Origin of the sequence: Nocardia sp. NPDC050630 (assembly GCF_044457245.1) — a bacterium.
Taxonomy (GTDB): Bacteria; Actinomycetota; Actinomycetes; order Mycobacteriales; family Mycobacteriaceae; genus Nocardia.
Window position 1 is genome coordinate 56,448 of the sequence record NZ_JBITGN010000013.1, and the last position, 115,343, is coordinate 171,790.

The 115,343-nt window shown below is 65.1% G+C and carries 89 protein-coding genes and 1 pseudogene (2 of these 90 cut by a window edge); 46 read left to right on the top strand and 44 right to left on the bottom strand.

The annotated features are described in order from the left end of the window. From ACIBG0_RS28255 to ACIBG0_RS28285, 7 genes are all read left to right on the top strand, one after another. Window positions 1-89, top strand: partial view of an ABC transporter permease gene (locus ACIBG0_RS28255; RefSeq protein WP_397036619.1) — the 3' end only. It extends 790 nt beyond the left edge of the window; 89 of the gene's 879 nt are visible here — the last part of the coding sequence; its start codon lies off the left edge, out of view; the stop codon is at window positions 87-89. 15 nt (window positions 90-104) lie between these two features. Beyond that, window positions 105-944 carry an ABC transporter ATP-binding protein gene (locus ACIBG0_RS28260; protein WP_040685856.1) on the top strand — a complete coding sequence of 280 codons (840 nt, stop codon included), beginning with the start codon at window positions 105-107 and terminating at the stop codon, window positions 942-944. 151 nt (window positions 945-1,095) lie between these two features. Beyond that, window positions 1,096-2,169, top strand: a complete 1,074-nt coding sequence (locus ACIBG0_RS28265; protein WP_397036360.1) for a glycosyltransferase — start codon at window positions 1,096-1,098, stop codon at window positions 2,167-2,169. 202 nt (window positions 2,170-2,371) lie between these two features. Then, complete coding sequence (rsgA, locus tag ACIBG0_RS28270; RefSeq protein ID WP_397036361.1) at window positions 2,372-3,493, top strand: ribosome small subunit-dependent GTPase A; 1,122 nt, start codon at window positions 2,372-2,374, stop codon at window positions 3,491-3,493. Between the two features lie 106 nt (window positions 3,494-3,599). Then, window positions 3,600-4,307 (top strand): hypothetical protein, encoded by a 708-nt coding sequence (locus ACIBG0_RS28275; RefSeq protein WP_397036363.1) that lies wholly within the window; start codon window positions 3,600-3,602, stop codon window positions 4,305-4,307. 184 nt (window positions 4,308-4,491) lie between these two features. Then, a complete protein-coding gene (locus ACIBG0_RS28280) occupies window positions 4,492-5,343 on the top strand; it encodes an SDR family oxidoreductase (RefSeq protein ID WP_397036365.1) in 852 nt (283 codons plus the stop codon). Between the two features lie 348 nt (window positions 5,344-5,691). After that, on the top strand, window positions 5,692-6,252 hold the full coding sequence (locus ACIBG0_RS28285; RefSeq protein ID WP_397036621.1) for an O-acetyl-ADP-ribose deacetylase: 561 nt from the start codon (window positions 5,692-5,694) through the stop codon (window positions 6,250-6,252). Window positions 6,253-6,342: 90 nt separating this feature from the next. Here ACIBG0_RS28285 and ACIBG0_RS28290 read toward each other — a convergent pair whose 3' ends face one another. Both ACIBG0_RS28290 and ACIBG0_RS28295 read right to left on the bottom strand, forming a co-directional pair. Next, window positions 6,343-8,238 carry a glycosyltransferase gene (locus ACIBG0_RS28290; protein WP_397036366.1) on the bottom strand — a complete coding sequence of 632 codons (1,896 nt, stop codon included), beginning with the start codon at window positions 8,236-8,238 and terminating at the stop codon, window positions 6,343-6,345. Between the two features lie 122 nt (window positions 8,239-8,360). Continuing rightward, entirely contained in the window at window positions 8,361-8,897 is a 537-nt protein-coding gene (locus tag ACIBG0_RS28295; RefSeq protein ID WP_397036368.1) for a GtrA family protein, read from the bottom strand. Window positions 8,898-9,006: 109 nt separating this feature from the next. On the opposite strand from ACIBG0_RS28295, the gene ACIBG0_RS28300 reads away from it, so the two are divergent. Continuing rightward, on the top strand, window positions 9,007-9,987 hold the full coding sequence (locus ACIBG0_RS28300; RefSeq protein WP_397036370.1) for a glycosyltransferase: 981 nt from the start codon (window positions 9,007-9,009) through the stop codon (window positions 9,985-9,987). Further along, window positions 9,984-11,564: a DUF2142 domain-containing protein gene (locus ACIBG0_RS28305; protein WP_397036371.1), complete on the top strand. Its 1,581-nt coding sequence runs from the start codon at window positions 9,984-9,986 to the stop codon at window positions 11,562-11,564. Before ACIBG0_RS28300 ends, ACIBG0_RS28305 begins: the two co-directional genes overlap by 4 nt. A 123-nt stretch (window positions 11,565-11,687) precedes the next feature. Here ACIBG0_RS28305 and rfbB read toward each other — a convergent pair whose 3' ends face one another. Continuing rightward, complete coding sequence (gene rfbB / locus ACIBG0_RS28310; protein ID WP_397036373.1) at window positions 11,688-12,695, bottom strand: dTDP-glucose 4,6-dehydratase; 1,008 nt, start codon at window positions 12,693-12,695, stop codon at window positions 11,688-11,690. A 306-nt stretch (window positions 12,696-13,001) separates the two neighbouring features. Between rfbB and ACIBG0_RS28315 the strand changes: the two genes are divergently transcribed. Continuing rightward, window positions 13,002-13,709: a hypothetical protein gene (locus tag ACIBG0_RS28315; protein WP_397036375.1), complete on the top strand. Its 708-nt coding sequence runs from the start codon at window positions 13,002-13,004 to the stop codon at window positions 13,707-13,709. Window positions 13,710-14,050: 341 nt separating this feature from the next. On the opposite strand, the gene ACIBG0_RS28320 is transcribed toward ACIBG0_RS28315, so the two are convergent. Next, window positions 14,051-15,055 carry an alpha/beta hydrolase gene (locus ACIBG0_RS28320; RefSeq protein WP_397036377.1) on the bottom strand — a complete coding sequence of 335 codons (1,005 nt, stop codon included), beginning with the start codon at window positions 15,053-15,055 and terminating at the stop codon, window positions 14,051-14,053. A 224-nt stretch (window positions 15,056-15,279) separates the two neighbouring features. Between ACIBG0_RS28320 and rfbA the strand changes: the two genes are divergently transcribed. Both rfbA and ACIBG0_RS28330 read left to right on the top strand, forming a co-directional pair. Continuing rightward, a complete protein-coding gene (gene rfbA / locus ACIBG0_RS28325) occupies window positions 15,280-16,152 on the top strand; it encodes a glucose-1-phosphate thymidylyltransferase RfbA (RefSeq protein WP_397036379.1) in 873 nt (290 codons plus the stop codon). A 2-nt stretch (window positions 16,153-16,154) separates the two neighbouring features. Then, window positions 16,155-16,703 carry a dTDP-4-dehydrorhamnose 3,5-epimerase family protein gene (locus ACIBG0_RS28330; RefSeq protein WP_397036622.1) on the top strand — a complete coding sequence of 183 codons (549 nt, stop codon included), beginning with the start codon at window positions 16,155-16,157 and terminating at the stop codon, window positions 16,701-16,703. Between the two features lie 69 nt (window positions 16,704-16,772). Here the strand turns inward: ACIBG0_RS28330 and ACIBG0_RS28335 are convergent, their stop codons facing one another. Continuing rightward, complete coding sequence (locus tag ACIBG0_RS28335) at window positions 16,773-18,230, bottom strand: MFS transporter (protein WP_397036381.1); 1,458 nt, start codon at window positions 18,228-18,230, stop codon at window positions 16,773-16,775. A gap of 85 nt (window positions 18,231-18,315) precedes the next feature. Here ACIBG0_RS28335 and ACIBG0_RS28340 point away from each other — a divergent pair, with 85 nt between their 5' ends. Beyond that, complete coding sequence (locus tag ACIBG0_RS28340; RefSeq protein WP_062980935.1) at window positions 18,316-18,738, top strand: MarR family winged helix-turn-helix transcriptional regulator; 423 nt, start codon at window positions 18,316-18,318, stop codon at window positions 18,736-18,738. 713 nt (window positions 18,739-19,451) lie between these two features. Here the strand turns inward: ACIBG0_RS28340 and ACIBG0_RS28345 are convergent. Both ACIBG0_RS28345 and ACIBG0_RS28350 read right to left on the bottom strand, forming a co-directional pair. Continuing rightward, complete coding sequence (locus tag ACIBG0_RS28345; RefSeq protein ID WP_397036383.1) at window positions 19,452-20,324, bottom strand: helix-turn-helix domain-containing protein; 873 nt, start codon at window positions 20,322-20,324, stop codon at window positions 19,452-19,454. 140 nt (window positions 20,325-20,464) lie between these two features. Beyond that, the gene (locus tag ACIBG0_RS28350; protein ID WP_397036384.1) at window positions 20,465-21,076 is read right to left on the bottom strand and encodes a DUF4282 domain-containing protein; all 612 of its coding nucleotides are present in this window, start codon (window positions 21,074-21,076) and stop codon (window positions 20,465-20,467) included. 252 nt (window positions 21,077-21,328) lie between these two features. On the opposite strand from ACIBG0_RS28350, the gene ACIBG0_RS28355 reads away from it, so the two are divergent. The 3 genes from ACIBG0_RS28355 to ACIBG0_RS28365 all read left to right on the top strand — a co-directional run bounded on the left by ACIBG0_RS28355 (window position 21,329) and on the right by ACIBG0_RS28365 (window position 25,119). Continuing rightward, a complete protein-coding gene (locus ACIBG0_RS28355; protein WP_397036386.1) occupies window positions 21,329-21,811 on the top strand; it encodes a hypothetical protein in 483 nt (160 codons plus the stop codon). A 241-nt stretch (window positions 21,812-22,052) separates the two neighbouring features. Then, the gene (locus tag ACIBG0_RS28360; RefSeq protein WP_397036388.1) at window positions 22,053-24,284 is read left to right on the top strand and encodes a molybdopterin oxidoreductase family protein; all 2,232 of its coding nucleotides are present in this window, start codon (window positions 22,053-22,055) and stop codon (window positions 24,282-24,284) included. Window positions 24,285-24,501: 217 nt separating this feature from the next. Further along, complete coding sequence (locus tag ACIBG0_RS28365; RefSeq protein WP_397036389.1) at window positions 24,502-25,119, top strand: pyridoxamine 5'-phosphate oxidase family protein; 618 nt, start codon at window positions 24,502-24,504, stop codon at window positions 25,117-25,119. Between the two features lie 77 nt (window positions 25,120-25,196). On the opposite strand, the gene ACIBG0_RS28370 is transcribed toward ACIBG0_RS28365, so the two are convergent. Beyond that, complete coding sequence (locus ACIBG0_RS28370) at window positions 25,197-25,655, bottom strand: GtrA family protein (protein WP_327094565.1); 459 nt, start codon at window positions 25,653-25,655, stop codon at window positions 25,197-25,199. 152 nt (window positions 25,656-25,807) lie between these two features. Between ACIBG0_RS28370 and ACIBG0_RS28375 the strand changes: the two genes are divergently transcribed. From ACIBG0_RS28375 to ACIBG0_RS28395, 5 genes are all read left to right on the top strand, one after another. Beyond that, window positions 25,808-27,262: an FAD-binding protein gene (locus ACIBG0_RS28375; protein ID WP_397036391.1), complete on the top strand. Its 1,455-nt coding sequence runs from the start codon at window positions 25,808-25,810 to the stop codon at window positions 27,260-27,262. Continuing rightward, the gene (locus ACIBG0_RS28380) at window positions 27,259-28,020 is read left to right on the top strand and encodes a decaprenylphospho-beta-D-erythro-pentofuranosid-2-ulose 2-reductase (RefSeq protein ID WP_397036393.1); all 762 of its coding nucleotides are present in this window, start codon (window positions 27,259-27,261) and stop codon (window positions 28,018-28,020) included. The genes ACIBG0_RS28375 and ACIBG0_RS28380 overlap by 4 nt, the downstream gene beginning before the upstream one ends. Window positions 28,021-28,362: 342 nt before the next feature. Then, window positions 28,363-30,723, top strand: a complete 2,361-nt coding sequence (locus ACIBG0_RS28385) for an arabinofuranosyltransferase (RefSeq protein ID WP_397036624.1) — start codon at window positions 28,363-28,365, stop codon at window positions 30,721-30,723. Between the two features lie 218 nt (window positions 30,724-30,941). Continuing rightward, window positions 30,942-32,783, top strand: a complete 1,842-nt coding sequence (locus tag ACIBG0_RS28390) for a glycosyl transferase (RefSeq protein WP_397036395.1) — start codon at window positions 30,942-30,944, stop codon at window positions 32,781-32,783. Between the two features lie 59 nt (window positions 32,784-32,842). Then, complete coding sequence (locus tag ACIBG0_RS28395) at window positions 32,843-36,238, top strand: arabinosyltransferase domain-containing protein (RefSeq protein WP_397036397.1); 3,396 nt, start codon at window positions 32,843-32,845, stop codon at window positions 36,236-36,238. Window positions 36,239-36,291: 53 nt separating this feature from the next. Here the strand turns inward: ACIBG0_RS28395 and ACIBG0_RS28400 are convergent, their stop codons facing one another. Next, window positions 36,292-37,221, bottom strand: coding sequence for an NADP-dependent oxidoreductase (locus tag ACIBG0_RS28400; RefSeq protein WP_397036399.1), 930 nt, complete (start codon window positions 37,219-37,221; stop codon window positions 36,292-36,294). 104 nt (window positions 37,222-37,325) lie between these two features. Between ACIBG0_RS28400 and ACIBG0_RS28405 the strand changes: the two genes are divergently transcribed. Together ACIBG0_RS28405 and ACIBG0_RS28410 are read left to right on the top strand one after the other, a co-directional pair. Next, window positions 37,326-37,727, top strand: coding sequence for a winged helix-turn-helix transcriptional regulator (locus ACIBG0_RS28405; RefSeq protein WP_397036401.1), 402 nt, complete (start codon window positions 37,326-37,328; stop codon window positions 37,725-37,727). Between the two features lie 64 nt (window positions 37,728-37,791). Further along, window positions 37,792-37,953, top strand: coding sequence for a hypothetical protein (locus tag ACIBG0_RS28410; protein ID WP_169811244.1), 162 nt, complete (start codon window positions 37,792-37,794; stop codon window positions 37,951-37,953). Window positions 37,954-38,158: 205 nt separating this feature from the next. On the opposite strand, the gene ACIBG0_RS28415 is transcribed toward ACIBG0_RS28410, so the two are convergent. Beyond that, window positions 38,159-41,527: an arabinosyltransferase domain-containing protein gene (locus ACIBG0_RS28415; protein ID WP_397036404.1), complete on the bottom strand. Its 3,369-nt coding sequence runs from the start codon at window positions 41,525-41,527 to the stop codon at window positions 38,159-38,161. A gap of 274 nt (window positions 41,528-41,801) precedes the next feature. On the opposite strand from ACIBG0_RS28415, the gene ACIBG0_RS28420 reads away from it, so the two are divergent. Continuing rightward, the gene (locus ACIBG0_RS28420; protein ID WP_397036406.1) at window positions 41,802-42,299 is read left to right on the top strand and encodes a peptidylprolyl isomerase; all 498 of its coding nucleotides are present in this window, start codon (window positions 41,802-41,804) and stop codon (window positions 42,297-42,299) included. Between the two features lie 59 nt (window positions 42,300-42,358). On the opposite strand, the gene ACIBG0_RS28425 is transcribed toward ACIBG0_RS28420, so the two are convergent. From ACIBG0_RS28425 to ACIBG0_RS28500, 16 genes are all read right to left on the bottom strand, one after another. Next, window positions 42,359-43,903: an acyl-CoA carboxylase subunit beta gene (locus ACIBG0_RS28425; RefSeq protein WP_397036407.1), complete on the bottom strand. Its 1,545-nt coding sequence runs from the start codon at window positions 43,901-43,903 to the stop codon at window positions 42,359-42,361. Window positions 43,904-43,926: 23 nt separating this feature from the next. Next, a complete protein-coding gene (gene pks13, locus ACIBG0_RS28430) occupies window positions 43,927-49,359 on the bottom strand; it encodes a polyketide synthase Pks13 (protein ID WP_397036409.1) in 5,433 nt (1,810 codons plus the stop codon). A gap of 106 nt (window positions 49,360-49,465) precedes the next feature. Next, on the bottom strand, window positions 49,466-51,382 hold the full coding sequence (fadD32, locus tag ACIBG0_RS28435; protein WP_397036411.1) for a long-chain-fatty-acid--AMP ligase FadD32: 1,917 nt from the start codon (window positions 51,380-51,382) through the stop codon (window positions 49,466-49,468). A 192-nt stretch (window positions 51,383-51,574) separates the two neighbouring features. Further along, a complete protein-coding gene (locus ACIBG0_RS28440; protein ID WP_397036413.1) occupies window positions 51,575-52,615 on the bottom strand; it encodes an LLM class F420-dependent oxidoreductase in 1,041 nt (346 codons plus the stop codon). A gap of 314 nt (window positions 52,616-52,929) precedes the next feature. After that, window positions 52,930-53,922, bottom strand: coding sequence for a cutinase family protein (locus ACIBG0_RS28445; protein WP_397036415.1), 993 nt, complete (start codon window positions 53,920-53,922; stop codon window positions 52,930-52,932). Then, window positions 53,919-54,434 (bottom strand): DUF732 domain-containing protein, encoded by a 516-nt coding sequence (locus ACIBG0_RS28450; RefSeq protein WP_397036417.1) that lies wholly within the window; start codon window positions 54,432-54,434, stop codon window positions 53,919-53,921. Before ACIBG0_RS28450 ends, ACIBG0_RS28445 begins: the two co-directional genes overlap by 4 nt. Before the next feature lie 102 nt (window positions 54,435-54,536). After that, window positions 54,537-56,339 (bottom strand): alpha/beta hydrolase-fold protein, encoded by a 1,803-nt coding sequence (locus ACIBG0_RS28455; RefSeq protein WP_397036625.1) that lies wholly within the window; start codon window positions 56,337-56,339, stop codon window positions 54,537-54,539. Window positions 56,340-56,538: 199 nt separating this feature from the next. Then, on the bottom strand, window positions 56,539-57,576 hold the full coding sequence (locus tag ACIBG0_RS28460) for an alpha/beta hydrolase (protein WP_397036418.1): 1,038 nt from the start codon (window positions 57,574-57,576) through the stop codon (window positions 56,539-56,541). A gap of 1,350 nt (window positions 57,577-58,926) precedes the next feature. Beyond that, window positions 58,927-60,030 carry an alpha/beta hydrolase gene (locus ACIBG0_RS28465; RefSeq protein WP_397036420.1) on the bottom strand — a complete coding sequence of 368 codons (1,104 nt, stop codon included), beginning with the start codon at window positions 60,028-60,030 and terminating at the stop codon, window positions 58,927-58,929. Between the two features lie 527 nt (window positions 60,031-60,557). Beyond that, window positions 60,558-61,649, bottom strand: a complete 1,092-nt coding sequence (locus ACIBG0_RS28470; protein WP_397036422.1) for an alpha/beta hydrolase — start codon at window positions 61,647-61,649, stop codon at window positions 60,558-60,560. Between the two features lie 271 nt (window positions 61,650-61,920). Beyond that, window positions 61,921-63,846 carry a flagellar motor control protein ZomB gene (zomB, locus tag ACIBG0_RS28475; RefSeq protein WP_397036626.1) on the bottom strand — a complete coding sequence of 642 codons (1,926 nt, stop codon included), beginning with the start codon at window positions 63,844-63,846 and terminating at the stop codon, window positions 61,921-61,923. Window positions 63,847-63,853: 7 nt separating this feature from the next. Then, entirely contained in the window at window positions 63,854-64,786 is a 933-nt protein-coding gene (locus tag ACIBG0_RS28480; protein WP_397036424.1) for a decaprenyl-phosphate phosphoribosyltransferase, read from the bottom strand. A gap of 1 nt (window position 64,787) precedes the next feature. Then, complete coding sequence (locus ACIBG0_RS28485) at window positions 64,788-65,333, bottom strand: phosphatase PAP2 family protein (RefSeq protein WP_397036628.1); 546 nt, start codon at window positions 65,331-65,333, stop codon at window positions 64,788-64,790. 80 nt (window positions 65,334-65,413) lie between these two features. After that, complete coding sequence (locus tag ACIBG0_RS28490) at window positions 65,414-67,345, bottom strand: glycosyltransferase (RefSeq protein WP_397036426.1); 1,932 nt, start codon at window positions 67,343-67,345, stop codon at window positions 65,414-65,416. After that, the gene (gene glf, locus ACIBG0_RS28495) at window positions 67,342-68,574 is read right to left on the bottom strand and encodes a UDP-galactopyranose mutase (protein WP_397036428.1); all 1,233 of its coding nucleotides are present in this window, start codon (window positions 68,572-68,574) and stop codon (window positions 67,342-67,344) included. Before glf ends, ACIBG0_RS28490 begins: the two co-directional genes overlap by 4 nt. A gap of 375 nt (window positions 68,575-68,949) precedes the next feature. Further along, the gene (locus ACIBG0_RS28500; RefSeq protein WP_397036430.1) at window positions 68,950-69,672 is read right to left on the bottom strand and encodes an SDR family NAD(P)-dependent oxidoreductase; all 723 of its coding nucleotides are present in this window, start codon (window positions 69,670-69,672) and stop codon (window positions 68,950-68,952) included. A 104-nt stretch (window positions 69,673-69,776) separates the two neighbouring features. Here ACIBG0_RS28500 and ACIBG0_RS28505 point away from each other — a divergent pair, with 104 nt between their 5' ends. Then, window positions 69,777-70,403 (top strand): TetR/AcrR family transcriptional regulator, encoded by a 627-nt coding sequence (locus ACIBG0_RS28505; protein WP_397036432.1) that lies wholly within the window; start codon window positions 69,777-69,779, stop codon window positions 70,401-70,403. A gap of 143 nt (window positions 70,404-70,546) precedes the next feature. On the opposite strand, the gene ACIBG0_RS28510 is transcribed toward ACIBG0_RS28505, so the two are convergent. The 3 genes from ACIBG0_RS28510 to ACIBG0_RS28520 form a co-directional block, all read right to left on the bottom strand. Then, window positions 70,547-71,086 carry a hypothetical protein gene (locus ACIBG0_RS28510; protein ID WP_397036433.1) on the bottom strand — a complete coding sequence of 180 codons (540 nt, stop codon included), beginning with the start codon at window positions 71,084-71,086 and terminating at the stop codon, window positions 70,547-70,549. Between the two features lie 213 nt (window positions 71,087-71,299). Next, window positions 71,300-72,061, bottom strand: a complete 762-nt coding sequence (locus ACIBG0_RS28515; protein ID WP_397036434.1) for a MerR family transcriptional regulator — start codon at window positions 72,059-72,061, stop codon at window positions 71,300-71,302. 69 nt (window positions 72,062-72,130) lie between these two features. After that, window positions 72,131-73,057 (bottom strand): EamA family transporter, encoded by a 927-nt coding sequence (locus ACIBG0_RS28520; RefSeq protein ID WP_397036436.1) that lies wholly within the window; start codon window positions 73,055-73,057, stop codon window positions 72,131-72,133. Window positions 73,058-73,158: 101 nt separating this feature from the next. Here ACIBG0_RS28520 and ACIBG0_RS28525 point away from each other — a divergent pair, with 101 nt between their 5' ends. After that, window positions 73,159-73,665 (top strand): MarR family winged helix-turn-helix transcriptional regulator, encoded by a 507-nt coding sequence (locus tag ACIBG0_RS28525; protein WP_397036438.1) that lies wholly within the window; start codon window positions 73,159-73,161, stop codon window positions 73,663-73,665. 566 nt (window positions 73,666-74,231) lie between these two features. Here ACIBG0_RS28525 and ACIBG0_RS28530 read toward each other — a convergent pair. Continuing rightward, a complete protein-coding gene (locus tag ACIBG0_RS28530; protein WP_397036439.1) occupies window positions 74,232-76,235 on the bottom strand; it encodes a SpoIID/LytB domain-containing protein in 2,004 nt (667 codons plus the stop codon). Between the two features lie 274 nt (window positions 76,236-76,509). Between ACIBG0_RS28530 and ACIBG0_RS28535 the strand changes: the two genes are divergently transcribed. Further along, window positions 76,510-79,107, top strand: coding sequence for an N-acetylmuramoyl-L-alanine amidase (locus ACIBG0_RS28535; protein ID WP_397036440.1), 2,598 nt, complete (start codon window positions 76,510-76,512; stop codon window positions 79,105-79,107). On the opposite strand, the gene ACIBG0_RS28540 is transcribed toward ACIBG0_RS28535, so the two are convergent. The 3 genes from ACIBG0_RS28540 to ACIBG0_RS28550 form a co-directional block, all read right to left on the bottom strand. After that, window positions 79,038-79,298: a hypothetical protein gene (locus tag ACIBG0_RS28540; protein ID WP_397036442.1), complete on the bottom strand. Its 261-nt coding sequence runs from the start codon at window positions 79,296-79,298 to the stop codon at window positions 79,038-79,040. The two genes, ACIBG0_RS28535 and ACIBG0_RS28540, sit on opposite strands and share 70 nt — an antisense overlap. A gap of 39 nt (window positions 79,299-79,337) precedes the next feature. Beyond that, the gene (locus ACIBG0_RS28545) at window positions 79,338-80,138 is read right to left on the bottom strand and encodes an HAD family hydrolase (protein WP_397036630.1); all 801 of its coding nucleotides are present in this window, start codon (window positions 80,136-80,138) and stop codon (window positions 79,338-79,340) included. Window positions 80,139-80,212: 74 nt separating this feature from the next. Then, window positions 80,213-81,352, bottom strand: a complete 1,140-nt coding sequence (locus ACIBG0_RS28550) for a hypothetical protein (protein WP_397036443.1) — start codon at window positions 81,350-81,352, stop codon at window positions 80,213-80,215. A 160-nt stretch (window positions 81,353-81,512) separates the two neighbouring features. Between ACIBG0_RS28550 and ACIBG0_RS28555 the strand changes: the two genes are divergently transcribed. The 9 genes from ACIBG0_RS28555 (at window position 81,513) to ACIBG0_RS28595 (ending at window position 93,024) form a co-directional block, all read left to right on the top strand. After that, the gene (locus tag ACIBG0_RS28555) at window positions 81,513-82,490 is read left to right on the top strand and encodes an ABC transporter permease (RefSeq protein ID WP_364349416.1); all 978 of its coding nucleotides are present in this window, start codon (window positions 81,513-81,515) and stop codon (window positions 82,488-82,490) included. Between the two features lie 73 nt (window positions 82,491-82,563). Then, window positions 82,564-83,505 (top strand): ABC transporter permease, encoded by a 942-nt coding sequence (locus tag ACIBG0_RS28560; protein ID WP_397036445.1) that lies wholly within the window; start codon window positions 82,564-82,566, stop codon window positions 83,503-83,505. After that, a complete protein-coding gene (locus tag ACIBG0_RS28565; protein WP_397036446.1) occupies window positions 83,502-85,370 on the top strand; it encodes a dipeptide ABC transporter ATP-binding protein in 1,869 nt (622 codons plus the stop codon). The genes ACIBG0_RS28560 and ACIBG0_RS28565 overlap by 4 nt, the downstream gene beginning before the upstream one ends. A gap of 12 nt (window positions 85,371-85,382) precedes the next feature. Continuing rightward, a complete protein-coding gene (locus ACIBG0_RS28570) occupies window positions 85,383-87,071 on the top strand; it encodes an ABC transporter family substrate-binding protein (RefSeq protein WP_397036448.1) in 1,689 nt (562 codons plus the stop codon). Next, the gene (locus ACIBG0_RS28575) at window positions 87,068-88,753 is read left to right on the top strand and encodes an ABC transporter family substrate-binding protein (RefSeq protein ID WP_397036449.1); all 1,686 of its coding nucleotides are present in this window, start codon (window positions 87,068-87,070) and stop codon (window positions 88,751-88,753) included. The genes ACIBG0_RS28570 and ACIBG0_RS28575 overlap by 4 nt, the downstream gene beginning before the upstream one ends. Continuing rightward, the gene (locus tag ACIBG0_RS28580) at window positions 88,750-90,417 is read left to right on the top strand and encodes an ABC transporter family substrate-binding protein (protein ID WP_397036451.1); all 1,668 of its coding nucleotides are present in this window, start codon (window positions 88,750-88,752) and stop codon (window positions 90,415-90,417) included. Before ACIBG0_RS28575 ends, ACIBG0_RS28580 begins: the two co-directional genes overlap by 4 nt. Further along, complete coding sequence (locus ACIBG0_RS28585; protein ID WP_397036452.1) at window positions 90,414-91,223, top strand: hypothetical protein; 810 nt, start codon at window positions 90,414-90,416, stop codon at window positions 91,221-91,223. The genes ACIBG0_RS28580 and ACIBG0_RS28585 overlap by 4 nt, the downstream gene beginning before the upstream one ends. Before the next feature lie 258 nt (window positions 91,224-91,481). Further along, on the top strand, window positions 91,482-92,219 hold the full coding sequence (locus tag ACIBG0_RS28590; protein ID WP_397036453.1) for a FadR/GntR family transcriptional regulator: 738 nt from the start codon (window positions 91,482-91,484) through the stop codon (window positions 92,217-92,219). Window positions 92,220-92,328: 109 nt separating this feature from the next. Next, window positions 92,329-93,024, top strand: a complete 696-nt coding sequence (locus tag ACIBG0_RS28595; protein ID WP_397036454.1) for a sterol desaturase family protein — start codon at window positions 92,329-92,331, stop codon at window positions 93,022-93,024. Window positions 93,025-93,140: 116 nt separating this feature from the next. On the opposite strand, the gene ACIBG0_RS28600 is transcribed toward ACIBG0_RS28595, so the two are convergent. After that, window positions 93,141-93,698, bottom strand: coding sequence for a TetR/AcrR family transcriptional regulator (locus ACIBG0_RS28600; RefSeq protein WP_397036456.1), 558 nt, complete (start codon window positions 93,696-93,698; stop codon window positions 93,141-93,143). A gap of 118 nt (window positions 93,699-93,816) precedes the next feature. On the opposite strand from ACIBG0_RS28600, the gene ACIBG0_RS28605 reads away from it, so the two are divergent. The 3 genes from ACIBG0_RS28605 (at window position 93,817) to ACIBG0_RS28615 (ending at window position 97,908) form a co-directional block, all read left to right on the top strand. Continuing rightward, a complete protein-coding gene (locus ACIBG0_RS28605; protein WP_397036458.1) occupies window positions 93,817-94,572 on the top strand; it encodes a carboxymuconolactone decarboxylase family protein in 756 nt (251 codons plus the stop codon). Between the two features lie 158 nt (window positions 94,573-94,730). After that, window positions 94,731-95,630: a hypothetical protein gene (locus ACIBG0_RS28610; protein ID WP_397036460.1), complete on the top strand. Its 900-nt coding sequence runs from the start codon at window positions 94,731-94,733 to the stop codon at window positions 95,628-95,630. 34 nt (window positions 95,631-95,664) lie between these two features. Beyond that, window positions 95,665-97,908: a heavy metal translocating P-type ATPase gene (locus ACIBG0_RS28615; RefSeq protein ID WP_397036462.1), complete on the top strand. Its 2,244-nt coding sequence runs from the start codon at window positions 95,665-95,667 to the stop codon at window positions 97,906-97,908. Between the two features lie 451 nt (window positions 97,909-98,359). Here ACIBG0_RS28615 and ACIBG0_RS28620 read toward each other — a convergent pair whose 3' ends face one another. After that, window positions 98,360-99,007: a maleylpyruvate isomerase family mycothiol-dependent enzyme gene (locus tag ACIBG0_RS28620; protein ID WP_397036464.1), complete on the bottom strand. Its 648-nt coding sequence runs from the start codon at window positions 99,005-99,007 to the stop codon at window positions 98,360-98,362. Between the two features lie 71 nt (window positions 99,008-99,078). On the opposite strand from ACIBG0_RS28620, the gene ACIBG0_RS28625 reads away from it, so the two are divergent. The 3 genes and pseudogenes from ACIBG0_RS28625 to ACIBG0_RS28635 all read left to right on the top strand — a co-directional run bounded on the left by ACIBG0_RS28625 (window position 99,079) and on the right by ACIBG0_RS28635 (window position 102,002). Next, entirely contained in the window at window positions 99,079-99,999 is a 921-nt protein-coding gene (locus ACIBG0_RS28625) for a MerR family transcriptional regulator (RefSeq protein ID WP_397036465.1), read from the top strand. 162 nt (window positions 100,000-100,161) lie between these two features. Further along, window positions 100,162-100,805: pseudogene (locus tag ACIBG0_RS28630) on the top strand (dihydrofolate reductase family protein). Window positions 100,806-100,964: 159 nt separating this feature from the next. Beyond that, a complete protein-coding gene (locus ACIBG0_RS28635) occupies window positions 100,965-102,002 on the top strand; it encodes an alpha/beta hydrolase (protein WP_397036467.1) in 1,038 nt (345 codons plus the stop codon). 120 nt (window positions 102,003-102,122) lie between these two features. Here ACIBG0_RS28635 and ACIBG0_RS28640 read toward each other — a convergent pair whose 3' ends face one another. The 5 genes from ACIBG0_RS28640 to ACIBG0_RS28660 all read right to left on the bottom strand — a co-directional run bounded on the left by ACIBG0_RS28640 (window position 102,123) and on the right by ACIBG0_RS28660 (window position 106,439). After that, window positions 102,123-103,667 carry a serine/threonine-protein kinase gene (locus tag ACIBG0_RS28640; protein ID WP_397036469.1) on the bottom strand — a complete coding sequence of 515 codons (1,545 nt, stop codon included), beginning with the start codon at window positions 103,665-103,667 and terminating at the stop codon, window positions 102,123-102,125. A 113-nt stretch (window positions 103,668-103,780) separates the two neighbouring features. Beyond that, window positions 103,781-105,001: a cytochrome P450 gene (locus tag ACIBG0_RS28645; RefSeq protein WP_397036471.1), complete on the bottom strand. Its 1,221-nt coding sequence runs from the start codon at window positions 104,999-105,001 to the stop codon at window positions 103,781-103,783. Between the two features lie 41 nt (window positions 105,002-105,042). Beyond that, entirely contained in the window at window positions 105,043-105,243 is a 201-nt protein-coding gene (locus ACIBG0_RS28650; RefSeq protein WP_397036473.1) for a ferredoxin, read from the bottom strand. Between the two features lie 3 nt (window positions 105,244-105,246). Next, window positions 105,247-105,372 (bottom strand): hypothetical protein, encoded by a 126-nt coding sequence (locus ACIBG0_RS28655; protein ID WP_397036475.1) that lies wholly within the window; start codon window positions 105,370-105,372, stop codon window positions 105,247-105,249. 422 nt (window positions 105,373-105,794) lie between these two features. Further along, window positions 105,795-106,439: a hypothetical protein gene (locus ACIBG0_RS28660; RefSeq protein ID WP_397036477.1), complete on the bottom strand. Its 645-nt coding sequence runs from the start codon at window positions 106,437-106,439 to the stop codon at window positions 105,795-105,797. Between the two features lie 386 nt (window positions 106,440-106,825). On the opposite strand from ACIBG0_RS28660, the gene ACIBG0_RS28665 reads away from it, so the two are divergent. Further along, the gene (locus ACIBG0_RS28665) at window positions 106,826-109,951 is read left to right on the top strand and encodes a BTAD domain-containing putative transcriptional regulator (RefSeq protein ID WP_397036478.1); all 3,126 of its coding nucleotides are present in this window, start codon (window positions 106,826-106,828) and stop codon (window positions 109,949-109,951) included. Here the strand turns inward: ACIBG0_RS28665 and ACIBG0_RS28670 are convergent. Then, the gene (locus ACIBG0_RS28670) at window positions 109,935-110,696 is read right to left on the bottom strand and encodes an ABC transporter permease (protein WP_397036480.1); all 762 of its coding nucleotides are present in this window, start codon (window positions 110,694-110,696) and stop codon (window positions 109,935-109,937) included. The two genes, ACIBG0_RS28665 and ACIBG0_RS28670, sit on opposite strands and share 17 nt — an antisense overlap. Continuing rightward, window positions 110,693-111,637 (bottom strand): ATP-binding cassette domain-containing protein, encoded by a 945-nt coding sequence (locus ACIBG0_RS28675; RefSeq protein ID WP_397036481.1) that lies wholly within the window; start codon window positions 111,635-111,637, stop codon window positions 110,693-110,695. The genes ACIBG0_RS28670 and ACIBG0_RS28675 overlap by 4 nt, the downstream gene beginning before the upstream one ends. 1,123 nt (window positions 111,638-112,760) lie before the next feature. Here ACIBG0_RS28675 and ACIBG0_RS28680 point away from each other — a divergent pair. The 3 genes from ACIBG0_RS28680 to ACIBG0_RS28690 all read left to right on the top strand — a co-directional run bounded on the left by ACIBG0_RS28680 (window position 112,761) and on the right by ACIBG0_RS28690 (window position 114,850). After that, a complete protein-coding gene (locus tag ACIBG0_RS28680) occupies window positions 112,761-113,687 on the top strand; it encodes an alpha/beta fold hydrolase (protein WP_397036483.1) in 927 nt (308 codons plus the stop codon). 109 nt (window positions 113,688-113,796) lie between these two features. Further along, window positions 113,797-114,075 carry a hypothetical protein gene (locus ACIBG0_RS28685; RefSeq protein WP_397036485.1) on the top strand — a complete coding sequence of 93 codons (279 nt, stop codon included), beginning with the start codon at window positions 113,797-113,799 and terminating at the stop codon, window positions 114,073-114,075. 13 nt (window positions 114,076-114,088) lie between these two features. Beyond that, the gene (locus ACIBG0_RS28690; protein ID WP_397036487.1) at window positions 114,089-114,850 is read left to right on the top strand and encodes a MerR family transcriptional regulator; all 762 of its coding nucleotides are present in this window, start codon (window positions 114,089-114,091) and stop codon (window positions 114,848-114,850) included. Between the two features lie 117 nt (window positions 114,851-114,967). On the opposite strand, the gene ACIBG0_RS28695 is transcribed toward ACIBG0_RS28690, so the two are convergent. After that, a complete protein-coding gene (locus tag ACIBG0_RS28695; protein ID WP_397036488.1) occupies window positions 114,968-115,330 on the bottom strand; it encodes a hypothetical protein in 363 nt (120 codons plus the stop codon). A gap of 9 nt (window positions 115,331-115,339) precedes the next feature. After that, window positions 115,340-115,343, bottom strand: the final stretch of a protein-coding gene (locus tag ACIBG0_RS28700) for a transposase (protein WP_397036490.1). Its footprint extends 368 nt past the window's final position; only the last 4 of its 372 coding nucleotides appear in the window; its start codon lies beyond the right edge, outside the window; it ends in the stop codon at window positions 115,340-115,342.

The window sequence follows — 115,343 nt, forward strand, 5'->3', positions numbered from 1 at the left end:
TGATCGTCGGCGCCATCACCGTCGTCGGCTGGATCGTGGCGATCTTCGCCATGAAGCAGTACCGTTCGCGCGTGCCGTACTGGGTATAGGAGACCGGGCCCGACATGACCGACCATGTGAGTATCGAAACCCGCCAGGCGTGGGTCGAGTTTCCGATCTTCGACGCCAAATCGCGGTCGCTGAAAAAGGCATTCCTCGGCAAGGCCGGTGGTGCGATCGGCCGCAATCAGTCCGATGTTGTGGTGGTCGAGGCGCTGCGCGATATCACTCTTTCACTGAAAGAGGGCGACCGGGTCGGCCTGGTCGGACATAACGGCGCGGGCAAATCGACACTGCTGCGGCTGCTTTCGGGAATCTATGAGCCCTCGCGCGGCAGTGCCCGTATCCGCGGCCGGGTGGCGCCGGTATTCGACCTCGGCGTGGGTATGGATCCGGAGATCTCCGGCTTCGAGAACATCATCATCCGCGGGCTTTTCCTCGGCCAGACGCGCAAGCAGATGATGTCGAAGATCGATGAGATCGCCGAATTCACCGAACTCGGCGAATATCTGTCGATGCCGCTGCGCACCTATTCCACGGGTATGCGGGTGCGCCTGGCGATGGGTGTGGTGACCTCCATCGATCCGGAGATCCTGCTGCTCGACGAGGGTATCGGCGCGGTGGATGCCGAATTCATGAAGAAGGCTCGGATCCGATTGCAATCACTGGTGGCCCGCTCGGGCATCCTGGTGTTCGCCAGCCATTCCAATGAATTTCTCGCCCAGCTCTGCGATACCGCTATGTGGGTCGACCATGGGCAGATCCGGTTGCGCGGCGGTATCGAAGAAGTGGTACGTGCCTATGAGGGTCCGGACGCGGGCAATCACGTCGCTACCGTGCTGCGCGAGATGGAAGCGGAACGGAAAATGGGAACAGAGCGAGAATTGGAGCGGAATCAGGCGTGAGCGAGCGCAGCGAGCGGGCAATCAACGCAGCCGGACGCCCGCTCGTGGCGCCGCCGAGCGTTAGCGAGGGGGCGCCATGAGCGGTCAGGGCCCGGAGGAGGCAGCCCGCGTAACCACGCAGGGCCCACCGACCACGCCGAATGGATACAGCATGAATGAGCCGACGGGGCAGAACGCCCCGATCGACGCAGCACCGCAAACCACGCCTGAGCCCGCGAACGACCAGGCAGCGCCTACCTCGGACGACCTGGCCGACGACATTTCCCCCGCACAAATCGAAGCCGCACGCACCCCCGCTGGCACCGGCCCCGACGCCAAGATCGTCGCCGTGGTCGTTACCCACAAGCGCCGCGAACTGCTCGCCGAATCGCTGAAAGTCCTTGTCTCCCAGACTCGCCCGGTGGACCACCTGATCGTGGTCGATAACGCCAATGAAACCGAGGTCGCCGAGCTGGTCGCCCAGCAACCGGTCGAGGCCACCTACCTCGGTTCGGCGCACAATCTCGGCGGCGCGGGCGGTTTCGCGCTCGGCATGCTGCATGCGCTGACCCTCGGCGCGGACTGGGTGTGGCTGGCCGACGACGACGGTCGCCCCGACGGCTCGGAAGTCCTTGCCACCCTGCTCGATTGCGCGGGCCGACACGGTCTGGTCGAGGTGTCGCCGGTGGTCTGCGATATCGATGAACCGGATCGCCTCGCCTTCCCACTGCGCCGCGGCGTGGTCTGGCGGCGGCTACGTTCCGAGCTGGGCGACGAAGACTTCCTGCCCGGCATCGCCTCGCTGTTCAACGGCGCGCTGATCTCCGCGAAGGCGGTCGACCTGATCGGCGTTCCCGACCTACGGCTATTCGTGCGCGGCGACGAGGTAGAGGTGCATCGCAGGCTGGTCCGCTCCGGACTCCCGTTCGGCACGTGTCTACAGACGGCCTACCTGCACCCCAACGGCGCCGCCGAATTCAAGCCGATCCTCGGCGGCCGCATGCACACCCAGTACCCGGACGATCCGGTCAAGCGCTACTTCACCTACCGCAACCGCGGCTATCTCATGTCCCAGCCGGGTATGCGCAAACTGCTGCCCCAGGAATGGATTCGCTTCTCCTGGTTCTTCCTGGTCACGCGCCGCGATCCGGCCGGTCTGCGCGAATGGTTCCACCTGCGCAGTCTGGGCCGCAACGAGCAGTTCGGCAAGCCCACCCCGGACCAGAAGACCACCGACGAAAAATAGATTGCGCGGGTCTACGCGCCATGCCAGAGTGGGCGAGCAACGTCGAGACGAGAGTGAGGAGGTGGAGATCGTGACACGGACCGTTCGGATTGTCGTGCCCGTAGCAGCTGCGCAAACGCACGCTGTCGCACGAATTTCCGCCTCAGATACCTCTCGCTGAGTCCGGTTCGGGCTCGGCGCCCGACGAAGGATTCCTTCCATCATGGTCGATTACGACCTCCTCGTCCCTTACGGCTGGACCGAAGCCGTTGCCAATGAATACAACTCGCTCATCGACGATGGGTGCGTCCCCGCGCGGGTGATCCGCATGGATCGCAGCGAATGCGATGTCGCGACACCGACCGGACCCGCCCGTGCCCGTTGCCCACGTCTGGTATGGCCTGAGCGGGAGCCCTCCGTGGCTACCCGAGCTGCCTCCTTCCCGCCCGACTCGCTCGAGCGGGGTGCCGATTCCGAAATCAGCGGGTTGTGCACCGGCGACTGGGTGAGCATCGATGCCGAACACAATGTGCGCCAGCTGCTGCCGCGCCGCGGCGCGATCACGCGCTCGGCCGCCGACCGCCGCGCACAGGGCCAGGTACTCGCCGCAAATGTCGATACCGTGCTGATCTGCAGCGCGGCCGACGGTGATATCGACCTCGGGCGCATCGAGCGCATGCTCGCGCTGGCCTGGGAGAGCAACGCACAGCCGATCGTGGTGCTGACCAAAGCGGATGCGGCGCTGGATATTCCGCTCGACGAGGTACAGGCCGTCGCGCCCGGCGCGGTCGCCCTCGCGGTGAGTGCGGATACCGGATCGGGACTCGATGTACTCACCGCGATGCTCGACGGCACCGTCGCGCTGATCGGTCCGTCCGGGGTCGGGAAATCGACGCTCGCCAATGCTCTGCTCGGCCAGGAAGTCTTCGCCACCAACGCCGTTCGCTCGGGGGACAAGAAGGGCAGGCACACCACCGTGCATCGGGAACTGCAGCCGCTGCCCGGCGGTGGCACGCTGATCGATACACCCGGACTGCGCGGCATCGGACTCTGGGATGCCGCCGAAGGCATCGGGAAAACCTTCAGCGATATCGAATCCCTCTCGACACACTGCCGATTCGACGACTGCGCGCACAACGGCGAACCCGGCTGTGCCGTTCAGAAGGCCATCGACAGCGGCGCGCTCACCCAGCGGCGCTTGGCCAGCTACCGCAAACTCGAACGGGAAAACGCCTGGATGGCAGCGCGATCGGATAAGCGACTGCAGGCCGAACGCGCGAAGGTGTGGCGCGATATCCGCAAACAGCAGCGGCAGTTCTACCAGGAGCGAGGTTCACGGCGCTGATTCGGCGCGGGGAGCGGCAGTTCGCGTAACCACGTCAGGGAAAGCGAACGTCGCACCAGCACGGTAGGGTCGGCACGCACAAATCGCCAAACGGGAGGGTGTTTCGATGAGTTACCCCGGCGGGTATCCGCCACAGGGCCAGCCCGGGCAATGGCCCGGACAGCCCACATATGGTCAGCCGGCGCCGCAGGGCGCGCCGAATCCCTACGGTGCGCCACCGCAATACGCGCCGCCCGCGGGGCAGCCACCGATCAGCCAACCACAAGTGCCGCAACCGCCGTACGGCAGTCAGCCGCATATTCCGCAGCCGCAGTACGGCCAACCCGCACCGCCGCAGCCGTATGGTCAGCCTGCTCAGCCCTATGGGCAGCAGCCGTACGGCCAGGCGCCCTATGGGCAGCAGCCGGTTCCGCAGCAGGCTCCGGCCCCACCGGGCATCACGGTCAACGCTTCCTATGAATGGTTCGCGTTCCTGTTGGCGATTACCAAGCCGAAGATCCTGGTCAACGGTCAACGGGTGCCGAATACGCGGTGGGGTCAGAACCATATTCCGGTCGGTCCCGGCCAGTACCACGTGCGAGTGGTCACGCCCTGGCTGTTCGATATGGGCCAGGCCAATGCGACCGCATCGATTCAGGAAGGTCAGGGCGCGATGTTCTACTACAAGCCGCCCGCGATCATCTTCCTCAACGGTGCGATCGGCCCGGTTCCGCAGAAGACGCCCGGTGCCATCTTCATCTACATCAGCTGGGCCATCGTGGCATTGATGATCCTGCTCAACATTGTGTTGATCGCTGGCGCGTCAAGCATCTGACAGCGTCGAAAGGGCGTCGGAGTTCCGGCGCCCTTTCTTCGCGACACCTATGCAACTGGTTGCATAGTAGCCTGGGTTACGCTTAACGTGCACAACACCCGTCGGCGACTGCTCGCCGGTCGTTCGAACGGGTCGGCACGGTCGCGGGCCCACCCACCCGCGGCCTGGACGACAGGAGCAGGTCATGACGGAACCGGGATCGAAGCCGCTCGCGGGCGCGACGATGATCATGTCGGGCGGCAGCCGCGGCATCGGTCTGGAGATCGCCAAGCGGGCCGCCGCCGACGGCGCGAATATCACCCTGATCGCGAAGACCGACCAGCCGCATCCCAAGCTGCCCGGCACTATCCATACCGCCGCGGCCGAACTCGAAGAGGCGGGCGGCACCGTACTGCCATTCGTCGGCGATGTGCGCATCGATGAGTCGGTCGCCGAGGCCGTGCGCCAGACCGTAGAGCGGTTCGGCGGCATCGATATCGTCGTCAACAATGCCTCGGCGATCGATCTGTCCCCCACCGACGCCATCTCCATGAAGAAGTACGACCTGATGCAGGACATCAACTGCCGCGGCAGTTTCCTGCTCTCCAAACTCAGCATTCCCGCGCTGCGCGAATCGGCCGCGGCGGGCCGCAATCCACACATTCTCACCCTGTCCCCGCCGCTCAACCTGGACCCGAAATGGGCGGGCATGGCGCTGGGATACACCATCGCCAAGTACGGAATGTCGCTCACCACACTGGGTTTGGCCGAGGAGCTCAAGGGCGACGGTATCGCCGTCAACTCACTGTGGCCGCGGACCACCATCGCCACCGCCGCGGTAAAGAATCTGCTCGGCGGCGAGGAAATGATCGCCACCTCCCGCACTCCCGATATCTACGCCGACGCCGCCTACCTGGTCCTCACCTCGCCGTCGAAGGAGACCAGCGGCAACTTCTTCCTCGATGACGAAGTCCTCGCCGCCCACGGCATCACCGACCTGGACAAATACCGCGTCGTCCCCGGCGACGCCGAACTGACCACCGACCTGTTCCTCTGACGCCGCCCCCGAAGGTGGCCCGCCCGGCCACTTTCGGGCCGTCAGCCCGCTACCGTCGCTATCGTGACCGGTAAAACAACCTTGGCCGCGATCTTCGAACCAGAGCCCGAAGAATGGGGACTGCGCGGCGATCCCTACCTCTGGCAGGAAATGCGGAGTCGGCTCGAAAATCTCGAACCGCCATCGACTTCGACCGAGTTGATCGCACTACTGCACGACACCTTCGAGCAGGTGCTCGGATCGCGTCTCGACGCGAAAAACGCACCCCACAGCGTGCACCGACCGGAGTTCGCGCACGGCGGCATGTCGAGCGGGATGGTCAGCCTCGATGCCTGGCGGCAGGCGTTGATGCCGCTATTGGAGGGGCGCGCCAGGCACCTGATCTCGGGCGCGCCCGGTACCGCCACCATCATCCTTCGCCGAGGCGACATCACTGAGCAGCGGGTCGACGCGATCGTCAATGCGGCCAACTCTTCCCTGCTCGGCGGTGGCGGCGTCGATGGCGCGATCCACCGCGCCGGTGGACCCGCGATTCTCGACGCCTGCCGCGATCTGCGCGCATCGCGCTACGGCAAAGGACTGCCAACCGGTCAGGCGGTCGCCACCACCGGCGGCGACCTGTGGGCCCGATGGGTAATCCACACCGTCGGCCCCGTATGGTCCGCGACCGAAGACCGCAGCCCCCTCCTCGCCTCCTGCTATCGCGAATCTCTCCGGGTAGCAGACGAATTAGGCGCGCGAACAATCGCCTTTCCTGCCATCTCCACCGGCATCTACGGCTGGCCGCTGAACGACGGCGCCCGCATCGCGACCGAAACAGTGCGCCACACAAAAACATCCGTCCAAGAAGCCCACTTCATCCTCTTCGACGAGCGCGCCCACGCCGCATTCCAAACCGCACTGCGCTGAGCGCGGTTGTCACACGCACCTTTTGGCGCGCCGCGCATGGATTTGCCCGGTCATTTCGCGCGTGGCGGGCAAAGCGTGCGCGGCGCCGGCTCAGTTCGGCTTGATGCCGTAGAGGCGCTCCCAGTTTTCTCGGCTGGTGAGTTCGGGCATTGCGGCGCGGTATTGCTGGGTGAGTTTGGGTAGTTCACGGCGCAGCTGACGCAGGACGCGGATGGTGCGGATGAGCAAGGCGCGAGCTCGCGCCTTGTCGCGCTGACGGACCCGGACACCGGACTGCGAGGCATCGGTGACCACGACGTGGTCGAACAGCGATACATGCCACCAGTGCGCGTCCTCGCGGGTGACGCCGATCAGGCCGCGCTGGGTGCGTCCGGTCCACTGGGTGATGGCCCGCTTGATCAGCACCGCCGTGACCCGACTCGGTTCGCCCCCGGCCCGGCGCAAGTGGATATCGGCCGAGCGCACCGGCGGGGTCGCGGCGGGATGCTTGATGGTCTCGGCGTAATCGCCGCGACTGGTGCGAGCGGCGGCCAGTGCGGCGATTCCGCCGTCGCGCAAGATCTTCGGGCCCTGCAGGAAGTCCTCGATGCCCTGCAGCGTGGTGTGCACGAGCCCGTACTGCATGGCGACCAGATGTTCGGCCAGATTCCGGAACAGCTGGCGGGTAATGGCTTTGCCGTCGAGATCGGTGTGCAGCGAACCGACGATCAACGAGTTGCGCGTGCTGAAGTAGCGCGCCCAGTCGTCGTAGTCCTTCCAGTAGAAGTCCGCGTGCCACACCGCGGCGTTCGGCAGCGTCACCGTGACAAACCCGTGCTCACGGGCTCGGATGCCGTATTCGACATCGTCCCACTGGAAGAAGATCGGCACCGGCAGCCCGATCTCGGCGACCACCTCGGCCGGGATCAGGCAGGTCCACCAGGCGTTGTAGCCGGCGTCGACGCGGCGCTCCTGGTTCTTCTTCAGCATGCTGGTGTTGCGCAATGCCTTCGACACCTTCTGGCCGTGCTTCAGCTCGTGCAGATGCACTTCCTCGGCGCCGACATTCAGGTAATCCGGGTTGAGCAGGAACAACATCTGCGCGCCGACCAGCGTCGGTTCCACGGTCATATTGGCGAAGGCATTGAGCCGCAATACCGTTTCCGGTTCGCAGAGAATGTCGTCATCCATCAGGATGACGTCGGCGTGCTCGTTGACCGCCGAGACCTCATACAGGCCACGGGTAAAACCGCCCGCACCACCGAGATTCGGCTGTCGGATGTAGCGCAGCTTGTCACCGAAGATCGGCAGCGTCTCCTGGAAGCGCGCCTGATTCTGCACCAGATCGGTGCCCTGATCCACCACATAGACCGCGTCGATGGCCTCGAGAATCGGGGCGTCGGAGGCCAGCGCGGCTACGGTCTCGGCGCAGTCGGCGGCCCGGTTGAAGGTGCAGATCGCGATGGCGACAGGGCGCACACGTTCGGGTGCGATGGCGGTCCAGGTCTGCGCGGAGATGCCGAGTTCGCCGCCGATGGCATCGAATTCGAGCCACAGCGCGCCACCATCGACGTACTGGTCCAGCGGTGCGGTCAGGGTCAGCGGGCCGCTGGTGGTGATCTCGGCGGTCTCGATGATCCGGCGGTGCCCGGCGATATCGGAGGCGACCACCCGGACCCGGGCCTTCTTGGTCACATCGAGCACCATGCTCGCCCACACCTCGGTGACCGTGGTCCAGCGCTGCCAGTAGCTGGCCGCGAAGCGCCCGAAATAGGTGTTGGTATGCGCGGACGCGCCCTTGTCCAGTCTGAGCTCCAGGCGTTCCCGATGTGCGCGACCCTTGACGACGGCGTACAGCTCATCGCTCACCTTCGCCGACGGCCCGGTGAAGATGCCGCGCTGCAGCACTAGGCGATCGGGCGCCTGATGATCGACGCGCAGTGAGGCCGGCGCGGTCGAAGGTTGGTCATTTGTCTCGGTAACGGCCTGGGTAGCCGACTGATCCATGAAGTCCTCGAAATCCTTTGGTGCCGACGGGACAGACACGCCCCTGGATGCCTTCGCGGCGGGCCGAGGATATCAATCGGGCTCGGCGAATGCCTGTCCAGGAACCGGGACGGTCCCGCTATTTATGGTTGCTTATCATTAACCGAAGTGTCCACAGAGCCGACGAATACGAATTTGTCGTAGGCCCAATAGCGAAATACCACCGCGACGATCTGGCCGATGAGCGTGCCGGATATGTTGTCCGAAAGCGGCGACGACAGCTCGAGCACATAGCGAGAGAACCCTAGACAACCCAGTTGCAGGCTGATAGCGACCACATTGAATATGGCATACAGCAGGTACTCGCGCGCCGGATTATCCGATTTCTTGTGCCCGAAGGTCCACCACTTGTTGCCGAAGTAGGTCACCACCGTGGCCACCGCGATCGCGATGATCTTGGCGGGCAGCGGCGCGTGGTAGAGCACCCCTTCGCCGCCCCAGAACACCAGCAGGTTGTAGGTGCCCGCGTCGACCAGGAAGCCAATCGCACCGACCACCAGGAAGGCGCCGCCGCGCCGCAGTGCGGCGAGCACCTTCGCGCTCAGCGGCTCCTGGACCGGCGTGGATTGCGGTGAGCCGGACCGTTCGGAGAATGACACGGGCTGCTCTGGGAAAGACACCCGGCGACGGTACCCCAGTAGGCTCGGTGAACCGAGTGAGCACCAATAGGTACTCCCCCTGTACCCTCCCGGTGTTCCCCATTCACCGCCGACATCGAGGATTGACCGGGTGGACTCCACCGAGCTCCGAATTGCCGCAGTGGTGCCATGCCACAACGAGGAGGCTTCGGTCGCCAAGGTCGTCGCCGACCTGCAGGCCGCCGTGCCGGGAATCGTCGTCTACGTCTACGACAACCGCAGCACCGATGCGACCGCCGAGCGGGCCCGCGCCGCCGGTGCGATCGTGCGCCACGAACACACCAAGGGCAAGGGCAATGTGGTGCGCCGTGCCTTCGCTGATATCGAGGCCGATATCTATTTGATGATCGACGGCGACGACACCTATGAGGCGTCGGCCGCGCCGCTGATGATCAAGACCTTGCTCGACGGTCCGTACGACCATGTGCTCGGCGTCCGCAAACAGGACGAGGGCGGCTCGGCGTACCGCTCCGGCCACGAGACCGGCAACAAGGTGCTCAACGGCGTGGTCGGAAAGGTATTCGGCGAGAACGTCGAAGATATGCTCAGCGGCTTCCGGGTGTTCTCACGCCGGTTCGTGAAGAGCTTCCCGGCCGTCTCGCGTGAATTCGAGATCGAAACCGAGCTGACCGTGCATTCCCTGCACCTGCGTGTGCCGCAGACCGCGGTTCCGGTCGGCTTCCGCGACCGGCCCGCGGGCAGTGAGAGCAAGCTGCGCACCTACCACGACGGATTCAAGATCCTGGCGCTGATCATCGGCCTGGCCAGACATGAGCGACCGGTCGCGTTCTATGGGTTGTTCGGCACGCTGAGCTGGCTGATCTCGATCATCCTGACCATTCCGATAGTCGTCGAGTTCTACAACACCCATGAGGTGCCCAGGTTCCCGACGCTGTTCCTCGGATTCACCTTGCTGCTGCTCGGCAGCCTGGCCTGGACCGCGGGTCTGATCCTGGACGGTATCCGGCGCTCCCGGCACGAGGCCGCCCGGCTGGTCTACCTGCGCTACTCGGCCGTCAGCGCGGATGACGCGCATGGTGGTGACGCACACGCCGCCGGGGCCGAGCGTTGACCACCTCGGCGGATCGAACCGCGACCACCGCGCAGCCGGAGACCACGGACAACGATGTAGCGGCACCCGAATCTGCTGCCGCCGAAGCCGATTCGAGCAGACCGAATTCGGCACGCGATTTCGGACGCCGCATCGTAGATCGCTTCGGGGCGGCCACGGTCGCCTTCACCATTGTCGTCACGGTCTTCGGCGCGCTGTTCGCCTGGATCACTCCGCCGTTCTGGGGACACGACGAAATCACCCAGTTCGGTCGTGCCTACCAGGTCGCGCACGGCGGCTTCGGGCCGCAGCGGATCCACGACGAGCGCGGCATCTCCTACGGCGGTGATGTGCCGGTCAGCATCACCGAGCTGATGGGCTACGCGCTGCACGACTACACCACCAATCCGGAAGAGCCTGATCCGATGGTGGCCGATCCCGGCAGCTACGCCCGGATGGAGGGCGCCGCGGTTTCCAAGGCCGAGGAGCCGGTCTGGTTCACCAATACCGCCGCCTACTCGCCGGTGCCGTATATTCCCGCGGCCATCGGTATTCGGGTCGCGGAGCTGTTCGGACTGAATGTCGGCGCGATGATGCTGCTGACCCGTCTGGCGGGCCTGGCCGCCTATCTCGCGCTGGTGGGATTCGGTCTGTGGGCGCTGCGTGCGCATCGGGTGCAGTGGCTGGCGTTCACCGTCGCCGTGCTGCCGATCGCGGTCTTCCAAGCGGGCACCGTCACCGCCGACACATTGACCAACGCACTGGCCATTATGGTCTCGGCGCTGTTGGTCAAGGCGCTGTTCCTCGGTGATGGTCTCGGTCGAACCGGGACGGCCGCGCTACTGGCCGCGACCCTGCTGCTACCGGTCAGCAAGCCGACCTACGTGCTGCTCGCCATGCTCCTGGTACTGGTGCCGACGAACCGGTTCGCGTTCGGTAACGCGGCTACCTGGAAGCGTTTCATTCCATGGGGTTTCGCGGGACTGGGCGCGCTGGGGTTCGCCGTCTGGATGAAGATCGCCGGACCGACCACCGAGGGTATGGGCCTGATGCGCCCGCAGCACCAATGGAATTCGGTGCGTCCGGGCGATCAGCTGCACGGAATCCTGACCGACCCGGTGAATTTCGTGAACACCTTCGGCGAGAGCATCGCATTGCGAGACCAGCGGTGGTTCACCCAGTTCTTCGGTGAACTCGGCTTCGCCTACATCGATGTCCCCGCGCTGACGGTGCTGGCCTGCCTGCTCGCCTTCGCGGTCAGCATCGGTATCGCGGATCGGATGAATACCGCGACCGCCACTTTCCGGCGCACGCTGATCGTCGCGCTGACGGTGCTCGCGAGCGTCGCGATGATCTACGTGACGCTGTACATGTCGTTCTCACCGGTCGGCTACTACATCATCGATGGCGTCCAGGGCCGGTATTTCGTGCCACTGGCGATCATCGCGCTGGCTGTGGTGCTGCGCTGGATGCCATTGCGACTCACCGATATTCGCGGCCAGACCCCGTCCAGAGGTCCGGCCATCGCGGTCATCGTGGCCACACTGGTAGCGCTGATCGCGGCGCTGTGGAAGTACTACTCGATCGTCTGGGGCTGAGCGGTGCGCCCGTCCTCCAGCAGGCCGATCGGCCCGTCGGTCCGGTGAACGCCGGAATTCGCTGTCACACCATGACTCGAGACATGACCATGGGCTTCGGCGGGTACCGCGACGGCCGTCGCATCAGGCGTTGATGGTCGTTTCGCCCGCCGCCGCGTAAGCGCGCTCGGTGCCGGCTTTGGCTGGACGCCACCAGGATTCGTTGTCGCGGTACCACTGGATGGTGGCGGCGAGTCCGGTGGCGAAGTCGGAATAGCGTGGCGTCCAACCGAGTTCGGTGCGCAGCAGCGTCGCATCGATGGCGTAGCGCTGATCGTGGCCCGCGCGGTCGGTGACGTGATCGAAATCCTCCGGATCGCGGTCGAAGGCCGCCAGGATCATGCGCACCACCGACTTGTTGTCGAGTTCGCCGTCCGCGCCGATCAGATAGGTCTGCCCGATTCGGCCCCGCTCCAGGATGTCCCACACCGCGCGGTTGTGATCCTCGACGTGGATCCAATCGCGCACCTGATGCCCGGCGCCGTAGAGGCGCGGGCGCACTCCGTCGATCAGGTTGGTGATCTGGCGCGGGATGAACTTCTCCACATGCTGATACGGCCCGTAGTTATTGCTGCAGTTGGAGATTGTCGCGCGGACGCCGAACGAGCGGGTCCAGGCGCGCACCAGCAGATCGCTCGAGGCCTTGGTGGCCGAGTAGGGGCTGGACGGGTTGTAGGGGGTGTTCTCGTCGAATGCGGGGCCGTCCGGGGTGAGATCGCCGTACACCTCGTCGGTGGAGACATGGTGGTAGCGCACATCGTGGCGGCGCACCGCCTGCAGCAGGGAGTAGGTGCCGACGATATTGGTCTGTACGAACGGCCAGGGTTCGGCGAGGGAGTTGTCGTTATGCGATTCGGCGGCGAAGTGGACCACGACATCGACGCCGGAGACGAGCTCGTCGACCAGATCCAGATCGGCGATATCACCGTGCACGAAGTCGATGCGGTCGGCCACCGGCGCGAGCGAGGCGCGATTTCCCGCGTAGGTCAAAGCGTCGAGGACGGTTACGGTGGCGTCGGGCCGCTCGGCCACGGTCTGTTGGACGAAATTCGCACCGATGAATCCGGCTCCGCCGGTTACGAGCAGTCGCACCCCATGACCTTACGTCGCCCGCGCGGCCCGCTGGCGCCGGATCCGTCCAGCTGTATTCACCTACGCGACCAGGTTTCGAATCTGTGATGTTCGTCACTCTGGACATGCGAAAAGAAATAAGCGTGGTTCAGTCGATACTGAAAGACCATGGTCAGCGCGCTCATTTCCGAGAACCCACCAAACCTCGAGTCGCGATGGTGAACAAAATTTGAATTAAAGGTCACAAGCGGTTCACCACGCGTTAGCTGGTCTAGATTTCGATCGTCTAGTCCCCTCCGAACGCTTCACATCGAGGTCCAAAACAAAATGCTGATGAGGAAATTCGCCGCGACTTCGGCCCTGCTGATCGCCGCCATGGGCGTCACCGCGGGCACCGTCAACGCGGCACCGGCGGAATCCGCCGATGCCCCGGTCAACTTCACCGCGAACGCCACCGACACCCAGTCGATCATCTCGATCGACTCCGGCTCGCTGGTTGTCGAGGACAACGCGCTCAAGATCAAGGCCGCCAACGGCACCACCGTGGCGGGCACCCCGCTCACCTTCCGCGTCGATGAGTTCGAGTTCCCGATCGCCGCGGACATCTCCGATCACACCGCCACCCTCACCCCGCAGCTCGACATGGCGAAGGCCACCTACAAGCCGGTCGCGCTGCCCTTCGAGGACCAGGCTCCCTTCAAGACCCCGTACGACCGTGAGGTTGCCGCCTTCAACCGCTTGAAGGACACCATCGCCATGGGCGCCACCATCGGCACCCTGGTCGGCGGTCTCGGCGGCGGCGCGCTCGGCTGCGTCCTCGGCGGTATCGCCGGTGCCACGATCGCCTCGGCGACCATCGTCGGCCTGTTCGGTCCCTTCATCCCCGCCGCTGCCGTCGGCTGCGTGGCCGGCATCATCGCCATCGGTGCGCTGGGCACCCTGGCCGGTCAGATCTTCATCACGGCTCCGGTCGCGATCGGTGCGGCGATCCAGTACTTCGCCACCACCAGCGCCCCGTTCAACGCGCCGAAGTAAGTCGAGCGACGCTCTGCACACCTGAATAGAGCCAGGAAACCCCGCCCGGTCATCGACCAGGCGGGGTTTCCGCTGTTGACCGCGGCTCGGTCCGAATGGCCGCGCATTTGCGGATTTGATAGGACCGTGATAGGCGCGACGCCGGGGCAATTCCAACCGTCGCCGAGGTGAACAAAAAGTAAATTAAGTTGAACTAAATGCCGCATGTATGCCCCTCGCGAGAATTCTCCGGATAACCGAGGGGAATGCACGGCAAGGTTCCCAACAAAGAACCCCGCCCCGGACCGCCGCTGAAGGGCAGGTCCGGATGCGGGGTTCGCGACTCGTCCGGCCGATCCAGGTCAAGCCGTCCGAGCCTGTTGGGACTGCTCGAGGCGGGCGCGCACGAACCGGGAGACCCGGGCCAGTGCCATCCTGCTCTCGGGCAGGTTCGGAGCTATCGCCATGAAGGCATGCACCTGACCGCGCCAGATCTCCAGCGCGTTCGGGACACCGGCCGCGGTCAGCCTGCGGGCCATGAGCTCGCAGTCATAGCGCAGCATCTCGTCTTCGGCGGTGATCAGCAGTACCGGCGGCAAACTCGCCAGGGCGCCGTTGACCGGCGACACCAGCGGATCCAGCACCCCATCCACCTCGGCGCCGAGCCGCACCACCGCCTCCAGGGCGGCCAGCGAAAGATAGGGATCACGCGCGACATTCATATAGTCGCGCTTGGCGGCGTAGTCCAGATCGAGCAGTGGGCTCAGCCCGATCAACCCACCCGGCGACGGCAGCCCGGCCTCGATCGCGCGCAGTGCGGTGGCGAAAGCAAGGAAGCCACCCGCGGAATCGCCCGCGAACATGACCCTGGCCGGGTCCGCGCCGTGCCGCAACAGCCAGCGGTAGGCGGTCAGGCAGTCCTCGATCGCGGCGGTGACATTATTTGCGGGCAGCTGGCGGTAGTCGACATTGACCACCGGCAATCCGGTGCGCCGGGCAAGGCTGGCCGCGATCGGGCGATGGGTGCCGAGACCGCAGATGGCGAAGCCGCCACCGTGCATATACAGCACCGCGCCGTGCCGCAGGGCACGCGAACCGCCCGACGGACGCAGGATCTCCATCCGAAACCCATTCAGCGTCACCTGTTCCCGATCGACACCGCGCGGCTGGGGACGCAGTCGCGCCAGTCCGTCGATCGCGAGAGCACCGATCGGGATGGTCGTGCGGCTGACCGGAAATACGCGCAGCACCGGCCGCACCGCACCGAGACAGGTCGCCAGCAGCAATCGGGCCGATGCGCTCGGACCGTCCGGGTTCATCAGCAGACCCGGATCACCCGCGTCGAATTCACTCCCGTTGATCGCCACCATCGCGCACCTACCTCACACTGGCGCGCCGAACCCGACCGAACGGTTCTCCAGGCGAGAGTCGACGCTGACATCTCACACGCTGATGTTTCAGAACACCATAGCGTGATCTACGTAACATATATCGCCCGCCGCGCCGAAGCGCTAAACGTTCGTGATCAATTCGTAGGCCAGTCGGAACCTCGCCGAAGCCGAGCGAGATAGGCCTGGCAGACTCGTGGACCATGCGCGGAATCATCTTGGCCGGCGGCACCGGATCCCGCTTGCACCCGATCACGCGCGGGGTGAGCAAACAGCTGGTCCCGGTCTACGACAAACCGATGGTCTACTACCCGCTGTGCACGCTGATGCTGGCGGGTATCAGGGATATCCTGGTGATCACCACACCCGAGGACGCCGATGCGTTCTGCCGCCTGCTGGGCGACGGCTCGCAGTTCGGCATCTCGATCAGCTATGTGGTGCAACCGGAACCGGACGGACTCGCCAAGGCGTTCGTCCTCGGCGCCGACCACATCGGCGGCGAGAGCGCCGCATTGGTGCTCGGCGACAATATCTTCCACGGACCCGGCCTCGGCACCCGCCTCGAACGCTTCGCCACGGTCGATGGCGGCGCGGTCTTCGCGTACTGGGTCTCGGATCCGACCGCATACGGCGTCGTCGAATTCACCGCGGGACGAGCGGTTTCGATCGAAGAGAAGCCGAAGGTGCCGCGGTCCAACTACGCCATCCCCGGGCTGTATTTCTACGACAACGATGTCGTGGAGATCGCGCGCGGGCTGCGACCGTCGGCGCGCGGCGAATACGAGATCACCGATATCAATCGCGCCTATCTGGAACAGGATCGGCTGAGCGTCGATGTGCTCGCCCGCGGTACCGCCTGGCTGGATACCGGCACCTTCGATTCGCTGCTCGACGCCGCGAATTATGTGCGTACCATCGAACAGCGGCAGGGCCTGAAAATCGGTGTGCCGGAAGAGGTCGCGTGGCGACGCGGCTACATCGACGACGAACAGCTGCGCGCGCTCGCCGAACCGCTGGTTCGCTCCGGCTACGGAACCTACCTGCTCGACCTGCTCGAGCGGGGACGGGATTGGTGAGCATGGAATTCCGTGAACTCGCCGTGCCGGGGGCATGGGTGATCACCCCGCGCCAATTCGGCGACGAGCGCGGCATGTTCTGCGAGGCGTTCAAGGCCTCGGAATTCGAGAAGGTGACCGGTCGGGCGTTCGATCTGCGGCAGGTCAATTGCTCGGTCTCGGCGGCCGGGGTGCTGCGCGGCATCCACTACACCGAGGATCCGCCGGGTCAGGCCAAGTACGTGACCTGTGTGCGCGGCGCATTCCTCGATGTCGTCGTCGATCTGCGGCCGGGGTCGCCCACCTATGGGCGTTGGGACAGCGTGGTGCTCGACGATGTCGATCGGCGCTCGATGTTCCTGTCAGAGGGGCTCGGCCATGCGATTCTGTCGCTGGCGGACCACTCCACCGTCACCTATTTGTGTTCGATCGAGTACACGCCCGAATTCGACCGAGATATAGATGCCTTCGATCCGCGGCTGGGTATCGAATGGCCGAAGGTCGGTCTGGACGGTCAGCCACTGACGTACGTCCGATCTCCGAAAGACGCTGCTGCTCCGCCCTTCTCGTGAAACGCCGAACGTCACCGCCCCCGATGAGGAGGGAGCGGTGACGTTCGACTTTTCGTCGACGGAGGGGAATCAGCCGACGAGTTCCAATTCCGGCTCCTGCGCCCGTGCTTTGGCACGCTTGGGCAGGTAGGCCGTCAGTGCGATCAGCGCGCCGACAATGGCGACTCCCGCGGCGAATTGCAGTCCGGGGCGGAAGTTGTCGAGCATCGCGGACGCAGTGCTCGCGCCGTGGTCGCCCGAGGAGATGATCGCGGTATTCACCGCGAGCACGATGGCCGCGCCGACCTGCATGGAGGTCTGCAGCACACCGGCCGCCAGGCCCTGCTCATCATCATCTATGCCAGTGGTGGCCTGAATATTGATGGCGGGGAAGCCGACCCAGCCGATGCCGATCAGCAGCACCGCGGGCAGGATCATCGTCAGGTACGACGGGGTAGTGTCCAGCCGCAGGAACAGCAGGTAGCCGATGGCCATCACGACCATCGTGATCGCGATGATCGGCCCGGTGCCGAAACGGTCGACGAGCTTATCGGAGAAGAACGCCGAGGCGACCACCAGCAGACCGACCGGTAGCAGCGCCATGGCCAGCTTCAGCGGCGACCAGCCCAGTGAATCCTGCATGTACAGCGTCACGATGAACTGCCAGCTGAAATACGAACCCGCCACCGCGATGATCGCGAGGCTGGCCCGGACCAGCGTCACCTTGCGCAGGATGCCGAGGCGCACCAGCGGGTACTCGACCTTCTTCTCCACCGCGACGAATCCGGCGAACAGCACCGCGGCGCCGACGAACGAACCGATGGTGCGCGCCGAACCCCAGCCCGCCTCGGGCGCGGAGACCACGGTGTAGACCAGCAGAAGCATGCCCGCGGTGGACAGCAGCGCACCCAGGATGTCGTGTCCGCCCTCCTCGGCGGCCTCGTCCTTGGGGACCAGCACCCAGGCCGCGGCCAGTGCGGCGAGCGCGATCGGAACCGGAAGCAGGAAGGTCCAGCGCCAGCCGATGCCGGTCATCAGACCGCCGAACAGCAGACCCATCGAGTAACCGCCCGCACCGAACACGGTGTAGATGGACAGTGCTTTATTGCGGGCCGGGCCCTCGGCGAAGTTGGTGGTGATGATGGACAGACCGGTCGGGGCGGTGAATGCCGCGGCCAGGCCCTTGATGAAGCGGGTCAGGATCAGCAGCGGGCCGGAGGTGACCAGACCGCCCGCCAGTGAAGCCAGCGCGAAGACGGCCAATGCGATCAGGAAGACCTTGCGCCGCCCGAGCAGGTCGGCGGTGCGACCGCCGAGCAGCAACAGGCCGCCGTAACCGAGCACGTAGCCGCTGACCAGCCACTGCAGGGTGGACGTTGACAGATCCAGTTCGGCGCCGATGGACGGCAGCGCCACACCGATCATCGAGACGTCGAGACCATCGAGGAACAACACAATGCAAAGGGTGATCAGCATGCCCCAGAGACGGGTGGACCATCTGATCGGATCGGTCGCCGTCGCGGCCGAAAGGGTTGCTGCAGAAGACATGGGCGGAACATTACATGCGGCGACATTAAATGCCAACACATTTAATGCGCTTGCATCGTCTAGCGCGGAGCACTAGGATAGGGCCATGTCGAAGCCGTCGACAACACAATTTCTCGGGCGCGATGTGGCGCCCACCGGGTTGGTCGCCGAGTGGCGTGAGCTGCTCGACCGGCACGCCGCCGTGAGCTGTGCACTCGAGAAGGAGTTGCAGGGCAAGCACGATATCGGCCTCAGCGAATTCGAGACGCTGGACCGCCTGGTCGACGCCGCCTGTGGCGACTATCGAATGAGCGATCTCGCCAACGACATCTACCTGAGCCAGAGCGCCCTCTCACGCGCGGTGGCGCGACTGGAGCGCGACGGACTGGTTTCGCGCAGCATGTGCGCCGAGGATCGACGCGCGATCTTCGTCTGCCTGACCGAAAAGGGACGCGAGGTCTACGAGGCCGCGCTCCCAACGCATCGCGAGGTACTGGAACGGACCTGGGGCAGTCGGCAGAAGTGCTGAGGCACTAGCTCATCCACGCCTTCCCAGCCACTACGGAGCAAGTGTTACGAGCGAGAAGCTCGCGGCCCGTAACGCGTCCACGCGAAGGCGCGGCCACCAGCAGAGCCGTCGAAGCGCATGCAACACAATCGCCGAACTCGACCATCAAGCACCCGTGCACCAAGTGCCGAACACCTCCGCCATCAACCACAACGGAGCGAGTCGTACGAGCGACCCGTTCGCGGCCCGACTCGGCGCGCGTCACCTACGCCGACGGTACTGACCGCTGAAATCCGTACGCGGATGGGCTTCCGAGCCGTCGAAGCGCACGCGCCGAAGGCACGAGTCGCGCCCTTCCAGCACGCGTACACCAAGTGCCGAACACCCCCGCCATCAACCACAACGGAGCGAGTCGTACGAGCGACCCGTTCGCGGCCCGACTCGGCGCGCGTCACCTACGCCGACGGTACTGACCGCCGAAATCCGTACGCCGATCGGCGTTCGAGTCGTCGAAGCGCATGCGCCCGCAGGCACGGGACTCCCCGCTAGCACGCGTGCACCAAATGCCGAACGCCCCGCCGCCACCAGCCCCAACGGAGCGAGTCTTACGAGCGACCGTTCGCGGCCGGCGGCGGGGCGGGGCGGTGTAGGCGCCGGCGCCGCCGGGGGGAGTCTCGACGGCTCGGACGCGAGACACAAGGGGCCGCGAACACGCCGCGCCGAAGGCGCGGCCATTAAACAGAGCGCGCTTCCTCTATGCCTGCGCGGGCATCCACCGCGACCGACTTGATGTTCGCGAAAGCCGTACGGTAGCGATTGATGTCGTGTTCCTTGTCCAGATACACCGGTCCGGTGAACGCCTCGACGTAGACCACCGGCGGCTCGCGCAGCTCCACTTGGGCCGCATCGGCGAATTCGAGCAGCACGAACGGACCCGAATCCATGCCGTCGTGATAGCCGGAATCCGAGGGCACCAACTGGATTCGCACATTCGGCAGATCGCACATGCGCCGCAAGTGCGCGAGCTGTTCGACGCTCACCTCGATGCCGCCGACCCGCCGCCACAGCACCGACTCGCTGATCACCACATCCAAATGCAGCGGCGAATCCTTGCGCGTGAGCAATGCCTGCCTGGCCGTGCGCAACTGCACTCGCCGGTCGATTTCGGTCTCGGACGCATCCGGGCGCGCGGACTTCAGCAGCGCGCGGGTGTATGCCTCGGTCTGTAGCAGTCCGGGGATCAGCTCGTTCTCGTAGGTGGCCAGGGCGCGTGCGGCTTCCTCGAGGCCGATGTACACCTCGAAACCCTCGGCGATCACATCGCTATAGCCGGTCCACCAACCTCTGGCCTTGGTTTCCTTGGCCAGTGCGGTCAGCGGTTCGACGAGATCGGTTGGCGCACCGTAGATCTTGCACATGGCCTCGACGTCCAGGCTGCGCAGTGAGGTCTGCCCGGTTTCGATCCGCCAGATCTTGGCCTCGGACCATTCGAGCTGTTGAGCCGCCGTCCGAGTGGTCATCCTGGCCCGATTGCGCAGATCACGTAGATGTCGGCCGAGCTGCCTGCGCGGCATGGTCGAGCCGGTCGTGCCCTGCGGTAAAGCCATGTTTCCCCCTTGCGATATCCGAACAGCATTGTTTCACAGTAAATCGGACGCAGGTCACGCCGAGTGGCCCAGGCACGCCAAGGGCGCAACAGCGACGAACATGTTCGCGCAGGCGGCGATTCGGCAACTCAGCGCGGGTCTTACTTGCGTTCGCTGCGCTTGCGGAAACGCCAGAACTGCACGGCGCGAACGTCTTCGGAAAGCTGGTTGACCGGCTCGGCGACATCGGCGAGCGCTTGGAACAGATCGTCGGCGAGATCGGCGATGTGCTCGACCTTGGTCGCCAGCTTGGACGCGTTCTCCAGGAATTCGAGCAGCAGGCGTACGACGGCCGCGATGGTCAGGCCAAGGGGTATCGCGATCAAGGCGGCCAGCACGCCGAACACCGCGGAGACCTGCCACATCAGCACCGTCAGTGCGATCGGAATGCCGATCGCGAAGGCCAGGCCGAGCATGTAGGCAAGTGGCAGCAGCGTCCTGGTCGCCGGCCGGTGGAACTGCACGTCGAGCAGGCCGCGGGCGGCATCGGCGGTCCAGGCACGGGGACTTTCGAAGGGCTCGGCCGGTTCTGGCTCCGCGGTGCGCGAGAACCGTTTGGACGCGGTCTCTTTCCAGCCGATCCAGCGTGATTCGGTTTCGAACTCCGCCGAATCCGGCGCGCTGTCGACCCCGTCTGCCGAATTGCTTCGTGATGCCGCGCGCCCACCCGCCCGACCGCTCGCCGTCGAATCGCTACCGCGATGCTCACTCATATCGCGATCCTTCCCCCAATTCGACGCCCGGCCAATAGGAGTGGATTCACATAAAAGGCGTGCCTGCCATGACCCGAGGGCCGATCGGCACGGCTCATTGCGGGGGTGCCTCGGTGATAGCCGATCACTACCGGGTGAGACGAACCCGACAGTCACCAAGATCTTTTGTACAACCCGTAACGCCCACCCCACCCCGCCCCGATACCACCCACGTATGCAGGACCCAGATCTATCGGGGAATGGAGAAAGACAGTGCGCACCACGTTTCCGACTTCCGCATCGGCGGCAGAGATGACTGCCGCGGCGCAGGACTACATCCAGCGCGGGTGGACGATCGCTGAAACGACCAACGGAATCTGCCTGATCACGGACGAGGATCTGTCGGGTATCGAGATCAGCGGTGAACTGGCCGGCGAGGTTCGCCGGTTCCTGCGCGCGAACAACCTGACCGGCCCGGTCATCGAGATTCCCGGTGCCGAGCGTCGCGAGATCCACTTGGTCACCGGTGTGCGCAAGGCCGCGATGGCGCTGGAGGCACTGCGCGAGGCGGGCGCCACCGTCTACACCGACGGTGACGGCATCCCGCTGCCGCCCACCCAGCTCACCACCGGCGAGGCTTGCTGGGGCGTGGCTCCCGCCGAGGCCCGCTGGATTCCGCCCGTAGTCGCGATCGGCGCGGCGGTCCGCTCGGCGCTCTCGCGTCGCACGACCGTCAACGCAACCGTCGCCTGCTGAGCTCGTCCGCCTCTTCGCATACTCACGCCATACAAGTTGGGTGCCGCTCGGCCTGCGCATAGATCCTGCGTCGAGTGGCATGACCTGTCTTGGGCGTACCCGACGAGTTAGCCATGTTCTCGCGAAACCAGTCGTTGCGATGGTGCCGCTCGACTGGTTCGCCGAACATGTCGGAACGGTTCACGCGGGCATATAGACCGTTCTTGTTTCACATAGATCCATCGCGCGCGATGATGGGGCTATGGCCCAGCTCACTGATGACTCCCGCACGCTGTTGCGGACCTGCCCGCTGTGCGAGGCGGTCTGCGGACTCGAGATCACCCTCGACTCGAATGACCACGTGACCTCGGTTCGCGGCGACCGACAGGATCCGTTCAGCAAGGGATTCATCTGCCCCAAAGGGGCCAGCTTCGGACATCTCGACGAGGATCCGGACCGGTTGACCGAACCGATGATCCGCGACCGGGCCACCGATACCTGGCGCACCGCATCCTGGGCCGAGGCGTTCGATCTCATCGCCGCACGTTTTCCGGCGATCGTGGCCGAGCATGGAAATCAGTCGGCGGCACTGTATCTCGGCAATCCGAACGCGCATACCGTGGCCGGGGCGCTTTATGTGCCCGTGTTGATCCGGGCGCTAGGCACCAAGAATCTGTTTTCGGCGAGTACCGCAGACCAAATGCCCAAGCAGGTGGCGAGCGGGTTGATGTTCGGCGATCCGCTGACCGTGCCGGTGCCGGACCTGGATCGCACCGATTATCTGCTGATGCTTGGCGCGAATCCGCTGGAGTCGAACGGATCACTGTGCACCGCACCGGATTTCCCGGGCCGGTTGAAGGCGCTGCGCAAGCGCGGCGGCAAATTCGTTGTGGTCGATCCGCGGGAAACACGGACCGCTAAGCTCGCCGATGAACATCTGTTCATCCGGCCGGGCAGCGATGCTTATCTGTTGTTCGGGATCGTGCATACGTTGTTCGAACAAGGTCTGACCGATATCCGCATGGATGTCGCGGGTCTGGACGAAGTTCGCACAGCCGCCGCGGACTTCCCACCCGAGGTGGTTTCGGCTCGGACCGGAATTCCCGCCGAGACGGTTATCCGGATCGCGCAGGAATTGGCGGCCGCGCCGACCGCAGCGGTATATGCGCGGATCGGCACCTGCACAGCCGAATTCGGCACGCTGACTCAGTGGTTGGTCGAGGTCATCAATGTTCTGACCGGCAATCTCGACTCACCCGGCGGTGCCATGTTCGCCAACGCTGCGGCGGGTGGGATCCCGCGCACCAAGCCATTCCGCACCGGACGCTGGGCAAGCCGGGTGCGCGAACTCCCCGAGGCGATGGGCGAACTGCCGGTGGCCACGCTGGCCGACGAGATCACCACACCGGGCGCGGGACAGGTGCGCGCGCTGGTGACCGTCGCGGGTAACCCGGTGCTGTCGGCGCCGAGCGGGGCCAGGTTGGCTACGGCCTTCGAGCAGTTGGACTTCATGGTCAGCGTGGATCGGTACCTGAATGAGACCACCCGGCATGCGGATGTGATCCTGCCACCGCCGCGGCCGACGCAATCACCGCATTACGACTTCGCGTTGCTGCAGTTCGCCGTTCGCAACTACGCGCGGTACTCGCGGCCGCTGGTCCCGCTCGGCGACCGGCCTTCGGAGTCGGAGATCCTGGCCAGACTCGGTGCGGCGCTCACCGGTAAGCCTGCCGGACCGGAAGCGCTGAACGACGTCGACGAACTGATCATCGCCGGCATGCTGCACAAAGCGGGTATACCGGAGCGGCGGCCCGAACTCATCGGGTCCAACAGCACCGAACAGCGCATCGATCTCATGCTGCGGCTCGGACCGTACGGCGAATGGAATGCCGCTGCGATCGACGGGCTCGGCGGCGGTGGCCCGCGTGACCACGGAGACCAATACGGCACGCTGAATCTGCGGGTGCTGTTGGACAATCCGCATGGTGTCGATCTCGGACCGCTGCGGCCGCGCCTGCCCGGCGTGCTGCGGACCGCGTCCAAGCGGGTGGAGTTGGCGCCGCAGCCGCTGCTCGACGATGTCGCGCGGCTGCGGGCTCGGCTCGCCGATGCCGCGCCGGATGTGGTGTTGATCGGGCGGCGTCAACTGCGATCCAATAATAGTTGGATGCACAATATCCCGACGCTGGTCAGCGGGTCGAATACCTGCACGCTGCATATCAATCCGGCGGATGTGGCGCGGTTGGGGCTCGGCGATACCGCGGTGGTGAAGTCTGCCGCGGGGACGCTGACGGTACCGCTGGAGCCGACAGAGGCGATCATGCCCGGGGTGGTCAGCTTGCCGCACGGCTGGGGACATACCGACAGCACGCAGACGGTGGCCCGGGCGCATGCCGGCGTGAATGCCAATGTGCTGACCGACGATTCGATAGTGGATGTGCCGTCCGGAAATGCGGTCTTCAATGGCGTTCCGGTGACCTTGACGCCTGCCTGAGTTCCGCTCGATCCGACCGGTCGCGAATCACAAATATTCCGGGCGGTCGGATTGTAGCTAATTCATGGAAACCCTTGCGCTAACTATAGATTCAGTGCATTCTCAACATGGATTTTGCTGTGTTGCCAGACTAAAATGGACGGGATTTCGGTTTAGTCGCGGGCTCAGCGTCGAACCCGTTGCCGTATGCCGGATTCCAGCTACCAGAGGGGGCGCGATGCCCGGTACACGTTGTGGCAGTGACGGTGAGCACGAACTACAGGACAGGTACGGCACGCGCGACCGCGCCGAACGCTTCTACCAAGATCAAGTACTCGATCACCTGAACCCGGCGATGATCGAATTCATCGCCAGGACGGATATGGCGTTCATCGCCACCGCGGACAAACACGGCGAATGCGACGCAAGCTTCCGCGCAGGGCTGCCCGGCTTTCTGCATGTGATCGACGAACGCACACTTGCGTATCCGGAATACCGCGGCAACGGCGTGCACGCTAGTCTCGGCAACATCCTGGAGAACCCGCACGTAGGCATCCTGCTAATCGATTTCGTCCAGGATCTGATCGGATTGCACATCAACGGTTCGGCACGGATCGTGGACGACACCGCACTGCGCGGCAACGTCCCCGCCCTACCCGCGAGCATCAAAGGACGAGCCGCCGAACATTGGGTGGTCGTAGATGTAGAAGAGGCCTACATCCACTGCCGCAAACACATCCCGCATCTGGTCCCCGCAGCGCGCGAACAGCGGGAGTGGGGGACGGACAACGTCCGCGCCAAAGGCGGTGACTACTTCGGAGCGAAAGCACAAGCCAACGCCTTGATTCCGCGCTGATTCGTTAGCCGAACTGCTTACTCGCCCAGGCGGAGCGAGTCTTACGAGCGACGTTCGCGGCGCCGAAGACGCCGCAATCAGACGCCGAGTTTGAAGATGACCAGGCGCTGGACGACGAAGTTGATGACCGTCGCGGTGCCCTGGGCGATGACGAAGGCCAGGGGCTGGCGCCACCAGTCGCCGGGAAGTGTGGCGTAGAGCACGGCGTTGATGCCGACCTGGACGGCGAAGGTGACGGCGTAGAGGACCACGACAGCGATGAAGCGGGCGCGGCTCGGCGGCGCCTGGAATGTCCAGCGGCGATTGATCAGGTAGGCGGTAGTGGTGCCCGCGATGAAGCTGATCGATTTCGCGACGCTGACCGGTAGGCCGATGAGATTCAGCAGGAAGCTGTAGATCCCGTAGTCGACGATGGCCGACAGGCCGCCGGTGAGGGTGAAGCGGACTATCTGGGTTTTGAGGTCGACATCTGTTCCGCCCGGCTCGTCGACCAGCGGCAGTTCGGCCGGGAGCGGCAGGTGGGGTTCGGCTTGCACGCCGACGAGCCTAACGCCGGTGACGCGCGGCAAGCGGACCGAGCACCGATTGGACGTTCGTCCGGCGCGACGCAACCGACGGAGGACCTCACATACCGGTGAGTACGGCGACGCCGACCGGATATCGGCTCATGCATGTAGCCTCTATGCCGATGTCCACGAAAGCTCCGACCGCCACCACAACCGGGAACTCCGGCAATGTCACCGACGGCACCTACGCGTTGCCGACGCAGACCAAGGCATTGACCGGGTGGGGTCGCACCGCACCAACATCTTCCGAAGTGCTCTCGACGAGCGATCCCGAACTGATCGCCAAGGCCGTCGCCATGGTCGCCGAGGACAACGACTCCAAGCCGGCCCACCTGCGTCGCGGCATCATCGCGCGCGGGCTCGGCCGCTCCTATGGCGATCACGCGCAGAACGCGGGCGGCCTCGTCGTCGATATGACGGCGCTGAACAATATCCACCGGATCGACCGGGACACCCGGATCGTCGATGTGGACGGCGGCGTCAGCCTGGACCAGCTCATGAAGGCCGCGCTGCCGTTCGGGCTCTGGGTTCCGGTGCTACCCGGTACCCGTCAGGTGACGATCGGCGGCGCCATCGCCTCCGATATCCACGGTAAGAACCATCACAGCGAGGGCAGCTTCGGCAACCACGTGCGCTCGATCGATCTGCTCACCGCCGATGGGCAGGTGCAGCACATCACGCCGAAGCGCAATGCCAAGCTGTTCTGGGCGACCGTCGGCGGCAACGGACTCACCGGCATCATCCTGCGCGCGACCATCGAGATGGCGCCCACCGAGACGGCGTACTTCCTCAACGACGGCGTGAAGACCACCACGCTCGACGAGACCATCGCCGCGCACAGCGATGGCAGCGAGGCCAATTACACCTACTCGAGCGCGTGGTTCGATGTGATCAGCCCGCTGCCGAAGCTCGGCCGGGCCACCATCACCCGGGGCCGCCTCGCCAAACTCGACGAACTACCCAAGCGCCTGCGCAAGAAGCCGCTGAAATTCGATGCGCCGCAGCTGATGACGGTGCCCGATATCTTCCCGAACTGGACCATGAACAAGTTCACGCTCCAGGCCATCGGCGAGGCGTACTACGCTATGGGCGGCAACTACACCGGCAAGGTGCAGAATCTCACGCAGTTCTACCACCCGCTCGACATGATCGCGGAGTGGAACCGCGGCTACGGTTCCAACGGCTTCCTGCAGTACCAGTTCGTGGTGCCGACCGAGGCGGTCGAGGAGTTCAAGCGGATCATCATCGATATCCAGGCCTCGGGGCACTACTCGGCGCTGAACGTTTTCAAGCTGTTCGGACCGGGTAATCCGGCTCCGCTGAGCTTCCCGATGCCGGGCTGGAACATCTGCGTCGACTTCCCGATCAAACCGGGTCTGAACGAGTTGGTGAGCGAGCTGGACCGCCGCGTGATGGAGTTCGGCGGGCGGCTGTACACCGCGAAGGATTCGCGCACCACCGCGGAGACCTTCCATCAGATGTACCCGCGGATCGACGAGTGGATCAAGATCCGCCGAAGTGTGGATCCCACAGGCGTTTTCATGTCCGATATGGCGAGAAGGCTGGAGCTCCAGTGATTAATGCCGTAGGCAACCCGCAGACCATCCTGCTGCTGGGCGGTACCTCGGAGATCGGCTTGGCGATCTGCGCCGAGTATCTGCGCAAGAGTCCGGCGCGCATCATCCTGGCCGCACTGCCCGGTGATCCGCTGCGCGAGGACGCCGTCTCCGAACTGAAGGCCGCCGGTGCGACCCAGGTCGACGTCATCGACTTCGACGCACTCGACACCGAGAGTCATCCCAAGGTGATCGACGCGGCCTGGGAAGGCGGCGATGTGGATGTCGCCATCGTCGCATTCGCTCTGGACGCCGATCCGGAAGAGCTGTGGCAGAACCAGCGCAAGGCCGTGCAGGTCGCCGGAATCAACTACACCGCGGCGGTTTCGGTCGGTGTGCTGGTCGGCGAGAAGATGAAGAAGCAGGGCTTCGGGCGGATCATCGCCATGTCCTCGGTGGCCGGTGAGCGGGTGCGTCGCTCGAACTTCGTCTACGGCTCCACCAAGGCCGGCCTGGACGGCTTCTATCTGGGACTCGGCGAGGCGCTGCGGCCGTACGGACCGCGCGTGCTGGTGATCCGGCCGGGCATGGTGCGGACCAGGTTCTCCGCGCACGTCAAAGAGGCACCGCTCACCGTCAATAAGGAAGATATTGCGGCGCTGGCGGTTTCGGCGTCGCAGCGGGGCAAGGAGCTCGTCTGGGCGCCCGGTACCTTCCGCTTCGTGATGATGATCCTGCGCCACATTCCGCGCCCGATCTTCCGCAAGCTGCCCATCTGATTTCCCGAGCCGCACCCTGTCGGTCGCGCACATGTTTGCGCGGGACGGGTGCGGCTCGTCTGTATCACGCGGTTCCCCGGCTGCCCGGCGGGTTCGGTGCCCACGAGACAGCAAGTCCGACATCAGCGCACGCCACTGCGCCATTTCGGTGGATACCATCGTCGCGGTTCGCCGGTACCGGTCGATGCGGCATTCGGCACCCTGCCCATGCGAACGGCCGGGCGACGTGGCAAGTTCGGAGCCGACCTCGAGCCGTCGCATTGTCGAAGGAGCACTCCGTTGAGCACAGTCACGGCAGAACGCGCCGAGCACTCCGCACCGGAGCGCGGCCGGGCGGCGCTGTTGATCCGACATATCGGCTCCGGGGTAGGTGAGGCGCTGCTGGCCGCCGTGGTGGCCGCGCTCGTCGCCGCCATCGGGCTGGTGGCGTTTTCGATGGTGCAGTGGCCCGCGTTCAACTCGTCCAATGTGACCAGGTCGTTGACCACGGTCGGACAGGTCGGGGCCGCCGTGCTGCTCGGCGTGGCGATCCGGCTGGTGCGGGCGCGGCGGTGGCCGTGGGTGGCGAAACTGCTGTCCTGGGTCGGGATTTCGACGTTCGTCACGGTGACTTTGGGGATGCCGCTGGCGGCGACCAAGCTGTACCTCTTCGGTGTCTCGGTGGATCAGGAGTTTCGCACCGAATATCTGACACGGCTCACCGACAGTGCTGCGCTGCACGATATGACCTATGTCGACCTGCCACCGTTCTATCCGGCCGGCTGGTTCTGGATCGGCGGGCGCGTGGCGAATGTGCTCGGGATGGACGGCTGGGAGGCTTTCAAGCCGTACGCCATCGGATCACTCGCGGTGGTCGCGGTGATCGCACTCGTCCTGTGGTCCAAGCTGATTCGCGCCGACTGGGCGATCGGAGTGAGTGCGGCGACCACCGCGGTGACGGTGGCTTATGCGTCGCCGGAGGCATACAGCGCGGTCATTGTGCTGCTGCTGCCGCCCGCGTTGATTCTTGCGTGGGGTGCGTTGTATCGGCCGCTCGAGCGGTCGGGCGGCACCGTAGGTGAGGTGGCATCGAGTGGCGCTCGCGCGTCAGGGGGTGCCGCAGCCTCAGCTGTCGCCGCAACCGCAAGCCACAGCACAACCTCACATGACGCCGCAACCGCAGGGAATGCCGCAACCCCAGGGAGTGCCGCAGCCTCAGCTGTCGACAGCGCTGCGGACAGTGCGGCGGTAGTTGGTACCGCCACCTCGGGCGGTGCCGCCTCAGGCAGCGCCGCATCAGGTAGTGCCGCATCAGGTAGTGCCGCATCAGGTAGTGCCGCCACCTCTGGTGACAAAGGCGCGGCGGGCGGCGAACACGCGGCGGCAAGCAGTGGTACGGCGGCCAGGAGCGCCCCGACGAACAGTAGCGCCACGACGGCCAGCGGCATCGGAACGACCGGCGATGTCGGAACGACCAGCGGCGACGGAACGGCCGGGGGCGTCGGAACGGCCGGGGGATGGGGGGCGGTTATCGGTGCCGGGCTGTTCCTTGGGATGGCGGCGTCGTTCTACACGTTGTATTTCGCGGTGGCGGCCTTCGCGGTCGGACTGATGGGGCTGGTTTCGGCGGGGCTCGCGGTGCGGGCACAGCGGGTGGCGAGCCGAGCGCAACGCGGCGGGGCGGATTCGATTCGGTGGGCAGTCATGCTGCCGCTGGTTCGGCTCATTGTCATCGCGGCGATCGCGGGCCTGGTCGCGCTGGTCGTCTGGCTGCCGTTCGTAGTGAAGATGCTCGGTGGGTCGATGCCGAGTTCGGGGACAGCATTCCATTATCTGCCCGAGGGCGGGGCGCAGTTGCCGTTGCCGATGGCGGAGTTCTCGCTTTCCGGGGCGTTCTTCCTGCTCGGGACGGTGTGGCTGGTGCTGCGGGCCGCGTCGTCGCGGCGCGCGCAGGCGCTCGGCATCGGCGTTGTGGCGATCTATCTGTGGTGTCTGCTGTCGATGACGGCGACCGCGGCGGGTACGACCCTGCTCTCGTTCCGGTTGACGCCCGTGCTCGAGGTACTGCTGGCGGCGGCGGGAGCGTTCGGCTTCGTCGAGGGCGCGCGGGAGGCCTATCGCGCCCTCAATGAGGCGGGACGGTTCAAGTTCGCCGTGGTCGTGGTCGCCATCGTCGGTGCGCTCGCGTTCACGCAGGACATTCCGCAGGTGCTGAAGCCGGAGATCACCACCGCCTACACCGACACCGATGGCAACGGCGAACGCGCCGATAAGCGTGCACCGGGTGCGGCGTCGTACTACCGCGAAATCGATGCGGCACTTATCGCGCAGACCGGCCGTCCACGCTCGGATTCGGTGGTTCTTACCGCCGATACCAGCTTCCTGTCCTTCTACCCGTATTACGGCTTCCAGGCGCTCACTTCGCACTACGCGAACCCGTTGGCCGATTTCGCGGGCCGTGCCGCCACCATCGAGTCGTGGAGCAAGCTGAACTCCTCCGCCGCCCTGGTGGAGGCGCTCGACAAGAGTCCATGGCGCGCACCGGACGCCTTCCTCTTCCGTAGCAGCGGCGATACGTACACGCTGCGCCTGGCCAAGGACGTCTACCCCAACGATCCCAATGTGAAGCGCTACACAGTGAGCTTCCCCAAGGAGCTCTTCGCGGACCCGCACTTCACCACCACCAACATCGGTCCCTTCACCTTGGTGGTCGTCAATCGCTGACGCGGTCGGCGACACCGGGCCGTGTCGGTGTTCGACGCATGAATTCGCGAGAACATGGGTAACTTGCGAGGTACCGGCTGACCTGGCTGACCGGTGCCCGCCGACGGCGGTGTCGCGGCCCCGAATCCGGCGCGGCAAGGGCCGGGAGCCGGGCGATTCACAGGGTAATTGGGTACCGTGGACCGCTGATCTGACCATTTACGTGGGAGAAGTTCGTTTTGCAGGTCGAAGCACCACCAGCAGTAGGCGTCGTCACCAAGGAATCGACACCGGCTGGCGGGGCCAGACCCGAGCCGCGCATCACGAAGCGGAGACCGATCCGGGTCGATCGCAGTGATCTGGTCGCCTCGGCGAGCTATCTGGCATTGGCCGTCACGGTGCTTTCCGGACAGTGGCGCAATACACACACCGGGTACCTGATCAAGAGCGGTCAGGACCAGACCATGTGGGAATGGTTCTTCGCGGTCACCGCACATTCGGTGGCGCACCTGGAGAATCCGCTCGGCACCAATCTGCAGAACTTCCCGGCCGGGGTGAACATGATGGCCAATACGGCCATGTTCGGGGTCGGAGTGCCGTTGACGCCGGTCACGCTGCTGTTCGGACCGACCGTCACCTTCGTGCTCGTCCTCACGCTCGGCCTCGCCTCCACGGCGTTCACCTGGTACTGGCTGTTCTCCCGGGAATTGGTGCAGTCCCGACTGGCCGCCGCGATCGGCGGACTGTTCTGCGGTTTCGCACCCGCGATGATCTCCCATGCCAACGCCCACCCGAATTTCGTGCTGCTTGCGCTGCTTCCGGTCATCGCGCTGCTGTTGATCCGCCTCGCACGACGTACGGCAGCCGCGGATACCACCCAGCCACGCAGGCGAGTTCGTGATGCCGTCGTGCTCGGCTTCCTGGTAGCGATGCAGATCGCGCTCGGTGAGGAACCGCTGCTGATCTTCGCGCTCGCCTTCGGACTCTTCGGCCTCGTGTACTACCTGCACACACCGGGCACAGGCTGGCGGGTGCTGCGCTCGCTCGCCCCGACCATCGCATTGGCGGCGGTGATCACCTTGATGCTCACCGAAATTCCGCTGTGGTGGCAGTTCTTCGGCCCGCAGAGTTATCGCTCGATCGACCATGGACCGATGGGCAACGATCTGAAGGCCATCGTGCAGTTCCCCGCCGAATCGCTGGGCGGAATGTTCGCGCCCGGCCAGTACGTGTCCATGAACGACACCGAGCAAAACGCCTATTTCGGCTGGCCACTGCTGCTTTTGCTGCTCGTGACGGTGGCGCTGCTGTGGCGTGACCGGGTGGTCCGGGCGGCGACCGCGGTGATGGTGGTCTTCGGGGTGCTTTCGCTGGGCGCGACGGCCATGATCGGCAAGCAGTCGACCGGGGTCGAATTGCCCTGGCGTTGGGCCGAATTGGTCCCACTGCTCAATACGGTGCTGGAGACTCGGCTGACCATGGCCGCGATTCCGGCCATCGGTGCGGTGCTGGCATTGGCGACCCAGCGGGCGGTCACCTGGTGGCGGCAGTCACCGGTCGACTGGCGGCCGCTGGCCTGGTTCCCGGCGCTCGGGCTGGCCTTGGCTCCGCTCACCCCGACCGTACTTCCGGTGATCGAGCGCGCACCGACTCCGGAGTTCTTCGCCGACGGGACAGTAAAGAAGTACGTGAGTGGCGGCTCGGTCGTCATGGTGCCGCCGCCGCGTCCCCCCGACGCGAAGGCATTGCGCTGGCAGGCCGACGCCGACTTCGACTTCCCGCTCGCCGGAGGCTATTTCGTCGGCCCGACCGGCGCGAATAAGAAAGGCATCTACGGACCCGATTTCCGTCCGACGACCGCGCTGCTCGTCGGTGCGCTGGACACCGGGGTCGTCCCGCCCATCGACGCCGATACCCGCGCACAGGCACTCGACGATCTGCGCTTCTGGGAGGCGGATGTGGTGGTCCTGCCCGCGACCAAGAACTCCGAAGTGCTGCGCACCACCATGACCGAACTGCTCGACATCGCGCCGCGACAGGTCGATGACGTGTGGCTCTGGGACGTCCGGTCGCTGCGGTAGGCGGCGGCGATGATCTCGGTGGCGAGCGTCACCAACGCGGGTGGCTAGCATGGTCCCTCGTGCGACCGGACCGAACTTCTGCAGCGTTCACCCGCAACCGCCTGATCGCCCTCGTCTCCGGGTTGCTCGGATTCGTATTGGCACTGTTGACGCCGTTGCTGCCGGTGAAACAGGATCAGGCCGCGCTCGACTGGCCTCGGGCGGGCAATGCGAGTGTCGAAGCGCCGCTTGTTTCGTATGTGCCGCTGCGGTTGGATGCGACGCTGCCGTGTTCGGTGGTGACCGCCGCCGGATCCGGCACGGTGCTGTCGACCATTCCGTACGCATCGGGACAGGCCAGTGCCAAGGGACTGATCGTCTCGGTCACCGACGGCACACTCGCGGTGCTGCAGCGTGATGTGCCGCTGCTGTCGGCGCCGGTCGCCGAGATAGCCGGGTGCGAGTCCGTCACCATTACCGCGACCGCGGCCGCGACCTCGGTCGAATTCGTCGGTGCGAAGCGCCAGGACGGTACGCCCTTCCGCAACAGCATCACCCGCGATATCCGCCCGCAGGTAGTCGGCGTCTTCACCGATCTGGATGCCGCGAAGCTCGATGGCGCGAAACTGCACGCCGATATCGATTCCCGCTTCTCCTCGACTCCGTCCGCGCTGAAGCTCGGCGCGATGATCGCCGCGGCGATCTGCACGATCATCGCGTTGGTCGCGCTACACCTGCTCGACAATGCCGACGGTCGGCGGGCGCGCCGGTTCCTGCCCGCACACTGGTGGCGATTCACCCTCGCCGACGCGGCGATCCTCGGCATCTTGGTGCTGTGGCATTTCATCGGCGCGAATACCTCCGACGACGGCTACATCCTGAACATGGCTCGTGTTTCGGAGCATTCCGGATACATGGCCAACTACTACCGTTGGTTCGCGGTGCCCGAAGCGCCGTTCGGCTGGTCCTACGAGGTGCTGGCCTGGATGACCAAGGTCTCCGATGCCAGCCCGTGGATGCGGCTGCCCACACTGGCCGCCGGAATCGTGTGCTGGATGGTGATCAGCCGAGAGGTGCTGCCGCGCTTGGGCGCTCGAGTGCGCAGGCACAAGGTGGCCCTGTGGACCGCCGGTCTGGTCTTCCTCGCGTTCTGGCTGCCCTATGACAACGGACTGCGACCGGAACCGCTGATCGCCGCAGGCGCGCTGCTGACCTGGTGCTCGATCGAGCGGGCCATTGCGACCGGACGGCTGCTGCCCGCCGCGGTCGGTGTGCTGATCGCCGCGTTCTCGCTGGCGGCCGGTCCCACCGGGTTGATCTGCGTGGCGGCGCTGATTGCGGGTTCGCGGCCGGTGCTACAGATCATTATTCGGCGAGCGCGTGATGCGGCGGGCACGCTGGCGGCACCGGATGCCGAGCGCGCCGGGAACCGATCCGAGCCGGTTTCCGCAGGCACCGCGAATGCGGTTGGGCACGAAGGCGGATCGGATGCCGAGCAACGGACCGCCGTCGCTCCCCAAAAAGATCACAGTACGTCGCGCCTGGCCACTGTCTTCCGTTATGCGGCGCTGCTGGCCCCTGGGGTCGCCGCGGGAACTCTCGTGCTGATTGTGGTTTTCGCCGATCAGACGCTGGCGACGGTGATGGAAGCGACCCGGGTGCGCACCCTCGTCGGGCCGAATGTGGCCTGGTTCGACGAGCGGACGCGGTGGGATTCGCTGCTGATGCTCTCGCCGGACGGATCGCTGGCGCGGCGGTTCGGTGTGCTGGTCATGCTGCTGTGTCTGCTGGTCTGTGTGCTGCAGGTGCTGCGCAAGGGGCGGATTCCGGGGACTTCGCGCGGGCCGTCGGTGCGGATTCTGGGCATCGTCTTCGCCTCGCTGCTGCTGATGATGTTCACACCGACCAAATGGACTCACCACTTCGGCGTATACGCCGGGCTGGCCGGATCGCTGGCGGCGCTGGCGGCGGTTGCGGTGGGGACCAACGGAATTCGCTCGCCACGCAACCGCGCGCTGTTCGCGGCGGCGGTGCTGTTCCTGCTGGCGATCACCTTTACCGGCTCCAATGGCTGGTGGTACGTATCCAGTTACGGTGTGCCGTGGTGGGATAAGGCCCCGCTGGTCGCCGGTAAGGGCCTGTCGACGCTGTTCCTCGGGCTCAGTGGAGTCGCACTGGTGGTTGCGGTGTGGCTGCACTATCGCGAACCGTATCGCGAGAAGACGGATGCGCCAGGTCGTTTCGAGCGGTATGCCTCCGCACCGTTGACGATCGCGGCCGCGCTGCTCGTGCTGTTCGAGGTCGCATCGCTGGCCAAAGCGGCGGCCACGCAGTACCCGGCGTACTCGATCGCGAAGTCGAATCTCGAATCGCTGAACGGTAATACCTGTGCGCTGGCCAACGAGGTGCTGGTGGAGACCGATACGGCGGACTCACTGCTGCTCTCCTACACCGGCTCCCCCGCCGACGGGTTGTCCGCGGAATCGAAGGGATTCACGCCCAATGGCGTGGCCGCCGACCTCACCGCCGATGCCGAGGAGACGGTTAGCGGCGGTGCGAATTCGGTGAACAAGGATTCGAAGAACAAGACCACCAACACCACCGGTGCGGGCACCGGCGGCGGCACCAGTCAGCAGGCCGGAATCAATGGCAGCACAGTGGCATTGCCGTTCGGCCTGGATCCGGCGCGTACCCCGATCATGGGCAGCTACCAGGACGGAGCCGACCAACAGCAGGCCAAGCTCACCACACAGTGGTACCGGCTCGATCTCACCGACAGCATGCGTAACGACCCGACCTACCAGGTACTCAGCATTACCGCGGCGGGCCGGATCCGCTCGATCGACGCCGACGGTGTGCTCACCTACGGACAGGAGCTGCACCTGGAGTACGGCGTGCGCGGAGCCGACGGCGAGGTGCAAACGCTCGGCTCGGTGGATCCGCTCGACATCGGCCCCGCTCCGTCATGGCGCAATCTCCGCGTGCCACTGGACAAGTTGCCCGCCGGCGTGAACGCGGTGCGATTGGTCGCGGTCGACAACGACATCACCCAGAAGCAGTGGTTGGCCGTCACCCCGCCCCGGCTGCCGCATCTGGCCACGTTGAATTCCGTTGTCGGCGAAACCGCTCCGGTCCTGCTGGACTGGCACGTCGGCCTGGCCTTCCCCTGCCAGCGCCCGTTCGACCACCACGACGGCGTCGCCGAGGTCCCCCAGTGGCGGATCCTGCCCGACCGCGTCGGCTCCGACGCCTCCAACGCCTGGCAGGACGATATCGGCGGCGGCCCCCTCGGCTGGACCGGTCTACTCCTGAAATCCCGAACCATCCCCACTTACCTCGACCACAACTGGACCCGAGACTGGGGCTCCCTGGAACAGTTCACCCCCTACGCCCCCACCGCCGCACCCGCGACCATCACCACCACAGTGCGATCGGTCAACGGCTGGAAGAAAGCCGACCCGATCCGAGCGCGCTAGCGTGCGCGGTGGGCTGGACGCGTCCCGCTTCGGCCTGAACACAATTCGCTGGGTCAGGAGATCAGAACGAGGCGGCCGCGCAGGCCACCTGCCGCGAGCCGCTGTTGGGCGTCGGCAACCGCATCCAACGGGTAGGTTTGCGCTACGCGGAGGGTGAGTTGGCCTTTGTCGACCAATGCGACGAGTTCGTCGAGTTGGGTGCGGTCGGCGTGGACCAGGACGGTGGTTACCTTGGTGCCGCGCAAGGGGATCGGCGTGGCTGGAACACTGATGGAGACGAAGCGGCCGCGGGCGCGGACGGCGGCGAGGGTTTCGGGGCCGAGGGCGGCGGCGTCGAGGGCCGCGTCTACGCCGCCGGGTATGAGGGCTCGGACGGCATCCGGAAGGTTCACTTCGCGGGGGATGAAGTCGGTGGCGCCGAAGGATCGAACGGTGGACTCGTCAGCAGCCGACGCAACGGCGATTACTCGAATACCTCGCGCTGCGGCGAGTTCGACGGCATAGCCGCCTACCGCGCCTGCCGCGCCGGTGATGAGGAGGGAATCGGCAGGCGTCAGGTCGAGGGCGGCTAGGGCCTGAAGGGCGGTGAGGCCGTTGAGCGGGATGGTGGCGGCGGCGGTCGCTGGTACGGAAGTCGGTGCGGGGGCGATGTTTTGGGCTTCGAGGACGACATAATCGGCTTGGGCCGCCAACGAGATGTCGAGACGGTCGCTGATGCCGATCACCTGCTGCCCCACCGTGAAATCGACACCGGAACCGACGGCGTCGACGACACCGGCGACATCCCATCCGATTCCCCACTGATCGCGCGGGGCGGCGAACGCAGTCCCGCCGACACCATTTCGAACCATGAGATCCACCGGATTGACCGTCGCCGCGGCCACTTTCACCCGAACCGAACCCGGTCCCGGCTCGGGCGTCGGCACCTCGATGATCTCCGCGACTGCCTTCGGGCCGGGTCGCCGGACTACTACCGCACGCATGGCACTCCTTCTCGCTTATTGGATTACCTCGACAAACTAGGTCGAGTTACTATCTGTCGGGTAGTAGTTACCTAGAAGTGCGTAACGGGCGGCAGGGAAAGCAGATGGCGACAACGACCGCGGCACAACGCCGCGACCTGGCAAAACAGCAATACGACGCCTACGTGGCCGAATGCCCGACGCGCCATCTTCTCGACCGGATCAGCGATAAATGGGTCAGCCTGATACTCAACGCCCTCGCCGACGGCCCGCTGCGCTACGCCGAGATCAACCGCATCATCTCCGGCGTCAGCCCCAAAATGCTCACCCAAACCCTGCGCACCCTCGAGCGCGACGGCCTACTCGAGCGTCGGATCACGGCCGAGGTGCCGGTCCGGGTCGACTACGAACTCACCGCGCTCGGTCATAGCCTGCAGCCTGTGATGCGCGCCATAAAAAGATGGGCCGAGGAGCGCATGGACGAAGTCCTCGCGGCCCGCGCACGTTACGACGGTGAACCAGCGTGACCATGTCGTAAATGTTGGTCGGGAAAGCCTTCCCACCGGTGAAGCTGGCCGTAACCTTTTATTCATGACCGCGGCCTTCGATGATATGGATCTGCGTGACCTCGTCGGACTGCTCACCGAGGATGAACTACGGGAGCTTCGACCGGCGGTGCTACGCGTGTTATCCCGCCAAACCCCGCAAGAGTTGCTCCGTCGTGAATTGGGCCTACGCATGGCGAAGGTCTAGTCCGCAAACCGTCATCCACCAGGCCGTTGCGTCGGCCAGCACAGCCGACGCCGCGGCCTTTCGTCGCTGCGGGGCACTGTTGACCTGAGCGCACCTGGCGTCCGGATTTCCCGGAATCCGGACACGAGTGGACGCTGAGTACAACTCGGTCCCCGAACGAGAGCAGGCCCGCCGAATTTTCGACGGGCCTGCCTTCATTCACGACCTAGAACACGCGCAGCTGGCCGGGCGACCACAGCCCCGACCGGCTGACCGTACCCGTATCCAACTTGGCCGGAACCGCATTCGGGTAGTACTGGTCGTACCGCTCGAGTGAACCCCAGTCCCGCGCCCAGTCGTTCTTCAGATACGTCGGAACGGTGCTCGACTTCGCCAGCATCTGACCGAAGCCGAGGAGACCACCGAATTCCTCGGCCTGCCAGGTATTCGTCGAGCTGATGGCCAGCGGACGGTCCGGCAGAATCCGGTAACCGGGCACCTCGGCCACACCGTTCTTGTGGTCCAGCGGCCGCTGGCACGGGAACTGCAATCCGACCGCCCAGTCCAGCAGCACCGGCTGATCGGAGCCGATGAAGCTGTTCAGCGTGGCCAACTTCGGCATCCGCGGCGGGGTGAACGCCAGCCACTGATCGCCGATCAGAATCGGGTCATTGGCGACAATGCGGACCGCATCGGCATCGGGTGCGATCTCATCGAGCGGGATACGCAGATTGCGCCACGACGGGAACGGACCGATATCGCGCGGCAGGTAGGTGCCGAGCATCTGCACACTGCCGTCGGGCAGGTGCTTGCCGTAATCGACGGTCAGCGACTGGCCGTACTTGGTGTCGCCGGTGTCGTCGACGGACAGGATGCGGCCCGCGGCCGAGATGACCACCAGCGGATGATCCTCCGAGCGCGGCGCCAGCTGGTACCAGCTGGAGACCAGATGCGCGGGCTGCTGCACGCCCTGCTGGTAGCTGCCCATCACCGGCGTGGTGGCCGGATCGAGGCCGAAGGGCAGGGTGGCCCGGCTGCCGTTGACACCGGTCGCGCCGTAACCGCCGTCGGTGCCCGCGTTCTGACCGTCCGCGCCGACCGGACCGACCGACTGCGTGGAGGTATTGCCGGTCCCCGGCTTCACCTCGATGGTGTCGGCGCTGAGCTTCTCGGGCACACCGTTCGGATCAAAGCCGACCGGATCGGCGCCGGCCAGCGGATCGCCGTTCTTGGGCGGATTCACCGGATCGATGATCGGGGTGAGCATGCCGTTGCCCTTGTTCACATCCGGTTCCACCAGCACGTCATTGGCGAGACCGCACGAATTACCCTGCACCGAATCGAAATTCGAGCGCGCGAGCGAATAGGCCGGGTACTGCGACACCGCGCCCTTGAGCAGCGAGCACACCTCGAGCAGCACCATCAGCGCGGCGACGACGGTCAGCGGGATCGCGGCGAACTTGCGAATCCGCTTGCCGCGCACCGACTTCGCCGACGGCTGCGGCTTGGTGTAGTCCTCGCGCAGCGTCGCCCATGCGACCAGTGCCAGCGCCAGCCCGAACAGCACCAGCATGAACGTGTTCGACTGGTAGCCGTGCAGCGAGATCCGCTTGTCGAACCACGGCACGCCGAAGCTGGACACATACCAGTAGCCGTTGATGCCCGAGAAGGCGATCGCGAGCACGAAAAGCAATCCGGCGAGGAAGATCGCCCGATTCTTCCTGGCCCGCAACGCACTTGCCGAAACCGCCACCGCGGTGACCGCGGCCAGTGATCCGGCGATGCCCGCGTACGCGCCGAAGTGGTGGGTCCACTTCGTCGGGTTGAACATCATGAAGAAGATGGTTCCGAACACCACGCCCATCAGCCGCCAGGTCGGACCGCTGGCGATGCCGGGAACCTGCCTGCGCCGCAGCAGCACCAGCATGGTGGTGAACAGGCACAGCAGCATGATCAGGAAGGCGAACCGACGCGACAGCGATCCGTCGACCGTCTCCACGAACAGGTAGTAGTAGCGCAGGTAGTCCTCATACCAGGCCAGATTCGGGCCGGTCACCTGCCGCACCCGGTTGGCCTCCTGGATACCGGCGAAGGTCTGGTCGCTGTAGACCACGATCAGCACCAGCAGACCCGCGGCCGCGATCGGCGCGAGCAGCGGCAGCGTCGAACCCCACTTGCCCACCCCCTGCGCCGCGAACTGCCGATGCCGCCGCACCACGATCCGCACCAGCGGCCGGATACCGGCGAGCAACGCTGCCACACACATAAGACCTGTCGGGGCCGCTGCCAAGGTGAATGCGGCCACCAGAATCGCCACCGCGGTGGGCAACAGCCGACCCGTCGCAATGGCCCGCTCGATCGACACCCAGGTCAGCAGCGCGCCGAGCGCGACGATCGGCTCCGAGCGCAGACCGTTGTCGAACGGCAGCCAGAACGCCAGGAAGACCAGCCCACCGGTCCACAGCGCCACCTTGCTGTTGCGCACCCCGCGCCCGAGCCGGGGCACCACTTCGCGGCTGATCACCATCCAACACAGAATCGCGCAGAACAGCGCGGGCAACCGGACCCACGGGCTCGCGGTGGAGATCTCCGAGAAGGCCTGGATGACGTAGTAATACCAGCCGAACGGCGCCTCCGGCACGCCGTACCACCGGAAGTAGTTGGCCATATAGCCCGCGTGCGGCGCCACCCGCACCATGCTCAGGATGTAGCCGTCATCGGAAGTATTCGCACCCACGAAATGCCACAGCAGCAGTGTGCCGATTACCGCGCCGTCCGCCCAGTTCGGCTTCAGCCAGTTGGCGGGCAGGAACCGGCGGTGCCCGCGCCCGTCGCTGCCGTCGAGGCGAGCCAGTGCGCCGAGCGCGATCAGCGTGCACAGCACCGCCGCGATCATCGCGATCAACTTGACCGGCGTCGGGCTGGAGGAGAACCGAGTGTCCACCGTCATGTGGTACGACAGGCCGGTGGGCACCGCGCCCTTCAAATCGGTGAAGACGCCGACCACCTGCGGCCGCAGATCACCGTTGAGCTGCCCCTCGACCGGTACCTCGACCTTCTGCGTTGTCCCGGGCGCCGCGCCCTCGACCGGCCGCTCGATCGTGGTGGTCACCCCCTCGAACGCAGCCCTGGTCCGATTGATATCGGAGCTGATGGTGATCGACGTGCACGCGCCCAACTGCGCACGCTCGGCCGAGGCCACCACGGCATTGCGGTCGACCACATCCACGGTGGTGTCCGAGACCCGCACGAACATCGCCTCTAGCGAGGCCCGGTCGCCCTGCGGCGGTGCGGTGGCCAACAGCATCCCGCCGTAACTCGGCAGCTGGTCGACCGCCGAACACGGAATGCTGGCGGTGAGATCGATCGGCACCTGCGACATCAGCGGCGCCTGCACGCTGTTGAGGGCCCCGTCCTGCGGCCAATTCAGCGTCGCGGTGGTCTGGCTGACCGGTAAGAACGGAGCTGTCAGCGCGAACAATGCGCCGAGCGCGCCGGCGACCAGCGCGACGAGGCGCGCGGTTCGGAAATCGCTCGGTGCGACTTCGGGCGCGGCGGGCGGTTTTGTCAAGACAGCGGTAGCGGCGTCGGGCACGGTTCGCAATGGTAGCTGTGTTTAATTGTCGTGGCTTCGCCGCGACGCGTTCGCGGCCCCTGGATGGGCAGCGAACGGCGCATGCTCGATCTCGCTTCGTTCGAAACCTGAGCTGAGGCGCGTCGTCGACAACACCGGTATGTGCAGCAACCAGGGAACTGGTGCGGCTTCGCAGTGCCCACACGGGCGCGGCTACCACGCTGGCGGCCATCATGGTGAGCAAAGTCGACCCGAACTGCTGACCAGTTGCCATGGGGATGGAAAGGTGGGCTTTATGACAAAGGTGAATCTCGAAACCAACTACGGACAGATCGTGCTGGAGCTCGACGACGCGAAGGCCCCGAATACCGTCGCGAACTTCGTGAATTACGTGAACGCCGGCCACTACAACGGCACCATCTTCCACCGCGTCATTCCGGGTTTCATGATCCAGGGCGGTGGCTTCACCCCTGAGATGCAGCAGAAGGGCACGCAGGCCCCGATTCAGAATGAAGCGAACAACGGCCTGAAGAACGACAAGTACACCGTCGCGATGGCCCGCACCAACGACCCGCATTCGGCCACTGCGCAATTCTTCATCAACGTCTCCGACAACGCCTTCCTGAACCACTCCGCGCCGACCGCGCAGGGCTGGGGCTATACGGTCTTCGGCAAGGTGGCCGAGGGCTCGGAGGTGGTCGACAAGATCGCCGCGGTCTCCACCGGTTCGGCGGGCATGCACCAGGATGTGCCGCAGGACGACGTCATCATCGAGTCGGCGACCATCGCCTGACTTGCGCTGACACGCAACGGCATCGGGCCGCAGTCCATCCGGGATGCGGCCCGATCACGTCAGAGCGGCAGCAGGTGATGTTTGCGTGGGTTGCGGATGAGCGCCTTATCGCGCAGCAGATGCAGGGCACGACGAAGTTCCAGACGGGTGGTCGAGGGCTCGATAACCGCGTCGATATAGCCGCGCTCCGCGGCGACCCACGGCGTCGCTACGGTCGCGTTGTAGAAGTCGATCATCTGCTGACGCACCGCGGCGCGCTGATCCTCCGGCGCCGCTTCGATCTGTCGGCGACCGATCAAGCTGACCGCACTTTCGGCGCCCATGACCGCGATCCGCGCGGTCGGCCAGGCCAGATTCACATCCGCACCGAGCTGTTTCGAACCCATTACCGCGTATCCGCCGCCATAGGACTTGCGGATAACCACGGTCACCTTCGGCACGGTCGCTTCGACGTAGGAGAACAAGAAGCGGCCGCCGCGCTTGATGACGCCGATCTTCTCCTGTTCCACACCGGGTAGGAATCCCGGTGTGTCGACAACGAATACGAGCGGAATATCGAACGCGTCGCACATCCGCACGAAGTGCGCGGCTTTATCCGAGGCCCTGGCGTCGAGCGCACCGGCGGACACCATCGGCTGATTCGCGACCACACCGACGCTGCGGCCGTCCACCCGCGCGAATCCGGTGATGACATTGCGTCCCGCCGTTGCGCCGATCTCGTGGAAATCACCGTCGTCGAATATGCGCAACAGGATGTCGTGCATGTCGTACCCGGCGTTGTCCGAGTCCGGGACGATCGAATTCAGTTCCAGATCCGATTCAGTGATCTCCGGCTCCAGACCAGGATTCACGATCGGCGGCTGTTCCTGGCAGCTCGTCGGCAGGAAGCCCAGATACGCACGCACCCATTCGAACGCTGACTGCTCATCATCGGCGACGTGATGGATATTGCCGTACTGCGCTTGGCTATTGGCGCCACCGAGTTCCTCCAGGCTGACGTCCTCGCCGGTGACCTCCCGGATCACACCGGGCCCGGTGACGAACATGTAGGCCTCGTGGGTGGCCACCACAACATCGGTATTGATCGGGGCGTACACCGCCCCGCCCGCGCATTTGCCGAGGATCATCGAAACCTGCGGCACCATCCCGGAAAGCGGCTCGACGCGCAATCCCAGTTCGGCGTACCAGGCCAATGAGGTCACGGCCTCCTGTACCCGGGCGCCGCCGGAGTCGTTGATACCGACCACCGGGCAGCCGACCTTGGCCGCGAACTCCAGGATGGCGGCGACCTTGCGGCCGAACATTTCTCCGACCGAACCGCCGTAGACGGTCTGATCGTGCGAGAAAACCGCCACCGGCCTGCCCTCGACGAGGCCGTGCCCGGTCACCACGCCGTCGCCGTACAGCGCCGAAGGGTCACCCGGCTTGCGCACCAGCGCACCGATTTCCACGAAGGTACCCGGATCGAGCAACATATTGATCCGGTCGCGAGCGCTCGGGATTCCCTTCTTCGCCCGCTTCGCCACCCCCGCTTCGCCCGCCGGTTCCTGCGCTAATTCAAGTCTTTTGCGCAGATCGGCGAGTTTCTCGGCAGTAGTGCTCACTTACACCCTCTCATCAGGCACCCCTATGGGGCAATCACAGCAAGTTTCGCGGTGAGGTCGGCTCCGATCTTGCCGATCCGCGGCTCGTCAACGATCTGGAGGTGGTCACCCGGAATATGTATAACCTCGAGGTTCGGAATGTATTCATCCCAACCGCCATTGGGCAAGCGGTCCGCGAAGCGAGGCTCGAGCTCGATCGCGCCGTCGTGGTAACGATCGGCCAGATAGAGCACTACCTCACCCTCGTAGCGCGCGGGCCGCATCTTCTGCAACGCCCGGTTTTCGATCCAGGACGTGCGCTGATGTTCGAGCACGCCGCCCGGAATCTTGGTGCCGCTGATCTTGACCAAATCGCTGATCATCTTGAACTGATCTTCGTCATCGGCCAACGCGAGCTCTTCCAACTGCTCCTGTGGCAGTTCACCTTCGACGCCATAGGTCTTCTTCGCGAAGGCCTGATAGCGCTCGATGCGACGGATCCGCTCCTCGGGACTGTTGTCCTCGGGCTCGGCCGGAATGGCCAGATCGATCAGGCCGACCACTCGCACATCAGCGCCCTCGTCGCGCAGCTCCTGCGCGACCGCCAGCGCGAGCACCGCGCCGAGCGACCAGCCGTACAGTACGTACGGTCCGTCACCCTGGATCTTGCGCAGCTGCGGCACGTACTGCTTGGCACGTTCCTCGATCTCGCCGTCGGCCCGTTCTATGCCGTACATCGGGGTGTCGGCGGGCAGACGCTTCAACAGCGGTTCGTAGACCAGGGTGTTGCCGCCGGCGGGGTGGAAGACAAAGACCGGCACCGCATTCGAACCATCGGCACGCGGACGCAGCGTACGTACGTAACCCTCCACATCGGCACCGCTGTCCTGCAGGTTGCGCACGATATCCGCGAGCTGTTCGATGGTCTCGCAGTCGAGCACATCATCGACGGTGACCTCGGCCTTGACCCGCTCGGTGAGTCGGGCCGCCAACTTCTCGGCGACCTCCTCCTCCAGAATCGGCAGGGTATTGAAGATGCCACCCGCCGACTTACCGGTGACGATCGCCCAGGTCGCGAAGGTCAACCGCTCGGCGGCATCACGCGGCGGCACATCGTCCTCATCGGCGGTGGCGGACTGACCGCCGAAAATCGCAGCGGCGTCGGTGGGAGCCGCGGCAGCAGCCACCGCCTCGGCCGCGCCGACCGCGGTAGTGTTCTCGGCGTCCAGAGCGCGTTCGATCGCAGCGTCGTCGGCCTCGGCCGCAGCACCCGGCTCGGGAGTGGCCGGGGCAGGCGCGGCAGTACCGGTGATACCGGCGGCCGTCTCCGCTTGGGCGACGATCTTCTCGGCTTCCGCCTCCACCGAGGTGTTCTCGGCATCTAGCGAAACCCCTTCACCGGCAGCGGCATTCGACACCACAGCCGTCGGATCCGCACCGGCGGCGACCGCAGCACGTGCCGCCGCGATGAATCCGCCGTCGACCGCGATCTCCTCACCGGCCGCCTGCTTATCGGCGATGGCCTGCACCTCGTCGCGGTGCTCGATGGCATAGCGCAACACCTTGCCGACCTCGGTCAGGTTGGCGTCGCGCACGGCCTGGATCTGCAGCTGGGGAATATCGAATTCGTATTCGACGCGGTTCTTGATGCGCATGGCCATCAGCGAATCGAGACCCAGCTCCATCAGCGGGATCTCCATCGGCAGATCCTCGACCGCATACCCCATCGACTCCGCGACGATCAACGCCAGCCGCTCCTCCAGGGTCTGCGTGCCCGCCGGATCCCAACGCTCACCGAAGGTTTCGACGACCTCGAGATCGGCGTTCCCGGTGGTCGCGACCTCGGTACCCGCAACCGGAGCTGCGGCAACGGGTTCGGGCAGCGGCGCACTCGAGGCGACGACCGCTTCGAACAGCAGCTGGAAGCTCGCACCCTCGCGCGCATGCACCTGCACCGACGCGCCACCCAGGTGTGGAATCAACGTCGTGGTCAGCGTTCCGGTGCTCGGCAGCACCGCGTGCGGAACCGACGCGCCCAATGACACGTCGCTGAGCACCTGTGCCGCAGCGGATTTCACCAGCACCGCGAGATCGGTGACGGCCGAGGCCTGCACCTCCCACGCGTGCCGACCATCCGGCAGCGCGACATGCGCGCCGGGCACACGAGCATTACCGCTGCCGGTGGCCATCTTCGCCTTGGGCCAGTACGGCTTGCGCAGGAATGCGGTCCGCGGAATATCGGCGTAGTCGCCCGCGGGGAGCAGCGACGGCAGATCGACGCGATGTCCGTGCACGTAAAGCTGTGCCAGCGCGGAGATCACGCCCGCCGACTCGTCTTCCTTGCGCTTGAGGGTCGGGATGAGCTGCGCATCGTGCACGCCCGCCGCGAAAGTCGTGCCAAGAACCTGCATCAGCGCAACGGAATTCGGCGCCAACTCCAGGAAGGTAGTGTGGCCCGTGTCCACCGCGAGCTTCACCGCGTTGGTGAAGTACACCGAGTGGCGCATGTTCTTGACCCAGTAGTCCTCATCGTGCACCGGGTCGCTGCCGGGCCGGTAGAACTGTTCCTTGTTGACGGTCGAATACAGGCCCGCCGTCAACTTGGTCGGCTCGATACCGGCCAGCTCCGCCGCCAACTCACCGAGCAGCGGATCCATCTGCGAAGTGTGTCCCGCGCCGCGGGTCTGCAGCACGCGAGCGAATTTGCCCGCCTGCTCGACCTTGGCCACGATCGCCGCGACCTGATCCTGCGGACCACCGATCACGGTATTCGTCGGCGCCGCGTATACCGCGCATTCGACATCCGGATAGTCGACCAGCAGCGCCTCGACATCGGCGGCGCTCAGCTCGACCAGCGCCATATTGCGCACGTCGTCATCGCTGATCATCGCCTCGCCCTCGCCCATCAGGCGCGAGCGGGCACAGATCACACGGACCGCGTCCTCGAGTACGAGACCACCGGAGATATAGGCCCCGGCCACCTCACCCATCGAATGGCCGACCACCGCGTCGGGTTGCGCACCATGCGCGCGCAGGAGTGCGGCCAGACCGATCTGAATGGTGAAAATGCCTACTTGTGAGGTGCCGACGTTGTAATCCTGGGCATCGTCCAGGATCATCTCGCGCACCGAATACCCGGCCTCGTCCTGCACCAGTTCGTCGACCTCGTCGACGGTCTTGCGGAAGATCGAATTCTCCAGGTAGAGCTGCTTACCCATCTTGCGATGCTGAGCACCGAATCCGGAGAGCACCCAGACCGGGCCCTGCACGGCGGGCGCGTCCGCGGTGAACACACCGGGACCCGGCTTACCTGCGGCGATCGCACGCAGGCCAGCAACGGCCTCTTCGTGGGTCTTGGCGACGACGACGCCACGCGAACGCCAGTGGCTGCGCTTGGCCAGCGAACGCGCAACATCCTCTAGCGGAGCGTTACGGCCTTCCTCGGTTTCCAGCCAGTCGGCCAGCTCCGCGGCAGCGCGGCGGCGGCGCGATGGCAGGTAGGCCGATACCGCGAGGATCACCGGCAGCGGTTCGACCCGCTCGGTCGACCATTCCGCAACAACCCCTACGTCTCCTGCACCCTGCTCGGCACTCTCCGCGACTATCTGATCGGCCTCCGCGACCACATCTGTGGCCTCGATATCCGCGTCGATCGTTTCGCTCTGGTCTACCGCCTCGTCGGCCTCGGCACCGAGTTCCGCGACCTCGTCTGCCGAGCCAACGATCTCGTTCTGGTCAGCCCCGGCCCGAGTCGGCTTGTATTCCTGGATGACCACGTGGGCATTGGTGCCACCGAAACCGAAGCCGGAAACACCGATGGTGGCGGTACCGCTGTAGCGCGGGAATTCCGTCGGCTCGTCGACGACCTTCAGGTGGGCCTGCTCGAACGGGATATACGGGTTCGGCCCGGCATAGTTGACGTTCGGCGGCAGCACGTTGTTCTGCAGCGCCATGACCACCTTGGCCAGGCTGGCAGCGCCTGCACCGGACTCCAGGTGACCGAAGTTCGTCTTCGCCGAGCCGAGCAGCGCGGGCTTGTCGTCGTCGCGACCGCGACCGACCACTCGGCCGAGCGCATCGGCCTCGATCGGGTCGCCGAGCAGCGTGCCGGTGCCGTGCGCCTCGATGTAGTCGACCGTGGACGGCGCGATGCCCGCATCCCGATAGGCCCGGCGCAGCACATCGGCCTGCGCATCCGGGTTCGGTGCGACGATGCCGTTGGACCGGCCATCGGAATTGACAGCCGAGCCCTTGACCACCGCGAGAATGCGATCACCATCGCGTTCGGCGTCGGCCAGCCGCTTGAGCACCACCAGACCGGCGCCCTCGGAACGGACCATGCCGTCGGCATCGGAGGAGAACGCCTTGATACGGCCGTTCTTTGCGACCGCGCCGATCGAATCGAAGCCGAGGGTGATCGCGGGGGCCAGCAACATATTCACGCCGCCAGCCAAGGCCAAGTCGGCGTCACCATCACGCAGCGCGCGCACAGCCTGGTGCACCGCGACCAGCGTGGACGAGCAAGCAGTGTCGACAGCGACCGAGGGGCCACGGAAGTCGTAGAAGTAGGAGATCCGGTTGGCGACGATGGCCGAGGATCCACCGGTCAGCGCGTACGCATCAGCCGAGGCGGGTGCATTCGGATCGGACTGCCCCAAGCCGAGTGCGGACACCATCGCGAAGTCGTTGGTAGAAGTGCCGACGAAAACGCCGACCGCCTCGCCCTTGAGTTCGCTTGCGGGAATCCTGGCGTGCTCCAGTGCTTCCCAGGTCAGCTCCATCATCAAGCGCTGCTGCGGATCGACCCGCTCGACCTCGATCGGGGACATCGCGAAGAACTCCGCATCGAAGCCCTTGACTACGTCTTGGTCGAGGTAGCCGCCCAGGGTGTTGCCCTCGGCGACCTTCGCGGCCACCGCCGGGTCTTCGGTGAACTCGTCCCACCGCCCCTCGGGACGCTCCCGGATCGCGTCACCACCATTGATCAGGAATTCCCAGGTCGACTCGGGGGTGTCACCCGCGCCCGGCAGCCGGGTGGACAGGCCGACGATCGCGATGTCGTGCGCATCGCCCGGCTGATACCCGGCCGTGTAGAACGAGTCGTTACCCGACTCCTCCGGCAACTCCGGCACACCGTTGATGACGACCTCGGCCAGCGACGCGATGGTCGGATGCTGGTAGACGATCGTCGCCGTCAGCACCACACCGGTCAGCTCTTCGATATCACCGCCGAGTGCGATGGCATCGCGTGAGGCCAGCCCGAACTCCTCCATCGGCCGGTCCACCGTGATCTGCTCGATCGGTTGACCGGTCGCATCGGCGACCCAGCGCCGCAGCCACTCCCGCAGCTCCGCGACCGACATATCGGTCGTCGCGGCGGGTGGCGCAGCCTGCCCGGCGTCAGTGGTATCGACCGCGTCCGCATCGGCGGGCACGATCTCGGTCGTCTGGTCGGGCGTGCCCTCGTTGTCAGCCATCAGTTCCTCAAGCTACCTGTCTGCGTACCGGGCACGCCGCGAATCGACGCCTGACGTGGGAAGTCACCTCAGGTGTCGATAGCCGGGTCGAGCCACGCTCGGGCAATTACTCTTCCGGTGCATCGGGGAAAGCCTGCTGGGTGTAACCACCCCGCAGCGTTCCCTCCAGATAAGCAGTCTTGCAGGCGCGTCGAGCGATCTTGCCGCTGGAGGTCCGTGGAATCGAACCGGCGGGGACCAAGAGCACGTCGCGCACGGTCACACCGTGGCGCTGGGAGATGGCCGCGCGGACCGCGTCGGCGATCGGCAGCGGGTCGGCCTTACCGGCGCCCGGTCCGCGCTCGGCCACGATGACCAGCTGCTCGGAGGCGTCGTCGGCATCGAAGCTCAGGCCGGAATGGCTGCCCTGTTCGAATACCTCGGCGGGCAGCTGGTTCGCGGGCACCGAGAACGCGGCGACGAAACCGGGTCGCAGCGCCTTCGAGGCCTCCTGCGCGGAGAACTCGAGGTCCTGCGGGTAGTGGTTGCGGCCGTCGACGATCACGAGGTCCTTCACCCGCCCCGTGATGTACAACTCGCCCTCGAAGTACACACCGTAGTCACCGGTGCGCATCCAGTTGGCGTCGAGTTCGGTGCCCTCGGTGTGGCTGCCCTCGACGAGACGATGCGTGACCTTGTTGTGGAAGGTCGCCGCGGTCTCGTCCGGACGACCCCAGTAGCCGATGCCCATATTGTTGCCGTGCAGCCAGATCTCACCGACCTGACCGTCGGCCAGCTCGTGCCCGCCGCCGTCGGAATCGACGGTCTCCGGGTCCACGATGGCGGCCCACTGCGACAGCGCGACATAACCGCAGGAGACCTGCGCGATGGCGTTTTCGGCGCCCTGCTCGACTCGGATCATGCGGCCCGCATTCAGTTCGTTGCGGTCGACGTAGACGACCTTTGCCTCGTCCTCGGCCTTGGTCGCGGAGACGAACAGCGTCGCCTCGGCCATGCCGTAGCAGGGCTTGATCGCGGTCTTGGGTAAGCCATAGGGGGCGAACGCGTCGTTGAACTTCTTCATCGACGAAGTGGTCACCGGCTCGCTGCCGTTGATCAGGCCGATCACATTGGACAGATCCAGCGACTCGCCGTTCTTCGGCAGACCGCGCGCGGCGGCGTGCTCGAAGGCGAAGTTCGGTGCGGCGGCGAAGGTTCCGGCGCCGTCTTTATGGGCGGCCAGTTCCTTGATCCAGCGGTACGGGCGACGCACGAACGCACTCGGCGACATGATGGTGATGTACTTGCCGCCGACCGCGGGCAGGATCACCGTCAGCAGACCCATATCGTGGAACAGCGGCAGCCAGGTGACGCCGCGCGAGTTCCAGTCCAGGTTGATCGCGTCGACCATCTGCAGCAGGTTGGTGCCGACCGCCCGATGGGTGATCTCGACACCGGCCGGAACGCGGGTGGAGCCCGAGGTGTACTGCAGGTAGGCGATGTCATCGACCGCGACATCGGGACGCACCCAGCTCTCGCCGACGGCGTCGGGGATCGCGTCGACCGCGATGATGCGCGGACGTTGGGCGGCGGGCAGCGAGCGGAAGAACTGGCGCACACCGGCCGCGGAGGAGCTCGCGGTCAGAATGGCCGAGGGTTCACAGTCGCCGAGCACCGCGTGCAGGCGGTCGGTGTGGCCCGGCTCGTCCGGGTCGAACAGCGGCACCGAGATGGTGCCCGCGTAGATCGCGGCGAAGAAGGAGATCACGTAATCCAGGCCCTGCGGGGCCAGGATCGCGACCCGGTCACCCGGGTTGGTCACCTGCTGCAGTCGAGCGGCCACCGCGCGCAGCCGAATACCGAACTCACGCCACGTCAGCTCCTGCGCCTCACCGTCACGCTCGCGCGAATAGTCGATGTAGCGGTACGCGAGGGTGTTCGCATCGTTGCGGGTGTGCTTCTCGACGTGGTCTACCAGGGTGTGATCATCGGGAATACGGATGTTCCCGGTCTCATCCAGGTAATCGTCGAAAGTCTCGTCCATTCCTTCATCTCCTCCGAGGCACACGCAGCAAGACGGCGACAACGCCGCTGTTACCTGTGAGGCCCCGACTCGCTATCGCCCGCGGGTGCTCTACATGCGAGAGCCAGCCTGCAGATTTTATTGCGGTCTGCGCGGTAGACCGCTATCGGCTAGATGTTCTCAAACCAGAGTCATGTTACAGAGAAGACCGGGTCACTCCCCCCGCAGCAGCGGAATAATCGGCGCGAACGCGTCCATCTGGGTTGGGAATACACCGACATAGGACATCGATGTGAGTTGCCGCACCTGACGGATCTGTTCGGCGATCTCCTCGAAGGTGCCGATTGCCACATAGGGCGAGGCGAGGATTTCCTCGACCGACAGTTTTACGTCGACCTCGAGGTCCGGGTGCAGTCCGCGATCGATGGCCGACAACGCCATCTCGGCGGTCTTCTCCCGGTCGTCGGTGATGACGATCGCGGTAATGGCCCAGTTCAGCTCGATATCGGCGAAACGCTCACCCGCGGCTTCCTTGATCAGGTTCACCTTCTCGATGGTCTTTTCCAAGGTGATCCCGGACAGCAGTCCCTTGCCGTTCTGGGTAGTGACCGGAACGACCGAAATGATGTCGGCGTGCTTGGCGGCCAGCCGCAGCATCTTCGGACCGCCGCCGCCGGTGCAGATCGGCGGGCGCGGACCCTGCCGCGGCCGTGGCGTGCCCTTGACACCGTGCACCTGGTAGTACTTGCCCTCGAAGGTGCATTCCTGGCCGCGCAGCAACACATCGAGGATGGTCAGGGTCTCGTCCAACTTCGCCAGACGCACGCCCGGCGATTCGTACGGCAGACCAGCGGCGACGAATTCATCCTGCTTCCAGCCCGCACCGATGCCGACCTCGAGGCGGCCCTTGGACAGCACATCGATGGTGGCCAGGTCCTTTGCCAGCACCACCGGATGCCGGAAACCGTTGGCCAGCACCGAGGTTCCCAGCCGGATCCGCTCGGTGGCCTGGGTCAGCGCACCGAGTGCGGCGATCGGGCCGATCTGGTCACCGAGGTGATCGGGCACAACGAAGGTGTCGAAGCCGTATTCCTCGGCCGTCTGCGCGGTCTGGACGAACTTCCTGGCCCCGCCCTCTTGCTTATTTCCCTCGCCCGCGGCCGCGAAGCGGAAGGGCCGCAGCGGAGTACCCAGCGCGGTCGACTCAGCATCCGCGTCACGGCTCGCCGTGGTGGCCGGTGCGGCTTCTGTCATGAACTCATGCTCCTGGCTGTAAGGAAATGTGGGCGCGACACCCGGCCACATCGTGCCCACGCTTCTGGGGGCTCGAGGGCCGGCGTCGCGATCATCAGGCGCACTTTACAGCGTTGTGGTGTGTAGTCGCCCAGGCTTGCGTCACTAGCACCGCGATCAGGCTTGTTTCATGTGATCAGTCACCAAGGAAACAACTGGTTTCGTGCACACATGGGTAACTCGCCGGGGACGCCGACAGGCTCACCCGCACTCGACCATCGGCCCGCGACGACACTGTCGAGGCTCCCACGACCGACATAGGTCCGGGGAGGCGGTCAAGCATGGGCGGGATGAGGCGCTGCCTCGATCAAACCGGTGGCCCAGTTCACTGTCCACTGCGTCGCGGTGGTGCCATCGCCGTCCACCACGTAACTGTTGTAGAGGCTGTGCACCGGGTTACCGACCGCTCGGACCAGGGTCAGCACGCTGCCGACGATGTTCAGGGGACTCAACGCATCGCGCGGCGAATCGCAGATCATGTCACCCGGCGCGCAGATGGTGTAGGTGCGATCGGCGAGCGCGCCGAAACCACCCTCCCTGGCTCCGGTCATCGTGATCCCGGGCACCTTCAACCCGTTGAGCGAGACCTCGGCGCCCACTCCGGCGGGCGGGGTGCCGATCTGGATGGCCTGGCCCGGTCCGTTGTCACCGGTGCGGCGACCGTCGGCGATCAGCATGACGCCCAGTACCTTGTCCGCGGGTACCGGCCCCTTGCCCGCGCCGATTTGACCGGCGATATCGCCCGCGATCACCGCGCCCTGAGAGAACCCGGCGAGCACATAGGTGGTCAGTGGGCAGTCGCGATACCGATTCGACATCGCATCGAGCGCGCGCTGCCAGCCCTCTGAGCGGCTGTTGTTATAGGACTGCTGACCGTCCGGCGGGATCGCGATCGGATTGGAGAATTGCGCGACGTAGGGAACGGTGTAGACATCCAGCCGTCCCTCCGGGAACTGCTGGGATACCGGCCCGGAGACGTTGAGCATCAACGAGATCGGATTGGCCGTCGGATTGTGCGGATCGTCGTTGCTATTCGATTCCCAGGTACCGGGTATCGAAATCATCTGCACATCGGGACACCAGGCCGGCTGAGAGGTCGGCGGTGTCGGTGGCGGCTTCGGACCGGGCTTCGGCTTGCGCAGCGGACCCGCGAGCACGAACCACAGCAGCAGCGCGATGACGAGGACGAGAACTACCAGACCGATGAAGAGCAGACATCCCGCCGGTTTCCGGGACCGGCGGGAGGCCGAACCGGGACGCGCACTCACTGGCAGTACGTCGACTTAGCCGTATCGATGTAGATCCTGCCGGCCTTTTCCACCGGCATCTTCGCCGGATCGAAGGACGGATCCGATCCGGCCATCGCCGAGACGAAGGTCATCAGATCCTGGTCGGAGGCATTCGCCGCGACGCCCTGGCAGACGTAGGAGCCGATGCTCAGTGCGATATCCGGGGTGGACGGGGTGATGCCGGCAGCTTTGAGCGCGTCGAGGAACTTCTTGTCCTTATCGGTGAGCTTCGAGGTGTCCTCGGGGACGGCGTTGGTCGGGACGGGCTGCGGACGCTCCGGCGTCGCCGTATCGGTGGGCGTCTCGGGGGCCTGCGACGGCTGACCGGTCGCAGCGGCGCTGGTCGAGGCGGAGGTCGCCGCCGCCGTAGTGGTGTGGGACAGCGTCGGCGTACTCGTCGCCGTCGAATCGTTATTGCCACAAGCGGCAAGCAAGCCGGTAGCGGCGATCCCCACGACTACGCCGATAACCTTTCCGCGGGTCCGATGCATGAATTCGTGTCCTCGATCTGTTCGCTAAGGGGTCGGGTCGCCACCCAGGCTAGAGGAAAGCCAACCATAGGTGCAGCCGGTCAGCAAACAGACCGGTTGGAATTAAATTCCGTGGACCTCCGGTTTGCCGTCGTGCACGGTAATGAATCCGGTCTGGAAATTCTGCTGAGTGCCGCCCGGGATGGCGAACTCGTCACTGATCGGATACCCGAGCCTGCCGTTCTCGTAGCCGACCACCGACCACATATCCATGATCGGACCCGAACGCACCAGCCACGCACCCGAGAGCGGGCTCCAGTAGATATTTCCGCCCTCGAACTTGCTGTAGCGGCCGAAATCCTTGCTCGGCGCCTCGTCGGCGGTGGGAAATCCGAGTTGACTGTTCTCATAACCCAATTCGGCGTACTTGCCGAGGATCATCCCCTGCACATGATGTACGCCGGTCTTCGCGCTGTAGTAGAACGGGCCGTTTTCGAAGGACTGAACCACACCGTCCTTACCAGGGGTCTTGGTCTCCGGTCCGGTGGGATATCCGGCCGGGCCGTGCTCGAAGCCCTGCCGGCCCCATTCCTCCAGAATCGCGCCGCGCACCACCTGGGCGCCGGTGCGCGGGGTCCAGTAGAGCAGGCCGTTCTGGAAGGCCTGCATGCGCCCGCGGCCATCCGGCAGCCCGCGCTCGTCTTCGGTGGGCAGACCGAGCGAACCGCTCGGGCCGAGCGCGGCCTGGTAGCCGCCACCGATCATGCCGCCGACCGCGTGCGCACCGTCGGCCTGCGAATAGAAGACCCGACCGCCCTTGAAGTCCTGTGCGATACCGCCCGCCACCGGGTACTCAGCGGTAAGGCATTCGCCGAGCCAGCCGTTTCCGCCGACCAGGGCGGCGATCGCGCCACCGGTCTGACACGCCGGTTTATTCGGATCGACCCCGAGCGCGGCGGCGGCCTGCGGCCAGGACTGGCGCATTTCGAAATCCCAGTACGGCCACGAATGTGTGCCGGAGGGACGGTAATTCACCTGGGCGGGGATGGATAGCTTGGCGAGTTTGGTCACGAAGTTCTGCGAGGTCAGCCGGGACAGGATCTCCAAGCCCATGCCCGCGTAATTGGTGCTGATCCCAGGAATGCCGCTGGCCTGGTCGAACGGTCCGGTCGAGCCGTTACCGCTGGAGATGTACAGACTGACGCCCTTGAGCTTGTCCGCCAATGCATATGGGTCGTGGCTGTCCCATTCCGGACCGCCCGGCGGACCCCACATGGCCGCCGAATCGAATCCGCCGGCATCATGCATGGCGAACTGGATCGCCTGCGGCATACCGAGGGTGGTCGTAGTCAGCACGCCAGAGTACGACGCAGCGTATTTCGCGAAGTTCGGATTGCGTGCGGCCAGGAACATCGCGGCCGTGCCGCCCATCGAAATGCCTTCCATGCCACGCACATCCGTGGTCCGCCACTGACTCTCCAGCAGCGGCGGAAGTTCCTTGGTCAGGAAGGTCTCCCATTTGTAGTTGCGACCGTTGTCCGGCTGCAGCCAGTCGGAGTAGAAGCTGGACTGACCGCCGACCGGCAGCACCACCGTGACGTTCTTATCGGCATAGAAATCCACCGCACCGGCGTCGTGGGTCCAGCCGCTCTCCTCATCGGTGGCCCGCAGACCGTCGAGCATGAGCAGAGCTGGGAACCTGGCCTCCGGGCGGGCGTTCCAATCCCGGGCCAGCAGCAACTGCACCTGGATCGGGGTGGCCATCGATGGCGAATTGATCCACAGCGCGACCCGCCGATCGGTCAGCCATACCACCCGCTGCACCGCCGTACCGACGGCCGAAGCGGCGGCGGGCTGGGCGTTTGCCGGCGCGGTCGCCGGGGAAATGCTGGATACGAGTGGGAGCACGGTGGCGATCGCAAGCATCGCGACCCGGCCGCGGGTCACACGTCCGTCACGCCGCGCCCATTTGCCGAATCCGAGTCCTGCCACACGTGTTTCCTACCCCGGTTGCGACGTGGTTGCCGGTAAGACACGCGGATAGTCTTTCCGCCCGAAAATGCGAAACGGCGCCGCCGCTTCCATTCGGAAGCAGACGGCGCCGTTAGGCGTCTAGACCCTCAGCTCACCAACCGCCGGTGGCGTCGAGGATGCCGTTGTGGGAATTCCACAGCTCACCCTCCCAGTACTTCCACGAGTGGGTACCCGCGGCCGGGAAGTCGAACTGGGCCGGAATGCCGAGCGAGGCCAGGCGAGACTGGAACGCACGGGTGTTCACCAACGAGAGCGCCTCCAGCGCCATACCGTTGGCGGTGTTGAAGTAGCCGACGGCCGAGTTCGGGTTGTCGTACTGACCCGGCAGACCGCTGGCCGCCGAGATGTACATCGGCAGACCACGCAACTGCGGCGCGAAGACGAACGGGTCCATCCGCAGCCACTGCGAGCTCCACGGCGCGGCCATCGAGTCGACGTTGTAGCGGCCCGCGTCCAGCATCGCGATGCGGATCGCCTCGCGCATGCCCGGCGCGGAGATGTTCAGGTAGCCGGAGTAGGACGCGGCGTACTTGAACTGGTCGCGGTGATAGGCCGCCAGTGCCAGCGCGGCCGAACCACCCATCGAGAGACCGACAACCGCGTTGTTCGTGCGCGACACACCGTAGCCCTCGAGGAAGGCGGGGAGTTCCTTGGTCAGGAAGGTCTCCCACTTGTAGGTGGTCTTCTGGCCGTTGGTGTTGCTCGGGCTGTACCAGTCGGCATAGAAGCTCGACTGGCCGCCGACCGGCATGATCAGCGAGATGTTGTCGTTGCCGAACTGCTGGAGGGCATTCGTCTCGAACGACCACGCATTGCGGTCGTCACGTGCCCGCAAGCCGTCGAGCAGATACAGCGCCGCGTTACCGCCGCGCGCCGCCCACTGCACCTGGACCTTGATCGGACCCATCTGGGACGGGACCATCAGATCCTCGAGGCCGCCCGACGGCGTCCGCAGCGCGGGGCCGTGCACCGGCGCGGCCAAGGCAACGGTCGGGCCCGTCACGCCTGCGGCGATCGGTAGCGCCAACGCCGCGGCACCGACAGCCAGAATTCGATTCCGCCAACCACGAGGCGTGCCTCGCCGTCCCGACTTGGTTCTCTTCGGCGCGGCCGCCCTGCCGAAACCCATGAATCCTGCTCTCTTTCTGCTGTTGTGGTGTCACCCGTAGCCCATGCGGGCCGGGCAACACCCGTGCTGCCAACGAGACGCGCGTCACATGTACACCGGTACCCGACATTCCGGCACAAGCGACGGCGCTACAACGATCTGGTCACACTTGCGCTCGCTGGAGGTTATTCGACGTGCGAAGCCTTAGCAAGACCGGGGTATTCGAGTGACCGAATTCCGCCCGTTCACAAGCTGTGATCGTGCGGAGACCTTATCGCGTTCGACCGGAGATGTCGTGTCGGAACGGGAATTTCGGACAAAGATTAGGGGGTCAGTAGGGAGTCTCAATCCTGACCCGAGGTGCCCACTCGGATCCGGCACCATCTCGAGCCCTCGGTCGGCCCAGTAGCGTCAGGTGTGCGGACCGACCGCCGAAGACCGTGTTCGTCGAGCCGAGCGAATCGAGCCGAGCGAATCGAGCCGGGGCGAATCCAGCGGGAGCGAATCCAGCCGGGGCGAATCCAGCCAGGCCGAAAGACGCGAGTTTTCCGCCAGCGCACGCTCCCCAACGTCGTGTGCCGGGATCGAGTCGACCCGACACGTTGATCACATCGAGCGCACCATATCGTGCCCGAAATACTCAGCCCGAATGCGAACCGGCAGAGCGGAATTGGTCGGGTGATTTGCCGCCAACGTCAGCGCCGCGCTGCCGTCCACGGGGATGGAAGCCGAGACGGTGGCGCAGGCCCAGAGGACAGATTCTGGATCAGAAAGGTTCCCAGACGCGGACGCCCTGCTGCCCCTGGTATCGGCCGGTGCGAGCCAGGGCCGAATAGAAGCTGGATTGCACGCGACGTGACAATGTTGATATTCACCGACGCCGCGAGTGCGCCAAGACCGGCGACCGCAATTCCGACCTGCAACGCCAGTGCGAGCGACACCCGACCATGGATCGCCGCAGCAATCTATTGGCAACTGTTCTGCGAGGCCGCAACGTCGACGTCTCACCCGTAGGAGCATTGTTGGTCGCTTGCGTGCACGAGAATCAGCACTCGGCGCCAACGCTTTCCCACCCACTGTGGTTCTCGGCGTTACCCCTCTCATGGGGTAAATCTTCATACGCACCCGGACAAAAAGCCGCCGCTATGTCGGATCGTGATGAAGTCCGGGAAATAACCGCGCGAAGTCACACCACGGACCTTCGCGGGCATGCGGCACCGAAACTTCCGAGTTAGCGACCATACAGTTAACCAGTAGGCAAATGCGTCGATACGGACCAGAACAAAGCCGCCTGGTCCGTGCGCCAGGCGGCTTGTGCTCCGCAACACCTGCTCGCGCGGAGCGATCGAGCGTTCGCGGTGATCGAATAACTCAGCCGATATTGGCGGACATGTCCGGAATCATCCGATAGGCCTCGTCCTGCCAGTTGGTCCACGCATGCAGACCGGCGGACGGGAACGAATACACCACGTTCTGCGCCCCCAACGACATCATGCGGACCTGAAATGCCCTGGTATTCGCCAAGGCGATCGCTTCGAGCGGCGCGCCTCGCATGATGCGGTCCGCGGCAACCGGAAACGGGATGTTGACATCGTCGGGCATCGGTAATCCACTCCCGGCGGCGACCCACACCCGGGTGCCGTTCCCGATCAAGCGGGGCGCGAAGACGAACGGATCCATCCGCAGCCACTGCGGGCCCCACGGCGGCGCCATCGAGTCCACGTTGTAGCCGCCCGCGTCGATCATCGCCGTCCGAATCGCCTCCCGCATTCCCGGCGCCGAAATATTGAGGTAGCCCGAGAACGAACCGGCGAAGCTGAACTGGTCCGGGTGATAGGCCGCCAGCGTCAGCGCGGCACTGCCACCCATCGAGAGCCCGAACACGCCATTGCGATTCGGGTTGAAGCCCAAGCGATCCCGCAGTGCCGGTCGCAATTGCTGGGTCAGGAAGGTTTCCCAGTCGTATCGATAGCTCTTGCCGGGCCCTGCCATAAAGGCTTCTGTCGCACCGGATCCGGTGGACGAACCCGCCGAGCCCGGCGTGACGCCGAGAAAGTTGCTCGGCGCGTTCCAGTCCGCATAGAAGCTCGACATGCCGCCGACCGGCATGACCACATTGATATTCCAGCTCGCGAGGACCTCGGGGACGTTGGTCTCGATCTCCCAGCCATTGAGCGTTTCCGGCGCCCGCTGGCCGTCGAGCACGTAGACGACGCGGTTGGTATTGCCGTCCGCCGCGCGCAGCACCCGACTCTTGATCGGGCCCATTACCGGGGAATCGACCCAGAAGTCGAAGGCCGCGGGGTTCAAGCCCGCCGATGCGGTGGCCCCGCTGCCCGCGATGGCGATCCCGAATGGCAGCAGCATTGCTGTCGCCACACCGAGCACCCATTTCTTCGCCCAGGAACCGCTGCCCACCCCGGCCGAGGAACTGGCCGAGCTTTCGGGCCTACCTTCCCAGCGCACACATCGCATTCGACTCGACCTTTCATCCAGGCAGCCAGTCAGCTAATTTCACGCAATCTCAACCGGCTCCTCACCGGGTGCAAAGATGGTTCATCCTGTCCGAAACAGACATTTCACCTGCATACATGCAGCACATACATCAATCGCCGGCGAATGGTTACATGTTGCTGGAAAGTGATTCACCCCACAACTACCGAAGGCGTCCAGCCGCTGATTCGTTGTCAACGGGGGTTTCGGACCGATGCGAGCAAACAAAAAAACCGCCCGGCGTGCGAACACGCCAGGCGGTCAGCTCACCGCATTACCAGCCCCATTCGGAGCGAGTCTTACGAGCGACGTTCGCGGCCCGTCTCGCGTCCGAGCCGTCGAAGCGCATGCGACCGCGGCGCGCGGGTGCGCGGCGCCTGCGCGCCCCGTCCCGGGCCCGCGCGGTCTCCGCGCTTGCGACGAAGTCGCGAGTCTCGACGGCTCGGACGCGAGACACCAGGGGGCCGCGAACACGCCGCGCCGCGGGCGCGGCAAATTAAACAGAGCTATTACCCGATGTTGGCGGAGAGGTCCGGGATCATGCGGTAGACCTCGGACTCCCAGTTGTGCCAGTTGTGGATGCCGACTGACGGGAAGCTGTAGGTGACATTCTGCGCACCCAGCGTCGCCATCCGAACCTGGAAGGCCCGGGTATTGACCAGTGCGAGCGCCTCCAGCGGCGTGCCCTGGATGACGTCGAGCGGCGAGCTCGCGTCGGCCGGACCGGGCAGTGCGCTACCGGCAGCCACCCAGAGCCTGGTGCCGTTCTGGATCAGTCGCGGCGCGAAGACGAACGGGTCCATACGCAGCCACTGCGGGCCCCACGGCGGCGCCATCGCGTCGATGTTGTAACCGCCAGCGCTGATCATCGCGACGCGCAGCGCCTCGCGCATACCCGGTGCCGAGATGTTCAGGTAACCGGAGTACGAACCGGCATAGACGAACTGGTCCGGGTGGTAGGCCGAGAGGGTCAGTGCGGCGCTGCCGCCCATAGACAGGCCGAAGACGCCGTTGCGGGTCGGGCTGAAGCCGAGACGATCACGCAGGGCATTGCGCAGATCGGTGGTCAGGAAGGTCTCCCACTTGTAGGTGTTCGACTTGCCGAGGGTCTCGTTCCAACCCGAGGAGCCGGTCATCGCGGACCCGGAGGACGAGCCGTTGGCCGAACCCGACGACCCGGTACTCAGGCCGAGGAAGTTACCCGGCGCGTTCCAGTCCGCGTAGAAGCTCGAAGGGCCGCCGACCGGCATGACCACGTTGATATTCCACTTGGTCAGCTCACGGGCGACCTCGGTCTCGATCTCCCAGCCGCTCAGGTCACCGCGGGCCCGCATACCGTCGAGCGCGTAGACCACGCGGCCGGTATTGCCGTCCGCGGCGCGGAAGATCCGCGATTTGATCGGGCCCATGCTGGAATCGACCCAGAAATCGAAGCCGTCCGGGTTGAACGCAGCCGACGCGGAACCCGCCGGACCTGCTACTGACACCCCGAGCGGCAGCAAGATAGCCAGCGACATCAGCACCGACCGCTTGAGCCACGAACCGGCTCTACGGGTTTTCAGACGTCCATTTTGCGTCCTTCGCCCGATCACGCCTCGCATCTGTTTTTCGGCCTTTCGTTATGCGGTCGTACTTCGACCGCGTCTCTACGTTGACCACTGGATGGGCCATGTCGAAATCGGACGCCCCAACGGGCGTTCCCACGTACCATATCGCTTCATCGATACGGTGGCGTTATCAAAAAGAGATAAAGCGATATGCGCCACGTTTAGCCGACCCTTTCGGGCGACCTACAAGCAATCGCTAGCGACACTGCTCAGGGAAAAAACTGAGGCCTAGAGAGATCCATGGGCCGAGTGTGACAGAAGTTCCTTATCTTTGCGGTTGCGGGTACGGATCCACCAGCCCGCACCGCTCGATCTCATACTTCGGCACGCGATCGATTCGGTATTTCGCGAAATGCAGCGCGTGGATCAGGTTGTGCTTGAAGCGACCCCAGGTGAGCGGATCACGGTAGGAGATATTCAGCGCAACGGTGTCCGGGCAGCTCATGGCGGTACGCGCCTGGGCGACCCACTTCTCGTCCATGTACCAGGGCATCCACGGGTGCCGGTCCACCATGCCGGTATCCACCACGACCCAGTCCGGATACAGGCTCTTGTCGTGGCCGATCCGGCCGTCGGTGAGCCGGTCGGTGTGCGCCGCCAGCGGATAGGCCAGGCCCATCTGGTCGATGACGCGCACGTCCAGCGGGACGTTCATGCTGGTCATGCCGAGGTTGAGGAAGTAAACCGTGTGGCCGGCGCCACCGTCGGGAATCGGCTGCGGCGGTGGTGCGACGTACCAGAACATGAACGACGGCGAGTTCAGTAGCAGACCGCCGTTGGGGGTTTCGGCGATGTTGTTCACCATGGCCCGCACGCGTGGGTAGTCCAGGTAGTCCTCGGCCAGGATCGGATGGTCGTGACCAGTATTGAGGACGTAGTAGACACGCTCATCGACGATGCCTGAGGAACTGATCTTGGTGCCGGACTTGATGGCAGTGGTGTTGGCCGCGAACAGCGCCCAGCCCGCGGTGCCGAGCAGCGCGAGCGCGATCACCGCGAAGGACCAATCCTTACCTGTCACCGCGCGCAGGCCGCCCTCGGGCAATCGGATCGGAACCACGGCGACCGGCAGCAGCAGGCAGAACAGCTGCGGTAGCAGCATCCGGCCGTGCATGAAGTCACCGCCCACGCGCAGGGCGTAGATCGTGAGGACGAACCCGCTGCCGAGCACGAGAGCAACCACCGCGCTCGGCGAATGCAGCCATTCGCGGACCCGGCGCACGGTCCAGCCGCGCTCGTCGGTTTGCTCGACCGCCCGCATCGAGCGGCCAGCGACCACGCCGAGGACGAGCAGCACCAGCAGCGGCACCCACAGGTAGTACGGACCGACCAGATCCCACAGGTATTTGAAGCCCTGGCCCCACTTGGCACCGCCCGCGTCCTTGGCGACCGCGGTATTCGGATAGGGCAGGCCGTAGTAGCCCATCCGCCAGACCTGATAGCACATCGGCACCAGTCCGGCGGCGGCAACGATCAAGCCGCGCAACAGGATCGGATGCAGCCGGGATTGCGGCATCGGGGCCAGGAAGATCATCAGCAGCGACAACGCGCCGACCAGCGTCATCTCCGGACGGATCAGCGGTGCGAGTCCGGCGAGGAACACCAGCCCGAACAGTGCGGGCAGCTTCACCCGCTCGGTCTGGCTCCAGCGCACCAACTGCCACCACAGCAGGCCAAGCCAGCAGATGACCAGACCGCTCTCCAGACCGGAGGTGGCGTAGTCACGGGCGGGCGGCAGGGCGATGTAGACGAATACGCCCGCGGGCAGCAACAGCGCCGTTTTCGTGCCGCCCCACAGCCGCGCGGCGCCGAGCATGGCGAACACGATCGCCGACATCGACACCGTCAGCGCGACGCCGAGGACGACGTACTCCAGCCTGGCCTTGGTGAGCCAGCTGAAGAACCACACCAGATAGGTCCATGCGGTACTGGTGTTGGTCTCGACGCGCTCGCCCTCGTTGAAGACCGGCCCGTTGCCCGCCAATAGATTCCGCACCGTGCGCAGCACGATGAGGCCGTCGTCGGCGATCCAGCGTCGCTGCCAGGCACCGATCGAGAATAGGACGACAGTGAGTGCGATCCCACCGACGAAGGTGGCTCGGGATAGCCTGGCGAACCGCAAGGCCGAACGAGCCGGCCCTTCGGCCGGCTCCTTCGTTACTTGTTCTGTTCGCTCCACTCCCTCTACCAACAGTTCGTCAGGTGAGATAGACAGCGACACCTACCGCTCCGATCCAGGCGATTGCGAGGAACTGGAGGATGCGATCCCCCAGCGCGATCTCTTCGGGTTCACCGGCCTCGCCGCCATCGACGTCGACCGCGTAACGCAGGATTGCGATGGTAAACGGAATCATCGAGATTGCGAACCAGTTGGTGTGCTTCAGATTGTCCTGTTGGAACGCCCACAGGCCGTAGAACACCACTACCGCGGTCGCGGCGAGAGTCCAGATGAAGCGCAGATACGTCGGTGTGTAGTACTCGAGCGACTTGCGGATCTTGGCGCCGGTACTCAGCGCGATCTGCAGTTCCGCGTAGCGCTTGCCCGCGGCCATGAACAGCGAGCCGAATGCCATGATCAGCAGGAACCATTGCGACAGCTCGATATTCGCGGCCGCACCACCGGCAACCGCGCGCAGCAGGAAGCCCGAGGACACGATGCAGATGTCCAGCACTGCCTGGTGCTTGAGACCGAAGCAGTAGGCCAGCTGGATGCCGATGTAGACGGTCATCACCACGGCCAGATGCCAGGAGGCCAGGAACGATCCGGCGATCGAGCCGAGCAGCAGCACCATCGAGAGCAGGTAGGCCAGGTTGACCGGGACGATGCCCGCGGCGATCGGGCGATACCGCTTGGTCGGGTGCGCGCGGTCGGCCTCGACGTCGAGTGCGTCGTTGACCAGGTAGATGCCCGAGGCCGCCATGCAGAAGACCACGAAAGCGAGCCCAACGTGTCCGAGCACGGTCACGTCGGTGGCCGTATCGGGACCAGCGGCCAGCGGCGCGGCGAGCACCAGCACGTTCTTGACCCACTGACGCGGGCGGACCGCCTTGAACAGCCCGCCGGCCAGCGTCTTGGGTGGGCCCTTGACTACTGCTTCGGCTAGGTCCGTGCTGGTCGGCTCTTCACTCATGTCAACCAAGGTCTTTTCTTGTGCGGTCACTATCGAGTCTCTTTTCGGCGGCAAGCACAACAGCGGCGGACGCGGCGCCGAGCGCGGAACCGGCGAGCACGTCGGAGGGATAGTGCACCCCGAGCACAACCCGGGAGAGCAACATCGGTGGGACGAGCACCGCAGGCAAGGGTAGCCCGGTCAGTCTGCCGAGCAACACCGCAGCCGCCGTGGTCGAGGTCGCGTGCGAGGACGGGAAGCTCAGCTTGCTCGGCGTCGAGACGTTGACCTGCACCGATGGATCATTCGGGCGCGGGCGCCGGACGATGCGCTTGATGACGATCGACGCCGCGTGCGCACCGACCGCGCCGACCGCGACCCCGGCCCACTGCCGACGCCGTGGTTTGTCGACGAGCCAGCCCACCGCCGCGATGCCGATCCAGCCGAGTGCGTGCTCACCGAAATGCGACATGCCACGCGCTGCCTTGATCACTTCCGGCTTTGTGCCGATGGCAGCCTGCACCGCATTGATGATCTTGACCTCGGGCGGCTGTGGCGCCGACTGCACCGCGGATACCGGGCCGCCGTGACCGTTCGCACTCGGGCGTACCGCGGTGTTGTCATCCGCGGCGGTGGCTTCCAGACTCACTACTGCTCATCCTTCGTATCGATGCCGAAGACGTTCTCCCAGGCCGCCGTGCTGGTCAGCGTCGGGTGGGCGGCGCGATAGCGCTGCTGCATCTCCGGGAAGCGGGCCGCCAACTCCTTGCGCAGCCGCATGGCCTCCTTGAACAGGCCCAGGGCCTGGCGCGGATCGCGCTTACGGTAGACCACGCCGCGGCCGTCCGCAGTGGTCACGGTGACGCCGTCGACCTGAGAGAGCAGGAACCAACGGGCATCCAGCGTCGGCACATTCAGCTGCGGACGCTCATGGTGTTCGGCATGTGCCGGGCGGAAGTTATGCACGACCCCCTTGGCAAGGCGGACCACTTTGGCGATCGGATTCGCCGGTTCACCGACCGCGCCGACGCCGATGTGGCTGGCCAGCGGCAGTTCGGTGGACGAAGGCAGGATGACCGCATCCGGATACTGCTTGCGCATTTCGTGCACCGCTCCGAGCGCGCTCGGCAGCAACTGGAACAGGCGCTCCGGCCCGGCGAGGAAGTCCTTGATCGCCAGGTTCTGGATGGCGACCGTCGAATATTCCAGGCAGAGCAGGTGTTTGAGGGTCGCCTTGACGGTGTTGACGACCATGCCGCGACCGTTGCCCGGCATGTGCAGCGACGCGACAACAAGTCGGTTGCGCAGGTGGAAATACGCCTGCCAGTCGATCGCGTCGTCCTTATCGCTCCAGGCCATATGCCAGACGGCGGCGCCGGGCAGGGTAACGGTGGAGTAGCCGTGATCGCGGGCACGCAGACCGTATTCGACATCGTCCCACTTCAGGAACAGCGGCAGCGGCTGACCGATCTCCTCGGCGACCTGACGCGGGATCACGCAGGTCCACCAGCCGTTGAAGTCGACGTCGATGCGCCGGTGCAGCAGCTTGGAGTTGTCGCGGTCCTTGAGCGGATACTTCGAGAAGTCGTGGTCGTATTCGACATTCGGCGCGGAAGTCCACATGAAGATGCCGCGGTCGACGACCTCACCCATGCTGTGCAGGTGTGAGCGCTCCTGCAGGTTGAGCATCTGGCCGCCGACGAGCATGGGCGATTCGGCGAAGCGGGCGAAGGCCAGCGCGCGCAGGATCGAATCGGGTTCGATCTCGATATCGTCGTCCATGTAGACGATGTACTGGGCGTCGGTGGTCTTCAGCGCCTCGTACATGACCCGGCTGTAGCCGCCCGAACCGCCCAGATTGGGCTGATCGCGAATGGCGAGCCGATCGCCGAGCACCGCGGCGGCCTCGGCGAAACCGGGCTCGTCGACCACCTTGCGGTTGCCCTGATCGGCGACGATGACCGCGGCGATCTTCTCCAGCACCAGCGGGTCCGAACCCAGCGCGCCAAGGGTTTTCACCAGATCGATCGGCCGGTTGAAGGTCGGCATGCCGACCGCGATGGTGCCATCGCCGGGCGCCTCGATCGGCGCATACCAACCACCCGCGAGCAGCGTGACGGCGGTGTCGGTGGTGATGTCGAACCAGATCCAGCCGCCGTCCTCGAACGGGCCGAGATCGGTTTCGAATTCGACATGCACCGATTCCGTACCGGGCGCGACCGCGAATTCCTTGCCCTTAACGTGGATTCGCGAGCCGTCCGCCTTCGAACGGTAGACGTCCACGCGACCGTGCCCGGCGAGTTCGAGCCGCAGCACCACCGACTTCAGAATGCTCCAGCGACGCCAGTAGCTGGCGGGCAGCGCATTGAAGTAGGTGCAGAACGACACCTCGGACTCCGCGCCCACCGACAGCGAGGTGCGGGTGGTGGCGTGCGCACGCCGGGCGTTGGTCGGCGACTCCTCCAGGTAGAGGGTGCGCACATCCAGCGGTTCACCCGGCCGAGGCAGGATGATGCGCTGCAGCAGCGACTTCGCGCGGGTTTCGGTGGTCATGTCTTCCAACATCGATTGGGAGGTCATTCGTTGCTTTCATCCGAAAGAGGCTCGCCCGACTCCAGATGCGGCCGGAGGACATTGTCGAACATGCTGAGCGCGCTGCCGATCGCCATATGCATATCCAGGTACTGGTAGGTGCCGAGGCGACCACCGAAAAGCACCTTCGCCGTCGCGGTTTCCCGCTTCGCCAGCGCGCGGTACGCGGTGAGCTTGGCGCGGTCCTCTGGTGTATTGATCGGATAGTACGGCTCGTCACCGGTCTGGGCGAAGCGGGAGTATTCGCGCATGATCACGGTCTTGTCGTTCGGGTAGCTCTCGCGCTCCGGGTGGAAGTGCCGCGGTTCGATGATGCGGGTGTATGGCACATCCGAATCGTTGTAGTTCATTACCGAGGTGCCCTGGAAGTCACCGGTTTCGAGCACTTCGGTCTCGAAATCGATGGTGCGCCAGCCGAGTTCGCCCTCGCTGTAGTCGAAGTAGCGGTCCACCGGCCCGGTGTAGACGACCGGGGCGTCCGGGTTCTCGGCGCGGATCTGCTCGCGCACGTCGAACCAGTCGGTGTTCAGCCGGACCTCGATGAGTTCCGAGGCGGCCATATTCTCCAGCCACTTCGTGTAGCCCTCTTTGGGCAGACCCTCATAGGTGTCGTTGAAGTAGCGGTTGTCGAAGGTGTAGCGCACCGGCAGACGGGTGATATTGCCCGCGGGCAGTTCCTTCGGATCGGTCTGCCACTGTTTGGCGGTGTAATCGCGGACGAACGCCTCGTAGAGCGGACGGCCGATCAGCGAGATCGCCTTCTCCTCGAGGTTCTGCGCGTCCTTGGTCTCGACCTCCGAGGCTTGTTCGGCAATCAGCTTGCGCGCCTCTTCGGGGGTGAAGTAGCGGCCGAAGAACTGGGAGATCAGACCCAGGCCCATCGGGAACTGATAGGCCTGGCCCTTGTGCATCGCGAAGACCCGGTGCTGGTAGCCGGTGAACTCGGTGAACTGGGTCACGTAGTCCCACACCCGCTTGTTCGAGGTGTGGAACAGGTGCGCCCCGTACTTGTGCACCTCGATCCCGGTCTGCGGCTCCGGCTCCGAATAGGCGTTGCCGCCGAGGTGGTAGCGACGATCGATCACCAACACCTGTTTGCCGAGTAGATTGGCGGCGCGCTCGGCGACGGTCAGCCCGAAGAATCCGGAGCCGACGACGATCAAATCGAACTGTGAGGCGGAGTTTGCGGAGTTACCCGGGGACGATGCGACGGTCACGGGTGCCCAGCGTATCGGAAGTCCGCGCGCGAGCCGGGTGGAGTCGCGCCCTGCGCGCACTCCGCATCGAATGCCACCGAAATTTCTCCTGGAGTTCGCCGAACCGTACTCACCTCAGCAACACACTGGCTATCAGTCGCCCCTTGACCTGATCGGTTGTCCAACATCCTCCACCGGCATCGCCCCCCGATGCACTACGGGTACCGGGCACTCGGCGCTGCGGCCCGGCACCCGAGGCAAGGATGCCCGGCTGCGGAACCCGTGCCCGGTTCACACGATCAGGTTCGGGGTGATCCCTACACGTGATCAGCGCCCCTATTTCAGCCTCGAATAGTGAGTCGTACCGCAGGGCGATCCGGCGGCCACCCCGAAGAACTACTCGGGAAAGCCGATATCCGACTCGACGGCGTCGCGGTCGGTGTACATGCGCCAATAGTGATCGCCCAGTTCGTCATTGGTCATGCGAACGATCTCGAGTCCGGCCGGGAACAGTTCCGGCTGCTCGTCGACCAAGCGCTCGGCCTCGCTGTTACCGATCAGCGCGCCGATATTGAGCAGACCGACATAGACGCCGGTGTCTTGCAGTTCGACCGCGAGTTGACGAATGTAGCCGCGCTGCGCGCCGAGTGCGACGCCGAAATTGGACAGGTATGGGGCCGGATACCTGTCGGAGTATCCGGACGAGAACAGCAGTGCCCCTTCGCCGCGCTCGATCATCGCGGGCGCGAGCGCGCGGGTCATCCAGATCGGCGAGTAAACCTTCAATTCCAGCGGGATTCGCAGATTGGCGGCATCGACGTCGAGGGTCGTCGGAATGCGATCGACCGCATCGCCTGCTGCGCCGTGCATCGCGACGTCGATCTGCCCGAATTTGTCGGTGATGTCATCGACCACGCTGTACAGCTGCTTTTCCTCGGTGAGATCTGCCGGGAAGGCCGCGGCCTCGATGCCTTCGGCAGCCAGTTCCGCGACATGTCCGCGGGCCTTATCCGGATTCCGTCCGATGACTGCTACACGGAACCCTTCTCGACCGAATCGCCGTCCGGTCCCCATGCCGAGCCCTGGTCCGAAGCCGAATATCGCGATCGTCTTGGTCATACTTCCTCGCTAAGTTGAGCAGTAGTTCAAGTTAATGTCGACGCTAGCATTAAGTTGAACTCATGCTCAAGATAAACTCGGCACCGGATTTGTAGGATCGGCGAGTGCCCGTGGACAAGCCGTTACGCAGCGACGCCCAACGCAATCGCGACGCGCTCGTCAACGCCGCCCGCGAAGTCTTCGAGGAACGCGGTCTGGACGCACCGCTCAAGGAGATCGCCGCGCGCGCCGGCGTGGCGATCGGCACGCTCTACAACCGCTTCCCGACCCGCGACGACCTCATCGCCGCCGCCGTCGAGGACCGCATCGAGGCGGGCGGGCGCATTGCCCGGGAGGCGATCGAAATCCAGGACCCATGGGACGCTTTCGTCTACCTGGTCGAGAAGGTGTGCGAACTCCAGGCCGCCGACCGCCTGCTCAGCGACCTCGCCCTACGCGGCGCCCCCAGTCCCGCGATCGCGCGCGCCCAGGAATACGGCCACGGCCTGATGCGTCAAATCATCACCCGCGCACAGGAATCCGGCGCCCTTCGCCCCGACTGGGTGTTGGAAGACATCGCCTTCATCACTTGGTCGCACACCCGGATAATCGAGGCAACTGCCAAAATCGCGCCCGACGCGTGGCGCCGCCACCTTGCCTTGGTCCTGGACGGCCTCCGAGCCACGGCCGCCCACCCCCTCCCCGTGCCCCCGATCACCGAAGATCAACTCATGCAGGCGCTGAAGGGTTAGCACCGGCGCGCATCCGAGGGCGCTCATGGCGCTTGGACACCTGCTCAAACCGCGCGCTGATTCGCGCAATCCGCTCGGTGCATGTAGCAACCTGCGATGTCGCCAACCGGTATCCGCGGACGTCCTTATGAAGGCCGTGGCGGTCAGTACGTCGAGGCCCGCCGGACCGGGCGGACGGCAGTCCAGCGGGCGGTGGACCGGTTGGCTGCCAAAAGGAGGATCAGGAGCGGTTGGGCGAGATCTATGGCGGTGCGGAGCAGATTTTCCTGGATCAGGGCGGTCAGCTGGCCGACCAGGCCGAAGAAGGGCACCACCCAGAGCGGGTGGTCGGCGGTGGACCACCAGAAGATGCCGAGGCCGAATTCGTAATCGGTGAGCGAAACGCCAAGTCCGACAATGCCGATCGCGAGCGACACACCGGATGCGACGATCAGGGTGTAGCGCCCGGTCTCGTCCTGACGCCAGAGCTGGACACCGCCGAAGATCATGACAGCGACCATCAGCGTTGCCCCGAGCGAGGTGAAGATGACGAGCGAATTGTCGAACCGGCTTCGATCGTGGATGAAGTCGACGACGAGCGATATGCCCCCGATCAGGGTCCCCAACCCATACAGCACCGCGAGCGTCGCGCCGATCTGTGCGACCACCCCGCTCGGCGGCCGATTCCCACTCCGGTAAAGCATCGTCGACGCTCCTCTAGTTTGTGGACGATCCGATCCTACGGCCGTCGCGCCGGACGCGGTGTTGTCGATTCGGCCGCGATCCGCCGATCGGTCGGCGGCGAGGTGCGCGCCAGAAGCGCCCGCGCGAAGGCGGACAAGATCACCGCGTGCCCGCACGAACTATCGCGTGCGGGCACTCCGCTATCCGGTGCGCGGGCTACGAGAACCCTCGAACTATCGCAGGTTGGCCTCGGCGTACGCCTTCATCGCGTCACGCACGAATTCGGTTGTGCCGTCACCGTGTACGTCGTAGTTGGCCGCGAAACGCGGGTCGGCGACGTACATTTCGCCGAGTCCGGTGAAGTACTCGTAGGACGGGCGACGCTGGGAACCGATCCCGATCCAGTCGTAGTGCCGCGCGACGATGGCCTGGACCTCGTCGCTGTCGGGTGCGAGTCCAGTGGCGTGCGCTCGGCCGTAGTCGGCGGCGATATCCAGGTGGGTCTGCAAGTACGCCTGCTTATCCGCCGCGCTGAGCGAGCGCCACCAACGGTCGCCGTTTTCGTAGGCGTCCTTACCCCAGCGTTCGATCACCTCATCCTTGTACCGAGTGTGGTCGAAACCGTCGAAAACCTCTGCTGCCATGAGTTGTTCACCTCGTTCCGTCTTGTGCAGCGTGGTGGTCACCGACTCGATCCGGCGCCGGATCCGATCCTGTTCCTGCCGAAGCAGTTCCAGGTGCGCGCGCAGGGCGGCTGCGGTGTCCTGTTCGCCCGCGAGAACTTCGGCGATGACCGGAAGGCCGAGGCCGAGTTCGCGCAGCAGCAGGATGCGTTGCAGCCGCACCAGGGAGTCCTGGTCGTAGTAGCGGTAACCGTTGGCTCCGATCCGACTCGGCGGCAGCAGCCCGAGCTGCCCGTAGTGGCGCAGCGTTCGGCTGGTGGTACCGGCCGCCTTGGCCAGATCCTGGATGGACCACTCGGTGCCCGTTCGCATGACCTGTTCTCCCTTCTTTCTCGTCGGTACAACCAGCTTGCAAGTTGACGTAGCGTCAATGTCAACCCTTTAACGTGCTCCTACAGGCACGCGAGGCATGACCACGGCGGGGGCGATCCGCGGCTTGGCAACCATCTGGCCCAGCAACGTGCCGCCGAGCGCGATGCCGAGTCCGAGGACCTGCAGCGCGCTCAGCGCCTGCCCGAGCGCGATCCACCCGATCACGGCCGCCGATACCGGGCTGAGTAGTCCGAGGAAGGCGACCGAGGTCGCCGGCACCTTGGCGATGCCGCGGAACCAGAGGAAGTACGCCAGCGCGGTGCCGATGATGCCGAGGTACAGGTAGCCACCGACGGCCCGGCCGTCGAGTGCGGGCGGCGCACCCTCGATCAGGAAGGCGAGCGGTGCGATGAACAGGCCGCCCGCGGTGAGCTGCCAGCCGGTGATCGCGAGCGGTCCGACGCCATTGGGTCGACCCCAGCGCTGGGTGAGCACCGTGCCCATCGCCATGGACGCCGCACCGGCGAGTCCGGCGATGACACCGACCGTATCGAGTTGCGCATTGGCGCGGAGCACAACGAGCGCGACCCCGAAGACACCGATCAGACCCGCGATCACTTTGCGCCCGTTGGGCTTTTCGGCGAGTACGACGGTGGCGAAGGCCAATGCGAACATCGGCGCAACCGCACCGAGCACGCCGGCGACGCCGCCGGGCAGTCGGTAGGCGGCCAGGAACAACAGCGGGAAGAACGCGCCGATATTGAGGACGCCGAGCGCGGCGGCGCGCCCGACCCAGACCCCGCGCGGCAGTACGCGGGTGATGGCGAGCAGCGCGAGTCCGGCGGGCAGTGCGCGCATCAGCGCGGTGAACAGCGGACGGTCCGGCGGGAGGAATTCGGTGGTCACGGCGTATGTGGAGCCCCAAGCAATGGGGGCGAGTGCGGCGAGCGCCAGGGTGCCGGCGGATGAGTCACGCGCGGCGGTGGTTGTTGTCATGTTGGTCGCTCCTCATTGATAATCTCAACGTTGAAATATCTACGCGCTGGCATACTTCGCTGTCAAGTAGATGAATATTGAGATAATCACTATCGAGAGGAATGGCCGTGGCCGATGCGATCGATCTGTTCACCGAGCACTGGCACCGGGAACGACCCGACGTCGACGTGTCACCGATGGCGGTGATCGGACGCATCCAGCGCCTGTCCCGCCTGCTAGAGCAGGAGCTGAAGAAGTTCTTCGCTGGACACGGCCTGGAGTTCTGGGAATTCGACATGCTCGCCACCCTGCGCCGCTCCGGCGGCACCAACGGCCTCACCGCAGGTGCCCTGAACCAGGTCGCGATGCTCACCTCCGGCGCCATCACCAACCGCATCGACCGCCTCACAGCCAAGGGCCTCGTCGAGCGCGCACCTTGCCCGGAAGACCGCAGAGCAATCCGCGTCCAACTCACCGATGCGGGCCGCACCCTGATCGATGAATTGCTGCCCTTGCACATGGAGAACGAGCAGCACCTCCTCGCCGCACTCGATAAGCGGGACCGCGGCCACCTGGCGGACCTACTACGCACGCTCGCCGAATCACTGGGCGATACCGCGTCATCCTGATTCGACATATTCGACCGCGCTTATGACTCTGTCGCGCAACCGGATTCGCCTCGATAGCGACATCGGCGACCGTGCCTGAACCGCAGCCGCCCACGACTTGGGGCAACGGCGCGAGCGTGGAGCCTCAGAGCTCGCATTCAGGCCGAACCCCATCGTGAACACGACACCGACTGCGACGCTCAGGCGGAACCCGCAGCCACTCACCACCGGGGGCAACGGCGCGAGCGTGCGCGAAAGGCTCCGCATTCAGGTCCGCCCAACCAAATCGTCAACACGACACCGACTGCGACGCAGAGGCGGAAACAGCAACCACCGATGATCTAGGGCAACGGCGCGAGCGCGGAGCCCTCAGGGCTCCGCATTCAGCCCCGACAGCCCCAACACTAACAGCGACGCTCGAGCCAAAGCAGCCAACCAAGCTGGGGCAACGGCGCGAGCGGGCGCGAAAGGTTCCGCATTCAGGTCCGCCCAACCAAATCGTCAACACGACACCGACTGCGACACAGAGGCGGAAGGCAGAGCCGCCCATGGATCGGGGCAGCGGTCCGCGAGGGTGCGGAATGCGATTAGAGCTCTTCGCTCAGCTCCGATTCCTCGCTTGTCGGCGCCGCCGGGGCGATTGCGGGAGCGCGTGGGCGTGGTGGCGTCGGCGTTGAGGCGGTGGTCGGGGCGACGGTGGTCACGGACAGGACCGAGACCTCCGGTGCTATGGCGCTGCCAGCCGCTGCGGGAATTCCCGGCGAGACGGCGGTTCTGGGTCCGAGCGCATCTCCGGCCGAAGTTGCGCTCCGGGGCAGGGGATTGCCATCGGATACCGCACTGTCGGACAAGGCGTTGCCGCCAGGCCCGACACTTTCGGGCGCGTCATTCGCACCGCCCGACAACGCGCTGTCGTGAGATATTCGACCATCGGGCAGCATGCTTGCCGGTGCGCCACCGGGCGTTATCGTCCCTCCTGGCTGCATACGCTCCGTCGCGCCATGTGCAACGCCGGGCATGGCGCTCTCGGACGCGTCATTCGGCCCACCAGGCACCACACTCTCGGGGGCACCATTCGCACCGCCCGACAACGCACTGTCGGGGGATATTCCGCTATCGGGCAGCACGCTAGCGGCGCCACCGGGTGGCACCGTCCTTCCGGGCTGCACACTTTCAGTCGAGCCATTTGCACCACCGGGCACGGCACTCTCGGTTGCGCCACTCGCGCCAGGCGGTACCGCACTGCCAGGCAGCACACCTTCGGCCGCGCCATTCGCACCACCGGGCACTGCACTGTCGGGCGCGCCATTTGCGCCGGGCGGTAAGGCGCGCTCGTTGTCGCCCGGCGGCACTGTGCTGGGGGGCTTGCCCGCATGGGTATCCGGCACCAGCTGCATCAGTGTCGTGAAGTCGACGACTCGGGCGCCGAGCGTTGGTGTCGCGATGATGACGCCATTGGTGAAAAGCCGGTAGATTCCGCTGTTTTCGGGTAGCGCCATTTCCGGACCGAGTGGCTGGCCGACCGGACTGCTCGCGCCGCCGATCCGGCGGTATTCGGCATCGATCGGGGATTCGGCGACGAGGGTTTGCTTGCGCGGATCCACGGGTGTGCCTGCGCCGACCACCGGGGTGCCGAGTTCGGCGGGGGTCGGTCCGACATCGAAGGCGTAGATATCAGCGGGTTCGCCACCGTTCGGTGCGGAAGAGTACTCCGAACGCAGAATTCGGCCGTCCCGCAACAGCACTGTGCCCGCGGTCGACGCGATGACGGCGCTCGCGCGCGGATCCTCCTTGGCGGTGCCGGGATACTCCTGGCAGTCGGTGCTGTCGCAGGTCTGCGCGTATGGGTAACGGTGCTCGGCCAGCGCGTACGAACGCGCCGCGATCGCCTGTGCGCGAAGGGCTTCCGTTGCTCCCTTGTCGACCCAGTTGGCTTGAACCTCGGCCGGGACGACGCCGAGTAGATAGTCCTCGACATCGACGCGATTCACCGTGCGCGCCTTACCGTTTTCCATCGCGACACCGAGTGAGCCGCGATATGTCGAACCGTCGCACAGCGTTAGATGTTCGGCGGCGGGACGGTTCGGGCGCGGATTGAGCGGATAGATCCACGGGTCGGCGGTCGCCCGCTGCCACAGCACCGCACCGTCGCAACCCGCCGTGACAACCACATTCGCGCCACCGTCGGGCAGCGCGGTGAGATGGGCGACCTGACCCCGCGGCAGCATTTGGCCCGCGACTCGCAATCCGGCATCGGCATAGGCGTCCAGTGTCGAGTCGTCCTGGGCGAACAGCCGCACCCCGACAGTGGTCGCCGAGATTTTGCCGAGCGTCGCGCCCGGATAGTAGTGATCGAGAATTCGCTCGGCGGCCCAGCCCGCCAGGGCGCTGTCGAACGCGCCGACCTGACTCATCCCGCGCCCGTGGCCCGGGCCCGCCACGGGCCGGAAAAGGGCGTCGCTCGGCCAGACCCAGAACGCGAATACGGTGCCCGCCAGGACGGCCGCACCACCGGTGAGCAGCGCCGATCGGATGGATATCGGAGTTCCCGATATCCGCCGTCGGCCAATTCGGCCGCGCGGCGCACTCATTTTCAGGCGCAATTTTCACTCCCCCGCGTCGTGTCATTCCGGTGCCGCTTGCTTCGCATCCGTTCACTCCCACGGTTTTCCAGGGCCTGGTCGGTTCCGCCTGTCGGCATGTCGTTCCATACGGCGGCAAATCGAGAGCTACATTCGAGCAATCACAATAATTCTCAACCAGAGGTTTAGGTGTGTGACATTTGTAAACTAGTGTGATCGTTGATGCATCAGGAAGCAACCCTGACATTCATGCAGATGATCGCTCGGTTCGACCTGATTGGAGATGCTCGTGCCGTACCGCAAACCGAAACGTTCCTACGTACTCCCGGTTGTCACCACACTTGCGGTAGCGGCCCCGCTCGCGAGCTTCACGCTGAGCGACTCGACCGATTACCGCCCGACAACCGGTAGCGAGCTCACCGCAATCCCCGCGCAATTGGCCGAGGTGGTCCTCACCACGGTCCCCGACATCACCCTCCCGCTGCGCGAACTCACCGGTCTCGACCTGCCCGATCTGCATCTTTCGGATCTACGCATGCTGCCGATTCCAGAATCAATTCCGGTTCCCCAAGGTTTGCCGCTGCCGCCCGGCGTCGAGCTACCGAAGGAAATTCCCCTACCCCAGCTCGATTCCGAACAGAACACACCGAGCCCATCGGTTCCCGGACAATACGTTCCCGGGCACTCCCTACCTGGCCGAACAGTTCCGATCCAACCACTACCGGGCCAAGCACTGCCCGGCCAGACGGTTCCGGGCCAGAACAGCCCCACCCAATCACTTCCGGGCCAAACCGTCCCAGGACAGGGCGCCCCCGCCCAGTCGATTCCCGGCCAAGCACTCCCACAGGGCGCGCCCACCCAATCACTTCCCGACCAAACACTCCCACAGGGCGCCCCCGCCCAATCACTTCCCGACCAAACACTCCCACAGGGCGCACACACCCAATCACTTCCCGACCCAAGCACCCACAGCCAGTCACTCCCTGGCCAGTCACTCGGCCAAGCAATCCCAGGCCAATCGCTTCCCAGCCAAACCACGCCAGGTGAATCGACACCCGCCCAGACCATCCCGGGTCAATTGACACCCAGCCAGACCATCCCGGGCCAATCGTCACCCGCCCGGGCCATCCCAGCTCAGGCCTCCTCCCCCACTGAGGGCACCACTGGTCAAGCGCCCCAAGGCCTTTCCACAGCTGCCGCTTTCATCGCCGATCCCGCCCAGCTCGAGCCCGACGTCACACCCGACACACCGGCACTGGCGCCCGGCGCCGTCCCACCGGAACTCCTCACCCAGGTCGGCGCGCAGGTCAAGGAGCTCAGCCGCGAGACCCCGTTCAGTGTGGTCGCCTTGACCGCGCATGATCTGGTGAACACCAAGGCGTTGGTTCGGGCCCGCCAGTCCGACGGCAGCTGGGGTCCCTGGTACGACACCGAAGCCGTCGACACCCGTCGCAACGATCGGGCGACGGGCGGCACGACCGGCACCGAACCGATCTATGTCGGCAATACCAACTCCGTGCAGATCCTGGTGACCCGCAAGCCTGCCGTGACGACTGTGCCTCATCCCCCGGTCGCGGGTGACGCCGAGGGCGCCGTGCCGATGCTGCCCACCCCGGCGGCCGGGCGTTCGGATGATCCGGCCCAGACCTCCGCCACACTGACGGCCGTGCTGATCGATCCGGGTCGCGGTGCGATCGACGGCGCGCTAAACAGCGTCGCCGCGGCGCTGCCCGGCGGTGGACCCAATGTCATCACCCGATCCCAGTGGGGCGCGGACGAATCCATCCGCTGCGAGGAACCCACCTACGACGACCAGCTCGGCGGGCTCACCGTGCACCACACCGCGGGCCGCAACGACTACACCCCCGCCGAATCGGCGGGCATTGTCCGCGCGATCTACACCTATCACGCAAAAACGTTGGGCTGGTGCGATATCGGCTACAACGCACTGGTCGACAAGTACGGCCAGATCTTCGAGGGCCGCTTCGGCGGACTGGATCGTCCGGTGCAGGGCGCGCACGCGGGTGGATTCAATGAGAACACCGCTGGCGTCGCGCTGATGGGCAACTATGAGTCCGAGGAACCGTCGGACGAGGCGATCAATGCGATCGGCCGGTTCATCGGGTGGCGGTCCAAGATCGCGGGCCTGGATCCCAAGGGCTACACCACGATGTATTCCGAGGGCACCGAATTCACCTCCTATGCAGAGGGTGAGGCGGTTCGGTTGCCGGTGGTGTTCGCACACCGCGACGTCGGCAATACCAGCTGCCCAGGTGACTCCGCCTACGCCGATATGGACCGCATTCGGGATATCGCGGCGGGCATATCGACGCCGTCCGGCACCGCCACCAAGCCGCAGCAGCAGACACAGACGCCGACAACCCAGCAGCCCCAAATGCGGACCGCCCCGCAAACCCAGTCCGATATCGCCACGCTGGCCGCACTCACGGCCAAGTTGCTCGGCATGGTGAATCAGAACCCGATCGCCAAGCACTGGGCCGATAAGGGCGGTCCGGACGGTCCGCTCGGCGCGGCAGCCTCGGAGCCGATGCCCGCCGCGCAGGGGCAGCAGTACGCGAAGTTCGTCAACGGGTACGTCTATACCGGACCGAATGGTCAGACATTCGAGGTGTTGGGCGCGATCCTGGATCGCTTCCTCGCCCTCGGCGGGGATGCCGGAGTCCTGGGGCTGCCGACTAGCAACAGCTACGCGGTACCGAATGGACTGCGCACCGACTTCCAGTACGGGTCACTGGTTCTCAACCAACTGACCGGCATCGTCACCAGCGTCTGGAAGACCTACAACGACACCTACGAGCAGCAGGTCAACCGCAACTCGGTCGGCCAAGTCGCGGCACCGGCTCCCGCACCGGCGAGCTGACACAGACGATCGCCGGTCATGTAGTGGGAGACCAGCAGACCGTATTCGTCGCGCTCGATGCCGTGTTCGGCGAGGTAGCGGGCCTGCTCCTCGCTGCGGTGCTCGATCGGTGACAGGGCGCGCTGATGGTGGTGCGCCTTGGGCTGCACTGGTAGAGCATTCAGTGCCCCCTCGGCGGGAGGTACGCGCACCGCACGTTGCGGAAATCCTTGGGATACAGCGGCTTCGGTTCAGACCCACCAGCGCTCGAGTACCTGCGCAACGCCGTCTTCGTTGTTCGCCGCCGTGACCTCATCCGCGGCAGCGAGCGCCTCTGGATGCGCGTTGGCCATCGCGACGCCGTGGCCGACCATGGTGAGCATCGGAACATCGTTGGGCATATCGCCGAAGGCGATGATCGCGGAATGTTCGACACCGAGGCGTTGGGCGACGATGGCCAGGCCGGAAGCCTTGGTGACGCCGGGTGCGGAGACTTCGATCAGCCCGTGGTCGGTCGAGTAGGTGATATCGGCGCGGTCGCCGATCAGAGGAGCGAGGACCGCGCGCATATCGGCGCTGAGGGTGCCGCGTAGTCGAACCAGCATTTTGATCGCGGGCGCATCGATGACCTCTTCGCGGGAGACCTCGGTGTCATCCGGATTAAGCCAGGCGTGTTCGTATTCCGGCGAACTCACGAATTGCGGCGTCACCGCGTCATGCGCGCTGGCGCCGACACGTTCGGCCGCGAGGCCGCAGCCGGGCAGTGCGCGTTCGGCCAGGTCGGCGATCCAGGCGAGAGTGTCCACGTCCAGGGTCCGGCTGGTGAGCACCCGATCGGCGGCGCTGTCGTAGATCACCGCACCGTTGCCGCAGACGCACAGCGGCGCATAACCCAGCCCTTCGACAACCGGATCGATCCAGCGTGGCGGCCGTCCGGTGGCGAGCACGAACGGCACCCCATCGGTGATCAGGGCGGCAACGGCCGCCTTGGTTCGCGCGGTGACCCGCTCGTCGTGATCGATGAGGGTGCCGTCCACGTCGGTGGCAACCATCTTCGGCTTGGGCAGGTGCAGGCGCGTCACCTATTCCATCCTGCCGGAAGACCATATCGGCGAGGTCGCGGCTATCACTGCGACGGCGGTCGCCGCCACGGGGAGTCCTCGGCCTGCGACGTCGGGTCGGACTGCCGTTTCAACAGATCTGGGGCTGGAGAATCCGGCGCTGCCTGCGGATTCGCTCCTCGTTGCGGCTGCGGGCCGGCCTGATCGGTACCTGGATGCCCCGGTTGGGGATTCAGCTGCGCAGCGGGATCTTCAGCTGAAGGACCGTCTTGCGGATTGGTCGACGGTGGATAGAGCGTCGGGCCGGACGGATACTCGGCCGGTGGCATGGCAGGTGTGGACGGATACGCGGACGGTGGCACCCCCGGTCCAGGTTGATACCCAACCGAAGGCACCCCTGGTCCGGACGGATACGCGGACGGTGGCACCCCCGGTCCAGATTGATACCCAACCGAAGGCACCCCTGGTCCGGACGGATACGCGGACGGTGGCACCTCCGGTTCAGGTTGATAGCCAGCCGACGACACCCCCGGTCCAGACGGATATCCAGCCGACGACACCCCCGGCCCAGACGGATACGCGGACGGTGGCACCCCCGGTCCGGACGGATATCCAGCCGACGGCACCCCACGTCCAGACGAATACCTCGCGGGCGGCGAGCCAGGTACGTACGGGTACGTGGCAACAGGTGCGGCCACCGGGCTGTAATTGAGCCAGCGCGTTGTCGCGGGCACGAGCGCTAGCACCGCGGTCGCGATCGGGAAGATCAGCCCGAACAGCCCACCGATACCCCCGCCGATCTCGGCCGCGCTACCGCCCGAGGTGGTGTAGTGCAGGGTGACCGTGTACCCAGCGATACCGGCGACGATCACCACCGCACATCCGGCCACCACGAGCACCCGACCGAGCGGCCGCCTGGTGAACATCATGACCGCGCCGACGCCGAGTAGGAATGCCGAGATCACGGCGATCGAACCGGTCACCAGCAGGTAGGTCCTGAACCAGCTCTGCGCGAACAAGCCGGTCGAGTCGTACTCCGCGAGATCGCCGCCCAGGTCGGTCAAGCCGAGCACGATATTGAAACCGCCGCCTAGCAATTGGCCAGCACTACCGACACTGGCCAGCACCCCGGCCGTGATCGCGGTGCCACCACCGGGCGTGGGTGCCGGAACCGATGGATAAGGCTCATATTGCGGATAACTCATGAAGTCCCTCGGAGAGCGCCGAAAAAGCCTGGACGCACCGGTCTCGTCAGAATAGAGGACATGCCGATCTCACGCGTGTCACACACGGTCGCACGCACGTCCTTATGATCAGGGACTAATACTCGATGCTGGCCCGACCAGCCGTATGACCAGAGGACTGATGACCGGCTTCCTGCTACGACGCGCGTTCAATTATGTCGTGCTGTTGCTGCTGGCTTCGTTCCTGACGTTCAGTCTGGCGTCGCTGACGTTCACGCCGCTGGACAGTCTCGAACAGCGCAATCCACGTCCGCCCCAGGCGGTGATCGATGCCAAGGCCGAACAGCTGCATCTCAACGAGCCGATCCCACAGCGCTATATCAGCTGGCTGAAGGGTATTCCGCAGGGCGACTTCGGCCAGACGCTGGCCGGGCAGCCGGTCAGTGAGGAGCTGCCGCGCCGGGTCCTGGTGAGTCTGCGGCTGCTGATCATCGGTTCGATCGTCGGTACGGTGCTCGGGGTTCTGATCGGTGCGGCCGGGGCGATCCGGCAATACAAATTCAGTGATTACTTCACCACGGTCGTGTCCCTGCTGGTACTGAGCACGCCGGTGTTCCTGCTCGCCACCTTATTGAAATACGGTGCGCTGGAAGTTAATACGCTCACCGGCTCGCAGATCTTCCTCTATACCGGCGAAACATCGGCGAACAAGATCAACGGCTTCTTCCCGCAGTTGCTCGACCGGCTCCAGCATCTGGTGCTGCCGACGGCCGGTCTGGCACTGGGCGCGATGGCCGGTTACAGCCGCTATCAGCGCAATGCCATGCTCGACGTGCTGCAGAGCGATTTCATCCGCACCGCCCGCGCCAAGGGTTTGACCCGCAACAAGGCGCTGTACAAACACGGCCTGCGGACCGCACTGATCCCGATGGCGACGCTGTTCGCCTACAGCCTCGGCGGATTGATCACCGGCGCGACGTTCACCGAGAAGATCTTCGGCTGGCACGGCGTCGGCGAATGGCTGGTCAATTCGATCAATGCCCAGGACCTCTACGTTGTCGTCACGGTGACGGCATTCGCCGGTCTTGTCGTGCTGGTGTCGGGTCTGCTCTCCGATATCGTGTACGCGATTCTCGACCCCAGGGTGCGTGTGTCGTGAGTGAGCGCAGCGAACGAACCATCAACACAGCACCGTCCGGCGTGACGGAACCGAGCGCTAGCGAGGCGCGGTCATGACGGAAGCCGAGATCATTGTCCAAGGTGCGCCGGAGGCCGCGGCCGCCTCCGGTCGGCGCAGGCTGGTACTGCGGCGCTTCCTGCGCAATAAGTCCGCCGTCGCGGGCGTGCTCATGCTACTGATCCTGGTGCTGGTCGCCTATGTGCTGCCGTACTTCTGGACCTGGGACTATCAGCAACTCGACGGCACGGCGCTGCGTAAACCGCCGTCGGCCGAGCACCCCTTCGGTACCGATGCCATCGGGCACGATGTGCTCGCCCAGACCCTTCGTGGCATGCAGAAATCGCTGATCATCGGCTTCTGCGTCGCCATCATCAGCACCACCATCGCGGCACTGACCGGTTCGATCGCCGGACTCATCGGCGGTTTCACCGATCGGGCCATCATGTGGCTGGTCGATCTGCTGCTGGTGGTACCGAGCTTCATCATCGTTGCCCTCTTCGCACCGAAGACCAAGGGCAGCGGATCCATCCTGCTGCTGATCCTGCTGCTGAGCGTCTTCGGCTGGATGATCAGCGCTCGCATTGTGCGCGGGTTGACCATGAGCCTGCGCGAACGCGAATTCGTCAAGGCGGCACGGTATATGGGCGCGCCGACCAAGACGGTGATCCTGAGCCATATCCTGCCGAATATCGCATCGATCCTGATCATCGACACAACGCTGTCGGTGGGCGCATCGATCATGGCCGAAACCGGTTTGAGCTTCCTCGGATTCGGTGTGCAGTCGCCGGATGTGTCACTCGGCACGCTCATCGCCTCGGGCACCGCATCGGCGCTCACTTTCCCCTGGCTGTTCATGTTCGCCGGTGGACTGCTGATCGTCATCGTGCTCTCGGCGAATCTGGTCGGTGACGGTTTGCGCGACGCATTCGACCCCAGTGCCAAACGGGCTCGCTCACGCAAGAAGGCCGGGTCGGAAAAGAAGGTAGCGGCATGACGGGCGATATCGTCGCCATCGAGAAGAACTCCACCGCACCGCTGTTGGAGGTCTCCGATCTTCGGGTTTCCTTCCCCAGCGAAGAGGGCCGCATCGATGCGGTGCGAGGGGTGAACTACACCGTCTCCGATGGTGAAGTGCTCGCGATCGTCGGTGAATCCGGATCGGGTAAGTCGGTCTCCTCGCTCGCGGTGATCGGATTGCTGCCGGAGCAGGCGCGGATCAACGGTTCCATCCGGTTGCGCGGGCGCGAACTGCTCGGGCTGGGCGATCGCCAATTGTCCAAGCTGCGTGGACGTTCCATCAGCATGGTGTTCCAGGACCCACTTTCGGCGCTGACGCCGGTGTACCGGGTCGGCGATCAGGTCGCCGAAGCACTACTGGCGCATACGGATATGACCAGCCGAGCCGCCTCCGCACGGGCCGTGGAACTGCTGGATCTGGTCGGCATTCCGGAGCCGGCGTTGCGCGCCAAGGCATTTCCGCACGAATTCTCCGGCGGGATGCGTCAGCGGGTGGTCATCGCCATGGCCATTGCCAATGATCCCGCGCTGATCATCTGCGATGAGCCGACCACCGCACTCGATGTGACGGTGCAGAAGCAGATCCTGAATCTGCTGCGCAAGGCGCGCGATATCACCGGCGCCGGTGTCATCATGATCACCCACGATATGGGTATCGCGGCCACGCTCGCCGATCGAGTCGCGGTGATGTACGCCGGGAAGATCGTTGAAACCGCCCCGGCGGCAGAACTTTTCGCCGCGCCACGGATGCCGTATACGGTCGGCCTGCTCGGTTCGATTCCGCGCATGGACGGCCCGCCCCGCGGTCCGCTGATCCCGATCGTCGGCGCACCCCCGGCCATGCACGCGCTGCCGCCGGGTTGCTCGTTCGCGCCGCGCTGCCCGATAGCGATCGATGACTGCCGTGCGGCCGAGCCGCCATTGGAGAAGACCGGCCCCGGCCATTCGGCCGCCTGCATCCGGACCGCCGAAGTCACCTCCGCCGATCTGTTCGAGGCCTACCGTCAGGAGATCTCGGAACCGAGCGCCGAAGCTGATACCGATGAGCGTGTGGTGCTGCGGGTTTCGGATCTGGTGAAGACCTATCCGATCACCTCCGGTGTGGTGTTCAAGCGCCGCAAGGGTGAGGTCCGCGCCGTCGACGGCATCAGCTTCGAGGTGCGTGCCGGGCGCACATTGGCGCTGGTCGGCGAGTCCGGATCCGGAAAATCCACCACACTCACCCAGATTCTCGAACTGGTGAAGCCGCAAGCGGGCACCATCGAGATCATGGGCAGCGATATCGCGACCGTGACCAAGGCGCGCAAGCGGGAGATCCGCCGGAAGATGCAGATCGTCTTCCAAGATCCGACGGCCGCACTCGACCCGCGGCTGCCGATCTTCGACGTGCTCGCCGAACCGATGCGCATCGATGGCCGTCCCCGGACCGAAATCGCCAAGCGGATACCGCAATTGCTCGAACAGGTGGGACTGCGGCCCGAACACGCCGACCGCTACCCCGCCGACTTCTCCGGCGGCCAGAAGCAACGCATCAGCATTGCCCGCGCGCTGGCCCTGGATCCGGAGATTCTCGTACTCGACGAACCGGTGTCGTCACTGGATGTGTCGATCCAGGCGGGCGTGCTGAATCTGCTGCGCAACCTGCAGACCGAGCACGGTCTGTCTTATCTGTTCGTCTCGCATGATCTTTCGGTGGTGCGCAATCTGGCCCACGACATCGCGGTCATGTATCGCGGGAAGATCGTCGAGGCCGGGCCCGCCGAACAGATCTTCGACCGTCCGAGCAACGACTACACCCGCGCGTTGATCGATGCGGTCCCGGTGCCTGTCGTCAGCCGATAGAGGGAGAGCGCGATGCGATCGAGAACCCGAACCAAGGGGACGGCACCGGTTGCCGCGCTGGCTTTGATCGTATTGGGTCTGATCACGGCGGGCTGTGGCTCGGGCGGCGATTCGACGGCGGGGCTGTCGGATACGCTCGGCACCACCAACGACATCAACCCCATGCACGTCGACGATATCCGCGACGGCGGAAATCTGCGCCTGGCGGCCACGACGTATCCGGCCAACTGGAACACCCTGTCCAATGACGGCAACGACAGCGAGATAGCCGATATCGAACGGCCGCTGATGCCGCGCGCGTTCGATACCAACGCGGCGGGCGAATTGTCCATCAACAAGGACTTTTTCACCGACGTCGCGCTGACCGGCACCAATCCGCAGCAGGTCACGTACACGATCAATCCGAAGGCCGTCTGGTCCGACGGCAATCCGATCACGTGGGAAGACATCAAATCCGAGGCCAATGCGCTCAGCGGTAGGGACAAGCGGTTCCTGATCGCCATCACCAACGGTTTCGAATTCGTGGACAAAGTGGAGCGCGGCGTCGACGATCGCCAGGCCGTGCTGACCTTCAGCCGCCCCTACGCCGAATGGCGCGGCCAGTTCGCGGGCAATGCCGCGCTGTTCCCGAAATCCGTTACCGCCGATCCGGATTCATTCAACAAGAGCCTGGCCGATGCGATGGGACCGAGCGCCGGACCGTTCCAGGTTGTCGCCACCGACCGGTCGCAGGGCCGAATCGTGCTGGGCCGCAATCCGAAATGGTGGGGAGACAAGCCCAAACTCGACACCATTACCTACAGCGTGCTCGACCACTCGGCCTGGACGACCGCGCTGCAGAACAACGAACTCGACATGGTGCAGTTGACCACGGTCGACGACGTCCAGACGGTACGCAATACCGGCGGTCTGGTGGTGCGCCGCGCACCGGGTAATCGTTGGCGCCACATCACCTTCAATGGCGCGCCGGGGTCCATCCTGTCCGATGCCAAGGTGCGCGTTGCCATTTCGAAGGCCATCGATCGGCAGGCGATCGTCACCGCGATTCAGAACGGGCTGGTGGAGAATCCGAAGCCGCTGAACAATCACATCTTCCTGCAGGGTCAGGCGGGCTATCAGGACAATAGCCCCGGTTTCGATCCGACCGCCGCGGCGCGCGAACTCGACGAGGCGGGGTGGAAGCTCAATGGCGATGTGCGGGAGAAGGACGGGCGCAAGCTCGTCATCCGCGATGTCATGTACAACGATCCGACCTGGGTGCAGATCGCTCAGATCATCCAACAGAATCTCGCCCGAATCGGAGTTGGCCTGACCATCGACACCAGGCCCGGCGCCGGGTATTTCACCGATGTCATACACCCCGGTGATTTCGATGCCGCCCAGTTCATCTGGGTGGGTGATGCGTTCGCGTTCAGCAGTATTCGACAGACGTACTACTACGACCCGAACGACCTGCAGGGCAATTACGCCCGCATCGGCTCACCGGAACTCAATGCCCTGATCGATCGCACCCTGTCGGAGCTGGATCCGGCGAAGGCGCTCGAGCTGGCCAATGAAGTGGATCGCAAGGTGTTCGAGGAGGGTCATTCGCTGCCATTGATGCAGAGCGACGGCAGCTTCGGCGTCCGCGCGAATCTCGCCAATATCGGTTCCCCCGGCCTCGCCTCCTACGACTACACCAAGATCGGATTCGTGAAATGACAACAGCACGCATCTCCCGGCAGCGCCGGGTGGGAATTCGGATCGCGGCACCCGCCGTCGCCATCGCGCTGATTCTGTCCGGGTGCGGGTCGGGCGATGACGTGACGGCGGGTTCCAGCTCGATCGGCACGGCCAATGACATCAATCCGAAGGACACCAGCGAATTGCGCGACGGCGGGAATCTGCGGCTGGCGCTGACGAACTTCCCGGCGACCTTCAATGCATCCCACGTCGACTCCGACGGTGAGGTTTCCGATCTGGTGGGGTGGGCGTTGCCGGGTTCGGTCAAATCCGATGCGGCGGGCAGTATCACCACCGACACCAACTATTTCACCGAGATCAAACTCACCAATACGAATCCGCAGACCATTGTCTACACGATCAATCCCAAGGCGGTCTGGACCGATGGGACTCCGATCACCTGGGAAGATCTGAAATCCCAGGCCGAAGCGCTCAGTGGGCGCAACCCAGCCTTCCAGGTAGCGGCAACGCAGGGCTACGCCCAGATCGGCACGATCGAACGCGGTGTCGACGACCGGCAGGCGATCGTCACCATGGCCCAGCACTATGCGGAATGGCAGGGCATCTTCAGCACGGTCTACCCCAAGGCCTCGACCGCGACCCCGCAGGCCTTCGACGACGTCGACCGCAACGGTCTGCCGGTTTCGGCGGGGCCGTTCATGATCACCTCGATCGATAAGGCGCAGCAGCGAATCGTATTGAGCCGCAATCCGAAATGGTGGGGCGATACGCCGAAGCTGGATACGGTCACCTATAGCGTGCTCGACTACTCGGCCCGGCTGAACGCGCTGCAGAACAACGAACTGGATTCGGCGTCGGTCTCGGGTATCGATGAGGTCAAGACCGCTTCGAACGCGCCCGGCATCAAGGTGCGCCGCGCGCCCGCGCCGCGGTTCTCGCACTTCACCTTCAATGGCGCGCCCGGCTCGATCCTCGCGGATCCGAAGCTGCGCGTTGCCATTTCGAAGGGTATCGATCGGCAGGCCATCGCGACCTCATCCCAACAGGGCGTCGTGGTCGATCCCAAGCCGCTCGACAACCACATCTTCATGGTCGGTCAGAAGGGGTACCAGGACAATGCGGCAGCGGTAGCCTACAACCCCGACCAAGCCGCCAAAGAACTCGATGACCTGGGGTGGAAGCTCAACGGTGATGTCCGCGAAAAGGACGGCCGCAAGCTGGAAATCCGCGATGTGATGTACCAGCAGGAGAGCTGGGTGCAGATGGCCCAGATCGCTCAGCAGAATCTGGCCAAGATCGGCGTCAAGCTGATCATCCAGACCTACCCGGGCAATGGACTTTTCACCGATGTGGTCGATCCGGGCAACTTCGACATCGTCCAGTTCACCTGGAGCGGTGGCATCCTTCCGCTCGGTGCGCTGCCGCAGATCTACGCCTTCGACCCGGCGAATACGTTGAGCAATAAAGGCAAGATCGGCTCGCCCGAACTGAATGCGCTGATCGAGCGGACAATCGCTGAACTCGATCCCGATAAGGCCATCGAGCTGGCGAACGAGTGCGACAAGATGATCTTCGAGGAGGGCTTCTCGCTGCCCATCGTGCAGTCCGCGGGCACCGTCGCGGTGCGCGAGGGGCTGGCCAATTACGGCGCCTTCGGCCTCGCATCGGCGGATTACACGAAGGTCGGGTTCGAGAAATGAGATTCGCAACCGCGGTGGCAGTGCCGGTTGTCGCGCTCGGTCTGATCGCGACCGGTTGTTCCGACAACAGCATCACTCCGGGCACGGTGGATATCGGTAGCACCAATGACATCAATCCGAAGGATCGCGGCGAACTGCGCGACGGCGGGAATCTGCGGCTGGCCATTACCAACTTCCCGGAGAACTTCAACTACCTGCATATCGACGGCACCACCGACACCACGGCCTCGGTGATCAATCCGACGATGCCGTCGCCTTGGGTGAGCAATGCCGCGGGGGAACTCACCGTCGATCACAATTACTTCACCGACATCAAGCTGACGAATACCAGTCCGCAGCAGGTCACCTACACGATCAACCCGAAGGCCGTATGGTCCGACGGCAGCCCGATCACCTGGGAGGACCTGCGATCGGAGGCGGCCGCGCTCAGCGGTAAGGATCCCGGTTTCCTCATCTCCTCACCCAGCGGCTTCGACCGGGTCGAGAAGGTCGAACGAGGTGAGGACGACCGGCAGGCGATCGTCACCTTCAATAAGCCGTATGCCGAATGGCAGGGTCAATTCAGCCCGCTGTATCCGAAGTCTGTCACCGCTACTCCGGATGCTTTCAGCAACGCCGATCACGACGCTCTCCCGGTCAGCTCGGGTCCGTTCATACTCACCGGCATCGATCGCGCGCAGAACCGGATCACGTTGGGCCGCAATCCGAAATGGTGGGGCGAGACCCCGAAGCTGGACACCATCACGCTCAGCGTGCTCGACGATTCCGCGGTGCTGCCCGGCATCCAGAACAACGAGATCGACTATGCCTATATGTCCGGCATCGAGAATGTGACCGGCGCGCGGAACTCGAAGAACGTGGTGGTGCGGCGCACGCCCGAGCCCAGTTGGTCGCACCTGACCTTCAACGGCGGCAAAGGCGCCCTACTCGAAGATCCGCAACTGCGCATTGCCATTTCGAAGGCGATCGATCGGCAGGCACTGGTGACCGCCGCCCAAAACGGTGTCGTCGAAAATCCGACGCCGCTGAACAACCACATCTATCTGAAAGGCCAGAAAGGTTACCAGGACAATTCGGCGCCCATCGCGTACGACCCGGCTGAGGCGGCGCGGATGCTCGACTCGCTTGGATGGAAGCTCAATGGCGATGTCCGCGAAAAGGACGGCCGAAAGCTGGAACTGCGCGATGTGATGTACCAGCAGGAGGCCTGGGTGCAGACGGCGCAGATCGTGCAGCAGAACCTGGCGAAGGTCGGGGTGAAGCTGACCATCCAAACCGTACCCGGCCAAGGGTTGTTCAAAGATGTGATCGATCCGGGGAACTTCGACATCGCCCAATTCAGCTGGGGCGGTAGCGTGCTACCGCTGGGTGTGCTGCCGCAGGTCTACGCATATGACCCGAACAACCCCAACAGTCAGGGCAGCAATAAGGCCCGCATCGGCTCCCCCGAACTGAACGCGCTGATCGAACAGACCATTGCCGAACTCGACCCGGCGAAGGCCATCGAATTGGCGAACAAATGCGACCAGATGATCTTCGCCGAGGGCTATTCGGTGCCACTGCAGCAGGCCTCGGGCACCTATGCGGTACGCGATAACCTCGCCAACTACGGTGCCTTCGGGCTCGCCTCGCCCGACTACACCAAAGTCGGCTTTCTGAAGTGAAATTCGGACCGGGCCATCCGCTGGCCTATCCGGTCTCCGTGACGATCGGCGCCCTGGTTGTCTGTTTGGCCTGGGCGCCGTTCGGCGACTTGGATCAAGTTGCGGCATTGGCGACGGTTGCGCTGGGCATTGTGGGCTATACGAGTTTTCAGCTCGCTACGGCGTTGGGCATGCTGCCGAATGGCTTGGCGGACATCGGTCCACGCCGAACGGATTCATCTCGCGGCGATGGCGATGGCGGCTCGCACCTCGATGCCAGTAGCGGCACAGGCGGCAGCACCGGAAGCTCAGGTAGCAGCGCGGATCGCGAGGGGGCAAGCCGCAGCAGCGACCGTAGCGATGCCGCGCGCACCGTGGAGATCAAGCGAGTGCGACAGCAGCATCGGCTCGTCAGCCGTAGCTGGCTCGAGATCACCGAAAACTATCGAACTCGCTGGTTGCCAGTATTTTTCGACTCGACGCTGCTCGGCATGACCGAGTCCGAGGCAGCGGTGACCGACCGATCCGTCGACACCACCAAACTGCACTTCTACCCATCCGGAAAGGCTCGCAGTTCCGAACCGCCCGGCCGCTTGATCGACAACCCATCCCGTCCCGATCCCGATGCTCCGATCCTCGCCACCGACTCGGCTCGGATTCGTCGCCGCCTACTGCTCGACGCCCAATCCACCGTCGCCGCTCCCTTCGTAGGCCTCATGTGGGTCTACGTATCCGCAGGTGGCTTCATTGCCTTCCTCGCTGCCACCTCGGTAGCCGCCGCCACCGCCATCTGGCTCGCCGCCATTCGCGGGTCGGACCCCAGTTGATCTCCCCCGGGCCGCCGAGAGTCGAGGCCACGTCAGGGAATACACACCGATTGCACGCCCGATCAGGCTCGGCATTGTTCGCGGGTCCGGCCCCAACTGAGGCCGGGACCGCGACAGTCTGGCCGCATCGGGATCCACGCGGACGGTGTCGAGCGCGTTGCTGTGCAGCGGAATTGCGAACTCAACATCGCCAGATCAGCGGATCCGAACTGGTCTGACCACTTGACCTCCTGACCTATTTGGCGGAGAGTGGAGGATATGGCGTTGCAACCTGTAATCAAGCGGTCGGTGTCGGGCGATGTATTCGAGCAGATCGCGGCGGATGTACTCAGTGGCGAGCTGGCACCCGGCGCGACGCTCCCCAGTGAGCGGCAGTTGGCGGAGGCATTGGGCGTTTCGCGGCCCGCGGTACGCGAGGCACTGCAACGGCTGGCGGCGGCCGGACTGGTGGCCGTGCGGCAAGGGGATGCGACCACCGTGCTCGATTACCGGCGCGGGGCCGGGCTCGAGGTGCTACCGCGGCTGCTGATTCAGGCCGGTGAGCTGGAACCGAAAGTGGCGCGCAGCATTCTGGAGGCCCGGCTGCACAATGGGCCCAAGGTGGCCGAACTCGCGGCGATCCGGCTCGGCGAAACCGAGTCCGCCACCGTGCGCGCCGCCCTGGATCGCACCGTCGAAGCGCTTGCCGCCGAACAGGATCCGATCGCAGCGCAACGGCATGCGATGGAGTTCTGGGATCACGTCGTCGACGCCGCCGACTCCATCGTCTTCCGGCTGATGTTCAACATGTTGCGCGCCGCCTATGAACCCGCGCTCGCGGCGCTGGCTCCGATCATGTCCGCCGAGGTGGGCAATGTCGAGGCCTATCGGAACCTGGCCACCGCCATCGAGGCCGGTGCGCCGGAACAAGCCATGAGCACCGCTCGGGCGCTGCTCGAACCGGCGACTACGGCGCTGATCGAAGTATTGGAGGGCACCGAAAACAGCGATCGCTGACGGCGTACGCGATTCGGTCAGGCAATCCCGGATCACCCGCAGCGGATCGGAATATCGCTCGGTGCGCCACCGAATGGACAGCACCGACTGGCTCCATCGAGGAAAGACCATGACGAAACCTCAGTCACCCAGCAATGAAACCCGCGAACGTCAGGATGGTCGGCCTCTGCGCCGCGGCCTCACGCTGGCCGCCGCCTTCCGCGAATTCATCCGGCACCCCTCGCCCTGGTTGATCGGCACCACCCTGGTGGCGGCGCTGGTCGCCCGAATCATCATGGGCGACTGGCAACTGAGCGATGCGCTGGTACCCGCTGTCATGCTCGCGGTCTTTCCGATCTTCGAATGGATCGTGCACGTCACGGTATTGCATTGGCGGCCCCGGCAACTCGGTCCGATTCCGATCGATAGCGAACTGGCGCGCAAGCACCGTGAGCACCACGTGGATCCGCGCGATATCCCACTGATCTTCATCCCGACCAAGACGCTGTCGGTACTGGTCGTTGTCCTGATCGCGATCGCGACCCTGGCCTTCCCCCGGATCGGCCTTGGCTTGACGTTCCTGTTGATGATCACCGCCCTCGGCCTCGCCTACGAATGGACGCACTATCTGATCCACACCGACTACAAGCCGAAAGGCTCACTCTACCGGGCGGTTTGGCGCAATCACCGCCACCACCACTACAAGAATGAGCACTACTGGTTCACCGTGACCACCTCCGGCACCGCCGACCGTCTACTCGGCACCTACCCGGATCCGGCAACCACCGAAACCTCCCCTACCGCCCGCCATCTCCACTCCGCCTGACCAGCTGAGGGCTACGCAGATCGCGTGCGTTCGCAGGAGTACCTACAGACTTCCGGACGGAGCCGAGGTGTCTGCGGCACACTACCCAAAGCTCGCCCAAGCGACAGGTAGCGAGGTCAGGTCGCCGCGAGCAGACGGTGCGCGATGGTGCGAGCACGGTCGGCCGCGGCTGGGGAGTTCTCGCGTACAGCCGTGACTATCGCGCCATCCACGAGCAGCGCGAATTCGGCGGCCAACTCCTCGGCATCGGATCGGCCTGCGGCGGTGAGCAGTTCGGCGAGATATTCGACCACGCGCCGCTTGTGTCGATCAGCCGCTCGATGGGCCGCCGAGCCCGGATCAGCCACTTCGACCATGGTGTTGATGAAGGCGCAGCCGCGGAAGTCGTTGCGGGCGAAGCGTTCCGAGAGCGCGTCGAAGACCGCGAGCGGACGGTCCGCCGGATCGCTCGCCTTCCCTTCGACGGACTCGCGTAGCCACGCCAACCAGCGCCGATCTCGGTCCTCGAGTACGGCGACGACCAGGTCGTCCTTGCTCGCGAAGTGGCGATAGAAGGATGCGCGGCCGACTCCGGACTCCTGGAGCAGGCGGTCTACGCCGACCGCCCTGATGCCCTCGGCGTAGAAGAGCTCCTCGGCGGTGGTGAGTAACCGCTGCCTGGCCTGTGTTGCCATGACTTCACCGTACCGGACGGAACTGATCGGTACCATCCTTCTTGACATGTTCGGAACTGATCAGTACCGTCTCAATTCGGTACCGATCAGTACCATCACGTTCGAACTTGGAGTCACGATGTCTCGGCTACCGCTTGTATCGACCGAAACCGCCGACACCGAGCAGGCCGACCTGCTCACCGAGGTGCAGCGCCAACTGGGCCGGGTTCCGAACCTCTACGCCGCGATGGCGAATAGCCCCGCGACACTGCGCGGATACCTGAACATGCGCGACGCACTGACCCGCGGCAAGCTCTCCGCGCGCATCCGCGAACAACTGGCCCTGCTGGTAGCGAGTGAAAACGGTTGCGATTACTGCGTTGCCGCGCACAGCATGCGAGCGGGCCGAATGGGCTTCACCGAGGAAGCCATCGCGGCAACCCGCGAGGCGCACGCCGATGATCCGCACGCGGATGCGGTGCTGCAGGTCGCGCGCGAGGTGTTGCGGTCGCGCGGCCGCATCGGCGATCACGTCATCAGCTCGGCCCGTGAGCGCGGCGTCAGCGATGCCGAGTTGAGCGAGGCGGTCGGCCACATCGCGCTGAATATCTTGTCGAACTACTTCAACCACGTCGCCGAGCCGGAACTGGACTTCCCGCCAGCCACACCAACGAAAGGCGCCATGATGAGCACGAAATGGCGTAAGGCCACCAAAGTCGCCTTGGTCGAGGGATATGCACTGCTCGACCGGGATGGACAGCCGGTGCGTGCGATCGATGATGTCGAGGTTTCGATCGAGGGTGGATTCCTGCACGTCAAGGTTGGGGAGTCGGCCGAGGTGCAGGTGGTTTCGGCGCCTGCGGTGGCTCTGGTCACTTACCGCCCAGAAGCCTGAGCATCGTCAGCCCCGAGCCCGGCCCGGTTTACCGGACCGGGCTCTCGTCATATCGGCATACCCTCACCCCGTACTCGCTTGACAATGTACCCTAGGGGGGTATGGTAGAGCCCAGTTCGACGGGACGGCCCGCCGAATGATCCGAACGGAGCCTCCTGATGAACGCAGCAAGCAAGTTCACCGGCTTCACCCTCGGTCTCGCGGCGGTCTTCGGGATCGCACTGGCCGTCGGTGCGACGCTCGGCCCGCAACCCTCCGAGTCCGCGCACGACTCGAAGGGACATGAGGCCATGGGCGAAGAGTTGCCCGCGGGACTCATGGCCAGCGAAAACGGCTACACCCTGCGCTTGGACACCCCGCAGACCACCGCTACGCCGAATGCCGCGCTACGGTTTCGCATCCTGAATCGCAACGGCGCACCCGTCACCAGCTACGTCCGCAGCCACGACAAGGATCTGCACCTCATCGTGGTCCGCCGCGATATGGCCGCCTTCCAGCACGTGCATCCGGTGCTCGACCAGGCCGGAACCTGGAGCGTTCCGCTGGACCTCACCCGGGCCGGTGATTATCGCGTTTTCGCCGACTTCACACCCGATGGCGGTAAGAACCTGACGCTGGGTGCCGATCTGCGGGTCGCGGGCAACTACGACGCGCAGGCACTGCCCGCACCATCGACAACCGCGCAGGTCGGTGCGTACACCATAGCGCTGAACGGCACGGTCACGCCGGGCCAGGCCTCGAAGGTCGTGCTCTCGGTCAGTCGCGATGGCAAACCGGTTACCGATCTGCAGCCCTACCTCGGTGCCTACGGTCACCTCGTGGCACTGCGCGCCGCCGACCTCGCCTACCTGCACGTCCATCCGGAGGGCAGCCCCGGCGATGGTGTGACCCCAGCCGGACCAGGCATTACCTTCTACGTCGACGCCCCGAGCGCGGGCGAATACCGACTCTTCCTCGATTTCCAGCACGAAGGCGTGGTTCGCACCGCCGAATTCACCCTGTCGGCCGCCGGTTCCGCACCCGTCCCAGCGGCGGAACCTGCCGGACACGGCCACTGATCACTACCCCGAGTCGCATAGAACGGAGCACACGATGACCACCGCGACACAACCATCAGCCGGACAGGTCGAATTGGTGATCGGTGGCATGACCTGCGCATCCTGCGCCAATCGCATCGAGAAGAAGCTGAACAAGCTCGACGGCGTCACCGCGACGGTCAACTATGCGACGGAGAAGGCGCGGGTCGATTTCAGCGGTGATATCTCACCGGAGCAGCTGATCGCCACCGTCGAACAGGCCGGTTACACCGCCACGCTGCCGAAGATCGAGGAACCCGCGGAAACCGCCGCCGATGACGATCCGACGGCGGCATTGCGAACCCGATTGCTGGTCTCACTGGTGCTGACGGTTCCGGTCATCGCGCTGGCCATGGCGCCCGCACTGCAGTTCGACAGCTGGCAGTGGCTTTCGCTGACGCTGGCCGCGCCGGTCGTGGTGTGGGGTGCACTGCCCTTCCACCGGGCCGCGTTGGCCAACCTGCGCCACGGCACCGCGACCATGGACACCCTGGTGTCGATGGGCACGCTCGCGGCATTCGGCTGGTCGCTGTACGCGCTGTTCTGGGGCACGGCCGGTATGCCAGGTATGAAGCATCCGTTCGAGTTGACCATCGCGCGAATGGACGGCACCGGCAGCATCTACCTGGAGGCCGCGGCGGGCGTCACGACCTTCATCCTGGCCGGACGCTATTTCGAGGCGCGCTCCAAGCGGCGGGCCGGGGCGGCGCTGCGGGCGCTGCTCGAGCTCGGCGCGAAGGAAGTCTCGGTACTGCGCGCTGGCGTTGAGCAGCGGATTCCGGTCGAGCAGTTGCGGGTTGGCGATACCTTCGTGGTGCGGCCCGGTGAGAAGATCGCAACCGACGGTGTGGTCGTCGAGGGTTCCTCGGCCGTCGACGCCTCGATGCTCACCGGTGAATCGGTGCCGGTAGAGGTCGGTCCCGAGGATGCGGTGGTCGGCGCGACGGTCAACGTCGGCGGTCGGATCGTAGTGCGCGCCAATCGCATCGGTGCTGATACCCAGCTGGCGCAGATGGCGAAAATGGTCGAGGACGCGCAGACCGGTAAGGCGCAGGCACAACGATTGGCCGACCGAATCTCCGGGATCTTCGTGCCGATCGTGATCGCATTGTCGGTCGCGACTCTCGGATTCTGGTTGGGCACCGGCGGCTCGGTCGCGGCGGCCTTCACCGCCGCGGTCGCGGTGCTCATCATCGCCTGCCCATGTGCCCTCGGGCTGGCCACGCCGACCGCGCTGCTCGTCGGCACCGGTCGCGGTGCGCAACTCGGCATTCTGATCAAGGGACCGGAGGTGCTGGAGTCGACCCGGCGGGTGGATACCGTGGTGCTCGATAAGACCGGCACCGTCACCACCGGCAAGATGACACTGCTCGATGTCATTGCGGCCGAGGGCGAGGACACCGCCGAGGTGCTGGCACTGGCGGGGACGCTGGAAGATTCATCGGAACACCCGATCGCCCAGGCAATCGCCAAGGGTGCACGGGATAAGGTCGCCACGCTGCGGCAGGTCGAGGATTTCGCGAATATCGAGGGCCTGGGTGTGCAGGGTGTGGTGGACGGCCACGCGGTAATCGTCGGGCGGGCAAGGCTGCTCGCGGACTGGTCACAGCAGCTGGACGCCGAACTCGAGCGGGCCATGCGGACAGCGGAAAACGATGGCAAGACCGCCGTCGCGGTAGGTTGGGACGGTAAAGCCCGCGGCGTGCTCGTCGTCGCGGATGCGGTGAAACCCACTTCCGCCGAAGCGATCTCGCAGCTGCAGGCGCTCGGACTCACTCCGATCATGCTGACCGGAGATAACACCGCCGCCGCGAAAGCCATTGCGGCACAGGTCGGTATCGATGAGGTTATCGCGGAAGTGCTGCCCGCCGACAAGGTCGACACCGTCAAGCGGCTGCAGGCCGAAGGCAAGGTGGTGGCGATGGTCGGCGACGGCGTCAACGATGCCGCGGCGCTGGCCCAAGCCGACCTCGGTCTGGCGATGGGCACCGGCACCGATGTCGCCATCGAGGCCAGCGACCTGACCCTGGTCCGCGGTGACCTGCGTGCGGCCGCCGATGCGATCCGGCTGTCCCGCAGGACCCTCGGCACCATCAAGGGCAACCTGTTCTGGGCCTTCGCCTATAACGTCGCGGCGATTCCATTGGCTATGGCCGGACTGCTGAACCCGATGCTCGCGGGCGCCGCCATGGCGTTCTCCTCGGTCTTCGTGGTCAGCAACAGCCTGCGCCTGCGCGGCTTCCGCTCCACCGCGCAATAGGAATCGGGCGGGACGGCGCCTGTGCCGTCCCGCCCGATCCCTCGGCTCACTGCAGAATGCCGCTATTACCCACGCCCATCGCGGCACTTCCGGTAGCCCATGCGGCGGCAGCACTTCCGGTCGCGGCCAAGAGGGAGAGCAGAATCATCGGTTCGACCTTTCGTAGAGCAACGTTCAGCAAACGAAAGCTACTGCCGCCCAAAGGCGTCCACAATCAGCTGCGCGATACTCTCGGCAACCTCTCGCGACATTGCCAGTCAATTCCCAGCAAGAAATTTCGCGTTTACCTGAGCGCGGTCGATGCCCTCCCGCCCCAACCCGGTTCGCCGAGCCTGTCAGCGGGAGGCGCACGGCAATTGATTGTGCGATCGGAAGCGATTCCCGATGCGGGTGATTCCCCGGGACCGATACGCGACGAAGGCCGTCCACTGAATCACCGACTCGGACACCACTACGACTGCGCGAACCGCGCTGCGTCGGCACCGGTGAGTTTGTCCCATGCGTGCTGGCGACCGGTTGTGATCAGGAGCAGGGCGGCGACCGGGCCGGTGATGGGAGATCCGACGCCGGCGGACCAGTCGGTGTCGGTTGCGACGAGGCGATAGCCGTTGAATTTCTTGCGGGCGTGAAATGGTGCGTCCATTGTCCAGATTCGGTTGATTGCCACTCGTGCGGCGGCTACCGGCATGTCATGGGTGATGCCGAGTGGGACGGCTATGTCTTGGCCGTGCACCAGGAGGTCCATCAGGCGGTCGGCCGGTGTCGTGCCGATCGCCGTGATCCGTGCGTCGATGCTGTCGCGCAACTCGCCGAGCAGTTGCTGGGTCGTGCGGCGCTCTGTGTGGCGAATGGCGGTATCGCGAATCGCCCGGTCCAGGCTGCCGCGGGCGCGGATCACATTGATCAGGATCCAACCAATGGAGGCGCGGGCCGACAGCACCACATGCGCGACGACATCGCGCACGCGCCAGCCATCGCACAGTGAAGTCTGGTCCCAGTCGGCTTCCGACAGCGGCTCCAATAGCTGGACCAGACCGGCTCGCTCGGCGGCGACAGCCCGCCAGATCTGGTCGGCACTCATCATCGTGTCCTGGGCCATCGCGTATCTCCTTGTCCCGATTGGTGTTCCAGTAGGGTAGGAACTCCACCGAGGTGGAGGTTCCAGCGAATGTGACCGAGAACACACACCGTGACGGCCTCGTGAGTATCGGAGAGCTGTCGCGAGTCACCGGCGTGCCAGTCCGCACACTCCGCTTCTACTGCGACAACGGCGTTCTGGAATCGCGGCGCAGCGGCGGCGGGCATCGACTGTTCGATCCGGCGGCCGCGGTCGAACAGGTGCTGCTGGTGCGTCGGCTACGCATGTTCGGCCTGAGCTTGTCGGCGATCATCGAAGTTCTCGCCGGAACCCTGACAATTGACGATGCGATCGCCGCGGAACGCGCCGCACTCGACACCGAACTCGGACTGCTGTCCTGGCGGCGGGCTTCGCTTCGCGCCGTCGAGGAAGCGCCACCCGCCGAACGCGCCCGACGATTGGAACTGCTTGCGTCCGTGCAAGATCGGTCCCGCGCACACGACAATCTGGTGACGTTCTGGCGGACACTACTCGCCCCGATCCCACCGGCACTGTTCGACGGATTCGTCGCGATGAACATCCCGCACCTACCCGAGAATCCGACGCCGCAGCACATGGTCGCCTTCGCCGAGCTCACCACCCACGTCGCCGATCCCGCGTGCACCGCCGCGATGTCGCGGCAACTCTGGCGGACGAATCCGACCCGAATCCACGACAAACTCGCACTGGTCATCGGGGTCGCCGAAGCGTGCGCGGCCGTGGACTCGCTCACCCGCCCGCACCCCGGCCCCGAGCTCGATCGGTTCATCGACGCGCACGCCACCGCCCGTCGCGACCGGGATACCCCACACCTACGACATCGACTCCTCGACAACGCATCCGACAACGACCCGCGCATCCATCGCTACTGGCAACTCACCACCGAGATAACCGGAACCACCACCGCCGGAACGGCTCTCGACTGGCTGTATCGAGCACTCGCCCAGTGGGCCGACGATGTCCACCAGCGGTAGCTGTTCGAACTGCGGCGATAGACACTCGGCGACTGCTTCAGCGGTCAGTGAGCACTCGAGTTCGGCCATTGAATCCGCACGGTCACCACTAACTGGTTGCACAATGAGATCAGTCTAGGTAAATTCCCAGCCGATTGCACATTGCAATCAGGAGGGATGCCAATGACACAACTGGTGCGAGTTCAGAACTTCAATGTCTCCAGCGATGGATACGGCGCAGGCGAGGGGCAGAGCCGCGAACGCCCATTCGGCCACGCCGATCCGACCGCGCTCTTCTCCTGGGCGGGCGCCACCGCCCACTGGCCCAACCGAACCGATCCCGGCGGCACCTACGGCCTCGACGACTATTGCACCCGCGACTTCACCAACAACATCGGCGCGGAGATCATGGGGCGCAATAAATTCGGTCCACAGCGAGGCCCATGGGAGAACTACGACTGGCAAGGCTGGTGGGGCGACGAACCCCCGTTCCGTACACCTGTTTTCGTCCTCACCCACCATGTGCGCCCCTCGATCACTCTGGGCGAACCACCTTCCACTTCCTCGACGCGTCTCCGAAAGAGGCACTGGAGCAGGCATTCGACGCGGCCGATGGCAAGGATGTGCGCATCGGCGGCGGTGTTGCCACGGTCCGGGAGTTCCTCGCCGCCGATCTCATCGACAACATGCACATAGCCGTTGCCTCAACCGAACTCGGCCGCGGCGAACGATTGTGGACCAGCCCCGACGAACTCACCGACCGTTTTCATCTCGAGCAGATCCCGAGCCCGAGCGGTGTGGTGCATCACTTCTTCTGGCGAAGGTGATGCCACGCTCGGCCGCAACGCTCAGCGACCCCCAGGACTGGGGGCTTCCCGCCGCATCCAGCGTCCGATTCGATCTACGGTAGTAACGATTGCCCGTTTGGTGGATCAGCCAAACAGGTTCGAACGTTGCGCGGATGCGATATTCAGGAGTGACGCGGTATGCGATTCAGAGATCTCGTTGCGGCGGCCGCCGCTGTGACGGTCGTCGGCACGGGAGTGAGCCTGATGGCGCCTGCCGCCTCGGCCGCACCGATCAACAGCGCGGCCAAGGCACCGGACGGTTCCTACATCGAGAAAGTAGAGACCCGCGGCGACCGCAAACTGCAGCTCGAGATTCACTCCACGGCCATGGATCGGACCTTTCCGGTCCTGGTTGATCTGCCTGCGGACAACTCGGTCCCGCGCCCGACGCTGTATCTGGTCAACGGAGGCGGCGGCGGTGTCGACGGTAACGCTTCCTGGGATCAGAAGACCGACGCCAAGGAATTCCTCGGCGACAAGAACATCAATGTCGTCGAGCTGATCGGCGGCCGGTGGAGCTACTTCGCCGACTGGCGCGCGACCGATCCGGTGCTCGGCGTCAACAAATGGCAGACCTTCTACACCGAGGAGCTGCCGCCGATCATCGACGCGGCACTGGGCACCAACGGCAAGAACTCGATCGCGGGCTACTCGATGGCAGGGACATCGGTGCTGATGCTGGCCATTACCAAGCCCGGCCTGTTCCAAAATGTCGCCGCCTACAGCGGCTGTGCGCAGACCAGCGATCCGGTCGGCCAGAAGTTCGTGCAGACCACGGTCGAAACCTGGGGCGGCGGTAACCCGGACAATATGTGGGGACCCGCCGACAACCCGCTGTGGCAAGCCAACGATCCGGTCCTGCACGCCGATAAACTGCGCGGCACGAACCTGTGGGTCGCGGCAGGCGGAGGTCTCCCCGGCGAGCACGACGCTCCCGGCAACCCGTTCATCATGGGCGACGACAAGTACAACCCGATCAGCGTGGCCAACCACGTCGTCGTCGGTGGCATCATCGAGGCCGCGATGAGCGCGTGCTCGCACAACCTCCAGAACCGGTTGAACGAGTTGGGAATTCCGGCGACCTTCGACCTGCCCCCGACCGGCACCCACACCTGGGGCTACTGGCAGGACGACCTCAAGCACTCCTGGCCGGTGCTGTCCAAAGACCTCTACTGACCCCTACCGCATTCCGGGCCCCGACCTGTGCCAGCCACGGGCCGGGGCCCGTCGCTATCGACACCCGTACATCAGCCGCGACTCGCAGGTATCGACGCGTCGCGGGCCGTCGGCTCGCAGCTACCCGATGGACACGGTCACGCCCTCGGACGACGGGGCACCATGTAGGACCAGCTGGCTCGGGGCGTCGTTCTTCTTGTCATTTTTCTTGCCGTTCTTATCCTTGCCAGGTAGGTCGAAGGCCAACCGGGTCGTGCTGGTACTGCCGGGAGCGATCTGGTCGACGGCGTTGCTCAGTTCGGTAGTCGCGGTCGCGTCGGGGGCAAGGGTGCGGCCCGCAGCGGTGATCAGGCGCTGATCGGCGATGCGGAAGACTTGGCCGTGTTGGGAGACGTTGGTGACGGTCAACGTCACGATGGTGTAGGAACCGCCCGGGCTCGCCGACCCGGTGCGGCTCACGTTGGATACCACCCCTGTGATGGTGAAAGCGAAGTTCCCGTCGCGCACCGCACCGGCCGGAACCGGGGATTGTCCACCGGTCGAGGGAGGAAGCGAATTGGTCGAGGCAGCAGCGGAGGTCGTGGAGGCAGGAACGGAGTCGGAACCGAGGACTCCGCTCAGCAGCCACAGGGCCGCCGCGGCGACGAGTGCCAGCCCGGCCGCGATCGGTAACCACCAGCGCGCCAGCGGCTTTCGCCGAGGAAGCTCGGCCGTAAATGAGACTGCCCGGGGCTCGTGCGTTCGGGGCGCCGGCCGATGGTCGGCCAAGGTCGGCGGCGGGCCGACGGCGGTCATGACGCGGGTCGGGTGACCATCCGATGTCACAGGGGCCGCGAGCGCCGACGCGGACCCATCCAAGGCCGCACTCGCCGCGGCGGCGAATTCTCCCGCGCTTGCGTAGCGTTCCCCCGGTTCTTTGGCCATACCACGGGCGATAACAGCATCCAGTGCTGGCGGGACACCTCCGACCGCCCGCGACGCACGCGGAGGCTCGGCCATCAAATGCGCATGCATCTGCTGTGCCGGATCGCCGTCACCATATGGCAGTTTCCCGGTGAGGGTTTCATACAGCACACAGGCCAGCGAATAGACATCCGAGCGCACATCGGCCGTACCGGTGAACCGCTCCGGCGCCATATAGCCCAACGTCCCCACCACCAAGCCGGTGGCCGTGAGAGCGCTGCCGTCGGCGGCGCGGGCGATACCGAAGTCGATCAGATACACGAAACCGCTGGTGTCTTCGAGGATATTGCCCGGCTTGACGTCCCGATGAACAAGCCCGGCCGCATGTGCGGCATCCAGCGCCTGCGCGGCCTGGGCAATGACCTCGACCGCCCGAGCAGGCACCAGCGCACCCGACCGCAGCCGCGTGGCCAGATCGATGCCCTCGATGTAGACCATCTCCAAAAACAGATGACCATCGACCTCACCGAAGGCACGGATCGGCACGATGTGCGGGTTGCGCACCTGGGCGCCCAGCCGGGCCTCCCGCTCGAAACGGCGTCGATAGGCCGGATCGGCGGAATACGCGGCGGACAATACCTTCAACGCGACGATGCCGCCGGTGCGGTCGCGCGCCAACCACACCTCACCCATACCGCCACGACCCACCAAGCGTTCGAGGTGGTAGTTCCCGAACGAGCCACCAGCGCTCTGCACCGACACACCCTGACCGTATCGCTGGGTGGCGCTGCCCCGGCGACCGGGAGACCCGGTGCGCTCGTGCCCTCAGGGCGGGATCCGCCGGATCCTCGCCCTGAGCCACTCGGCCGACGGTTTTACCGGGCAGTCCAGGTGACCGGCAGTTCGTGGACACCATAGATATTCATGTCCGTCCTGAGTTTCACCTCGTCGGCGGGGATCGCGAGGGCCAGGGTCGGGAAGCGACGCAGCAGTCCGGCAAAACCGGCACGCATTTCGATGCGGGCCAGTTGCTGGCCGAGGCACTGGTGCACGCCGTGGCCGAAGGACACGAGACCGCGAGCCTTACGGTGCACATCCAGGGTGTCGGGATTGTCGAAGCGCTGGGGGTCGCGGTTGGCGGCCAGCAGCGAGACGACGACGGTCGATCCCTTGCCGATTGTTTCGCCGCCGAGTTCGATGTCGTCGGTGGCGTAGCGATAGAAGATGTCGGCGACGGACAGGTAGCGCATGAGTTCCTCGACGGCGTCGGGGATCAGATCCGGGTCGGCGCGCAGTTCAGCCAGCTGCTCCGGATGCTCCAGGAGCGCGAAGGTGCCCAGCGCCAACATGTTCGCGGTGGTCTCGTGGCCGGCGAGCAGCAGCAGGAAGGCGATGCCCACCAGTTCCTCGATGCTGAGGTCGTCGTCGCGGGCCAGATCGGACAGCAGGTCGTCGCCGGGTTCGGCGCGCTTGCCCGTGACCAGTTCGGCAAGGTAGGTGTTCATCGCGCCGAACGCGGCCATCTTCTCCTCCAGCGTCTGGTCCTTGACCAAGAACTGGGCGGAGTTGACCTGGAAGGTCGCCCGGTCCGCGTAGGGGACACCCAGCAGTTCACAGATCACCAGCGAGGGCACCGGCAGAGCGAAGGCCTTGACCAGGTCGACCGGCGGGGACAGCCGCGCCATCTCGTCCAGTTGCCGCTCGGTGATGTCGACAATGTGCTCTTCGAGCTGCTTCATTCGTTTGACGGTGAAGGCGCCGGTGAGCTTGCGCCGCAGGCGGGTATGGTCCGGCGGGTCCATGGCGATGAACAAGCCCGGGATCTGCGGGGACGGTTCGGTGGCGGCGGGCATGCCCGGGGTTTCGTATGGCACGTGGACGATGCCGATGTCCTGGCGGGAGCTGAACCGGGTGTCGGCCATGAGCTTGCGGACCGCGTCGTAACCGGTGACGAGCCAGCCCTCGTGCCCGTCGGGGAAGAGCATGGGGCTGACCGGGCGAGCCTCGCGCAGCCGGGTGATTTCGCGGGGCGGGGCGAAGGGGTCCGCATTGCGTTCCATGGGGAGGCCGTGCGGGACGGGAACCGTTTGAGTCATGGGGTTTTCCTGATCAGGTGATAGGGATGGGTTGGCAGGGTCTAGTCGCCGGAGACGATGGTGATCGCGCCGGACGGGCAGATCTGGGCGGCCTCGCGGACGGCCGACGCCCACTCGGGTGCGGGTGTGGTGTCCAGTGGCACCACTCGGCCGTCCTCGTCGTTCTGGTCGAATACTCCGGGCGCGGTCAGTACGCACATGCCGGCGCCGATGCAGCGTTCCCGGTCCACCCTGAGTTCCATCGATTACCCCTTCTTCGAAATGACCGGGCCGCTGCTGAGCGCGTACGTGCGCAGCTCGATGCCGTCGAGGATCGTCTTGTCACCATGTGCCGTCCGCAGCCCGGAAGCGGAAATCGCTGAACTATTCACATGAACACTGTCGCCAGGCCGCCTGATATCGAGCTGACACCGGCCTGACACGGTGTTCGACCTGGTCACAGCGCGGACATCGCGCGATGCCGTATTGACCGCCGCGCGCTCGTGTGATGGCTGTCTGTCGTGCAATCCGCCACGCGCTTGGCGCTGGCTGTGCGCGATGCCCGTGGATGGTGTGCCATTTGATGTCCGCACACACCTTGGGGCCATGGGTGCAACACCCGCCGGCTGTACACCGCGCTGAGATCATCTCGGATAGGGAATTGCCGTCACCGAGGGCGACCGGGAAGTTCGCACGCGAGCTGGCGCGCATTGGCCGCGACTTCACCTTCGACCGCAGGAAAGCCGACCGATCCCGGCGCACGACGCCGATGTGGCGTCGCGCCGCCGGTCAAGTCTCGACAGAGCCGGGTGCATTACGCCGCGATGGCGTGCCGAATGATGATGTTGCCGTAGGAGTTCCGCGCGTACACCTGCACGGTGTCCGTGTTGTGCGCATGCCGGTCGACCGGTTGCATCTGATTCTGCACGGTTCCGTGCTTGGCATTGGTCTCCACCAGGACCGCGCTGCTCGGGCTGATACCTACCTCCAATTCGCCCATGGACGTCTCCAGCCGCACCACGCCGCGCGATGCTTCACCGATGCGGATATTGCCCTTCGCGGTTTTCGCGGTCACCGAATCGCGCGGACGCTCGATGATGATGTCGCCGGCGGCGATCTCGAGGTCGCACTGTCCGAGTTCACCGGTGCCCAGCAATCGGCCGACACCGGCGGTGCCCTCGAGCCGGGAGCCGGTGGGCACCTCGATGATCACCTCGATCGACGGGTTGCCGCCGAACGGGGTGTAGGTGCGCCAGTCTTTCGGCGTCTTGACGGTCAGGGTGCCATCACTGAAATCGACCTGGGTCTGTTCGGCGGCGCGCACGTCGCCCTTTTTGGATGCATCGGCCGGTCGGACCTCGACGACGGTGTCGGTACGGTCGGCGGCGATGACCGTGACATTGCCGGACAGCACGTCGACGGTGACGGCGATCGGTTCGGGGGTCTGGAATGCGTACATGGCTGTTCTCCTTCAGCGTGTGAATCGGTTGGGGTGTGAACCTGCTGCTGTGCTGTTCACGAGCACTACTTTCGCCAGCACGGCTGATACCGAACTGACGCCGACCTGACACGTCCGCTGACACGGTGTTCGGCCTGTTCGGGGCGGAAAATTGCGCGATCGGCAATGCGTTGCGCAGGTGCGCTACCGCTGATTGCCCTGCCGTGGAACCGGTGGAAATTCGTTGGCGCCTACTTTTGCGGGCTGGCGGTCCCAGCGGCGGCAATCCGAGCGCGACGGGCCGACTTGCGGCCCACGGCAGAATGGTCCGAGTGCAGATCGGGATGCTTGGACCGCTCGAGATTCGGGTAGATGACGGGGGATTGCTAGAGGTACCAGGTGCTCGGTTGCGGGCGCTGTTGATCGCTCTCGCGCTCGAACCCGGTCGTGCGGTCCCGAAAGCCAAACTGGTCGACTGGATTTGGGGTGAGCAGCCGCCGTCCGATGCGGCGAATGCCTTGCAAGCACTGGTTTCCCGACTGCGACGCGTGCTGCCGGAAGGGGCGCTCGACGTGCAGGCGGGCGGATACCGGCTCACGGTGCAACCCGACGCTGTCGATGCCGTGCGCTTCGAACAGCTTCTCGACCAAGCCCGCGGCGGTGACGTCGCGCACCAGGCCGAGCTGCTGCGGGAGGCCCTCGACCTGTGGCGCGGTGCGCTGATACAGGACGTCGGTGTGCCGGACAGTGCGGCCGTCGACGCGGTGATCACCCGGCTCGAGGGGCTGCGCCTGGCCGCCATGGAGGATCTCTACGAAGCGGAGATCCGCCTCGGCCGGGGTGCGGAGCTGGTCAGCGAGCTGACCGAGCTGGTGGCCCGGCATCCGGTGCGGGAACGGCTCATCGCCGCACTGATGCGTGCGCTCGCCGCCGCGGGTCGTGGCGCCGAGGCACTGATCGTGTACCAGCGGGCACGGGAAGTCCTCGCCGACGAGCTGGGCGTGGATCCCGCACCGGAGCTGTCCGCACTGCACGTCGCACTGCTGCGCGGCGAAGGGGCAGCCAAGGAAAACGAGCGCAATACGAACCTGCGGGCCGAGTTGACCAGCTTCGTCGGCAAGGACGGCGATATTGCCGCAGTGCGCGAACTCATTGCGGCACATCGGCTCACCACCCTGACCGGGCCCGGTGGCTCAGGAAAAACCCGGCTGGCCCTGGAAACCGCGCGGACCCTGCTCGACGACTTGCCGGACGGGGCCTGGCTGGTAGAACTGGCGTCCGTCGGCGCGAGCGGTGACGTGGCGCAATCGGCGCTCGCCGCGCTCGGGCTCCGGGATGCACTGCTCGGCGCCGCACCGAATGCGGAACCTATGGACCGCCTCGTCGCGGCGCTCCGCGAGCGCGAGACGTTGTTGATCCTGGATAACTGTGAACATGTGATCGACGCCGCGGCGGCATTCGCCCACCGGCTGCTCGGCGAGTGTCAGCGGCTGCGGATCCTCGCGACGAGCCGAGAACAGCTCGGCATCACGGGCGAGGCGTTATGGCAGGTCGTGCCCCTGACGTTGCCCGCCGAGAACGCGGATCCCAGCGAAATCCAGTCCTGCGCCGCCGTTCAGCTGTTGCGCGACCGGGCCGGCGTGGTGCACAAGGATCTCGCGGCCGATACCCGCACACTGTCGACCATGGCGCGCGTCTGCCGAGCGCTCGACGGGATACCGCTGGCGATCGAACTGGCCGCGGCCAGACTGCGCACCATGTCCCTCGAGCAGCTCGCCAACCGCCTCGACGATCGGTTCCGCCTACTGACCGGTGGCAGCCGTACCGCGATCCCGCAGCACCGGACGTTGCGGGCAGTGGTCGACTGGAGCTGGGAGCTGCTCACCGACGCCGAACGAATGGTGCTGCGCAGGCTCGCGGTGTTCTCCGGCGGCGCGAGTTTGGAGGCGGCTGAGCAGGTCTGCGCTGATACCGCGGGCGGTGCCGAAGGGCAGGGGGATGGGAAAAACCCAGTGGTCGAGCAGTGGGAGGTGCTGGAGCTGCTGACGGCGCTCACCGAGAAATCGCTGCTGCTCTCCGTGGCGGACAGTGCTCCTCCCGCCGGCTCGCCCGGTGGGCCGCGCTATCGGATGCTCGACACGATCAAGCAGTACGCCCGGGACCGGCTCGTGGCGTCGGGGGAAGCGGATCTTGTACGCCGAGAGCATCTTTCGTACTTCACCGAACTCGCCGCGACCGCGGAGCCGCACCTGCGCCGCGCCGACCAGTTGGAGTGGCTCGCCACGCTCGAGGCCGAGCACGACAACATCGCCGTCGCGATGCGTGGCGCGCTCGCGGTCGGGGACGCGGCGGGGGCAATGCGGCTCGCGGCGGCAGCGGGCTGGTACTGGTGGCTCAGCGGGCACAAGGCCGAGGGCATGGAGCTGATCACCGCCGCGGCCGACCTGCCCGGCGAGGTGGATGATGAGACCCTGGCCATCGTGTACGGGCTGATCGTGCACTTCATGTCCTCCGGCCCCAATGACGAGCGCCAAGTCGACGAATGGATCCACAAGGCATACCGGTTCAGCCAGCGCAGTCGGTCCCGCTATCCCCTGCTGGCGTTCACCGCCGCACTCGAACACATGTTGCAGGGGCCGGACCAGTACCTGTCCGCGTTCGAACCGCTGCTCACCGACGAAGACCCCTGGGTGCGTGCACTGGCCCGGCTGCTCCTGGGCAGGATGCGGATCGTGCTCGGCCAGGACGGGCGGGAGGCGGACGAGTATCTCGAGACCGCGCTCGCCGAATTCCGGGCCATCGGCGAGCGCTGGGGCATTTCGTTCGCGCTGACCGAGCTGGCGGACCGAATCGCCGTGCGCGGCGAATTCGCCACTGCCTGCGGGTACTTCGATCAGGCGATCGCGGTGGTCACCGAGGTGGGCACGATCGACGATGTCGTCCGGATGCGCTCGCGGCAGGCGCAGCTGTACTGGCTACTGGGTGATGCGCAGGCTAGCGCGGCGGCCATGGCCGAGGCACAGCGGTGCGCGGATCAGTCCGGATGGCCGAACACTCTGGCTGTTTTGGCCCTGGAGAAGGCGGAGCTGGCCCGTTGGAACGGCGACACCGAGCAGACATACCGGCAGATCGGCGTCGCGACAACCGCGCTGGGCAGCGATGCGGAGCAGGCACAAATCAGGGCGGTGACACACAACCAACTCGGCTACCTCGCAGACGGTCTCGACGAAGCCCGCGAAGAATACACAGCGGCCTTCCAGGCGGCGTCCGAGGCGGGATACGCGCCCCTGCTCGCCCAGGTGCTCGTCGGAATCGCGGACCTGGCACTGCGGACCGACCAAATCGAACAGGCCGTTCGGCTGCTCGCGGCGAGTGCCGCAGTACGCGGATTGCCGGATCGTTCCCAACCGGACGTGGCCCGCATCGAGCAGACAGCACGACGTCGCCTCGGTGCAGCGCGCTTCACCGAGGCGACGAACGAAGGTGCTCAGGCGGACTGGCGTGAACTGGTGGCAACTACGCTCGCTTGCTGAACGTGGCGCGTGACCACACGTATCCGACGAGGGCGAACCCGGCACACCAGGCCAGCGCCGCGGCGGTGTAGCCACCCGAGGGATGGCCGTTGAGAAACCCCCGCAGTGATTCGATGATCGGGGTGAAGGGCTGATACTGCGCGAACTGCCGCACGCCCTGTCCCATCTTGTCCGCGGGCACGACCGCGCTGCTCACAAAGGGCAGCATGATCAGCGGCACCACGCCCATGCCCGCCGATTCCGGAGTTTTCGCGGCCATTCCGAGCGCCACCGTCAGCCAGGAGGCCGCGAAGGATGTCGCCGCCATGATGCCGATCGCGCCGAGCCAGTCGAGTGCGGTCGCGGGCGGCCGGAACCCCAGCCCGAAGGCCACACCGATAACGGCCGCGATGGCTACCGCATTGGTCAGTATGGTGGCTACGACGTGACCGGTCAGTACAGCGCTACGGGATACATCCATAACCTTGAACCGGTTGATGATGCCCTTCGCCATATCGGAGCTCACCGATACCGCGGTACCCGACAACCCGTAGCTGATGGCCAGCAGGATCATGCCCGGTGTCGCGTAGTCGATGTAGTGTTCGCCGACATCGAAGGCGCTGCCGAACACGTACACGAAGATCAACATCATCACGACCGGCATCAGCGCCGCGTTGAATACCGTGACCGGAGTTCGGGCGATGTGTTTGAAGTTGCGCCGCAGCATGATCGACGAATCGGCCAGCGGTGCGGAAATGGTGCTCATTGTGCGTTGGCCTCCGTGGTCGCGTGACCGGTCAGGGAAAGGAAAACGTCATCGAGATCGGGGGTGTGGACGGAGACTTCCTCGGCGTCGATAGAGATTTCGGCGAGCCGGTCCAGCAGGTGGCGCAATGATTTCGTCCCACCGTCGCCCGGCACCCGCAAAGTCAGCGCCTCGTCGTCGCGGGTGGATCCGGACAGGATCCGCGCCGCCGCATCCAGTTCCGTGACAGTGGTGAACCGAAGCCGTATGTGGCTGCCGGGCACCTGGCGCTTGAGGTCGTCGGGAGTGCCCTCGGCGACTATGCGGCCCTGGTCGAGCACCGCGATCCGGTCGGCCAACTGATCGGCTTCCTCGAGATACTGGGTGGTGAGGAAGATCGTCACGCCATCGGAGGTCAGATCCCGCACGATTTCCCACATCGTGCGACGACTACGCGGATCCAGTCCCGTGGTCGGCTCGTCGAGGAAAACGATTTCCGGCCTGGTGACCAGCGTCATCGCCAGGTCGAGCTTGCGGCGCATACCCCCGGAATAGGTCGCCGCCCGCTTGCGCGCCGACTCGAGCAGATCGAACCGTTCCAGCAACTCGGTAATCACCCGCTTGCCTTCGGTCCCCCGCAGACGGTGGATATCCGCCATCAACTGGAGGTTCTCCTCCCCCGTCAACAGGTCATCCACCGCCGCGAACTGACCGGTGACCCCGATCGCCGCGCGCACCGCCTTGGTCTCGGACGCGATATCGTGCCCGGCAACATGCGCCGTGCCGCTATCGGCCTTCAACAGCGTGGTCAGCACGTTCACCGTCGTCGTCTTACCCGCCCCATTCGGACCGAGCAGGGAGAAAATCGTCCCGGCACCGATATCCAAATCAATGCCATCGAGGACAACTTTGTCCCCGTATGCCTTTCGCAGCCCAGTAGCCGCAATCGCTGAAGTTGTCATGGCGACTACTGTCATCGGCGGGCCTGATACCGACCTGACACCGAGCTGACATGGCGTTTGCCCTGGTCACAGCGATCGGCCAGCGGACACGGTGTGGTTGGTGTGGTCCAGCGTGGCTTGCCTGCCGTCCTGCGGCTCCACCCGCTGGCCACGATGGTGCCCCAGCCATCAGCCCGGGCGGCATGGACTCTCGCAGTGTCGAATGTCCTTGCGGCGGCGATGGTTCCGATGCAACGGGCGATCGACCGGACGGCTCCGAATGGGACCGCCGCAAGAGCGCATCCCCACATCGCAGAGACGCTGACGATTATCGAAGCTGACTCTCGCGGCCAAGCAGCGCGTGCTTTCCGTCTGGGGCGGCGTGGACCCTCGCAGCGTCGAATGTAACTGCGGTGGCGATGGTTCCGAAGCGACGGACGATCGACCGGACGGCTCCGAATGGGACCGCCGCAAGAGCGCATCCCCACATCGCAGAGACGCTGACGATTATCGAAGCTGACTCTCGCGGCCAGGCAGCGCGTGCTTTCCGTCTGGGGCGGCGTGGACCCTCGCAGCGCCGAATGTCCCTGCGGCGGCGATATTTCCGAAGCGACAGCGACCGACCGGGCGGCTCCGAATCGGGCCGCCGCAAGAGCGCATCCCCACATCGCAGAGACGCTGACGATTATCGAAGCTGACACCCCGACCAGGCAGCGCGTGCTTTCCGTCTGGGGCGGCGTGGGCTCTCACAGCGCCGAATGTCCCTGCGGCGGCGATATTTCCGAAGCGACAGCGATCGACCGGACGGCTCCGAATCGGGCCGCCGCAAGAGCGCAGCCAACTGGGCGGGGCTCCACACATCGCAGAGACGCTGACGATGGTCGAAGCTGACGCAAGCGGCCAGGCAGCGCGTGCTTTCAGCATCGCGGATTCCGTTCCATTCATCGCATCTCATTCCGACGGCAGCATCCGGCATGAGCGTGTGTCGCGCTGAACTTCCGATCAGTCGCAGGCTGCGCGTTGATCAGCGTATGTCGCGGTGAACTCCCGATCGGTCGCGTGCTGCGCGTTGATCAGCGTGTTTTGGGTAGTGCGGCGAAAGGGGGTTGACCCTGCCCCTGCGTCAGGGTTGGAGTCTTGTCGCATGACGAATGACATCACTTCCTCGACTCGGCTCGCTCCGCCGATCGGCGGATTCCAAAAAATCGACGGCCGCCATGTTTTCGTACATCGGTCGGGCAGCGGCGGACCGGCCGTCGTGTTCCTACCCGGTGCGAGCGCGGTCGGCCTAGACTATTTCGCTGTCCAGCAACAGGTTTCGCAATTCACCACCGCTGTGGTCTACGACCGTGGCGGCACGGGCTACAGCGATCCCCTGCCGCTGCCGCGCACCGCCGCCGCAGTGGCCACGGAACTACGTGAGTTGCTGCGCGCCGAAAACATCAGCGCTCCCTATCTTCTCGCGGCACACTCCCTCGGCGGCTTCTACGCGCATCGGTTCGCGCAGTTGTACCCGCGCGACGTGGCGGGACTGGTCTGGATGGACGCGCTGCACCGCGACTGGGACGACTTCATGCCGCCCATAGCGAGTCTGGCCGCGGCCGAGCAGATGGCAGCCGATCCGGAGCAACTCCGACAGATGGGCCCGGCGCTGCGCGAACTGCGCGCCGAGCTGCTCGCGGACTACCCCGAGCACATACGGCAACCGCTGATCGATGCCAAGGCGAGCGACGAATGGATGCGGATCGGCATCGCCGAACGTACCGGCTTGACCGATCTCGCCACCGAACTGCGAGCGGGACCGAACATCCCCGATGTCCCGGTGGTCGCGCTCACCGTCGTGGGCAACGACCCCGCCCAGCAGGCGCTGACCGCGCAGGAAATGAACGACGCCAAGACGAGAATGGATGCGGCCCTGGTGCGGGCGGTCTCGCACGGGGAACAACGCATCCTCTCCAACACCCTGCACCACCGGCTCTGCTTCGACCGCCCCGACGCCGTCGTCCAAGCGATCCGCGACGTCGTGGACCGGTCGGCGCTCACCCACCCCGCCAGCGTGCCATCGCCCTAAACCGGCACGACCATGCCCGAGGACGGACGAGAATGGCCCCGGCCCTGGCGCGCGGTCTCGCACGGGGAAACAACGCATCCTCTCGAACAGCCTCCACCACCGGCTCTCCTTGGACCGACCCGACGCCGTGGTCCAGGCAATCCGCGACGCCGTGGACTGGTCGGCGCTCACCCACGCGCCAGGGTGCCATCGCCCTGAACTCGGCACGACCATGCCCAACGACGGACGAGAACGGACGCGGGTGCGCGGTCTCGCACGGGAACAACGCATCCTCTCGACCACCCTCCACCACCGGCTCTGCTTCGACCCCGACGCCGTGGTCCAGGCAATCCGCGACGTCATCGACCGGGCTACGCTCACCCACCCCGCCAGCGTGCCATCGCCCTAAACTCGGCACGACCATGCCCGACGACGACAGGACAACGGTGCTGACCATCGGCCGGCTCGCGGCGACCGCAGGGGTGACCGTGCGCGCCGTGCGCCACTACCACCACGTCGGCCTGCTACCCGAGCCTGAGCGCGACGCCTCCGGCTACCGCCGCTACAGCGCGCAAGCCGCGGTGGATCTGATCCGGATCAGGACCCTCGCCGACGCCGGTGTTCCGCTGGCCCGCATCGACGCACTGCTGCACGCCCAGCCGACCGAATTCGCCGCGGCCATCACCGATATCGACGCCGAATTGCAGCGCAAGATCGATCAGCTCACCGAATACCGCAGCCGCATCGCCGATCTGGCAAGCGGTGAAAGCCTTGTCCTGCCCCCTGAGGTGGTCGCCATCCTGAACCGTATGCGCAGTCTCGGCGTCAGCGAACACAGAGTACGAGCGGAGCGTGACTCGTGGATCCTGCTGCAAGCACTGGACCCGCAGGCCATGCCACAGCGGATCCGGGACAAGACTGCAGACCTCGACGACCCCGAGACGACCCGCCTGTATCTCGCCTGCGATCAAGCAGTCGACTGGCTCCCGCACGATCCACGCCTGGACCGCCTCATCGACGACCTGGACGCATGGGAGATCCGACACGAACGAGACAGCGGTCGACAGGAGAGCCTGCAGCTGATCTCTTCCCGGATCTCCGAAGCGTCCCCGGCATGGCAACGGATCATCACCGCGCTCACCCACCGCGCCGAGCGACGCCGAACCACCGAGCACCGCGGCTGAACCCGGCACTGAGGTCAGCTCCGACAGCTGGTGCACGCACTCTGTGTCCGCAGCGGAAATTTCTCAGTGAGCGTCCGAGAACTTGGGCAGGTCTGGTCTCGGTGCTCAAAGCGTCGATTAGCAGTCGGCATTCCTGGCGTAGGCATCATCGAATAGGTCCCAGCCGTTGCGGTGGCCGACCATGCGCGTCTCTGCCATCCAGCCCGCCTCGACAGCCGCTTCGACAAGCGCCCGGACCACGCCGGGCATGTTCAGATTCAGCAAAAGGTCACCGATCCAGATATCACCGGCAGCGGAAAACCCACCGTCTGGGACGTGGCGTTCCACGTCGGGACGGAAGACCAGTGTCAGTCCTGCCACCGACCCGATTTGCCGCAATCGCAGGACTTCCTCGCAGCCGTCTACATGTTGGTGGTAGGTCTTCCACAGGTACTGCCGCTCACCCACCGTAAGCACTCGGCGGCGGCGTTCTTTCGTCACGGCGCGATGCTAA

Excerpts from the sequence above, each read along its gene's own strand:
- ACIBG0_RS28530 (WP_397036439.1), bottom strand. The coding sequence starts at position 76,235 with ATGAGTGCGCCGCGCGGCCGAATTGGCCGACGGCGGATATCGGGAACT.
- ACIBG0_RS28680 (WP_397036483.1), top strand. The coding sequence starts at position 112,761 with ATGACGAATGACATCACTTCCTCGACTCGGCTCGCTCCGCCGATCGGC.
- ACIBG0_RS28550 (WP_397036443.1), bottom strand. The coding sequence starts at position 81,352 with ATGAGTTATCCGCAATATGAGCCTTATCCATCGGTTCCGGCACCCACG.
- ACIBG0_RS28315 (WP_397036375.1), top strand. The coding sequence starts at position 13,002 with ATGCTGATGAGGAAATTCGCCGCGACTTCGGCCCTGCTGATCGCCGCC.
- ACIBG0_RS28525 (WP_397036438.1), top strand. The coding sequence starts at position 73,159 with ATGGCCGTGGCCGATGCGATCGATCTGTTCACCGAGCACTGGCACCGG.
- ACIBG0_RS28405 (WP_397036401.1), top strand. The coding sequence starts at position 37,326 with ATGGCGACAACGACCGCGGCACAACGCCGCGACCTGGCAAAACAGCAA.
- ACIBG0_RS28345 (WP_397036383.1), bottom strand. The coding sequence starts at position 20,324 with ATGGCTTTACCGCAGGGCACGACCGGCTCGACCATGCCGCGCAGGCAG.
- fadD32 (WP_397036411.1), bottom strand. The coding sequence starts at position 51,382 with ATGGACGAGACTTTCGACGATTACCTGGATGAGACCGGGAACATCCGT.
- ACIBG0_RS28670 (WP_397036480.1), bottom strand. The coding sequence starts at position 110,696 with ATGAGCACCATTTCCGCACCGCTGGCCGATTCGTCGATCATGCTGCGG.
- ACIBG0_RS28545 (WP_397036630.1), bottom strand. The coding sequence starts at position 80,138 with ATGGTTGCCACCGACGTGGACGGCACCCTCATCGATCACGACGAGCGG.
- ACIBG0_RS28480 (WP_397036424.1), bottom strand. The coding sequence starts at position 64,786 with ATGAGTGAAGAGCCGACCAGCACGGACCTAGCCGAAGCAGTAGTCAAG.
- ACIBG0_RS28510 (WP_397036433.1), bottom strand. The coding sequence starts at position 71,086 with ATGCTTTACCGGAGTGGGAATCGGCCGCCGAGCGGGGTGGTCGCACAG.
- ACIBG0_RS28690 (WP_397036487.1), top strand. The coding sequence starts at position 114,089 with ATGCCCGACGACGACAGGACAACGGTGCTGACCATCGGCCGGCTCGCG.
- ACIBG0_RS28460 (WP_397036418.1), bottom strand. The coding sequence starts at position 57,576 with ATGGGTTTCGGCAGGGCGGCCGCGCCGAAGAGAACCAAGTCGGGACGG.
- ACIBG0_RS28635 (WP_397036467.1), top strand. The coding sequence starts at position 100,965 with ATGCGATTCAGAGATCTCGTTGCGGCGGCCGCCGCTGTGACGGTCGTC.
- ACIBG0_RS28290 (WP_397036366.1), bottom strand. The coding sequence starts at position 8,238 with ATGGATCAGTCGGCTACCCAGGCCGTTACCGAGACAAATGACCAACCT.
- ACIBG0_RS28555 (WP_364349416.1), top strand. The coding sequence starts at position 81,513 with ATGACCGGCTTCCTGCTACGACGCGCGTTCAATTATGTCGTGCTGTTG.
- ACIBG0_RS28520 (WP_397036436.1), bottom strand. The coding sequence starts at position 73,057 with ATGACAACAACCACCGCCGCGCGTGACTCATCCGCCGGCACCCTGGCG.
- ACIBG0_RS28260 (WP_040685856.1), top strand. The coding sequence starts at position 105 with ATGACCGACCATGTGAGTATCGAAACCCGCCAGGCGTGGGTCGAGTTT.
- ACIBG0_RS28340 (WP_062980935.1), top strand. The coding sequence starts at position 18,316 with ATGTCGAAGCCGTCGACAACACAATTTCTCGGGCGCGATGTGGCGCCC.
- ACIBG0_RS28280 (WP_397036365.1), top strand. The coding sequence starts at position 4,492 with ATGACGGAACCGGGATCGAAGCCGCTCGCGGGCGCGACGATGATCATG.
- ACIBG0_RS28360 (WP_397036388.1), top strand. The coding sequence starts at position 22,053 with ATGGCCCAGCTCACTGATGACTCCCGCACGCTGTTGCGGACCTGCCCG.
- ACIBG0_RS28330 (WP_397036622.1), top strand. The coding sequence starts at position 16,155 with ATGGAATTCCGTGAACTCGCCGTGCCGGGGGCATGGGTGATCACCCCG.
- ACIBG0_RS28565 (WP_397036446.1), top strand. The coding sequence starts at position 83,502 with ATGACGGGCGATATCGTCGCCATCGAGAAGAACTCCACCGCACCGCTG.
- ACIBG0_RS28595 (WP_397036454.1), top strand. The coding sequence starts at position 92,329 with ATGACGAAACCTCAGTCACCCAGCAATGAAACCCGCGAACGTCAGGAT.
- ACIBG0_RS28420 (WP_397036406.1), top strand. The coding sequence starts at position 41,802 with ATGACAAAGGTGAATCTCGAAACCAACTACGGACAGATCGTGCTGGAG.
- ACIBG0_RS28375 (WP_397036391.1), top strand. The coding sequence starts at position 25,808 with ATGTCCACGAAAGCTCCGACCGCCACCACAACCGGGAACTCCGGCAAT.
- ACIBG0_RS28500 (WP_397036430.1), bottom strand. The coding sequence starts at position 69,672 with ATGACCAAGACGATCGCGATATTCGGCTTCGGACCAGGGCTCGGCATG.
- ACIBG0_RS28285 (WP_397036621.1), top strand. The coding sequence starts at position 5,692 with ATGCCGCTATTGGAGGGGCGCGCCAGGCACCTGATCTCGGGCGCGCCC.
- rfbA (WP_397036379.1), top strand. The coding sequence starts at position 15,280 with ATGCGCGGAATCATCTTGGCCGGCGGCACCGGATCCCGCTTGCACCCG.
- rsgA (WP_397036361.1), top strand. The coding sequence starts at position 2,372 with ATGGTCGATTACGACCTCCTCGTCCCTTACGGCTGGACCGAAGCCGTT.
- ACIBG0_RS28335 (WP_397036381.1), bottom strand. The coding sequence starts at position 18,230 with ATGTCTTCTGCAGCAACCCTTTCGGCCGCGACGGCGACCGATCCGATC.
- ACIBG0_RS28660 (WP_397036477.1), bottom strand. The coding sequence starts at position 106,439 with ATGTACGCATTCCAGACCCCCGAACCGATCGCCGTCACCGTCGACGTG.
- ACIBG0_RS28535 (WP_397036440.1), top strand. The coding sequence starts at position 76,510 with ATGCTCGTGCCGTACCGCAAACCGAAACGTTCCTACGTACTCCCGGTT.
- ACIBG0_RS28620 (WP_397036464.1), bottom strand. The coding sequence starts at position 99,007 with ATGGCCCAGGACACGATGATGAGTGCCGACCAGATCTGGCGGGCTGTC.
- ACIBG0_RS28515 (WP_397036434.1), bottom strand. The coding sequence starts at position 72,061 with ATGCGAACGGGCACCGAGTGGTCCATCCAGGATCTGGCCAAGGCGGCC.
- ACIBG0_RS28470 (WP_397036422.1), bottom strand. The coding sequence starts at position 61,649 with ATGCGAGGCGTGATCGGGCGAAGGACGCAAAATGGACGTCTGAAAACC.
- ACIBG0_RS28275 (WP_397036363.1), top strand. The coding sequence starts at position 3,600 with ATGAGTTACCCCGGCGGGTATCCGCCACAGGGCCAGCCCGGGCAATGG.
- ACIBG0_RS28450 (WP_397036417.1), bottom strand. The coding sequence starts at position 54,434 with ATGCATCGGACCCGCGGAAAGGTTATCGGCGTAGTCGTGGGGATCGCC.
- ACIBG0_RS28570 (WP_397036448.1), top strand. The coding sequence starts at position 85,383 with ATGCGATCGAGAACCCGAACCAAGGGGACGGCACCGGTTGCCGCGCTG.
- ACIBG0_RS28615 (WP_397036462.1), top strand. The coding sequence starts at position 95,665 with ATGACCACCGCGACACAACCATCAGCCGGACAGGTCGAATTGGTGATC.
- ACIBG0_RS28440 (WP_397036413.1), bottom strand. The coding sequence starts at position 52,615 with ATGACAGAAGCCGCACCGGCCACCACGGCGAGCCGTGACGCGGATGCT.
- ACIBG0_RS28350 (WP_397036384.1), bottom strand. The coding sequence starts at position 21,076 with ATGAGTGAGCATCGCGGTAGCGATTCGACGGCGAGCGGTCGGGCGGGT.
- ACIBG0_RS28590 (WP_397036453.1), top strand. The coding sequence starts at position 91,482 with ATGGCGTTGCAACCTGTAATCAAGCGGTCGGTGTCGGGCGATGTATTC.
- ACIBG0_RS28410 (WP_169811244.1), top strand. The coding sequence starts at position 37,792 with ATGACCGCGGCCTTCGATGATATGGATCTGCGTGACCTCGTCGGACTG.
- ACIBG0_RS28580 (WP_397036451.1), top strand. The coding sequence starts at position 88,750 with ATGAGATTCGCAACCGCGGTGGCAGTGCCGGTTGTCGCGCTCGGTCTG.
- ACIBG0_RS28645 (WP_397036471.1), bottom strand. The coding sequence starts at position 105,001 with ATGACTCAAACGGTTCCCGTCCCGCACGGCCTCCCCATGGAACGCAAT.
- ACIBG0_RS28610 (WP_397036460.1), top strand. The coding sequence starts at position 94,731 with ATGAACGCAGCAAGCAAGTTCACCGGCTTCACCCTCGGTCTCGCGGCG.
- ACIBG0_RS28490 (WP_397036426.1), bottom strand. The coding sequence starts at position 67,345 with ATGACCTCCCAATCGATGTTGGAAGACATGACCACCGAAACCCGCGCG.
- pks13 (WP_397036409.1), bottom strand. The coding sequence starts at position 49,359 with ATGGCTGACAACGAGGGCACGCCCGACCAGACGACCGAGATCGTGCCC.
- ACIBG0_RS28560 (WP_397036445.1), top strand. The coding sequence starts at position 82,564 with ATGACGGAAGCCGAGATCATTGTCCAAGGTGCGCCGGAGGCCGCGGCC.
- ACIBG0_RS28675 (WP_397036481.1), bottom strand. The coding sequence starts at position 111,637 with ATGACAACTTCAGCGATTGCGGCTACTGGGCTGCGAAAGGCATACGGG.
- ACIBG0_RS28600 (WP_397036456.1), bottom strand. The coding sequence starts at position 93,698 with ATGGCAACACAGGCCAGGCAGCGGTTACTCACCACCGCCGAGGAGCTC.
- ACIBG0_RS28465 (WP_397036420.1), bottom strand. The coding sequence starts at position 60,030 with ATGCGATGTGTGCGCTGGGAAGGTAGGCCCGAAAGCTCGGCCAGTTCC.
- ACIBG0_RS28575 (WP_397036449.1), top strand. The coding sequence starts at position 87,068 with ATGACAACAGCACGCATCTCCCGGCAGCGCCGGGTGGGAATTCGGATC.
- ACIBG0_RS28265 (WP_397036360.1), top strand. The coding sequence starts at position 1,096 with ATGAATGAGCCGACGGGGCAGAACGCCCCGATCGACGCAGCACCGCAA.
- ACIBG0_RS28605 (WP_397036458.1), top strand. The coding sequence starts at position 93,817 with ATGTCTCGGCTACCGCTTGTATCGACCGAAACCGCCGACACCGAGCAG.
- ACIBG0_RS28365 (WP_397036389.1), top strand. The coding sequence starts at position 24,502 with ATGCCCGGTACACGTTGTGGCAGTGACGGTGAGCACGAACTACAGGAC.
- ACIBG0_RS28650 (WP_397036473.1), bottom strand. The coding sequence starts at position 105,243 with ATGGAACTCAGGGTGGACCGGGAACGCTGCATCGGCGCCGGCATGTGC.
- ACIBG0_RS28400 (WP_397036399.1), bottom strand. The coding sequence starts at position 37,221 with ATGCGTGCGGTAGTAGTCCGGCGACCCGGCCCGAAGGCAGTCGCGGAG.
- ACIBG0_RS28455 (WP_397036625.1), bottom strand. The coding sequence starts at position 56,339 with ATGCTTGCGATCGCCACCGTGCTCCCACTCGTATCCAGCATTTCCCCG.